Origin of the sequence: Fulvimonas sp. R45 (assembly GCF_030504985.1) — a bacterium.
Classification (GTDB): Bacteria; Pseudomonadota; Gammaproteobacteria; order Xanthomonadales; family Rhodanobacteraceae; genus Rhodanobacter_A.
Window position 1 is genome coordinate 1 of record NZ_JASERU010000001.1, and the last position, 111,615, is coordinate 111,615.

A 111,615-nucleotide genomic window follows, 5' to 3' on the forward strand; every position below is an offset into this window, starting at 1 on the left:
TCGTCCACCACCGCCTCGCCACCATCGACATGCGCGAGGCCGACTAGACTGTTACCCATGTCCTGGCACGGGTGTAACCCATCTCCCCGGTCCATACAGGCCAGCAAAGAGAAGTAGCTCGGGCGCCGGCAGGCGCCCGAAAGCCCGCCGCAGGCGAGCAACCTGGCGACCAAGCCAATACAAAAAACCAATGGAGGGCGGCGCAAGACCCGCCCCTCATCCCGACCTTCTCCCCGAAGGGGAGAAGGAGCAAGAGAACTGCACCGTGAGGCCATCACGGCCAGGGCGCCGGCACCCCCACCCGCGTGAAGTAATCCGCCAGCGTGATCCCCACCAGCAACGCCAGCCACGCGAAACCCAGCCCCGCCAGGATGCGCAGCAACGGATGCCCGTGCCGCAGGCGCATGAACACCGCCATCACCACCAGCGTCTTGGCCACCGAGATCGCCAATCCCAGCGCCAGGTTGAACCGTCCCAGCGGCAGCACCCCCAGCCACGTGGTCAGCGCCAGCAGCAACAACAGCGCCAGCAACGCCAGCAGGTGGCTGCGCAGCGAGGGCACGTGCGGCGCGTTCATCCGGCCCGCCCCACCAGGTAGACCAGCGGAAAGACGAAGATCCACACGATGTCCACCAGGTGCCAGTACAGCGCCGCCAGTTCCACCGGCGTGAAATACGTCGCACGGAACCGGCCGCGCGCGTTGCGTAGCGCCATCACCAGCATCAGCACCACGCCCACCAGCACGTGCACGCTGTGCAGCCCGGTGATCGCGAAGTACAGGTAGAAGAAGAACTCCATCTTCCCCGCCAGCGGCCCGTCCTGGGTGTAGCGTAGGCCGGGCACCAGGCCCTCGCGGTATTCGTCGGTGTACTCGAAGCCGTGCATCACCAGGAAGGTTGCGCCCAGCGCCGCGGTCAGCACCAGCAACCGGGTGGCCGCACGCCGCCCGCCCAGCTGCACGTCGCGCAGAGCCAGCGCCGCGGCGCAGCTGCTGGCGAGCAGCACGCCGGTCTCGATCGCGCCCATCGGCAGGTCGGTGTGCCGGCTGCCGGCGGCGAAGGCGTCCGGGAAGCGCCAGCGGCACACCGCGTAGCCGGCGAACAGCACGCCGAAGAACAGCACCTCGGTGACCAGGAACGCCCACATGCCCAGCACCGCGGCCGTGCGCTGCTGCGTCGGGTCGTCGAACTGCGGCGCATGCGCCAGAGGCTGCGGCGTGCTCATGGGTCGCGGTAGTCGTAGGGCCCGCGCTCGACCACGGGCGGTTCGGGGAAGTTGTCGTGCGGCGGCGGCGAGGGCGTGGTCCATTCCAGCCCCGTGGCGTGCCAGGGGTTGGGGCCGGCGGAGGCGCCGCGCCACAGCGAGCGGCCCAGGTACCACAGCGGCAGCAGGTAGGCCACGGCGAGGATCGCCGCGCCCGCGCTGGAGACCACGTTGAGCGCCTGGAACGGCGGCGGATAGTCGTGGTAGCGCCGCGGCATGCCCAGGTAGCCGAGCACGTACTGCGGGAAGAAGGTGACGTTGAAGCCGACGAACATCAGGATCGCCGCGAAGCGCGCCAGCGGCTCGGAATACAGCCGCCCGGTGATCTTCGGCCACCAGAAGTGGATGCCGCCGAGGTAGGCCATCACTGCGCCGCCCACCATGATGTAGTGGAAGTGCGCCACCACGAAGTAGGTGTCGGTGAGGCTCACGTCCAGCGCCACCGCGGCCAGGAACAGCCCGGTCAGCCCGCCCAGCGTGAACAACCCCACGAAGCCCAGCGCATAGAGCATCGGCGCGTGGAAATCGATCACGCCCTTGTACATCGTGGCCAGCCAGTTGAACACCTTGATCGCCGACGGCACCGCCACCGCGAAGCTGAGCAGCGAGAAGGCGATGCTGGCGTACATCGACTGCCCGGCCACGAACATGTGGTGGCCCCACACCAGGAAGCCGATGAAGGCGATGCCCAGCATCGACCACGCCATGAAGCGGTAGCCGAACACCCGCCGGCGCACGCCGCAGCAGATCAGCTCGCTGGTCACGCCCATCGCCGGCAGCACCATGATGTAGACGGCCGGGTGCGAGTAGAACCAGAAGAAGTGCTGGAACAGCACCGGGTCGCCACCCAGCGCGGGGTCGAAGATGCCCACCCCGGCCAGCCGTTCCAGCGCGATCAGCAGCAGGGTCATCGCCAGCACCGGCGTGGCCAGCATCATCACCACGCTGGTGGCGTAGATCGCCCACACGAACAGCGGCAGCCGGAACCAGCGCATGCCCGGCGCGCGCATGGTGTGCACGGTGACGATGAAGTTCATGCCGCTGACGATGGAGGCGAAGCCGGACACGAACACGCCCGCCGCCGCCATGATCACGTGGGTGTTGGAGAACATCGTGGAGAACGGCGTGTAGAAGGTCCAGCCGGTATCCACGCCGCCCAGCAGCAGCGTGGCGATGGTGAACAGCCCGCCCAGCATGAACAGGTACCAGCTGAACAGGTTGAGCCGCGGGAAGGCGACGTCGCGTGCGCCGATCATCAGCGGCAGCAGGAAATTGCCCAGCGTGTTGGGAATCGACGGGATCAGGAAGAACCACACCATCACGATGCCGTGGAAGGTGAACGACTTGTCGTAGGTCTCGGGCGAGATCCACTGGCTGTCCGGCTGCACCAGGGTCAGCCGCACCAGCGCCGCCGCCACCGCGCCGAGGGCGAAGAAGCCCGTGATCGCCAGCGCATACAGGATCGCCACGCGCTTGTGGTCGTGGGTAAGCAGCCAGCCGCGCAGGCCGGGTCGTCCCTGGCTGAGGTAGTTGTCGCGCGCGTACGAGCCGGTCGACTCAGGGATGCGCATGGCCCTGCCCTCCTTCCACCTCGAGCGACTTGACGTAGGCGATCAGCGCCAGGATGTCCTCCTCGCCGATGCGGCCCTGGTAGCTGGGCATGATCGGCGCGTAGCCCGCCGCCACCTGGCTGCGCGGCAGCACGATGGAGTCGTGCAGGTAGCGATCGTCGGCGCGCACCACGCTGCCGTCGGACAGCGGCACCGGCGCGCCGTACAGGCCGCGCAGGTCCGGCGCGTGCACGCCCGAACCGGGGTCGTGGCAGCCGCTGCAGCCGAAGCGACGGAACAGCTCCGCCCCGCGCGCGGCCAGGCCCGGCGACGACTGCGCGTGCAGCCAGCGCGCGTAGTCCGCCGGCGCCATCGCCACCACGCTGCCGCGCATGCTGGGGTGGCCCACGCCGCAGTACTCGGAACAGAACAGCGGAAAGCGGCCCGCGCGCGTGGCGGTGAACCACAGCTCGGTATAGCGGCCTGGCAGCACGTCCTGCTTCACCCGGAACGCCGGCACGTAGAAGCTGTGCACCACGTCCTGCGAGATCATCACCAGCCGCACCGGCTGGCCCAGCGGCACGTGCAGGGTGTCGATCTCGCGCGTGCCGTCCGGGTGCTGCACGCGCCACATCCACTGCTTGGCCACGATGTAGACCGGCACGCTGTCCGCCGGCGGCGTGCGCAGCTTCGCCCACAGCCCGATGCTCCAGCCGAAGATGCCCAGGAACAGCGCGAACGGCACCAGCGTCCAGGCCAGCTCCACGCCCAGCCGGGTGTTGCCGCCCTCGCGGTCGGCCGCGTGGCCGCGCCGGTAGCGGATGCAGAACGCGAACATCACCGCGAACACGCCTATCGCCACCGCACCGCACAGCAGCAGCATGGCGTCGAACAGATGGTCGACGGCCGGCGCATAGCTGGACGCCTGCGGCAGCGACGACGCGCTCATGCGCCCCTCCGGCTGCGTCGCTGCAGCCAGCCCAGCCACAGCAGCAGCGCCAGCAGCGAGGCGCTGCCCAGGTACGCCATCACGCGCGTGACCACCACCGTGTAGCGCCCGGTGGCCGGGTCGTAGCCGCAGCACAGCAGCACCAGCCGGTCCACCAGGTGCCCCAGCAGGTGGTGCGAGGCGGCGGCCACCGAAAGCTGCAAGGTACGTGGCGGGTAGTCGAGGCCGAGCAGGTACTGGCTCACCCGCCCGCGGTCGCTCACCACCACCGCGCCGGCCGGGTGCACGAACTGTTGCAGCCGCGGGTCGTACTCGTAGCGGAAGCCCACTGCCTGCGCCAGCGCGCGTACCGCCACCGCGTCGCCGCGCAGGAAGCGCCATGACGATGCCTCCGCGCGCGGCGCCATCGCTGCCAGCATGGCGCGGCTGTGGCGCGCGTCGGCGATGGTCTCGCGCGGGTCGATGCTGACGAACAGCACGTCCACGTCCGCGCCTGGCCGCAGCTTGGCGCGCACCAGCGCGTGCGCCAGCGCCTGCATCGAGGCGTCGCACAGGTTGGGGCAGCGGAAGTAGCCCAGCATCAGCAGCGCGGGACGGTCGCCGATCCAGCGCGCCAGGCTGGCTTCGTGGCCGTCGGCGTCCACGAAGCGCGCGTCCAGCGGCAGCGTGGCGCCCAGCTTCTGGTCGAAGCCCGCGCGTTGCGACAGGTTCGCCGGCGGCGGTGGCGGCTGCGCCGGGCGCGCCGCGATGCCCGTCGACAACACCAGCAGCAAGGCCGGCCAGGCGAAGCGCGGCGTCTTCATCGCGCCCTCCCCGGGCGATGCGACGCCGCCTCGGCCGCCGTCGCCGCCGTGCCGGCCGGGGCGGGCCCGGCAGGCGCTTCCGCACTGGCGCTGGCCGCCACCCGTTGCATCGCACGCCGTATCGGAATGTGCGCGATGCCATGCGCGTGGTCCACCCAGCCCCAGCTTTCCAGCCGGCTGATCTGCGCGCGCTCCACCGCATGGCGCTCACGCGCCGGGTCGGGCAGCAGCCGCGGCGCCGGCGGCACCATCGATGCCGGCACGGTCTGCGCGGGCGGCACCAGCCGCCGCCACAGCAGGTAGACCACCGCCAGCATCGCCAGCAGGATCGCGCCCGACCACGCCGCGGTGAGCAGCAGCGCGCGCTGGTCCAGGTGATGGTTCTCGTGGCCGCTCACGCCAGGCTCTCCAGCGCCGCCCAGCGGCTGCGCTCGCGGCGCAGGGCGGCGCGCCAGGCCAACGCCCCCAGCGCCAGCATGCCGAGGAACACCAGCGCGGCGCCGGCCGCCGCGGTGACGCCATCCGGCGCCATGCCGGGCAGCACCAGCCACAGCGCGTTCAGGCCCTGCGCCAGCACCACCACGCCGGCCACCCAGGCCAGCGCGCGCCGCGACGACTTCACCCGTCCGTACAGCAGCGCGGCGAACGGCAGCACCAGGCCCACCCCGACCAGGGCCAGCGCCACGCCGCCCCAGCCGCCGCGCAGGCGCGGCAGGTACCAGGCGGTCTCGGCGGGCAGGTCGGCGACCCAGGCGGTGAGGTAGTCCATGAAGGCCACGTAGGCCCAGCCCAGCACCAGCGCCAGCAGCAGGTTGCCGCAGTCGCGCGCCACCGCGTCGGCGTCGCCGCGCGGGCCGGCGCGCGACGCGCACAGCGCCAGCGCGAACGCCAGCAGGGCCTGCGCGCTGAACAGCAGCAGGCCGATGTCGGTGGAATGCCAGCGCGGCACCAGCGACATGATCCAGTCCACCGCGGCCACGAAGCTGGTGACGGCCAGCACGATCAGGCCCGCGGCGGCCTGCCCCTGCCGCCACGGCCGCCGCCGCGCCACGCCGGCGGCCAGCCAGCCCCACAGCGCCAGGCACAGCAGCGTGCGCAGCAGGAAGGCCGGCAGGTTGAGGTACCAGTGCTGGCGCGCCAGCTCCGGATCGCCCGCCGCGCCGCCCAGCCAGGGGAACAGCCAGTGCATGCCGGCCAGCAACGGCAGCACCGCCAGCGCCACCCACGGCAGCAGGCGCGCGCCGGCGGCCAGTTCCGAGCCCAGCCGCCGCCCCCAGGCGCCGCCGGTGAGCACGTGCACGAACACCAGCGACATGCTGCCCAGCGCCACCGCCAGTCCCAGCAGCCACGCCGCCAGGTAGGCGCCCAGCGCGGCGCGCAGCCCGTCGCCGGCGAGCAGGAAGCCGGCCACCACCAGCGCCAGCGGCGGCAGCCACGCCAGGCGTGCGAGGTTCCGCAGGGGCGGCCGGCCGGCCATCAGCGCACGCTCCCCGCCAGGTGCGCCAGGTCGTCCGGCCCCAGCCGCGACACCGGCGCGTGCTGGCTGAGCTGCAGCGCGCGTACGTAGGCGGCGATGGCGCGGCGGTCGCGCGCGTCCACGCGGTCGCCGTAGGGATACATGACGCCGTAGCCGTCGCGGATCACCTCGGCGATGCGCGCCTGCGACAGCGCCAGCAGGCGCGGCTCGGTGTAGGACGGCGGCGCGGGAAAGCCGCGCTGCGCGACCAGCCCATCGCCCTGCCCGTCCAGCCCGTGGCAGGGCGCGCAGTAGATGTCGTAGCGCTCGCGGCCGCGCCGCAGCAAGGCCATGCCGGACAGCGGCGCGGCGACTGCCTTGCGCCGGCCGCTGGACGCGCCCGCCCACTCGCCCTGCGCCAGCGGCACGGTGCCGGCCGGCGGCGCCTGCGCCGCGGCGCCGTCGGGGAACAGCGGGCTGGCTGCGCCGGGCTTGTACTTCGGCTGCGCGTACATGTCGTGCATCGCGCGCTCGCAGCCCGCGGTGGCGCCCAGCGCGCAGGCCAGCAGCAGCCATCGCGACGGCCGCCTCATCGCGCCAGCTCCTGCGCGTGCGCCGGCTGCAGCGGCGCCAGCAGCGCGGCGAGGCGCTCGGCGTCGTAGTGCGGATCGCGCCCGCGCACCACCAGCACGAACAGGTCCTGGCTGGCGCGCCCGAAGCACGCCGCGTCGAACACCGGGTGATGCAGCCGCGGCAGGCGGTTGCCCACCAGCATCGCCAGCACCGCGCCCAGCGCCGCGAACAGGAACATCATCTCCAGCGCCGGCGGCAGGAAGGCCGGCCAGCTCGCGTACGGCCGGCCGCCCACGCGGATCGGGTAGTCGATCGCCGCCGAGTAGTACTCCAGCGCCAGCATGCCCAGGCCGCCGAGCAAGCCGCCGATCAGCGCCCAGCCGCGCACGTGGTCCGCGCGCGCGGGCAGCAGCACGTCCAGCTCGTCCAGCGGATACGGCGTGTAGGCGTCGATGCGACGGTAACCCGCCGTGCGCAGCCGGCGCAGCGCATCGAGCAGCGCGCCGGGCGCGCACCAGGCGGCGAGGTAGCCGTAGGCGTCGCGCCGCTTCATGCGCGTGCCTCCTCCGCCGCGAGCCGGCGCAGCTCGAACATCGACAGCACCGGCAGCCAGCGCACGAACAGCAGGAACAGCAGCAGGAACAGCCCCACCGAGCCGGCCAGGAAGGCGTAGTCCCAGAACGTGGCGTGGAACAGGCCGGTGCTCGACGGCAGGAAGCCGCGGTACAGGCTGTCCACGATCAGCATGAAGCGCTCCAGCCACATGCCGGCCAGCACCAGCACGCCGATCGCGAACAGCGCCGCCTCGCAGCGCCGCACCCGCGGCCACCACAGCGCCTGGATCGACACCACATTGCAGCCCACCACGGTCCAGAACACCCAGGCGTAGGCGCCGCCGACGCGCGCGGCGAGCGCGGCCAGCTCGTGGCGGTCGCCGCCGTAGCAGGCCATGAAGATCTCGGCCGCGTAGCTGTAGTCCACCACCAGCCCCGCCGCCAGCACCATCTTCGCCAGCCGGTCGAGGTGGATCTCGCGGATGTAGTCGCCCAGCCCGAACCAGCGCCGCAGCGGGACGCCCAGCACCAGCGCCATGGCGAAGCCGGAGAACAGCGCGCCGGCGACGAAGAACGGCGGAAACAGCGTGGAATGCCAGCCCGGCAGCAGCCCCTCGGAAAAATCCAGCGCCACCATGCTGTGCACCGAGAACACCAGCGGCACCGCCAGCCCCGCCAGCACCAGGCTGAGCGTGCGGTAGCGCCGCCAGTGCCGCGCCTCGCCGCGCCAGCCCAGCGCCAGCAGGCCGTAGCCCACCTGCTTCGCGCGCGTGGCGGCGCGGTCGCGCAGCGTGGCCAGGTCGGGCAGCAGGCCCACGTACCAGTACATCAGCGAGACCAGCAGGTAGGCCAGGATGGCGAAGAAGTCCCAGGTCAGCGCGCTGCGCCACTGCGGCCACACGCCCATGCGGTCGGGGTACGGCGCCAGCCAGTAGAAGAACCACGGTCGGCCCAGGTGCAGGATCGGGAACAGCCCCGACACCGATACCGCGAACACCGTCATCGACTCGGCGTAGCGGCTCAGCGGCGAGCGCCACGGCTGCCGGGTGAGGTACAGCGCCGCGGAGATGAAGGTGCCGGCCATGCCGATCGCGATCCACCACACGTAGTCGGCGATCGCGAACGCCCACGCCACCGGGATGTTCACGCCCCAGATGCCGACGCCGCGCACCAGCAGCACCGCGATGCCTACGCCCAGCAACGCGGTGAGCGCCAGCGCGGCCAGCGTGGCGAGGCGCCATGCCCGGCCGCCGCGCGGGCGCAGCGCCAGCCCGGCCACCTTCGCGCTGATCGCCGCCGGAGTCTGCCCGGGCGCGATCAGCGCGTGCGGCGCGAGGGCGTCGCGCCCGCTCATGCTTCGTCCCCCAGCGCCGGGTTGGGATTGCGTACGCGCGCCAGGTAGCTGGTGCGCGGGCGCGTGTTCAGTTCCTCCAGCAGGTCGTAGCTGCGCGGCGAGGCGTGCGCGCGGCTGACCTCGCTACCGGGATCGTGCAGGTTGCCGAAGCGGATCGCCTGGGTGGGGCATGCCGCCTGGCAGGCGGTCACCACCTCGCCGTCGGCGATCGCGCGATTCCCCCGGTCGGCCGCGATGTGCGCACGCTCGATGCGCTGGATGCAGTAGGTGCATTTCTCCATCACCCCGCGGTTGCGCACGCTGACCTCGGGGTTGCGCTGCGCCTTCAGCGCCTCGCCGGTCAGGTCGCTATACTGCAGGAAGTTGAAGCGCCGCACCTTGTACGGGCAGTTGTTGGAACAGAAACGGGTGCCGACGCAGCGGTTGTAGACCTGCACGTTCAATCCTTCGCTGTCGTGCACGGTGGCGCCCACCGGGCAGACCAGTTCGCACGGCGCGTGCTCGCAGTGCATGCACGGCACCGGCTGGTGGTACAGGCGCGGCCGCGCGGGATCGCCGGCGTAGTAGCGGTCCACCCGGATCCAGTGCATCTCGCGCCCGCGCCGCACCTGGTCGGCGCCCACCACGGGGATGTTGTTCTCGGCCTGGCAGGCGATGCTGCAGCCCTTGCAGCCGATGCAGGCGTTGAGGTCCACCGTCATGCCCCAGGCGTATTCGCCCTGCGGTTGCGGCGGATAGAAGCTGGGCGGTGGCGGTTGCCGCAGCGGCGTGCCGGAAGCGAGCGCGGCGGCGTCCAGCTCGCGCACCGGCGCGTCGTCCTCGATGCGGAAGTGGTCCTGGGTGGAGGCCAGCGCCACGCGGCGGCCGGTCTTCGCCAGCGCCAGGCCCGGCGCGATCCACGGCGCGCGCGCGCCGCGCAGGCGGTAGGCGTCGAAGCCCAGGTCGTCGCCCACGTGGCCCGCATGGCGGCGGCCGTAGCCGAGGTGCACGGTGACGCAGCCCGCCGCCTGCCCCGGCATGATCCACACCGGCGCCTCCACGCGGCGGCCCGCGCAGTCCAGCGCCACCACGTCGCCGTTGGACAGGCCCATCCGCGCGGCGAGCTGCGGGTCGAGCAAAGCCGCGTTGCCCCAGGTGAGCTGGGTGAGCGGCTTAGGCAGTTCCTGCAGCCAGCCGTTGTTGGCGTGGCGACCATCCCACACGGTGGGGTCGGGGCGGAACAGCAGTTCGAGCGGCGTGTCCGCGGCCACGGGTTGCCAGTCGTGCAGGAAGGCCGCGCTGGCGACAGCCGGCTCCGCCGGTGGCGCCGGCTGAGCCACGCCGCCGCGCACGCGCCCGCGCCAGGCTTCCGGGTCGTCGCCCGGCTGCGTGCGCCAGTACGACTGCACGATGGCATGGCCGTCCTGCACGGTCTCGCCCATCAGCACGGCGACGAACTCGTGCACCGAGCGCGTGTCGTACAGCGGCGCCAGCAGCGGCTGCGCGATGGCGACGGTGCCGTCGAAGGACTGCGCGTCGGACCAGGCCTCCAGCGCGTGGCTGGCCGGCAGATGCCATGCGGCCAGCTGCGCGGTCTCGTCGCGGTGCAGGCCCCAGTGCACTACTTGCGGCACCTGGCGCAGCAGCGTGTCCAGTCCCAGTCCGGCGGGCGCGGCGTAGGCCAGGTTGCTGTCGAGCAGGACCAGGGTGTGCACCTGGCCGGCACGGATCGCCGCGGCCAGTCCGGGCAGCGCCTCCGGTTCGGCCGGCACGGCGGGCGCCATGTAGTCCACCGTCCGTCCCGCGTTGCCCAGGCGTTGGTTGAGCAGGTGCGCCAGCGCGTGCACTTCCGGCGGCTGCGACTCGCCCGCCAGGATCAACGAACGGCCGCGATGCGCCACCAGGTCCGCCGCCAGCGCGGCGAGCTGCGCCGGCGGCAGGCCGCTGGGCGCGCTGGCCGGCAGGGCCGCCACGTCCAGCGCGCGCGCCAATTCCAGCGCCGCCAGCGCGATCGCGGACGAGCGCAGGGCCCAGCGGTGGTCGGCCATCGCGCCGGCGAGCGAGGGCGTGCCTTCCAGCGCGTAGAGCCGGTTCATGCCGTGCGGTCCCTCGGGGCGGCGACGCCCGGCGAAAGCGCGCGCGTAGGCGACGCGGCCCGGCATCCCGCCCAGGAAGTCCGCTTCCAGCGCCACGATCACGTCGGCCTGCTCGAAGTGGTAGCGCGGAAGCAACGGACGTCCAAACGCCAGCCGCGCGCCCTGCTCCGCCTGCGTGCTGCCGACCGCCTCGTACGCGTGCCAGCGCGAACCGGGGAAGCGCCGCAGGAAAGCCTCGCGCTGTGCGCGCAAGGTCGGCGAGACCAGCGCGCCGCCGACGACCACGAGGCCGCCGCCGTCGAGGGCGAAGCGCGCGCGCCAGTCCGAAGCCTCGGCGGCGAAGACGTCCCAGCTGCTGGCTACGCCGTTGCGCAGCGGCGCCTGCGAGCGGTCCGGGTCCCACAGGTCGAGCACCGCGGCCTGCGGCAGCGCGCCGGTGGCGCCGAGGCTGGCCGGGTGCGCCGGGTTGCCCTCGATCTTGGTCGGGCGACCCTCGCGGCTTTCCGCCAGCACGCCCAGCACGTCGCCCGCATCGTGCAGCACGGTGGCGTAGAACCTCGGCTGCCCCGCCGGCATGTCCCCGGGGCGCGACACCCACGGCACCATCTGCTCCGCCGGCGGCCCGCTGCAGGCGGCCAGCCCGCCGAACGCCAGCGAGGCGCCGAGCAGCTGCAGGAAACGGCGACGTCCGGGCGAGTCGGGCTCGGGCAGGCGGCCCAGCGTACCGTCCAGTTCGCGCGCGAAGCCGGGCTCGCCGGCCAGTTCCTCCAGCGAGCGCCAGAAGCGAGCGCCCTGCGTGCCGCCGAGCCGCCGGCGCGCGGTCGCCATCACCCCGGGCGGCAGCCTCAGCGGTGGCATACCGAGCAGTCCGTCAGGCGCGCCGTGTCGATGCGGTAGGCGCGCACCAGCCGCAGGCCCAGCCGCCGTTGGTCCCTGGCATGCCAGTCCAGGTCGAACACGCGCTCGCGCGGGCGCAGGTATTTCTGCGGGTCGCGGTGGCAGTCCAGGCACCACTTCATCGACAGCGGCACCACGCGGCGCGTCAGCGGCATGCGGTCCACGCGGCCGTGGCAGGTGACGCAACCCACGCCCTTGGCGACATGGATGCTGTGGTCGAAGTAGACGAAGTCCGGCAGCTGGTACACCCGGTTCCAGTGCAGCGCGCGTCCGCTGCGCCAGCTGTCCACGACGGGGCGGAGCATCGGGGTGTCGGTGAACAGTTGCGAATGGCAGGTCATGCAGGTCGAGATCGGCGGCAGGCCGGCGAAGGCCGAGGTCTCCACATCGGCGTGGCAATAGCGGCAGTCGATGCCGTCGTCGCCGACGTGGTGCTTGTGGCTGAACGGCACCGGCTGCGCCACCGGCTCGCCGAGGCGGTGCGGGTCGCCCGTCATCCCGCGCCAGGCCAGGCAGCCGCCCACGATCAGCACCAGCACGCCGAGCAGCGCCAGCCGGGCGCGGAACCCGAAGCGTGGATGGAAGACCTGGCTCATCGCGGGTCTGGATGCCGTGCTCCGTCGGTCGGGAGGCCCGAACCTAGGGGCGTATCGGTGAAAGGCGGGCAGAACCGGCGTGCACGTCGCGGCAAGGCGCCTGCGTGATGGGCGCGTGCCCGTCATCCCGGCTCAGGCACGCTGCTGTCCGAATGATTTCGAATACCCACAACGTATGCGCTGCATGTCCGGCATCCAGTAGCCGGATGCATCCCACTTGTGGGAGAGGGTGGCGACAGCCGGGAGAGGGCCAGTGCGGAGCGTGGCGTGGCGGCGCTGCCGGGCCCTCTCCCCAACCCCTCCCCCGCAAGCGGGAGAGGGGCTTTTGGACACACCGCGCATGTGATGAGGGGCAAAAAACCTTCACGTACGTGTCAGACGGCAAGGCCTAGCGTGCGGCGCCATGGCAAGGCATCGACGCAAATGGCGACGCATCGCCTGGGCGGTCTTCGTGGTCGCCCTGGTCGCGATCCTCCTGCTCGGCGCGTGGCGCGCGGTGCTGTACCACCGCAACGGCGTGCACCCGTCGAACGGCAACGTGCCGCCGGCATCCTCGATGGCTTCGCCCTGAAACGGGCGGGCGCCGCATCGGCCAGGCCGCGCCGCTCAGTGCTTCCCATTGCCTTGCGGCAGCGCGTAGGCCATCACGTAGTCGCCGCTGCGGGTGCCGAGGCCGGCATGGCCGCCGGCGGCGATGACCACGTACTGGCGGCCGTCCACTTCATAGGACATCGGGTTGGCCTGGCCGCCGGCGGGCAGGCGCGCCTTCCACACCACCTTGCCGGTGCGCTCGTCCACCGCGCGCAGGTAGTCGTCGGCGGTGGCGCCGATGAAGACCAAGCCGCCGGCGGTGACCATGTTGCCGCCGATGTTGAAGATGCCGGTGGGCAGCGGCAGGTTGTAGTGGATGCCGAACGGACCGGCGTCGCGGGTGGTGCCGATCGGGTGCTGCCACACGATCTTGCGCGTGGTGAGGTCGATCGCGGTGAGCGTGCCCCACGGCGGCGAGTTGCACGGCACGCCGAGCGGGTTCAGCCACGGATGCACCTTGCCCACGTAGGGCGTGCCGTACTGCGGCGCCAGCCCGCCCTTCACCGGCGGCTCGTTGCCCGCGCCGTTCCACGGCTGCACCAGGCCCTCCCGCATGGCCGGGCCGCGCGGCGCCAGGCTGATCCGGAACGGGATGTAGTTGGCGTTGGCGATGAGGATCTTGTTCACCGGGTCGATCGATGCGCCCTGCCAGTCGATCACGCCGTCGAAGGCGGGATAGACGATGGTGTCGCGGTTGAGCTGCGGCGGGGTGAACTGGCCCTTGTAGTACGCCTTGCGGAACTGGATGCGGCAGACCATCTGGTCGATCGGCGTGGCGCCCCACATCGAGGCCTCGGTGAGGTCCTTCGGCGCCAGCGTGGGCATGCCGGTGGAGAACGGCTGGGTCGGGCTGCTCCAATCGCCCGGCACCGCGCCCTGCGGCACCGGCTTCTCCTGCACCTGGGCGATCGGCTTGCCGGTCTCGCGGTTGAGCAGGAACAGCTCGCCGCGCTTGGTGGTCTGAAGCAGCGCGGGGACGGTGCCGCCGCCGGGCGCGGGCAGGTCCACCAGCGACGGGCCGGTCGGCACGTCGAAGTCCCAGCGGTCGTGGTGGACGGTCTGGAACACCCAGCGCGGCGCGCCGGTCTCGATGTCCACCGCCACCACCGAGCTGGACACCTTCTCGTCGAACGGCCGGCGCTTGCCGCCGTAGTAGTCCGGCGTGGCGTTGCCGATCGGGAGGTAGACCAGGCCCAGCTGCGTGTCGGCGGTGTACGCGCCCCAGGCGTTCGGCGTGCCGCGGGTGAGCTGCTGGTCCGGCCGCGGGGTCCAGTTCTCGGGATCGTGGCCCACGTCCCAGGCCCAGATCAGCTTGCCGCTGAGCGGGTCGAACGCGCGCACCGCGCCGGAGGGCTCGAAGGTGGCCTGGTTGTCGTAGATCCAGCCGCCCAGCATCACGCGGTCGTTCACCACCAGCGGCGGCGAGGTGATGAAGTGGAAACCCGCCGGCACGTGGCCCAGGTATTCCTTGAGCGAGATGAAGCCGTGCGTGCCGAAGTCCTCGCAGGGCTTGCCGGTCTGCGCGTTCAGCGCCATCAGGCGCGCGTCGAGCACCGGCGCGATGATGCGCTCGGGGCAGTCGGTGGGCGTGCCGGGCGGCGCCTTGTAGTAGGCCACGCCGCGGCAGGCGAGGTAGACGTCCGCCCGGGTGTCGGCGTGCGGGTCGTAGGTCCACTTCTTCCTGCCGGTGGCCGCGTCGATGGCCTCCACCCAGCTGTGGCCGGTGCAGACGTAGAGCGTGTCGCCGACCTTGATCGGCGTGTCCTCGAAGTTGAACTCGTGGCCGGCGTCGGTGCCGCCCTTGTCCTCTCCGGGGCGCATGGTATCGCCGGTGTGCATGCTCCAGGCCAGCTTCAGGTGCTTCACGTTGCCGCGGTTGATCTGGTCCAGCGGCGAGTAGCGGTCGCCGCGCGGCGTGCGGCCGTAGAACAGCCAATCCTGCGGCGGCACGCTGGCGTCGTAGCCGGTGCCCGCCGTGGCGGCGAGCTGCACGCGGCCGTCGATGCCACGCGGCCGGCAGGCGGCGATCACGCCCACCACCAGGCACAGCACCACCGCCACGCCCAGCGCGGCCACGCCGCCGCGGCGCGTGGCCGGCTCGGCCGGTTCCAGCTTGCGCAGCACCCACGGCAGCAGCAGCCAGATGCCCAGGATCACCGGCATCACCAGGCGCACTTCCAGCTGCCAGAAATCCAGCCCCGCCTCGGCGATCGACCAGACCAGGGTGCCCAGCAGCACCAGCATGTACAGCCAGGTCGTCCAGCGGCTGCGCAGCCAGGCCAGCACGCCCGTCACGACCAGCCCGATGCCGCCGAGCAGGTAGTACCAGGAGCCGCCGAGCGCGACCAGCCACACGCCGCCGACGACCAGCGCCAGCCCGATCAGGATGAAGACGATGGATGTGATGTACGGCCTCGAAGGCATGATGGGCTCCCTGGTGGTATCGGGCATCACGCTAGGCAGCGGGTCGAAAAGGAGTCGTGTATGGAATGCGTGCGAGGCGCGACGTCCCGCAGAGAGGTGCCGGCCCGGGTCAGAACGTGAGACGCGCGCCCAGCATCAGGCTGCGGCCGGGCGCCGGCTCGTAGTAGCGGCCGTTGGCGTCGTTCACCACCACCGCGTCGACCAGGCGGCGGTCCGCCACGTTGTCGAGGCGGGCGGTGAGCAGCAGGCGTGCGTCGGCGCCGAGCCGGAACGCGTAGCCCGCGTCGAGGTCGATGCGCAGCCCGCCCGGCGCGCGCGCGCTGCCGGTGTCGTCCACCGTCACCGCGCCGAAGCCGGCCAGGGTCAGGCCTTCGCGCCAGCCGGTGTCGCCGCCGTGGCCGAGCTGCAGCGAGCCATAGGAAGCCGGCACGCCGGGGATGCGCGTACCGGCCGGCACGCGCACGCCCGGCGGCGCGCAGGTGCGGTCGGCGCAGGCCGCGAAGGCACTCTCGAAGCGCGCCTGTAGCCGGGTATAGCTGGCGCGGAGGCGCCATCCCGGCGCCAGCTCGCCGTCGAGCGAAAGCTCCATGCCCTGCCGGCGCGTGTCGCCGAGGTTGCGGTAGGTGGAGCGGCCGTTGGCGCTGGAACCGACCGCCAGTTCGTCGCGGGTGTCGGCGCGGAACACCGCCGCCTCCAGCGCCAGCCCGCTCCGGCTGCGCCATTTCGCGCCCAGCTCCACGTTGCGGCTGACCGCCGGGCGCAGGTCGAAGGCGAGACCGGGACGGCCGTCCGCCCGGTAGCCCAGCTCGTTCCAGCTCGGCGTCTCGAAGCCCTTGCCGTAGCTGGCGTACAGCCGCAGGCGCGCGCCGGCGCGGAACTGCAGGCCGGCCACCGGCGTGGTGGCGCGGTAGCGCACGCCGCCGCTGTCGTCCGGGTTGGCGGGCGTGACGTAGAAATCGCGCGCGCGGAAGCGCACCTCGTCGTGGCGCAGGCCGAGCAGCAGCGCCCAGCGCCGCGCGAAGCGCCAGTACCACTGCGCGTAGGCGGCGGTGTTGCGCACGTCGTCGCGCTCGTCCCGGCGCAGCGCGCCACGCACGCCGAGCCGGTCGCCGACGAAGTTCTCGTAGCCGCGCCGGAGCTGGCCTTCGTCGTCCAGGCTGGCGCCCAGCGCGAAGCGGTAGTCGCCGCCGGCCAGTGCGCCGTCGTGGGTCCAGCGCAGGTCGGCGCCGGCGTAGTTGGCGTCCAGCCCCACCACGCCGCCGGGCTGCAGCGGGTCGCGCTGTGTCGCCACCGGGATCGACAGGAACTGCAGCACGCCGCGCTGTCCGCCGTAGGCCATCGCGCGCAGCCGGTCGCGCTCGCCCAGCGTCTGCTCGTAGACCAGGCCGAGCTGGTTCTGCCGCGTGCTCTTGCGCGTGTCGTACGCCAGCGAGGACGGACTGGCGGCGCGCGGGTCGGCGTGCAGCCCGGCGCGCGTCAGCCCCTGCGGGTCCTGCGCCACCGGCTGGTCGAACGTGTTCAGCACCAGGGTGAGGTGCCGCCCGCCGCCCATGTCGATGCCGAACTTCGCGTTGCCCGACGCGCGCCGCGCGCGGCCGTGCCGGCGATAGCCGCCGTCGACGAGCTGCGACGCGGCCACGTTGTAGCCCACCGGCCCCGCGCTGCCGCGGGTGTCCGCGCTGTAGCGGAACAGGTCGCGGCTGCCGGCGTCCACGCCCAGCACGGTCACCGGCCGCGGCGTGCCGTCGGCGCTCCACACCTGCACCACGCCGCCCGAGGCGTTGCCGTACAGGGCCGAGAACGGACCGCGCATCACCTCGATGCGCGCGGCCGCGTCGAGGTTGATATGCGAGACCTGGCCCTGGCCGTCGGGCATGGTGGCGGGGATGCCGTCCACGTAGATCCTCACGCCGCGCACGCCGAAGCTGGCCCGCGCGCCGAAGCCGCGAATGGAGATCTGCTCGTCCTGCGCGCGGTCCTGGCGGTCGCGCGCCAGGATGCCGGGCACGCCGACCAGCGCCTCGGACAGGTCCACGCCCGGCCGCCCGGCGCGGGCCGGCGCCACGTCCACCTCCGTGACCGCGGCGGGCAGGTCGAACGGCGGCAGCCGCAGGCGGCCGGCGTGCACGACGAGCCTGGGCAGGTCGGTCACCGGACGCTTGGGCTGCGTCCCGGCTTCGCCTTGCCGCGCCGGCAAGGCCGCCACCTGTCCGGCCACGCCGAGCAGCAGCACCGCCAGCGCAGCGTGACGGGACGGATGCGTCATCGGAGGGGGCGTGCCGGGCAGACTCATGCACGCATCATCATGCCGCAAGACGGAACCTCTGCTCCCCGGCCGCAGGCGCCTCCACGGCTGGCGCCTGCTGCCATCCTCATTCCCGGTCCTGTCCGGGATGCAGGGCGTGCGCCATGTGGCTGGCCTCGTCCTGCCCGGTGAGCACCGATTCGTAGGCCTGCAGCACCGCATGGCGCGACGACGGCGTCAGCCGCCCCGCGGCGAGCGCCGCCTCGTACTTCGCGCGGATGTGGTTCTCGCCGCGCTCGACTTCCGCGATCACCGCCGCGTCGTCGTCCTGCACGCGGTTGCGCAGGTTCATGAAGACGCGATGGGCCGAGGCGAGCACCGAGCCCTCGTCGCGCGGCTCGCCGCCCAGCGCGCGGACCTGCCGCCGCAGCAGCTCGCTGGCGATGCGGCGCTCCTGCGCGCGGTAGCGGAACAGCTCGCGCAGGCCCGGCTCCCCGCTGTCGCCGGCCGCCGCGCGGTAGCCGTCCATGCTGTCGATGGTGACCTCGACCAGCTCGTTCAACAAGCGAATGTCGTCGCTGCGCGTGGCCATGGGCGCTCCGTCGTGCGGTGGAGCGCCATGCTTCCGCGCGGCGCGTGCAGGCCCGGCGGACGCGGCGTGAAAACCGTCCACGCGGGCTAGCCCTTGCCGCCTTCGCCCTCCTCCCCGGCGCGCTCGTTGCCGCCGCCCTGCTCGGCGATGCTGGTGAGCTTCTTGTCGGCGTTCTTCTCCTCCTCCAGCGTGTCGGTGAGCAGCGGCACCGCCTCGTCGTAGCCGATCTGCCGGGCCAGCGCGCAGAGGCCGCCGTAGGAGGCGATCTCGTAGTGCTCCACCTTCTGCGCGCCGACGATCAGCGCGGCGTCGCGCAGCGCGCCCTTCTCGATGGAATCGATGATCTCGCGGCTCTCGTCCACCAGGCCTTCCATCGCCGCGCACTTGATGCGCTTCAGCTTGAGGTCGAGCTTCTCCACGATCTTGTCGATGCGCTCGACCTGGCCGTTGGTCTCCTCCAGGTGGCTCTCGAACGCCTGCGCCAGCTTCGGCGACGACGAGGCGCGCGCCAGCCGGGGCAAGGCCCTGGTGAGTTGCTTCTCGGCGCTGTAGATGTCGGAAAGCTCGTGCAGGAAAAGATCCTCGATCGACTTGATGGCCATCGTGTGTCCTCCGGAAGGGTGGGTCGGATGCGTGGAACGCAGGCTCATGCTCGGCGTCGCGCCGTGGGCGATCCGGCTGGGCGGGGTGAAGCGCTTGCGAACATCCGCGCCGACACCGCGCCCGTCCGGCTTGAGCACGCCGCCGCGGCATGCCACGATCCGGCGGATGAACCGGCCGCCCGCCACCCCGCAACGCCTGCGCGACCTCGCGCGACTGCGCCGCGTGCGCGACCGCATCGACCGCGAATACGCGCAGCCGCTGGACGTCGAGGCGCTGGCCCGCGACGCGCACATGTCCGCCGGGCACCTGAGCCGGCAGTTCAGGCTGGCCTACGGCGAATCGCCGTACAGCTACCTGATGACGCGGCGGATCGAGCGCGCGATGGCGCTGCTGCGGCGTGGCGACCTGAGCGTCACCGAGGTCTGCTTCGCCGTGGGCTGCTCTTCGCTGGGCACCTTCGGCACGCGCTTCGCCGAGCTGGTCGGCATGCCGCCGGGCGCCTACCGCAGCCGGCAGGCACAGGCGACCGAAGGATTGCCCTCGTGCGTGGCCCGGCAGGTGACGCGACCGGTCAGGAATCGAGAAGCGCCGGCCGCGAGGGCGAAACTAGACTGAGGCCATCGACTTCGCCACCCACGAGAGAGCACGCCATGGACCTCGCCATCCACTCCAGCTTCCTGCCGCAGAACGACCCGGACGCCGCGCTGGCGTTCTGGCGCGACACCCTCGGCTTCGAGGTGCGCAACGACGTCGGCTACGGCGGCAAGCGCTGGATCACCGTCGGCCCCAGGGACCAGCCCGGCACGTCCATCGTGCTGTACCCGCCGGAGGCCAGTCCCGGCGTCACCGACGACGAACGCCGCACCATCGCCGAGATGATGGCCAAGGGCACCTACGGCATGGTCATCCTCGCCAGCACCGATCTCGACGCCACCTTCCACCGCCTGCAGTCCGGCGGCGCGGAGGTCGTGCAGGAACCCACCGAGCAGCCCTACGGCGTGCGCGACTGCGCGTTCCGGGACCCGGCGGGCAACCACGTGCGCATCAACGAGGTGCGTTGAGAGCCTGTTCACGATCTCCAGGCGCCTCGCGCCGGGAGCTGTTTGCACGCAGGCCAAGGAAGAACGAAGGCGTGGACGTCCGTCCACGACTGAGTGATGACGCCGGCCTGTGGGCCAACAAACCCGGCCCACCGGGTGGGCCGCAAGGCGCGTGAAATTTGGCGACGGCGCGGCGGTAAATCTTTCCCGCCGCGGGCGGCGGCGCCCGCCGGCGCGGCGCCGCAGCGTGGCATGGAAGTTGCGACGCGCGGACTGTCGCGGCCGCGTCATGCGGCCGCCACGGCCCTTCCCCGCACCGAGGTACCCGCCATGAACCGAGACTACGACCAGCGTCCCGAGGCCTCGCGCCCCGGTCGTGCGCGCACCGCGCACTACGAGGACCCGCAGGGGCGTTCCTCCGGCAACGACTATCCGCCGTCGTGGAACGACACCCCTTCGCCGCGCTGGGGCTACGTCGGCGCCAACACCGCCGCGCGCGAGCGCGCCGACTACCAGGGCGGCCGCGCCGACTACGGCCGCGGCAGCGCGCAGGAGCCGCCGCACGTCAACCATCCGCGTTACGGCCAGCGCTATCGGGAAGCCTGGGAGAACAACGCGTCCTGGGACGAACCGTGGCCGCACGAGGCCAGCTCCGCCTCGTCGGGGCTGTACGGCTGGCCGGACGTGGGCGGCGGCCGCCGCGACTACGAGCTGCGCGGCGGCGAGCAGTCCTACGCGCCGGACTACGGGCGTCAGTACGGCAGCCGCCATCCGCTGGCCTACGGCCCGGACGAACGCCAGGGCGGCGCGCAGGGCCGGCGCCGGGGCGGCTACGCCGGCAAGGGCCCGCGCGGCTACACGCGCCCGGACGAACGCATCTGCGAGGACCTGTCCGACCGCCTCACCGAGGATCCCTGGATCGATGCCAGCGACATCGAGATCGCCGTGGAGAACGGCGTGGTCGCCCTGCGCGGCCAGGTGCCGGAGCGCTCGATGAAGCACCGCGCCGAGGACTGCGCCGAGCGCGTCGGCGGCGTGAAGGACGTGGACAACCGCATCCGCGTGCAGCGCGACGGTGGCGGCGCCCCGGCCTGACGCCGCATGGCCCGGCGGTGGGTAGACCGCGCATGCGACCACTGCCGGCGTCGCGCTTGACGCCCCCTGGGCGACCTGTTCACGACGACGCCGGAGAATCCGGCGTACCGTCACGCAAGCGTGCATGCGCCGCGCCCTGTCGAACATCGTCCCCTTGAACAGGTTCACCGACATTCCGGAGGAACTGCTGCCGACGCGCGCCGTGTTCGCCGCCGCGCCGCGACGTCGCGTGTTCGCCATGCTGGGACCGGGCGCGCTGGTGGCGGTGGGCTACATGGACCCGGGCAACTGGGCCGCCGCGCTGGTCGGCGGTTCGCGCTACGGCTACCGCCTGCTCGCAGCGATCGTGCTGGCCAGCCTGCTGGCGATGCTGTTGCAGTGGATCGCGGCGCGCGTGGGCGTGGTCACCGGGCGCGACCTGGCGCAGCTGTGCCGCGAACGCTCGCCGCGCTGGGCGGTGATCCCGCTCTGGCTGGCCAGCGAGGTGGCCATCGTCGGCTGCGACGTGGCCGAGGTGGTGGGCAGCGCGGTGGCCCTGCAGATGCTGCTGCACGTGCCGCTGTGGCTGGGCGTGCTGCTGGCCGCGCTGATGACGATGGCGTTCTTCCTGGCGGGACGGCGCGGCCGGCGGCGGCTGGAGGTCGCGGTGGCGGCGCTGATCGCGCTGGTGGTCGCCTGCCTCGCGGTGCAGCTCGCCGTGGCGCAGCCCGACTGGGGCGCCGCCGCGCGCGGGCTGGTGCCGGACCCGGCGCTGCTGCGCGACGCCGGCGTGCTGTGGCTGGCCGCCGGCATCGTCGGCGCCACCGTGATGCCGCACAACCTGTACCTGCACTCGGCGCTGGTGAAAGGCTACGCGCCACCTTCGCCACGCAGGCAGGCCCGGCCCGCGATGCGGCAGCGCGCGGTGGCGCGCGTGCTGAAGGCGGTGGGCATCGACAGCGTGGCATCGCTGTCGCTGGCGCTGCTGGTCAACGCCGCGCTGCTGATCCTCGCCGCGGCGGTGTTCCATGCCGGGCACGCGGGCGGCGTGGACGACCTGGCCGCGGCGCAGCGCCTGCTGGCGCCGGCCCTGCATGCGCGCTGGCCCGGCGTGCTGTTCGCGCTGGCGCTGCTGTGCTGCGGCGTGAACTCCATGCTCACCGTCACCCTGGCCGGCCAGGCCGTGATGGAAGGTTTCCTCGGGCTGCGCATGTCGCGCCTGCGGCGGGCCGTGCTCACCCGCGCGCTGGCGCTGGGCCCCGCCCTGTTCGCGGTGGCGGCCTACGGCGAGCACGGCTCCGCGCCGCTGCTGGTGGCCAGCCAGGTGCTGCTGAGCCTGCAGCTGCCGCTGGCGATGCTGCCGCTGCTGCGCTTCGCCTGCGATCGCGGGCTGATGGGCGCGTGGCGGCTCGGCCCCGTCGCCGGCGCGCTGGCGTGGAGCGGCGCGCTGCTGCTGGTGGCGCTTAACGTGGCGCTGGTGTGGCAATGGCTGGCCGGCTGATGGATGCGCGACCGGACAAGGGCGGCAGGCGCCGCGCCGACATCGAGGGCCGGCGCCGGCGCTGGATCGCTCGCCGCGCGGCCCGCTCGCGCCTGGTGGTGTACGCCGCGCTGGCGGAAAACCTGCTGATCGCCGCGGCCAAGCTGGCGGCCGGGCTGGCCACCGGCAGCGCGGCGATCCTCAGCGAGGCGGTGCACTCCTTCGTGGACACCACCAACGAACTGCTGCTGCTCTACGGCCTGCACCGCGCCAACCAGCCGCCCGACGCGGAGCATCCGTTCGGCCACGGCCGCGAGCTGTATTTCTGGAGCTTCATCGTGGCCCTGCTGGTGTGGGCGCTGGGCGCCGGCATGGCCCTGGTCGAGGGCATCTCGCAGCTGCGTCATCCGCACTCGATCGAGCATCCTCTGGTGAACTACGCGGTGCTCGCCGCCTCGGCCGTGTTCGAAGGCATCTCGTGGTGGATCGCGGTGCGCGAGTTCCGCACGCGCAAGGGCGAGGCCGGCTATCTCGAGGCGCTGCAGCAGAGCAAGGACCCCAGCGTGTTCTCGGTGCTGCTGGAGGACAGCGCGGCGCTGGCCGGCCTGGCGGTGGCCTTCGTCGGGCTGCTGGCCGCGCAACTGCTGGACATGCCGCGGCTGGACGGGGTCGCCTCGATCGGCGTGGCGCTGGTGCTGGCGGTGTTCGCCACCGTGCTGGCGCGCGAGACCAAGGGGCTGCTGATCGGCGAGCCCGCGCAGGAGGGCGTGAACGAGTCGCTCGTCGAGGTAGCCTGCCGCGACCCCGCGGTATGCCACGTCAACGGCGTGCTGACCGTGCAGATGGGCCCGCACCAGGTGGTGGCCGCGCTCAGCGCGGAATTCGACGACACGCTGACCACGCCGCAGATCGAAGCCTGCATCCACCGGCTGGAACAGGAAGCGATGGCGCGCCACCCCGAGCTTTCCTCGCTGTTCGTCAAGCCGCAGAGCGCCGAGCTGTGGCGCGCGCGGCGGCGCGCGTGGGCGTCGCTGTCGTAGCCGGTCCGACGCGTAGAGGGCCCGGGGACGCCACCGTACCGAACTGCTGCATAAGAGGAATGCCGCATAGGAATCTTTCCTATAACGCAGGATTTTGCCGATAACGCAATATTATGCGGATCGTCAAAGGACAGGGAGCGGAATATGGGGCGGTTCTGCGTGACGCTGTTGGTATCGGGCGCGGTATGGCTATGTGCGGCAGCTGCACGTTCGGGAGTCACCAACCTTGAGGGAATGAAGGTGCTCGGCCCCCATTGCACCGTCGGAGTTGAGGTTTTTATTGGGGACGAATTCGCTGGCTGCTCTGGGGGCATAGACGGATTTGGCGGGCCAGGCGTCGGAAATATAGGCGGTGGTGGCGGCGGTGGCGGTCCAGGTATTCCCAATAAAGGCGATACGGCCCCGAACAAGCAAAACCCTGACCAGAAGAGTCCCTGCGACAAATCCGGCAGCCCCACGCAGGCCGGCAATCCCGTGGTCTTCTCCACCGGCAACAAGATCGAGCCGGCCACCGACTTCGCCAGCGTCGGCGTCATGCCGCTCTCGCTCACGCGCACCTACAACCACTACTGGGATGGCATCGGCATCTTCGGCAGGCGCTGGCTGAGCAACTACGACTATAAGCTGCTGTTCACCACCGACGATCCCACCTCTTCCTGCTATCCGCGTCCGGGCAACACGCCCTGCGATCCCGCCGGACATCCGATCTGGGCACAGCGTCCGGACGGCCGCAAGATCAAGTTCAACTACGCCACCACGCCGGTTCCGGGCTGGTACGAGGACAAGCCCGCGCCGATCGCGAAGATCCTCAAGTCCGGCACCACCTACCAGCTGTACAGCGAGAACCATACGGTCGAGGTCTACGACAGCGCCGGGTTTGCGTCCAACATCAAGAACCAGCAGGGCATCGGCTGGACGTTCCAGTACGACGGCAGCCATTACCTGACCCGCGTCACCCACACCTCCGGGCGCCATGTCGATTTCATCTGGAGCGGCGGATTGCTCACCCAGGTGACTGACCCGGCAGGCAACGCATACCGGTACACCTACACGACCCTCCCGGTGCAGTCCGCGATGACGGCGCAGGCGCAGGCTGCGCCCCAGGTCTCGCCGATGCTGGTACCCGTGAGGGAACTGGATGACCCGCCTCCCGCCCCACCCGGACCGCCGCCCGCGCAAACCATGGTGGCGCTGCTGACGGGCGCCACGCTGCCCGGCAGCGCGCCTACGACCTTGACCTACTACTACGAGGATGCGCGTTTCCCGACGGCCTTGACTGGCGTGGCCATCAACGGCGCGCGCTATTCCTGGTTCAGCTACGACGCCGGCGCCCGCGCCATCGAAACCAGGCATGCGGGCAACGTGGAACGCTACCAGTTCGCCTATACCCTCGACGCCAGCAACACCATCACCAAGGTCACGATCACCAACCCGCTCGGCAAGCAGACGACCTATACCTACAACGCCAAGGGTGATCCAACCGCCGTGTCCGGCCTGCCCTCGGCCCACTGCGCCGCGGCCAGCAAGGAAACCGCCTACGACAGCAATGGCTACCCCATCGGGACCATCGACTTTGCCGGCCATGCCACCACGTACAGCTATGCGCCTACAGGGCAACTGCTCCAACAGGTAGTCGGTGATGGAACCCCCGAGGAACAAATCACCGACTACGTCTGGGACACGACCAACAACCGCGTCACCAAGGTCACCGTGGAAGGCGATCACGAGACCGGCTACACCTACGACCCGAACCATCGCCTCACGGCGGTCTCGGTCAAGAACCTGTCTGCCAAGGTAGGAGCGAGCGCGGGCCAGACGCACACCACGACGTATGCCTATACCACCTGGCCCAACGGCCTGCTCGCCTCCATGACGGAGGACGGCCCCTTGGCCGGCTCCGGTGATGCCATCACCACGAGCTATTCGCAAACCGGTGACGTACTGAGCGTGAAGAACGCCGCCGGGCACGCCACGACCTACGGCGACTACAACGCGCTCGGGCTCCCCGGCTTCGTCATCGGGCCGAACGGCGACAAGCGCGGCTTCGTCTACGATGCGCGAGGCCGCGTGGTCGACGTGCAGACATACCGCAATGGCGGCACCCAGCACACGACCTACGAATACGATGGCTTCGGGCGGCTGTCCCGGGTCACGGCGCCGGATGGCCAGGCGCATGCCTACCAGTACGACGTGGCCGGCCGGCTTGTCTCCGAGTATGAGCCGGAGGCCGGTGGCACGTTCGCGCAGACCGTCTACGCCTACAACGAGATGTCCTTGCCCACGTCGATCACGAAGCAGCGTGTCTTCGCCGAGCCGGCGCGGGGCACCGTGTGGTGACGGGCGACATGGGGCGGTGCCCGTCGCGAGGGCACATGCCGCTGTCGCGGCCACTGGAAGCGCAAAAACGGATTGCAGGTCAATGCGAGAGCGCTGTTGCCATTGGCGCAGCATGCAGGGGAGCACCATGGGGGCAGCAGCAATGACGGACCATTCCATGCGGCGCGTGCGCGGCCGTGCACGCTGGTTGCGATGCGCCTGGCTGCTGTGCGCCTGGCCGATGCTCGTCTGGGGCGGCAACGGCCAGGACAAGCCCGAGGCGCAGTCTTCCCAGACCGTGACCCCTTACGGCCCATGCCTGACGTGCGAACCGGACGACCCGCCTCCCCAGCCAGCGCGTGATGCCCAGTTCATCAGTCAAACCGTTCCGTCGGCGATGGTCGCGGGATCCATGCAAACGGTCAGCATCCTGCTCAAGAATACAGGCACCCTGGCTTGGGAAACAGCAGGAAACTACAAGATCGGATCCCAGAACCCCCTGAGCAACACCACCTGGGGCAACGCCCGCATCGAACTGCCCCAGACCGTATCGCCCGGGCAGACCGTGACAATCACGTTCCAGATCAGGGCACCGCAGGTGGCCGGCACCTACAACTTCCAGTGGCGCATGGTCCAGGACGGTGTCACGTGGTTTGGGCCCTACACGCCCAACGTGGCCATCAAGGTCATAGCCGGCTCGATCGGTGCGGGCCCCAATCCCTGCCACATGGCCAGCGGCTCATCCATTTGCACCACCACCGTCAACTGGAATTCCAGCAGCGGCACGTCGGAAGTCTGGGTATCCGATTTCGATGGCAGCTCGCCCCATCTGTTTGCGCGTGCACAAAGCGGCTCCCAATCTGCGCCATGGATCGACGCGTATGGCTCCCGCTTCACGCTCAAGAGCGATGGCCTTACCTTGGGTAGCGTGGATGTGCGCGGCATCCCGCCGCCTGCAGTATTTGGCAGCTCAAGCATCGATTATGACGAACTCGGCCGTGCAATCGCGCTGCGCGACAGCGCGGGCCACATCAAGCTCAGCTACGAGTACGACGCCAACGGCAACGTGACAAAGATCACCGATGCCCTCAACCACGCCACCACGATGACGTACGATGCCCTCGACCGGGTCAGCACGTCCACCGACGCGGCCGGCCAGGTCACGGCGTATCAGTACGATGTCGCCAGCCGGCTGGTCCAGGTCACCGATGCGCGCGGCCACGCCACCCGCTACCTCTACGACGGCTTCGGCCAGTTGTGGCAGCAGGCCAGCCCCGATACCGGCCTCACCGGCTTCGCCTACGACGCCACGGGCCTGCCCCTGGGCATGACGCGGGCGAATGGCGTCATCACGACCTACAGCTACGACACGCTCTACCGCCGCACCGGCACCACCGCCGGCGGGCTGACGCAGTGGGCCACCTACGACAACTGCACGAACGGCATTGGTCGCCTGTGCAGCACCGGCGACGCCACTGGCGTCACCTCCTACAGCTACACCCCGGAAGGCCAGGTCACGGGCCGCGGCTTCTCGATAAGCGGCACCACCTACGCGCTGGGCTACAGCTACGACAGCATGGGCCGCCTGGCGGCGGTGGCCTACCCCGACGGCAACCGCGCCACCTACAGCTACGCCAGTGGCCGCGTATCCGGCATCACCATGGCCGTAGGCACCACCACCTTCCCCGTGGCCAGCGCCGTGACCTATCAGCCGGATGGCGCCATGACGTCGTGGCTATCCAGCAACGGCCTGGCCAATACGCTGGCCTATGACAGCGATGGGCGACTGACCGGCATCAGCGTGCCGGGCGTGCAGAACCTGGCCTTCACCTATGACGCGGCGGACCGCATTACGCGCATCACCAACGGCATGGATGCGGCGTGGACGCAGGATTTCGGCTACGACGCCCTGTCCCGCCTGACTTCGGTCACCTCGGCGGGCGGCAACGAAAGCTACCAGTACGACGCCACCGGCAACCGCGTGGCGCAGACCCTCAATGGCGTCTCCACGTCCAGCGTGATCGACACCGCCAGTAACCGCCTACTCGCCTTCGGCGCCACCACCTACGGCTACGACGCCAACGGCAACATCACGACGGTCGGGGGCACGCCGCGCTACCACTATGATGCTTTCAATCGCATGGACAGCGCCCTGGGTGCCAGCTTCTACGTGAACCCCGAAGGGCAGCGGCTGCGCAAGTCCGGCGGCGAAATGACGTATTTCGCGCCGGACACCACCGGGATGGCGCTGGCGGACAACCAGGCTGGCGTATGGCGGGACTACGTGTGGCTGAACGGGCGCATGGTGGCGATGGTCATGGCCAATGAGGTGTATGCCCTCCACAGCGACCAGACCGGACGCGTGCTGGCCATCACGCAGCCGAACACGGCGCTTGCCTGGAAGGCGAAGGGTGATCCGTTCGACCGCAACACCACCAGCGGCTACTCGGCGTTTTTCCGCCTTGGTTTCCCCGGGCAATACTGGGACGTGGAAGACAGCCTGTGGCACAACGGCTTTCGGGACTACGACTACAGCACCGGACGGTATATCCAGAGCGATCCGATTGGGTTGGCGGGTGGCATAAACACGTACGTCTATGTCGAAGGGAACCCGTTAATTTACACAGACCCTTTCGGCTTGGCGTCTGCATCCGGTGCTATGGCCGACTGCTTGGCCCAAATATTTGGGCAGTCTGTTGCTAGCGTGAACATCAGAAATAAAATGTTTGTCAGAACTGATTTCGTCACCACACGAAAGAATTCAATCAGGCTTCCGCCCACCTTATCCATAGATGAGTTCTTCGCCGATCATGGCTTGGTTCTGCACGAGTACTACCATGTTTTGCGGCAGTGGAATACTGGCATCCTGACGCGACGAGGATATCTGGCCGAATTCGTGCGCTCAGGCTCTTGGGCGGAAGGCAATCGTTTTGAAGATGCCGCAAATGAATTTTCTGGGAGAAACGTTCAAGCGTTTAACGATTGCTTAGAACACAAGAGCGAGAATTGCAAAAAATGAAAAAATTATTTCCAGTTCTCTTAGGCACATTGACATCCATAGGGTGCACAGCTTTTGGCGGTGACATGATCATTCGGGTGTCTGGATCAGTGCCAATGTCTTCACAGGTGAAGAAATCAGGCGAACAATGTCAACTCGACATGATCTCTTCTGAAACTGGCAAGCGGGAGGCCACGCGGAGTGTTTCTGCTGACTTCTCTACGACTATGATGATTGTCGCCAGCCCCAAGCCGGAGTCCTACTATTTCATGGCTGAATGCAGCGACGGTCGTAAATTTCGATCGAATGAAGTCATTGTCAGTAGCAGCAGTTCGTATAGAAGGAGCTTTAGCTTGGGGACACTCGCCGATAGTGTTCCGTGACTATAGAGCAGCGAATTTAATCCTGCCAGGATCCCACAGCTTACTGGAAAAGGACCAGGTAAAAATTTGTACAGGGCTGGTTCTGGAGCAATTGCAGGAGCTATCTTTGGAGGCGGACACAGGCTTATGGCGAAGAAGCGGCACAGTATTGGGCTGACAAGGCAACAAAGACTGGAAATCTACTCTATCACATCCTTGGCGCAATAGCCTCCCTGTGGATGCGTGATACCAGCAATAAAACAGAAATGTAGGCTCCACATGGAGCCTACGGGATGGTAGCCAGGGATATACGCCAATTGACGCTGGAAATATGTTGCGCGTTGAACGACATATGACAGGCTCTGCCAAGGCCGGCAATAGAGCAATGACATGGCATAGCCATGTTGGAGGGAGCGGACATCTTCCTTCCGCAGTTGGCATTGGCGTAACTGGTGGACTCGCTGGCCTAGCAGCTGCAGCATGGAATGGAAACATAGGAAAGAACAACTTTAAATGTGGGTGCAGCAAATGACCATTGCACAACTTATCAGCCCTGAAGGTCTAGAGGCCATGCTGTGGCAGAAGCACCTTGACGACCATCTTATTGTTTATTCTTTCGTAAAATCTAACAGCCTGCTTCGATATATAGGAGTCATAAAGGGAAGTGACAAATGGAGACCAAAAGTCTTAGAAAGCAGAGAGTCGCTTTCTAAGGCGTTCACGCGTGGAAAGAATTCAAAAAACGGATCATTTGCAATTGCGCTTATTAGGCAATCTCCCCAGACTGAGATATTTTCAGAGGAATGCCTGTTGACGGAAGAGCAAGCATTTGGTCCATATGTGCAACTCATTGAGTTCGTTGACGGAGACCCGGTGGTCTATGGCGAAAAGAGCATAGATCAAGGTAACGCGAAAAGCTGAGTAGTTTAAACAGCGCCTCAATAAGCCTCAATGCTGTCAAGTCCATGCTGCATCAAAGGAAAGCATCGCCAACTGCGATAAGCGGCACGACCTACGCGCCGGGTTACAGCTACGACACCCTGGGCCTGGTGGCGATGACCTCGGCTACTTCGGCGGGCGGCAACGAAAGCTACCAGTACGACGCCACCGGCAACCGCGTGGCGCAGACCCTTAATGGCGTCTCCACGTCCAGCGTGATCGACACCGCCAGTAACCGCCTACTCGCCTTCGGCGCCACCACCTACGGCTACGACGCCAACGGCAACATCACGACGGTCGGAGGCACGCCGCGCTACCACTACGATGCCTTCAACCGCATGGACAGCGCCCTGGGCACCAGCTTCTACGTGAACCCCGAAGGGCAGCGGCTGCGCAAGTCCGGCGGCGAGACGACGTATTTCGCGCCGGACACCACCGGGATGGCGCTGGCGGACAACCAGGCTGGCGTGTGGCGGGACTACGTGTGGCTGAACGGGCGCACGGTGGCGATGGTCATGGCCAATGAGGTGTATGCCCTGCACAGCGACCAGACCGGACGCGTGCTGGCCATCACGCAACCGAACACGGCGCTTGCCTGGAAGGCGAAGGGTGATCCGTTCGACCGCAACACCACCAGCGGCTACTCGGCGTTTTTCCGCCTGGGATTCCCCGGACAGTACTGGGACGTGGAAGACAGCCTGTGGCACAACGGCTTTCGGGACTACGACTACAGCACCGGACGGTATATACAGAGCGATCCGATTGGGCTGGCGGGTGGGATCAATACATATGTGTATGCCGAGAGTAACCCGGTCAGCAACATCGATCCGCTGGGGTTGTTGTGTTTCGACTTCAACCAGTTCGCCGACGATATTCGTAAGAATCGATTCAATTTAGATACTGTGTTGGGCACCCTTTTGTCGGATTTGGGTGTTGGAACAATGCCGAAGACACCAAGGGAGCTAAGAGGTTTTGGTGTTCCCAAGGAAGAACTAAATCCGATTACAAATCAGCTAAGTCGATGGTCAGGTCGTCTCGGGACGAGAAGTTTGCGGAATATAGGTCGCAGCGTCGGAGGTAGATTGCTGGGTGGAGCAGCTACCGGAGCTTTGCTCATCGAGGGAGCATACGACCTATATGTGGAAGGAAAGGCAGCTGTGAATGCCACCAAATCGAATAATTGCGATTGTAAGAGCAGCAACTGAGCCATATGGACATTTCGGAAGACATGATTCGAAAGGGTGCGCTCGCGCGTATCGCGGAGGTCTTTGGTGTTTCTATCAGCGACCTGAATCGAGGCGCTAAATTTGGAATCGATTTAAAGGCCTCGTTTGTTTCCAGGCTTAAATACAATGAGTACGATCGTATAGATCAGGATATACGAGACGTTTCGGATCGAAAAATAGCGCGCGAGCTTTCAAGCGGCAGGCTGACAATTTGTACGGTTGGCGATTATTGTGACCACATGGTACGCTGTTTCAAAACAAAGCCAAACGATGTAAGGCTGATATTGAATTTGTAGATTGGTCGTCGGCGGATTCAACTTGAGGCGCAACACCACCAGCGGCTACTCGGCGTTTTTCCGGCTGGGTTTCCCCGGACAGTACTGGGACGTGGAAGACAGCCTGTGGCACAACGGCTTTCGGGACTACGACTACAACACCGGACGGTATGTTCAGAGTGATCCGATTGGGTTGGCGGGCGGGGTCAATACATATACCTATGTTGTCGGGAATACGGTAATATTCGTCGATCCCGAAGGATTGGCATTCGGCATAAACATGGGCGAATGCTATGGCGAAGAAGCGGCACAGTATTGGGCTGACAAGGCAACAAAGACTGGAAATCCGCTCTATCACATCCTTGGCGCAATAGCCTCCCTGTGGATGCGTGATACCAGCAATAAAACAGCCATTGTCCTTGGGGCATCATATTTAGCGCGAAATGCAGGCTCCACATGGAGCCTACGGGATGGTAGCCAGGGATATACGCCAATTGACGCTGGAAATATGTTGCGCGTTGAACGACATATGACAGGCTCCGCCAAGGCCGGCAATAGAGCAATGACATGGCATAGCCATGTTGGAGGGAGCGGACATCTTCCTTCCGCAGTTGGCATTGGAGTAACTGGTGGACTCGCTGGCCTAGCAGCTGCAGCATGGAATGGAAACATAGGGAAGAACAACTTTAAATGTGGGTGCAGCAAATGACCATTGCACAACTCATCAGCCCTGAAGGTCTAGAGGCCATGCTGTGGCAGAAGCACCTTGACGACCATCTTATTGTTTATTCTTTCGTAAAATCTAACAGCCTGCTTCGATACATAGGAGTCATAAAGGGAAGTGACAAATGGAGACCAAAAGTCTTAGAAAGCAGAGAGTCGCTTTCTAAGGCGTTCACACGTGGAAAGAATTCAAAAAACGGATCATTTGCAATTGCGCTTATTAGGCAATCTCCCCAGACTGAGATATTTTCAGAGGAATGCCTGTTGACGGAAGAGCAAGCATTTGGTCCATATGTGCAACTCATTGAGTTCGTTGACGGGTACCCGGTGGTCTATGGCGAAAAGAGCATAGATCAAGGTAACGCGAAAAACTGAGTAGTTTAAACAGCGCCTCAATAAGCCTCAATGCTGTCAAGTCCATGCTGCATCAAAGGAAAGCATCGCCAACTGCGATAAGCGGCACGATCTACGCGCCGGGTTACAGCTACGACACCCTGGGCCTGGTGGCGATGACCTCGGCTACTTCGGCGGGCGGCAACGAAAGCTACCAGTACGACGCCACCGGCAACCGCGTGGCGCAGACGCTTAATGGCGTCTCCACGTCCAGCGTGATCGACACCGCCAGTAATCGCCTACTCGCCTTCGGCGCCACCACCTACGGCTACGACGCCAACGGCAACATCACGACGGTCGGGGGCACACCGCAGTACCACTACGACCCGCCTTAAATGGTGGCGGTGCAAAGGTGGACTTGAGTGGTGGCTTAGCAGGAGGGCTAGTAGGAGGCGCCCTTGGTGCGGCTACGGAAGACGCCGGATACCCGCGCCCAGTATCCCAGGCAGTGGGAGGTGCAGCAGGCGGCTCCGTGGGGAGCGTTGTCACCGCTTATTTTAGGAATATTCCCTTTAAAATCAATGATGAAAATGGCCTAAAGGGAGGCGGAATTGGTCTGGTACTCGGAGCTGTTCAAGGAGGACTGGAGAGTGCACTAAGGGCAGGAAATGATTGTGATTGCAAAAAATAGTGAAATTAAGTCGTTATTCCTAAAGGGTATCGCGCGAATGGCGTTGTTTTTACCAGGGTGCGCCATTGTGCTGATCCTTTGCTATTGCGTCGGCGAGTGGATGATTGAACATGGCGCTCGAGAATTGCTCTTTCTACCAGTGACGGCATCATTTATGGCTTGCTTATATCTGGCAAAGTGGTGTCTGGGTAAAATTTTGTCCGAAATGGTGCGCCTGAAGAAAGGATGAAGCCTGGATCGACCAGTTGCGTTTGTCTTGAGCCATTGGGTCAACACCTCCCCCAGGAATTCGAGGTCGTTATCCAATCGCAACACCTGCGACCCCATGATCCCCGCTTAACTCTTCGAAGATGCATACCAGCCGCATCAAAGTTATCAACGTATCGATCTCGATGTGCAGCGCCCCGATTGAGATGTCTGCCTAGCGGGGGAAGCTTACGACTCATATGGTCCCGGGCATATCCTCATGTGTGCCCATCGCGTGGAGGACCCCGTGGCGCCGCCATGCCGCGCCGCTCACGCCGGCGCACCTAGCTTCGCCCCCTCCGACGCCGGAAGGGGCCATGGCTTCCGAATTCCTGTCCAGGCTGCAGTTCGCCTTCGTGATGTCGTTCCACATCATCTTCCCGGCCTTCACCATCGGGCTGGCGGCGTGGCTCGCCTTCCTGGAGGGCGTGTGGCTGGTCAAGCGCACCGACCTGTGGCGCGACCTGTACTTCTTCTGGATGCGCATCTTCGCGGTGGCCTTCGCCATGGGCGTGGTCTCCGGCATCGTGATGAGCTTCCAGTTCGGCACCAACTGGGCCGGTTTCTCCATCGTGGCGGGCAATGTGGTGGGCCCGCTGCTCAACTACGAGGTGCTCACCGCGTTCTTCCTCGAGGCCAGCTTCCTCGGCGTGATGCTGTTCGGCTGGAAGCGGGTCAGCCACCGGCTGCACTTTTTCGCCACCTGCATGGTCTCGCTGGGCACCCTGCTGTCCTCGTTCTGGATCATGTCGGCCAACAGCTGGATGCAGACGCCGGCCGGCTACGCGCTGCGCCACGGCGTGTTCTACCCGGTGGACTGGTGGCGGGTGATCTTCAACCCCTCCTTCCCGGTGCGCCTGCCGCACATGGTGCTGGCTGCCTTCATCTGCACCGCGATGGTGGTGGGCGGCACCTCGGCGGCGTACCTGCTGGGGCGCCGCTTCGAGGACAAGTCGCGGATGATGCTGAAGCTGGCGCTGGCCTTCCTGGCCATCGTGATGCCGCTGCAGATCGTGGTCGGCGACATGGCCGGCCAGGTGGTGCGCGAATACCAGCCGGCCAAGCTGGCGGCGATCGAGGCGCGCTGGGACACCACCCGCGCGGTGCCGCTGGCGCTGTTCGCCTGGCCCGACGAACGGGCCGAGGCCAACCGCTACGCGGTCGAGGTTCCGCACCTGGGCAGCCTGATCCTCACCCACTCCTGGAACGGCGCGGTGCAGGGGCTGAAGGACTTCCCGCCCGACCAGCGCCCGCCGGTGAAGATCCCGTTCTTTTCCTTCCGCGTGATGGTCGGCCTGGGCCTGCTGATGCTGCTGCTGGCCTGGGTCGGGCTGTGGCGCTGGAGGCGCGGCACGCTGGCCTCCGGACGCGGGTACCTGAAGTGCTGGGTGGCACTGATCCCGGCCGGCTTCGTCGCCCTGCTCACCGGCTGGTGGGTGGCCGAGGTGGGCCGCCAGCCGTGGGTGGTGCAAGGGCTGATGCGCACCAGCGCAGCCGCCAGCGACGTGCCCGCCGGCAGCGTGCTGGCCTCGCTGCTCACCTTCGTGGTGGTCTACGCGGGCATCTTCGGCGCCGGCCTCTGGTACCTGCTGCGGCTGTTCCGCGAAGGTCCGGTGCCGGCGCCGCAGCGCGGGACGCCGGCCACGCCCGTGCACGGCAGCGCACAACGCACGCCCGCGCGTCCGCTGTCGGCGCCGGACCGCCCGCTGGAGGAGGACCGCTGATGGACGCCGCGACCGTGCTGCCCGTGGTGTGGTTCGCCATCATCGGTTTCTCGGTGGCGATGTACGTGGTGCTGGACGGCTTCGTGCTGGGCATCGGCATCCTCACCCCGTTCGCCGACGACGAGGCGCAGCGCGGCCACATGATGAACACCGCCGCGCCGGTCTGGGACGGCAACGAGACCTGGCTGGTGATGGGCGGCGCCGGCCTGCTGGCCGCCTTTCCGCGCGCCTATGCCACGGTGCTGTCCTCGCTGTACCTGCCGCTGAGCTTCATGCTGATCGCGCTGATCCTGCGCGGGGTGGCGTTCGAGTTCCGCTTCAAGGCGCACCGCGGACACCGCCGGGCATGGGGCGCGGTCTTCCACGCCGGCTCGCTGCTCACCGCCTTCGCCCAGGGGCTGGTGCTGGGCGCGCTGGTGGAAGGCATGCCGCTGCTGGGCGGCAAGTACGTGCACGGCGCGTTCGCGTGGTTCAGCCCGTTCTCGGTCACCACCGGGTTGGCGCTGGTGTTCGGCTACGCGCTGCTCGGCGCCACCTGGCTGGTGCTGAAGACCGAGGGCCGGGTACGGCAGGTGGCGCTGGACCTGACCCGGCCGCTGATGCTGGCGGTGATCGGCTTCATGCTGGTGGTCAGCGCCTGGCTGCCGTTCCTGGATTCGGCGCTGATGCGCCGCTGGTTCACCGGCGCGCATTTCCTCTACCTGTCGCCGGTGCCGATCCTCACCGTGCTGGTGGCCGTGCTGCTGTGGCGCGCCGTGCTGCTGAACCGCGAGCGGCAACCCTTCGTGCTGGCGCTGTGCTTTTTCGGGCTGGGTTTCGCCGGGCTGCTGGTGGGCATGTGGCCGAACATCGTGCCGCCGGACATGAGCATCTGGGACGCCGCCTCGCCGCCGTCCTCGCAGGGCTTCCTGCTGGTGGGCGCGCTGGTGCTGATCCCGGTGATCCTGGCCTACACCGCGTTCTCCTACCGCGTGTTCCGCGGCAAGGTGGGCGCGGACAGCGGATATCACTGACGGCCCCGGCCCGCGCCGGGACCGCGGGCAAGAGCGCGCGGCGGGCGTCGCATCCGCCCGCCGGCGCCACGCGTTCAACGTCCGCGACTGCTGGCTTCCTTGCCCTTCGCGACCAGCTCGCGCACGCGCTGGCCGCCCTTGTGGCCGGCCTCGCGCACGGTCATGCCGCCGCGCTCTCCCTGCCTGGCCGGGGAACCTGCGGACGAGGCTTGCTTGCGGGTCTGATCGTTGGATGACGACTTGTTCATGGATGTCTCCCTTGGTAGGCGTGAGGGTGGGATAGGCATGAGGGCGCGCCACAGGCGGCACCCGCATCCGGCGATGCAATGCGAATGCCAGCCGGGCGGCGCTGCGGGATCGGCGCCTGCCGCCACGGTGCGCCGTCGCGCGTGGAGGCCTTACGCGGAGGCCAGCAAAAATTTCCAGCGGAATCGGCGCCGTGGCGGCCGCGCCGGTCAGGACAGATCGTCCTTGTCGCGCGGCGCGCGGTCGCGGCGCAGCGAGTTGAACACCAGCCCCGCGCCGATCAGGCCGGCGATGCCGAACATCGCCAGCGACAGCACGCCGTAGCCGCCCGGCCCCGCGCGCACGCGACTGATCAGGGCGCCGGCGATCAGCAGCGCGGCGGTGATCACGCCGGCGGCGATGCGGTTGGCGATCTTCTGCAGGTTCTCGATCAGGTGCGAGTCCTCCAGCCCGTCCAGGCGCACCTTGAAGCGGTTCTCCGACAGCGTGCCCAGCAACTTGCCGAGCTGGCCGGGCGATTGCACCAGCAGGCGCTGCATCTGCAGCAGCCAGGTGCCGCCCCGGGTCAGCGACATCGGCCGCGAGAATTCGCTGGCCAGCACGCCGGGCAGGCGCGACTGCAGCAGCTCGCGCGTGGGCAGCCCGGGCGACAGCAGCAGCAGCGCGGATTCCAGGTTGAGCAGTGCGCGGCCGAGCAGGCTCAGTTCCGACGGCGGGCGCATGCCGTGGTCGGCGCTGATCGTGGTCAGCGCCAGCAGCAGGCGGCCCTCGCCCATCGCGCTGTGCGCGCTGGCGGTGACGTATTCCAGCACCGCCTCCGACACCGCGCGGCGGAAGCCGCTGCGGTCCGCCTCCGGCAGCGGCGTGCACATCGCCTCGCAGATCTCGGCCACGCCGTCGCCGCTGCCTTCGGCGGCGGCGAGGATCAGCTGCAGCATCTCCCGCCGCCTGCCCGGCGACAGGCTCGCCACCATGCCGAAGTCCAGCAGGGCCAGCCGGCCGTCGTCCATCGCCACTAGGTTGCCCGGGTGCGGGTCGGCGTGCACCAGGCCGTGCACGAACACCTGGTCGACGTAGGCGCAGAGCAATTGCGCGGCTTGCCTCGACTGCGCCAGCGTCGTGCCGGGCGCCTGCTCGCCGCCGCCCAGCTTGCTGCCGCGCACGCGCGACATGGTGAGCACGCGCGTGCTGCAGAATTCCGGATAGGGCACCGGCACGTACAGCGTCTCGTAGCGCGCCAGGTGGTCGGCGAACACGCGCAGATGCATCGCCTCGGCGAGGAAGTCCAGTTCCTTCAGCAGGCTCGCGCGCAGCTCGTCGATCCAGCGCGCGGCGCCGTAGCGGCGCCCCACGTCGGTGTAGCGCTGGGTGGCGCGGGCCATCCACTGCAGGGTGTCGAGGTCGGCGTGGATGCGCTTCTCGATATCGGGCCGCTGCACCTTGACCACGGCCTCCCCGCCATCCGGCAGCACCACCGCATGCACCTGCGCCAGCGAACCGGCCGCCAGCGGCACCGGGTCGAAATGGCGGAACAGGCGTTCCGGCACGTCGCCCAGCTCGGCGGCGATGGTCTCGCGCACCGCCTGCGCGTCGATCGGCGCCACCTCGTCCTGGATGCGCGCCAGCGCGGCCAGGTAGGGCGGACGGACCAGGTCCGGGCGGCTGGACAGCGCCTGCCCCAGCTTGATGAAGGCCGGTCCCAGCGCCTCCAGTTCATCGACGAAGCGGTGCGGCGGGTAGCGCAGCGCGGCGTCCGGCGCCGCGGCCGGCCGACCGTAGGGCTCGCGCACGATGCCGGCGCGGCGGCAGCGCAGCGCGAACAGCGCGATGCGGGAGCCGCGGGACAGGTGGATCATCGCGCGCGCCTCCGCCTGGCCGCCCGCTCCGGCGCCAGGCACAGCCCCGCGGCGAAGGCCGCATACACCACGCCCATCGAGAACACGCTCAGGTGCGCCTCGAAGCCGGGACGCAGGCGGCGCGGCGTCACCGTGTAGTCCACCGCCGCGGCCAGCAGCGCCACTGCCGCCGCGCGTCGCGCCCGCGAGCCGCGGCGGACGCGGCGGTTCCAGGCGGCGAACACCGCGCCCCAGAGGAAAGAACACAGCTGGTGCACCGCGTAACCGGTCAGCGTGTAGCGCAGGCTGGGGCCCAGCCTGCGCCTGGCCGGCCGGCCCCACAGCCACTGGCTGGTGGCGTTGAGGCCCGCGGCGGCGGCGCCGCGGTCGCGCCGGCTGCGCAGCGCCACCGCCAGCGTGGACAGCGTGCCGGCGCACAGCGAAGGCCACAGCGCCCCGCCATCGCGCAGGCGCGAACGTGCGGGTTCACGGCGTGGTGCGTTCTCCGGCATGCCGCGTCACGCTAGGCGCCGCTCCGTGCACGCTTCGTGGCGACCGCGCACAGGCGGCATGCAGGACGGGCGCCGCGGCAGGGCTTGCCGGCAAATTTTTCCGCCGCGTACACGCAGCGGGCTTTCCCGCCGCACCGGCGCAGGGCGGTACGCGTCTTGCATCGCCCACTGCGCACCTCCCGCCAACCTCCCCTTCACGAACCTGCGGAAGACCACCCATGAACAACATCCACGCGACTTCGTCCCCCACCCACGAGCCTCACTCGCCACGCCATTCCCATGGCGTCCATCTGGTGGATTTCCTGTTCGCGCGCCTGGCCTGCGAGCGGATCACCTTCACTCTGCAGAGCCGGCTGCTGGAACGTTGCCACCAGGAGCCGCAGGCGCTGGCCGGCACCGGCCTGTCGCCGTCCCGCATCGAGGCCTTCCGCGACGAGGCGGACGAGCGCATCAACCTGCTGGTGCAGGCGCTGGACATCCTCAACGGCGACAAGGAGGCGGACGAAGGCGACGTGGAGAGCAGCCGGCCCGCGCTGTGCGCGCTGCAGGAGACGCTGGCCGGCGCCGAGGTCCACCCGCTGAAGCTGCTGCACGGCCTGCTGGCCGCCGAGCAGCTCAACGAGACAGCCTGGGAACTGCTGCTGGCGCTGGTGAAGGACGCCGAGATCGGGCGGCTGGTGCCGCACTTCGAGCATGCCTGCCAGCAACACGGCGAGCAGCGCACGCTGCTGCAGCAGCACTACGAGGAACTGTCGCTGCGACTGGTGCGCCAGGGCGGCAGCGCGGAGCGTCCGAAGAACGTGGCCACTCCGGGCGTCAGCCGCGCCACCAACCACGGCATGAGCGTGTTCTTCACCCGCCGGCGTGCCGGCCACGCGCAGGCGTAGAGAAATTTCCCGACGGGCAATTTTTCCCGCTCGCGGATCCCGTCGACGCGTCCACCGGCGCGTTGCGGCGCGCTGGCACGGATGTTGCGACGGCCATGCTGCCCTTCCGCGACAAGGAGATTCCCATGAGAAAGCACCTGCTGTTGATCACCCTGCTGTCCGCCGGCGCGCTGGCGCTGGCCTGCCAGGCGACGGCGCAGCGGCGAGCGGACACCGGCTCCGGCAACGCCGCGCGCACGGGCGCCAGCCTGACCGGGCAGGACCGCAGCTTCCTGCGCGACGCCTCCGCGTCCGGCGCCGCCGAGGTCTCGCTGGGCCAACTGGCGCTGCAGCAATCCTCCGCGCCACAGGTGCACGAGCTGGCGCAGCGGATCGTGGACGACCATACCCGCGCCAACCGCCAGCTCGCCGAACTGGCCACGCGCGACGACGTGGCGGTGTCCGCCCAGCCCCAGCCGGACTCGGTCGCCGAAGCGCAGAAGCTGCGCGCCCTGCACGGGCCGGCCTTCGACCGCGCTTTCGCCGACGCCATGGTGCGCGACCACCGCAAGGCCATCGCACTGTTCGAAGGCGCCGCCGGCAGCGGCAACGCGCAGATCAGCCAGTTCGCCAAGGCCACCCTGCCCGCGCTGAGGCAGCACCTGCAGATGGCGCAGGCGCTGGCGCAGGGCTCTCACAGCATGCAGTCCAGCGGACAGGGGCAGCTGCCGCAGCAGCCCATGCAGCAACCGATGCAGCCGCAGGAGCCGACACCGCCCGGCGGAACCCAACCGCAGGGACACTGAGCACCCGCCGGCCGAACGCGAACTTGAACCGCGGCTGACCCATGCGTCGGCCGCGCATCGCGTTCTCCGGCCATCGAGCGGGAAGCTTACGACCCATCCACGGACTCTCTACCCCCCGGCGGTCATGCTCCGCCCCTCGACAGCCGCATCCCGGCTGCGACCTGGCCATGCACACCGCTGAGGGTCCTTCATGCGCGGCAACGCACCGTCCGTCCTGCTGGTCGACGACGACCGCACCTTCCTGCACTCAGCCAGCGCCTATGCCCAGCTGAAGGGGTGCGAGGTCAGCACCGCCTCGACGGTGCGCGACGCCACCGCGCTGGTGGCGCAGGACCGCCCGCTGGACCTGGCGCTGATCGACCTGTCGCTGCCCGACGGCAGCGGCCTGGACATCATCGACAAGATCGGCGCCGGCCGCTGCGGCGACGTGATCGTGGTCACCGGCCAGCCCGACCTGGACAGCGCGCTGCGCGCGATGCGCCTGCGCATCGACGACTACATGGTCAAGCCGGTCGCGGGCAGCCGGCTGGATGCCCTGCTGGAACGCGCCTCCCGCCGTGCCGGCCTGCGTCACTCGCCCGCGGCCGAACCGGAGCGTTGCGGCGACATGCTCGGCGCCTCGCGTGCGATGGCGCGCCTGTTCAAGGCGATCCGCCGCGTGGCGCCGATGTCCAACACGGTGCTGCTGCACGGCGAAAGCGGCACCGGCAAGGAGCTGGCCGCACGCGCCATCCACGCGCTGAGCGGGCGCGAGGGACGTTTCGTGCCGGTCAACTGCGGCGCGGTGACGCCGGACCTGCTGGGCAGCCAGCTGTTCGGCCACGAACGCGGCAGCTTCACCGGCGCGGTGCGCGACCACGCCGGCTACTTCGAGCAGGCGCAGCGCGGCACCCTGTTCCTGGACGAGTTCACCGAGATGCCGCTGCCGCTGCAGGCCTACCTGCTGCGCGTGCTGGAGACGCACGAGGTGACGCGGCTCGGCGCGCAGCAGCTCAAGCGCCTGGACGTGCGCGTGGTGGCCGCCTGCAACCGCGACCCGTGGAGCGCGGTGCGCGAGGGCCGGCTGCGTGCGGACCTGTTCTACCGGCTGTGCGACTTCCCGGTCGCGGTGCCGCCGCTGCGCGAGCGCGGCGACGACGCGGTGCTGCTGGCCGGGCGCTTCCTCGACGCGCTGAACGAGGCCTACGGCACCCGCTGCACGTTCTCCCATGCGGCGATGAAGCACCTGCGCGACCATGCCTGGCCCGGCAACGTGCGCGAGCTGCGCCACGCCGTGCAGCGCGCCTACGTGATGGCCGACGGCGGCGAGCTGGAACTGGTGGCGGAAGACGCCCTCGCCGGCGGCCTGTCGGGCGGCGCGCCTTCCGGCCTGTGGAAGGGACAGACGCTGGACGAGCTGGAGCGCGAGGCGATCGAGCAGGCGCTGCGCCAGTGCGGCAACGACAAGACCCGCGCCGCGCGCATGCTCGGCATCAGCGTGAAGACCATCTACAACAAGCTGGTGCGCTACCGGCACGAAAACGCCGGCTGACCGCCGGCATCCCTTCGCGCATGACGACGACCGGCCCGTGCGGACCGGCCGTTCGTCGTCACGCGAGGCGTCCTACATCCAGGCCATCGGCCGCCAGGAAGGCGGCGGCACCGGGTCGCCGATCGGCGGCGGCGCGCCCGGCTCGGTCAGCGGCGGCCGCTGCGGCTGCGGCACCGGCACGCCGGGATCGGGGCCCGGCGGGGGCACGCCGGGCGACGGCGGCGGGGCCGGCGGTTTCACGGGATCCGGCGGCGGGGCCGGCTGCGGCTCCGTCCCACCGGCCGCACCGGGGAACTGCATCGCGATCATGGTTGCTGCGAGGACGTCGGCGAGGCCGGCGACGCCGAGGTGCTGCCGTTGGCCGGCGGCGGCATGGTGCTGCCCGGCTGGGTGCCGGTGGAGGCCCCGTTCGCCGGGGCCTGGCCCGCTGGCGGCGGGCTGGCCGGACTGGTGGCGTCGGGGTTGCCGGCGGGGTTGTTCTGGTCGTTGTAGTCGCGATGGCAACCGGCCAGCGCCAGCGCGACGGCGGTCGATGCGACGATACAGGCTAGGCGGCTCATGATGGACTCCTGGGTTGTGGGGTTCTGGGGGCGGTTCAGTGCGGCACCGACACGCTTTCGACCACCCGCGCCTTCAGCGACCGGGCGTCGGTGCTGTCCAGGTCGGCGAGCGCCACGATGCCGCTCAGGCGGCCGTCGTGGTCGACGATGGGCACGCGGCGGATGGCCTGGTCGGCCATCAGGTCGGCCACTTCCTCCAGCGTGGCGTCCTCGGTCAGCCACAGCGCCGGCGCGGTCATGCAGGCATCCACGAACGCGGCCTGGGCGGAATCGCCCACCGCGACGCAGCGCGTCACGATGTCGCGGTCGGTGATGACGCCCAGCAGCTTCTTTCCCTCGTCGACGACGGGCACTTCGCCCACGTCTTCCTCCAGCATGATCCTGGCCGCCCGGGGCAGCGGATCGCCGGGGGAGCAGCAGCTCGGCTGGCGGGTCATGATGTCGCTGGCTTGCATAACGCCTCCTGGATGGCACCACGGCACTGCGCCGGCGACCGGCGCGAGTGCAGGCTGACGCCGCCGGCGGCAAGAAACTGCATAGCCGGTATCAAGGAAGCCGTGACGCGCGCGGCCTGCGCCTGCCGCGCGCGGGACGTTCAGCCCGGCTCGGCGGGCCGGCAGGACGGCAGGTGCAGTTCCACCCGCGTGCCCGCGCCTGGCGCGGAATGCAGGTGCACGGCGCCATGCGACTGCTGCGCGAAGCCATGCACCATCGACAGCCCGAGGCCGGCCCCCTGCCCCAGCGGCTTGGTGGTGAAGAACGGGTCGAACGCGCGCGCCGCCATGTCGGGCGCCATGCCCACGCCGTCGTCCTCGACGACGAGGCTGGCGCCCGCCAGTTCCCCGCCGCCGCCGTCGACGGGCAGCACCGCGATGCGCAGGCGACCGCCGCCGGGCATGGCGTCGCGGGCGTTGGACACCAGGTTGAGCAGCGCCATCTCGAACTGGGCCGCGTCGCACATCGCGTACAGCGGCGTGTCGTGCAGCGACACGATCAGCTCCGCCTCGCCGCCCAGGGTCTGCTCGACCAGGCCGAGCATCGAGCGCACCAGCCCGTTCAGTTCCACGCACGCGGCCATCAGCGGCTGGCGCCGCGCGAAGGCCAGCAGGCGCCGGGTGAGCTGGGACGCCCGCTCCAGCGCGCGCATGGCCTCGGCCACGTAGACGTCGGCCTGGGGCGCATCGCCGCGCGCCAGCTGCAGGCGCGCCACCTCCAGCCCGCCCAGGGCCGCCTGCATGATGTTGTTGAAGTCGTGCGCGACGCCGCCGGTGAGCTGGCCCAGCGCGTCCAGCTTGCGCGACTGGAACAACTGCTCGCGGGTGTCCTCCAGCTCCGCCTCGATGGCCTGCTGTTCGCTGACGTCCTTGATGATGCAGGCGAAACCGTGCAGCACGCCGCCCTCGTCGCGCAGCGCGCGCAGCGTGACGTGCGCCAGGAAGCGCCCGCCGTCCTTGCGCACGCAGCCGTGATCCGCCTCGTGGCCGCCGGTGGCCACCGCTTCGTCGAACATGCGCGCCGGCGTGATGCCCTCCTCCGGCGCGAACAGGCGCTCGATCGAGGCTTCCTCGATGTCCTCGCTCTCGTAGCCGGTGATGCGGCGCGCGCCGCTGTTCCAGTGGCGCACGCGGCCTTCGGCGTCGAGCATGCACAGCGCGTATTCCGGCACGCCCTCGACGAACAGGCGGAAGCGCCGCTCGCTTTCCTCGAGCCGTTCCAGCGCCCGCCAGCGGGCGGTGATGTCGCGCGTCACCTTGGCGAAGCCGAGCAGCCTGCCGTCGCGGCCGCGGATCGCGTCGATGGCCACCAGCGCCCGGAAACGGCTGCCGTCGCGGCGCACGCGCCAGGCTTCCTCGCTGTAGCGGCCTTCCCTGGCGGCGACCTCCAGGTTACGGGCGGGAATGCCGCGGGCCCGGTCCTCGGCCGTGTAGAACAGGGTGAAGCTCCTGCCCAGCACTTCCTCCGCGGCATAGCCCTTGATCTGCTGCGCGCCGCTGTTCCAGCTCACGATCCGGCCCGCGGGATCGAGCATGTAGATCGCATAGTCCACCACCGATTGCACCAGCAGCCGGAAGCGGTCTTCGGATACGGCGGCGGCGACTTCCATGACGCCGGCAGGGAGTGGAAACGCGTTCGCGTTCTCACTGGTCATTTTTCGCGTACCTGTTACGTGGACAAGGATCGTCCCCCCTGCGTCCTGCCGCCATCCCGGTCGGCACAGGCGGACGCCACCGCGTTGAGCAGCGCGGTTCTGCCGAAAGGCTTGGCGAGGAAGCGCATGTGGGCATCGGGTACGGTGCCCGCCCAGCCGAGGTCGCCGGAGACGATCACGACCGAGGCGTGGTTCCCGCGCTGGCGCATCAGTCGCGCCAGCTCGATGCCATTATGCCCCTCGCGGAGATTCACGTCGGTAAAAAGTACATCGATGTCACGGCGCTGGTCAGCCAGGTCCAGCGCGGTCTCCGCGCTGGCGGCCTGGAGCACCTCGTAGCCGGCGTCCTCGAGCAGCAGGCTCGTCACCGCCATCACGTTCGGATCGTCCTCGACCATCAATACCACACTCACAGCCGCCCCCCTGCCGCACGATCGCTTCCACAGTTCAATGCATGGAAGGTATGGATGGCGTGATGGACCGGCATGGCGCACTCCCGTGTCTTCTCCGCAGGCATGGCATTGTTCCTAGATCGCGAAGGCCTCATGAAGTTCAGGCCTTGCACCGTTGATGCCATTCACGCAGCTGTAACGGAAGCCCAGTCATCTTCCTGAAAGCGGCGGATTTTCGCGGCGGATCCAGGCAATGGCTCGAGGCGACAGGTGCAACCCCCACCCGTCGCGTGACAGGGGCGGACACGGAAGCCGCCACAAGCCACCGCATCGCCGGCGCTTCAACCGTTCCGATCAGCACATGGCACGCATTGCGGATGCGCGCCGGGTCCGTCGGTCGTGCTGCATCGCACGCTTCCGGCACGCTGGCGGGCAGGCGCGGGACGGACGCTTCACAGAATGATCAGCTGCACCTATCGAGCGCACACATGCCACCAGCACAGCCCGACGCTCTTCCCATCAAGCATGCGGTGCTCGCGCTCGATCCCCACGGCAACGTCGTGTCGTGCAATGCGGAAGGCCTGCTGCTGGGCGACAGCCGCCACGGCCCGCCTCCGGACAGGCACTACTCGGAGCTGCTGGCTCCCGGCGGCGACACCGACGACCTGCTGGACCGCGCCCTGCAGACCGGCGGCCCGTGCCCGCGCGCGGAAGGCCGCCTGTGGCTGACGCGGCACGACGGCCGCCGCTTCATGGCCCACGTCTGCGTGGATGCACTGAAGCGCCCCGGCGGCGAGCTGCAGGGTTTCGCGATGGTGGTCCGCGACGTCGAGCAATGGCGGCAGACCGAGGAGCTGCTGCGGGAAAGCGAACGGCGCTTCCGCCTGTTCGTCAACGGCGTCTCCGACCACGCCATCTGCATGCTCGACCCCGCCGGCACCGTGCTGGACTGGAACCTCGGCGCGCAGCGCATCACCGGCTTCTCCATCCGCGAGATCGTGGGCCGCCACTTCGCCGCCTTCTTCCCCGAGAAGCAGCTCGCCAGCGAACTGCCGGCGCGGCTGCTGCAGCGCGCCGGCAAGACCGGGCGCGCCGAGACCGAGTGCCCGCTGGTGCGCAGCAACGGCGAGACCTTCCCCGCCGAGGTGGTGCTGGAGGCGATCCACGAAAGCGACGGCAGCCTGCTCGGCTTCGCCAAGATCATGCGCGACCTCACCCGGCAGCGGCTGATCGAGCAGCGCCTGCACGAGGTGCGCGAGCAGGTCGCGCACAGCCAGAAGATCGAGGCGCTGGGCCAGCTCACCGGCGGCATCGCGCACGACTTCAACAACGCCCTGCAGGGCATCACCAGCTCGCTCGAGGTGGCCGCGCTCAACCTGGAGCGCGACATGCCCGGGCAGGCCAGGCACTACGTCGAGATGGCCCTGGACGCCGCGCTGCGCGCCGGCCACCTCACCCAGCGCCTGCTCAGCCTGGCGCGCCGCCAGGCGCCGGCCAACCACCGCGTCGCCATCCAGCACGTGCTGCATTCCGTGCGCGAACTGCTCGAACGGACCCTCGGCGACGGCATCGCGCTGGACATGGCTCTGATCAAGGAAGCACCGCCGGTGCTGTGTGACGGCGGGCAGCTCGAGAGCGCCCTGGTCAACCTCGCGGTGAACGCGCGCGACGCGATGGGCGGGCAGGGCCGGCTGGCCATCGCCACCCGCCTCTGCGCGCCGGACGAGCCGGGCCTGACCGTGCACCTCGATCCCGCCGGCGAGACCTACCTGGAGATCAGCGTCACCGACGACGGCCCCGGCATGGACGAGGACACCCGCCGGCGCGCCCTCGAGCCCTTCTTCACCACCAAGCCCGAAGGCCACGGCACGGGGCTGGGGCTTTCGATGGTGCACGGCTTCGTGACGCAGTACGGCGGCGCGATCGACATCCAGAGTGTGCCCGGCCGCGGCACCCGCGTGCTGCTTTACCTGCCCTGCTGCGGCGGCCAGGCCGCCTCGCCGCGCGTGCGCGAGACCGAGCTGGAACCCGACCTCGGCGGCTACCGCGTGCTGATGGTGGAGGACAACGAGATCATCCGCCATTCGGTGACCTCGCGCCTGCGCCAGCTCGGCTGCCAGGTGCTCGAGGCCGCCTCGGGCAGCGAGGCGCTGGCGCTGCTGTCCGGCGGACAGCCCTGCGACCTGCTGCTGTCGGATATCGACCTGCCGGCGATGGACGGCTACGAACTGAGCCGCCGCGCGCGGGCGCGCTTCCCGCGGCTGCGCGTGATCCTGATGACCGGCTACGCCAACGGCACGCCGCCGGGCGCCGAACCGGACGAGCAGGACACCGAGATCCTGATCAAGCCGTTCGACATGGGCGCGCTCATCACCAAGGCGCGCATGCTGCTGCAGCCGTCGAGCTGACGAGGAACCACGGCATCGTTACTCCCGCAGCCCTCAACAGCTGCAGGGTCGGTCCGCGCGGGCTGCTCATCCGGCGGCGTTGCACGGCTTCCGATTCCCGCTTTCGCGCATGGCCGTCCGGAATATTTCACTGCCGGATAAGCTCCTCCCCCTGCAAGCAGGGGGAGGTCGGGAGGGGGTAACGCTTTGCCTTTCAAACCCTCCCCTGCTTGCAAGGGGAGGAGCCTTCGCCCGCCCTTCGAGGCAGAGGGCAGTCTTCGCCATGCTCCGCTTGCCGATCGCACTGCACCTGGCGGCAACGCGAACTGCGTGGAGACCGGGAACAGGCTCCAACGCGAAAGAGGCGGGGCGACCGGCGCCCCGCCTCCCGTGGACCGCGTCGAGAGGGCGTGCCTCATTCGGACTCCTTGCCCTTCTCGATCAGCTCGCGCACGCGATGGCCGCCCTGCTTGCCCAGCTCGGAATAGCCTTCCGGGCCGAGTTCCTGCTTGCGGGCCTCGCCGCCCTGCTTGCCGAGCGCGGAGTAGCCCTCCGGGCCCAGTTCTTCCTTGCGGGTCTCGCCGCCCTTCTTGCCCATGGCGGAATAGCCTTCCGGGCCGAGCTGTTCCTTGCGGATCTCGCCACCCTTCTGGCCGGCCTCGCGCACGGTCATGCTGCCGCTTTCCTCGTCGTGCTGTTTCTTGGTCATGTCGGATTCTCCGTTGGGGGATGGTGGGAAACGCGCTACTCGATTTCGCCGTATGCCTTCATCACATCCTGCGGGCCACCGAACCGGTGGTCGGGGATGCGCTGGATGACGTCCAGCACCTCGTCGGGCGCGTTGTTGCGCCGGGCCTGGTCGAGCAGGTCCGTCCGGGTCGCGGGGTAATCGACGTCGCGCAGGTATTTCTGCACGTTCGCCGGGGAGTGACCGCCTACGCCTCTGGTCATGACGCTACCTCCTGGCGGGTGGGCAAGGGCCGGCGGCCCTCACTCGCCCTCGGACTGCTTGCCTTTCTCGACCAGCTCGCGCACGCGGTGGCCGCCCTGCTTGCCGAGCGCCGAGTAGCCCTCGGGACCCAGCTCGTCCTTGCGCGTCTCGCCGCCCTGGCGGCCGATCTCGGACATGGCGTCCGGACCGCGCTGCTCGCGCAGCGCCTCGACACCCTGCTTGCCAAGGTCCGAATAGCCCTCCGGTCCCAGTTCCTGCTTGCGGGCCTCGCCGCCCTTCTGACCGGCTTCGCGCACGGTCATGTCGCCGCGGTCGCCGTGTGATTGGTTGCGTTCGTTGATGGTCATGTTGCTCCTCCAATTGATGGACAGGTACGCACGGTGAAAACCATCCGCGCAAGCAGGAAGCTGCAAACCGCATGCCAGCCTCCTGCATATCCGGCAGCCCCTGATTCCCTGCCTCCCGCCTTTCCCTGTGCAGGCCGCTCCAGGAAATAATTTCCATAGACCTGGAAAATCGACACGGAATATCTCCGACGGGGCCGCTGCGGATTATTCCTCGCCTTCGGAAGCCTTGCCCTTTTCAACCAGTTCGCGCACGCGGTGCCCGCCCTGCTTGCCGAGATCCGAATAACCCTCCGGACCCAGTTCCTGCTTGCGGGCTTCGCCGCCCTGCTTGCCGAGCTTGGAATAGCCCTCCGGCCCCAGCTCTTCCTTGCGCGCCTGGCCGCCTTTCTCGCCGGCTTCGCGCACGGTCATGTCGCCCTTGTCGTGTGAAGTCTGCTTGGTCATGTCGATCGCTCCTGTGTCTGGCTGGGCAGCACGCGGCTGCCGTCTGGCGCCTGTCGGCGCCTACCTGCGCTTCTCCGCCTGGTGGCCCTGGCTGACGAGCTCGCGCTCGCGCTGGCCGCCCTTGTGCCCGGCCTCGCGCACGGACATGTCGCCCTTGCCGCCGGCGCTCTTCGCCTCGCGGCCGCCGCTGGACGACTTGTTCTGGTTCTGGCGGTTGTCTTGCTGTTTCATTGCGTGTCTCCGGATGGATGGATATCGCCCGGCCATTGGCCGGACACCCAAGGCAAGCAATACGGGTGCCAATATCCCGCACGTCGTCAGCTGGCAGTTAAGCGCGCACGCGCAGAAACGGCGCGCTCCGCAATCGTCTGCGATGCACGCCGCATGTCGATCCAGAAAATATGCAGAAAATCCCCTTCGGCGCACCCGCGTTTCACACGGTGGTCACTGCCTGGCGCGGGAAAATTTTCATCCAGCGAAAATCAGGGAATTCGCCATGCCGACCATACTCGTCGTCGAGGACGATCCGGACATCCTGGAAGTCACCCACCTGCTGCTCAGCGCGGAAGGCCACCGGGTGATCGGCGCGTGCAGCGCGAACGAGGGACTGGACATCGTGCACGCCAGGGGTGACATCGACATGCTGTTCACCGACGTCAACCTGCGCCGCGGCATGGACGGGCTGGCGTTGCTGGAGCGGCTGCGGCAGGAGAACCGGCAGGTGCCCACGGTGGTGGTTTCCGGCGACAGCGAAGCGGGTTCCGCCCTGCCGCGCCGTCCGCGCGGACCGGTGGCCTTCCTCGCCAAGCCCTATGGCCGGCGCCAGCTGCTGGAAGCCCTTGCCGCCTGCTGCGGCGGGTCGCATGGCGGACCGGCCGTGTGAAAGCGGTGGGACCGCTTCAATCCTCCCGCGGCTTGGCAGGCACGAACGGCGAGACCGGATCGCTGGCCGGGAAGGTTTCCTCCAGCGCGTGGTCCTGGTTCTCGCTCTCCTTCCGCTTGCGCCGGGCGCGCTCGTCCGCGCGCTCCGGCCCGTGTTTGGGGGAGTCCATGGGATGGTCGATATCCTTGCGGTCGTGTTCGGACATGGCGGCGCACCTCGCGTGGGTGCCGCCAGTCTCCGGTCGTGCGCGTGAAGGCGGGCTCTGCCCCGGCCGGAAATGGCGTGAACGCGCGGCGTTGTTCAGCCATGCCTGAACAACGCCGCGTCCAGTTCGCCCAGGCCCTGGCGCAGTTCGTCGAAGCCCTCCCACGGATCCGACTTCAGGCGCGCCAGCCGCCGGCGCGCCGAGTGGATGTCGAAGGCATTGCTGCCCTTCAGCCGGCCCAGCTCCTCCCAGCGCAGCGGCACCGCCACCGGCGCGCCGGCGCGGGCGCGCAGCGAATACGAGGCGATGCTGGTGGCACCCCTGCTGTTGCGCAGGTAGTCGACGAAGATCCGCCCCTCGCGCTGCCGCTTGTTCGCCACCGCGAGGAACTCGTCGGGCCATGCGCCGGCCAGCGCGCGCGCGAAGCCCTGCGCGAACGGCTTCAGCCGGCCCCAGGCGCAGGGCGGGTTCAGCGGCACCACCACGTGCAGGCCCTTGCCGCCGGTGGCGCGCAGGAAGGACACCAGCTGCAGCTTGCCGAGCAGGTCGCGCACCAGCCGCGCGGCCTTCACCACGCGGGCCCAGGCCACGCCGGGCGCGGGGTCCAGGTCGAGCACCATGAACGTCGCGTGCTCCGGATCGTCCGCCGGCGCGCCCCAGGGATGGAACTCCAGCACGCCGAACTGCACCAGTTCCAACACCGCTTCGGGCGTGCGCGGGCAGAGGTACTTCGCCGCCCTGCCGCCGGCTTCCTTCAGCTTCACCAGGTCGGTGTGGTGCAGGCCGTCCAGCGCGTGCTTCTGGAAGAAGCAGTCGCCCGCCGTGCCTTCCGGACAGCGCAGTACCGAGGTGGCGCGGCCGGCCACGCCGGGCAGGAAGGCGTCCATCACCGCGGCGTAGTAGTCGGCCACGTCCTGCTTGGTGATGCCGCGGTCGGGGAACACCACGCGGTCGGGATGGGTGATCGTGACTGCCGCCGACTGGCGGCGCCGGTTCGCGTTCATGGCGGGCTCCGGAGTGGAAGGTTCGCGCAGGTCGGTCGCGCGCTTGTCCAGGCGCAGGGTCTTGAAGCTGGGCTGGCGCAGCAGCCCGTGGTTGCCGAGGCCGCGGTAGAACACCTCGGCCACCCGCTCGGGGCGCACCCAGGTGGCCTGGCGCAGCAGCGGATCGATGCTGTCCTCGCGCACCGGCGGCTGCCGCACCGCCTTGCCGCGCAGCAGGCGCTGCAGTTCGCGCAGCTGTTCCGCGCCGAGGCCGGAGCCGACGCGCCCGGCGTACGTCCACCCGCCGCCGGGCGCGGGACGCGCCAGCAGCAGCGAACCAACCACGCCGGCGCGGCTGCCCTTGCCCGGCGTGTGGCCCACTACCGCGAATTCCTCGCTGCGCAGGAACTTGGCCTTGCGCCAGTCGCCGCCGCGGCCGGCGCGGTACGGCGAGTCGGCACGCTTGGAGACGATGCCCTCCACCTGCCAGCGCGACGCCGCCTGCAGCACCTCGCGACCTTCGCCCTGGTGGTGGGCGCTGTAGATCAGCCGGTCGCCGTCCGCATCCTGCAGCAGGGTTTCCAGCAGCGCCTTGCGCTCGTGCAGCGGCACGCGCGACAGGTCGCGGCCGTTGCAGTGGACGATATCGAACAGCACGTAGTGCAGCGGCGCGGACGAGGCGCCCGACAGCACCTGCTGCAGCAGGCCGAAGTCGGCGCGACCTTCGCGCAGCGCCACCAGTTCGCCGTCCAGCCGCGCCGAGTCCAGGCCCAGCGCCTCCACCGCCTGCGCCAGCTCGGGCACGCGCGCGGTCCAGTCCAGCTGGTTGCGCGACCAGCACGCCGCCTTGCCGCCGGCCACCGCGGTGAGCAGGCGGTAGCCGTCCCACTTCACCTCGTGCAGCCAGCCGTCGCCCGACGGCGGTTGCTCCACCGGCTGGGCCAGCTCGGGCGCGAACCAGTCGCGCGTGATGCGCGCCTTGCGGCTGCCCGCCGGCACGGCAAGATCTGGCGGCTTGCGGGCCTTGCGGCGACGCGGCGCGGGTGTGGCCGGCGATGTCGCATGGCCGTCCTCCGCCTTGATCAGGAACCAGGCCTGCTGGCGTTCCTTGCGCGCGCCGCGCACCAGGTGCCATTCGCCCTGCAGGCGGCGCCCCCACAGGGTGAAGCGCAGGTGCCCCTTGCGCAGCTGCGCCGCCGGGTCGCCTTCGGTGCTCCACACGCCGCGGTCGTAGCACTCCACGTGGCCGGCGCCGTACTGGCCGGCGGGAATGTCGCCCTCGAAATCGGCGTAGGCCAGCGGATGGTCCTCCACTTCCACGGCCAGGCGCTTCACCTTCGGGTCGTAGCTGGGCTCGCGCGGCACCGCCCAGCTGCGCAGCACGCCGCCGACCTGCAGCCGCAGGTCGTAGTGCAGCCGCCGCGCGGCATGCTTCTGCACCACGAACAGGCTGCGTCCGGCCTGCGCCGGCGCCTCGGGCGGCGGTTCCGCGGTCTGCCCGAAGCGTCGCTTGCGGCGGTATTCGTCGAGCTTCATGCGTACAGCCTGCGCACGCGCATGTCGCGGCAGTGTGTGCGGCGTATGCGCGGGGCTCACGGCCGGCCCGGCACGATGCCCATCTCCGCACCGCCAGGAGCTTCGCCATGCCACGCCCGCTGTGGTCCGGTTCGCTGTCGTTCGGCCTGCTCAACATCCCGGTCGCGCTGATGCCGGGCGAGCGCAACGTGGACCTGCATTTCCGCATGCTGGACAGCCGCAACAACGCGCCGATCCGCTACGAGCGCATCAACGCCGAGACCGGCGAGGAAGTGCCGTGGAAGGACATCGTGCGCGCCTTCGAATACAAGAAGGGCAGCTACGTGGTGCTGGAGGAAGGCGACATCGAGGCGGCGCGGCCCGAAGGCAAGGAGGTGGTGGAGATCGAGGCCTTCGTCGAGGCCGGCGCGCTGTCGCCGGAATACTACGAACGGCCCTACGTGCTGGTGCCCGGCAAGAAGGCCGAGAAGGGCTACGTGCTGCTGCGCGAAATCCTGGAGCGCACCGGCCGCATCGGCATCGCGCGGGTGATCATCCGCACCCGCGAGTACCTGTGCGCGGTACTGCCGCGCAAGCCGGCGCTGCAGCTGGTCCTGCTACGCTACCCGCAGGAGCTGGTCGACATCGGCGACTACCCGATCCCGGACGAGGCACCCTCGCGCTACCGCATCTCGCCCCGCGAAATGGAGATGGCCGAGAAGCTGATCGAGTCGATGAGCACCGGCTGGTCGCCCGGCGACTACCGCGACGAGTTCCGCGAGCGGCTGGGCAAGACCATCGAGAAGCGATTGAAGTCCAAGGGCGTGGTGAAGCCGGCGGCGCTGCAGCCGGAGGAACCGGCCGAAGGCGCGGCGACCAATGTGGTGGACTTCATGGCGCTGCTGCAGAAGAGCCTGGCCGAGAACCGGCGCACGCCGCCCGCGAAGAAAGGCGCCGGCACCGCCGCCACGAAGAAGGGCTCCGCCACGACGAAGAAACCGGCCGCGCGCAAGAAACCGGCCAAGCGAGGCGGCGGCAAGGCGACACGCAAGCGCAGCTGAGAGGTCGTGAGTTTTTAATTCACGGCCCGGCATGAATGGGCCGCAGATCGATCACCTCGGTGATTTACGCGGAGGTGGAAATCTTCACGGGCTCCGGTCCACACGGATCCATCACGCCGGCTTGGCGCCGCCTGGCCAGTGCGATGCGCACGCTGCGCCGCATCCCCAGCGAGGAATGCCGCCATGCCCCGACCGCCTGCCGACCGCCCGCACGGCACCGCCGACCGCAACCAGGACGAGGCCGTGCGCATGGACGTGCGCAACGCCAGGGAACAGGGCCGCACGCTCGGCGACCAGTTGCCGGTGGACGCGGAAAAAGTGCCCGGCAACCGCAAGGACCTGCCCGAGCCGGGCCCGGGCCACGGCCGCCGCGGCAGCGCGACCCGGAACGGCGCGGACTGAGAGCCTGTTCACGACCTCCAGGCACCTCGCGCCGGCCAGCTCAGCTGGCCACCGAGGGCCGCTCGAACGGCAGCGGCGTGGCGCCCTCGTGCTCGATCGCCTGCTTCGCCGCCTCGAGGCATTCGCCCGTCGCGTCGATCACCACCAGCACCCGTCCCTGCTCGATCTCGTCCTCGAACCTGCGCCGGATCGGATCGTCGATGGCCGAGCCCGCCAGCGCCATCGACCAGCCGCCGAGCAGGCCGCCGCCCACTGCCATCGCCAGCGCGCCAGCCAGGGTCACGCCCAGCGGCGGGATGGCAACCGCGGTGAGCCCCAGCACCAGCCCCAACGCACCGCCGCCCAGGCCGCCGCGCACCGCGGCCGGGTAGAAGTCGTTCTCCACGATCTTGCGCTCGTCGGGAACCATGTTCGACATGTCCGAGCGCACCACCAGCGAGATGTCGGCGTCGTCCACGCCCGCCGCCCGTGCCGCGCGGATGCACGCCGACGCCATGCCCAGGTCGCGGGCGCTGAAAACCGTGCGTGTCTTCATCGCCGCCGTCTCAACTGGTGGGCCCGCCCATCACGGGCAGGATGGCGCCGGAGACGTAGCTGCCGGTCACCGGCGAGGCCAGGAACACGTAGGCCGGCGCCACTTCCTCCGGCTGGGCGGGACGCCCCATCGTGCTGGACTTGCCGAAGTCCTGCACCTTGTCGGCCGGGCGGTCGGCGGGGTTCAGCGGCGTCCACACCGGGCCCGGCGCCACCGCGTTGACACGGATGCCCTGCTTCGCCACGTTCGAAGCCAGCGCCTTGGTGAAGGCGTGGATCGCGCCCTTGGTCATCGAGTAGTCCAGCAGCTGCTTGCTGCCGAACAGCCCGGTCTCCGAGCCGGTGTTGACGATGCTGCAGCCCTCGCCCATGTGCGGCAACGCCGCCTTGGCCATGTTGAAGTAACCGTAGACATTGGTGCGGACGGTCTCGTCGAAGTGCTCGTGGCTGAGCTCGGCGATGTCCGCCGCGTGCTCCTGGAAGGCGGCGTTGTTGACCAGCACGGACAGCTTGCCGAACTCGTCCAGCGTGCGCCGCACCGCCGTCTCGCAGAAGCCTGGCTCCTGCACGTTGCCGTCGATCAGCAGGCAGCGGCGCCCCTCCGCCTCGACCAGGCGGCGGGTCTCGCGCGCGTCCTCGTGCTCGCACAGGTAGACGATGGACACGTCCGCGCCCTCGCGCGCGAACAGCACCGCCACCGCACGGCCGATGCCGGAATCGCCGCCGGTGACCAGCGCCACCATGCCGGCGAGCTTGTCGCTGCCCTTGTAGGCGGGCGCCTCGAACTGCGGGCGCGGGCGCAGTTCCGCCTCGCTGCCCGGCTTGCCCTGGTGCTGCGCCGGCAGCGGGTTCTCCGGGTGCGGCCGCGCACCCGCCTGCGCGGCGGAACCCTTGCCGTCGCCGCCGGCGCCCTGCGACTGCCCCGACGCCTGCCGTTCCGCCTGCTCCTGCCCGCGCTGGATGCGCTGCTGCCGCTGCGCGGCGGATTCCTCGTGGTCGTCTCGACTCATGCGTGCTCTCCGGTTGCCGCGCCGGCGTGCGGCGCTAGAAATCGTCGACGATCTCCACGCCCACGCCGAGCACGGCGGCGCGGTCCTCGACCAGCCCGCGCACGGCGTCCGCCAGCAGGTCGCCGTCCGCGTCCACCTCGACGTAGTAGAGATTGCCCTCGGTGTCGTCCACCAGCTCGTTCGAGCTGGAGTCATCGCGCATCAGCGGCACCAGGTCGTCCACTTCTTCCACGTGCTCGATGCCCTCGATGCCGTGCAGGGCCGAGATGATGTCGTCGACATCGTCGCGGCTGCCGGTGAGGCGGAAGCGGATCATCGTCATGCCGGTCTCCTGCTGCGCACGGGGCCACTATGCGATCGGCGCGCGTGTGCACGAGGTGGCGACGGCGTAGCCGAGGCATCAAGGCGATGCGCCGCTGCGCCGTTCCCGGCGTGCGCGCGTGTCGACCTCGCCTAGATCGGCCGTTCACCGCCGGGCCGCCACCGTTGGCGTGCACCCACCATCCCGCGAGGACATGCCGATGACCCACGAACTGCGCGACCACCTGCTCGACTGGCTGCGCGATGCGCACGCCATGGAACAACAGGCCGAGCAGATGCTGCGGATGCAGGCCTCGCGCATCGAGCACTACCCGCAGGTGAAGGCGCGCATCGAGCAACACATCGACGAGACCTGCCAGCAGCAGCACCTGGTCGCCCGGTGCATCGAGCGCCTGGGCGGCAGCCCCTCGGCGGTGAAGGACCTCGCCGGCAAGGCCATGGCCTTCGGCCAGGCGGTCGCGGGCATGGCCAGCGCGGACGAGATCGTCAAGGGCCTGATGGCCAGCTACGTGTTCGAGCACATGGAGATCGCCAGCTACACCGCGCTGATTGCCGCGGCGGACGCCGCCGGCGACGCGGAAACGCGCGGCACCTGCGAGAGCATCCTGGTGCAGGAGAAGGTCATGGCGCAGTGGCTGCACGAGCATCTGCCCGGCGTGGTGGGCGACTTCCTCGCCCGCGACGCCACCCCGTCGACCGAAGCCAAGCGCTGAACGCGCCCACCTCGCCCCTGGAGGTCCCATGTTCGCCCACAACAAGCGCCTGCAATATTCCGTCCACGTGTCCGAGTGCAACCCGGGCCTGGCCAACCTGATGCTCGAGCAGTTCGGCGGCCCGCAGGGCGAGCTCGCCGCGGCGATGCGCTACTTCACCCAGGCGCTGGCCGAGGAGGATCCCGGGCGCAAGGACATGCTGCTCGACATCGCCACCGAGGAACTCAGCCACCTGGAGGTGATCGGCTCGATCGTCGCCATGCTGAACCGCGGCGCCAAGGGCGAGCTGGCCGAGGGGGTGGCCGAGGCGGCGGAGCTGTACCGCTCGCTGCAGGGCGCCGGCAACGACTCGCACGTCACCCAGGTGCTCTACGGCGGCGGCCCGGCGCTGACCAATTCCGGCGGCCAGCTGTGGAGCGCGGGCTACATCGACTCGATCGGCGACCCCACCTGCGACCTGCGCTCGAACATCGCCGCCGAGGCACGCGCCAAGATCATCTACGAGCGCCTGATCAACGTCACCGACGACCCCGGCGTGCGCGACGCGCTGGGCTTCCTGATGACGCGCGAGATCTCGCACCAGCTCTCGTTCGAGAAGGCGCTGTACGCCATCGAGCCGAATTTCCCGCCCGGCAAGCGGCCCGGCAAGACGGAGTTCGCCGACGTCTACGTCAATACCTCGCAGGGCGAAGGCGACATGCGCGGGCCGTGGAATGGCGACGAGCACTTCAACTACGTTTCCGACCGCGAGGAGATGCTGGCGATGGACGGCGGCGACGGCATGGCCAGGGTGAAGACGATGCGGCCCGACGAGGAGGAATGCGTGGCCGCCTTCGCGACGCGCACCGCCTCGCACATCGACAGCGACCCCACCACCGGGGCGGAACTGGGCTCGGAAGAGACCTGAGACCCTGTTCGCGATCTCCAGGCACCTCGCGCCGGGGGCTGTTTGCACGCAGACCAAGGAAGAGCGAAGGCGTGGACGTCCGTCCACGACGGAGCGATGACGCCGGCCTGCAGGCCAACAGACCCGGCCCTCCGGGTGGGTCTCGCATGGCCGCCATGCGGCAGCGCGCGGCTTGGCCTGCCAGCCAGGCAGGCCAGCGCCACGCGCCACCACCTGACGGCCATGCGAGGCCAACGCGAGGTGTCTGGAGATCGTGAACAGGCTCTGAGAAAGCAGCGCGGTCACAGTCCCGACGGGAAGGTGTCCGCGCCCTCGCCCGATTCGCGGGCCGGCAGCGCCGTCACCGCGCGGGTGTGGTCGAACCACAGCAGCACGTCGTACTGCGCCGGCAGCGACACGTCCAGGTAGTGGCTGTGCAGCTCCGATTCGGGCCGGTAGATCACGCCGATGTAGCGCTCCAGCCGCGGCGGCGCCAGGCGCTCGCGCAGCGCCGGGTGCGCGCCGTCGCGCAGGTCCAGCGCGAAGCGCGGCAGCGCGCTGTCGTGCATCAGGCGCCCGTAGCTGTCCGGGCGCGAGGGCAGCACCTGCTTGATTTCCATCGAGCCGCCCCAGCGGCTGGCCGCGGCGACGGTGCCCGCGTGGGTGCCCATGCCCACGATCAGCACCTGCCCGGCGCCGAAGCGCTCGCGGCACAGCTGGCCCAGGCTGAGCCGGTCGCGCTCGCCGGATTCGGTGGCGCGCGCATCGCCCACGTGCGAGTTGTGCGCCCACACCGTCGCGCGCGCGTCGGCGCCGTGCGCCTCCAGCACGTGCTGCAGCGTGTCGGCCATGTGCGTGTCGCGCAGGTTCCAGCTTTCGGTGGCGCCGTGGTACATCGCGCGGTAGTAGCGCTCGGCGGCCGCCACCAGGCGCGCGTTCTGCGCCGCGTCCAGGTAGCTGGCGCCGCCCTCCCGCGCCGCGTAGGCGATGCGCTTGTCCAGCAGGTTGCGCAACTGCGCCAGCACCGCCTGCTCGCAGCGCCTGAAGGCCTCGTCGAGCGCGGCGCGGCCGTAGTCGGCCGGGTCTTCCTGCCAGGGCGAGAGGCAGCCGTAGCGTTCGCGCGCCACCGCCGCCGCCGCGGGATCGACGCGTTCCAGGTAGTCCAGCACGGCGGTGATGGAAGCGGCCAGGCTGTACATGTCCAGCCCGTACAGGCCGGCCTGCTCGTGCTCCGGCCGGCCGCGGTTGTAGCGGCGCAGCCAGCCGAGGAAATCCGCCATGTCGGCGTTGCGCCACATCCAGGTGGGAAAGCGCGTGAACGGCGTGGCGGCCGCGGCGGTGGGCAGCTTGCCGCGCACGTAGCGGTCCAGCGTGGCCACGTCGGGCCAGTCGCCCTCGATCGCCACGATCCGGCAACCGTGCGCCTCGATCAGGCGGCGCGTGATCGCCGCGCGGGCGCGGTAGAACTCCGCGCTGCCGTGGGTGGCCTCGCCAACCAGCACCAGCCTGCGCCCCGCGTAGCGGTCGAAGTGCGCGCCGAAATCCGCCGCGTCCGGCGCGGGCAACGGCTCGGCCGCGCGGGCGATGCACTGCGGCAGCGACATGGGGGGCGCATCGCACCGGGCGCGCGCCGGCGCCTCGTCGCGATCGCTCCAGCCGTGGCGCCCGATCAGCGGCACGAAGCGCACCTGCCCCAGGTTCTGCTCGTCGTACTCGTCGCCGTCGCGCACCAGTCGCACCAATCGCTGCCGGCGCCGCGTCATGCCCACCGGCATCACCAGGCGCCCGCCCTGGGCAAGCTGCGCGCGCCACGGCGCCGGCACGTCCGGCCCGCCCGCCGCGGCGAGGATCACGTCGTACGGCGCGCCGTCGGGCCAACCCAGCGTGCCGTCGCCGACGTGCACGCGCACGTTGCCGCAGCCCAGCCGCTCCAGCGTGGCGCGGGCGCGGGCGGCCAGCGCAGGCCGCCGTTCCACCGTGTCCACCCGCGTCGCCAGCGCGGCCGCCACCGCGGCGGCATAGCCCGAGCCGGTGCCGATCTCGAGCACCCGGTCACCCGGCCGGATGCCGGCGGCCTCGATCATCAGCGCCACGATCCACGGCTGCGAGAGGGTCTGCCCCTCGCCGATCGGCAGGGCCGTGTCGTCGTAGGCGGAGGCGCGCAGCGCGGCGGGGACGAAGGCCTCGCGCGGCACGCGCCGCATCGCCTCCAGTACCGCCGGGTCGCGCAGGCCGCGGCCGGCGAGCTGGCGGTCCAGCATGTCTTGCCGGGCGGATTCCAGGTTCATCGCCGCCAGCCTGCGGCGGCCGCCGTCGTCGTCGCGCGGAGGCCGCGTGGGCGCGGCTTGACGCACCGGCCATGGCAATTCCACGCCGGCGATGCCATATAGGCGCCATGTCCGCCATCCAGCCCACGCCCGACGCCCCGTCCCCCGCCCGCCATGAAAGCGACCTGGCCGCCTTCGTGGCCGCGCACCCGCGCCTGTTCGTGCTGACCGGCGCCGGCTGCAGCACCGATTCCGGCATTCCCGACTACCGCGATGCCGACGGCGGCTGGAAGCGGGCGCAACCGGTCACCTTCCAGGCCTTCATGGGCGAGGAACGCACGCGCCGGCGCTATTGGGCGCGCAGCCTGGTCGGCTGGCGCCGCTTCGGCCGCGCCGAGCCCAACGGCACGCACCACGCGCTGGCCCGGCTGGAGGCGCGGGGCCGGCTGTCGCTGCTGGTGACGCAGAACGTGGACGGCCTGCACCAGCGCGCCGGCAGCCGCGCGGTGGTCGACCTGCACGGCCGGCTGGACCAGGTGCGCTGCATGGGCTGCGAGCTGCGCCTGCCGCGCGTGGATTTCCAGCTCGAACTGATCGGGCGCAACCCGGGCTGGGCCACGCTGGAGGCCGGCGACGCGCCCGACGGCGACGCCGACCTGGAAGGCCTGGACTTCGACCGCTTCGACGTGCCGCCCTGCCCGCGCTGCGGCAGCGTGCTCAAGCCGGACGTGGTGTTCTTCGGCGAGAACGTGCCGCGCGAGCGCGTGGCCCGCGCCATGCAGGCGCTGGAGCAGGCCGACGCGATGCTGGTGGTCGGCTCCTCGCTGATGGTGTTTTCCGGCTACCGCTTCGCGCATGCAGCGGCGAAGGCCGGCAAGCCGGTCGCCGCGGTGAACCTGGGCCGCACCCGCGCCGATCCCCTGCTGGCGCTGAAGGTGCAGCAGCCCTGCGCGCAGGCGCTGGCCTTCCTGCTGGGGAGCTGACCCGACGCCCGCCTGCGGCGTCAGCGCCGCGCGCGGAAGAACTCGCGCAGCATCGCCGCCGATTCCTCCGCCAGCAGGCCGCCCTGTACCTCGACGCGATGGTTGTGACGCGGGTCGACGAGGGTGTCGAACACGCTGCCGGCCGCGCCGGTCTTGGGGTCCGTCGCCGCGTACACCACGCGGCCGATACGCGCGTGGATCAAGGCCATCGCGCACATCGCGCAGGGTTCCAGCGTCACGTACAGCGTGGCGCCGGTGAGGCGGTGGTTGGCGAGCTTCTCGCCCGCGGCGCGCAGGGCCATGATCTCGGCGTGCGCGCTGGGGTCGTGCAGGGTGATGTTGCGGTTCCAGCCCAGGCCCACGATCGTGCCGTCCAGCACCAGCACGGCGCCGACCGGCACCTCGTTCTCGGCATCGCGCGCATGCGTGGCCAGTTGCAGCGCACGGCGCATGCAGGCCGTGTCCTCGGCGCTGAAGGATGCGGAGGGCGTCGGGTCGGTGTCGTTCATCGGTTCCGGAAAGCGAAGCGCGGCGCGGCGCGGCACGAAGGACGCAAGCATATCGGAGAACGCGGCATCCACCGGCGATGGAGTGCGCCGGCGCTCGCGGCTATGCTTGGCAGGCGTCCTCTTTCTTCTTGATTCGAAAGAAAATTCGATGCACGAAGGCGGGGAACTTTCCGGATTCGACGTGTTCTTCTTCCGCGCCCACGGTGCAGCCGCAGGCACGCCTGCGCCTGCCATGGCGCCCACCCGACGGGGATGCAGAAAGGGATGGTCCAGCTCCACGCAGCATCGCAGCACGAGGGCCGCACGCCCATGGCCGGCCCGCTCCCCCGCCCGCAATGACGCCGCCGCCGCAACCCCGCCTGCCGCGACCGCGCGCCGCCTGCGCGGCGCTGGCCACGCTGCTGCTGGCCGCCTGCGCGGCCGGTCCCGACTTCAGGCAGCCCGCTCCGCCGCCGGTGCGCGGCTATGTCGCGCATTCGCCCGCCGGCACCGTCGCCGCGCCCGGCACGACCGGCGGCGACGCCCAGCACTTCCGGCACGGCGGCGACGTCGCCGGCGACTGGTGGACGCTGTTCGATTCGCCCGCGCTGGACCGCCTGGTCGAGGAAGCGCTCAGGCACAACCCCGACCTCGCCGCGGCCCAGGCCGCGCTGCGCGCCGCGCACGAGAACACGCTGGCGCAACGCGGCAGCTTCCTGCCCTCGGTGTCGGCCGGCGTGTCGGCCAGCCGCGAAAAGGACCCGTCCGGCGCGCTAGCGCCGGTGCCCAGCAACAACGCCTACCTGTACAACCTGTTCACCCCGAGCGTCAGCGTGTCCTACGCGCCCGACGTGTTCGGCCTGAACCGGCGCGGCCACGAGTCGCTGCAGGCGCAGGAACAGGCCGTGCGCTTCCAGGCCATCGCCACCTACAACACGCTCACCGCCAACGTCGCGGTGGCGGCGATCCAGCTGGCCGCCACGCAGGCCCAGCTCGACGCCACGCGGAAACTCGTCGACATCAACCAGCACATGCTGGACATCCTGCGTTACCGGCAGTCGCAGGGCGCCGCCAGCCTGCAGGACGTGGCCGCCCAGCAGGCCCAGCTGGCCCAGGTCCGGGCCGCCCTGCCCGCCCTGGCCAAGCAGCAGGCGCAGTTGCGCTACCAGCTGGCCGCGCTGGTCGGGCGTTTTCCCAGCGAGGCGCCCCAGCAGCGCTTCACCCTGGCCGGGCTGAAGCTGCCGCGCGAACTGCCGCTGAGCCTGCCTTCCAGCCTGGTGGCGCAGCGGCCGGACGTGCGCCAGGCGCAGGCCAACCTGCACGCGGCCAGCGCCCAGATCGGCGTCGCCGCGGCCAGCCGCCTGCCGCAGATCCAGCTCGGCGCCGACGCCGGCAGCACCGCGCTGGCGATCGGCAAGCTGTTCTCCGCCGGCACCGCGTTCTGGAACGTGGCGGCCGACGTTACCGCACCGATCTTCGAAGGCGGCACGCTGATGCACCAGGAGCGCGCCGCCAGGGCCGCCTACGACGAGGCCGCGGCGCAGTACCGCAGCACGGTGCTGGCCGCCTTCGGCGACGTGGCCAACACGCTCACCGCCCTGCAGCAGGACGCGAAGAGCCTGCGCGACAACGCCACGGCCGCCCGCGCCGCGCAGACCTCGCTCGACATCGCCCGGCGCCAGGTGCGCGACGGCTACGCCGCCCCGTCGGCGCTGCTCGACGCCGAACAGGCCTGGCAACAGGCGCAGATCAACCTGGTCCAGGCCCAGGCCAGCCGCTACGCCGACACCGTCGCGCTGTTCCAGGCGCTGGGCGGCGGCTGGTGGCATCGCGCGGACACGCAACGGACATCCCATGAACCCTGAAACCTCCGGCGGCCTGTCGCCTGTCGCGCGTCGCGCCACGCGCTCCGTCCTGTCCGTGCTGCTGCTCGCCACCGCCCTCGGCGGCTGCTCGGGCCACGCCGGCCAGGAGGCCGCGCCGCCCGCGGACGCCATCGCCCACGACGTGACGCTGACGCCCGCGCAGCTCAAGCACATCCGCCTCGACACCGTGGCGCGCTCGGATTTCCGCCGCACGGTGGAAGCCGCCGGCACGGTCGATTTCGACAACGACCAGGCGACCACCGTGCTGGCGCCGTTCTCCGGTCCGGTGACGCGGCTGCTGGTGGCGGTCGGCGCGAAGGTGGCGAAGGGCCAGCCGCTGGCGGTGGTGTCCTCGCCCGACTTCGCTGCCGCGGTGGGCGACTACCGCAAGGCGCTGGACACCGCCCGCACCCTGCGCCGGCTCGCTGACCAGGACCGCGACCTGGTGGCGCACCAGGGCGTCTCCGCGCGCGAGGCGGCGCAGGCGCAGACCGACGCCGCCAACGCCGAAGCCGACCGAGACGCCGCGCTGCAGGCCCTGCAGGCGATGCACGTGGACCCGGCGGACATCGCGGCGATCCGCGCGGGACGCCCGGTCGCCCGCGTCGAGGGCGTGATCCGCGCGCCGCTGGCCGGCACCGTGGTCGAGCGCCCGATCACCCCCGGCCAGTGGCTGCAGGCCGGCAACACGCCGTGCTTCACCATCGCCGACCTGTCGCGCGCCTGGGTGCAGGCGCAGTTGTTCGGCGCCGACGTCGATGCCGTGCAGCAGGGCGACCCGGCCGAGGTCTCGACCGGCGACGCCGGCCGGCCGCTGGCCGGCACGGTGGTGCACCTTTCCGCCGAGGTGGATCCGGACACCCGCGCGGTGCTCGCCCGCGTGCTGGTGGACAACCCCGGCGACCGGCTGAAGAAGCAGATGTACGTGCGCGTGGCGATCCATTCCCGCCAGGTGCGCAGCGGCCTGCTGGTGCCGGTGGCCGCGGTGCTGCGCGACGACGACAACCTGCCCTTCGTCTACGTCGCCCGGCCCGACGGCAGCTTCGCGCGCCGCCACGTGACCCTGGGCTACCGCGACGGCGACCGCTACGACATCCTCGCCGGCCTGCGCGCCGGCGAACGCGTGGTGGTCGACGGCGGCATCTTCGTGCGCTTCATGCAGAGCCCATGAGCACGCTGCCGACACCGGGCGCCGAGCCGCCCTACAAGAGTTCGCTGATCAATCGCATCGTGGCGTTCGCGCTGGAACAGCGCCTGCTGGTCGTGCTGCTGTCGCTGCTGCTGCTGGGCACGGGCGTCTGGTCGCTGCAGCGCCTGCCGATGGACGCCTACCCCGACCTGTCGCCGCCGATGGTGGAGATCATCACGCAGTGGCCGGGGCATTCCGCCGAGGAGGTGGAGCGGCTGATCACGGTGCCGGTCGAGCTGGCGATGAGCGGCGTGCCACGGCTCAAGGTGAAGCGCTCGATCTCGCTGTACGGGTTGTCCGACGTCACCCTCACCTTCGAGGACGGCACCGACAACTACTTCGCGCGCCAGCGCGTGTTCAACCGGCTGGGCGGCATCGGCCTTCCCGACGGCGTGTCGCCCTCGGTGTCGCCGCTGTCCTCGCCGTCCGGGCTGATCTACCGCTACGTGCTGCAGAGTCCCGACCGCTCGCCGATGGAGCTGAAGACGCTGGAGGACTGGGTGGTGGCGCCGCAGTACCGCTCGGTGCCCGGCGTGGCCGACGACTCCGGCTTCGGCGGCGGCACCATGCAGTACCAGGTGCTGTTGAATCCGACGAAGATCGCCGCGCTGGGCCTGTCCGTGGCGCAGGTGCAGGCCGCGCTGGCCGCCAACAACGGCAACGCCGGCGGCGGCTTCTACTCGCAGGGCGGCCAGTTCTACTACGTGCGCGGGCTGGGCCGGCTGAAGACCGTCGAGGACATCGGCGACGTGGTGCTGGCCGTGCACGACGGCACGCCGATCCTGGTCAAGGACGTGGGCACGGTGAAGATCGGCATCGCCCCGCGCCTGGGCGAGTTCGGCTACATGGGCCAGGACGACGCGGTCGAAGGCGTGGTGCTGATGCTGACCGGCGAGAAGACCCAGGACGTGCTGCGGCGGATCGAGGCCAAGACCCGCGAGCTGAACACCCAAGTACTGCCGCAGGACGTGAAGGTCCACCCGTTCTACGACCTCAGCGACCTGATCGCCGAGACCACCCGGGTGGTGCAGAAGAACCTGCTGCTGGGCATGGCGCTGGTGGTGGTGGTGCTGGTGTTCTTCCTGTACGACCTGCGCGCGGGGCTGATCGTGGCGGTGACGGTGCCGCTGTCCCTGCTGTTCGCCTTCGTCTGCCTGGACCTCAAGAACGCCTCGGCCAACCTGCTCTCCATCGGCGCGGTGGACTTCGGCATCCTGGTCGACGGCGCCATCTTCATGGTGGAGAACGTCTTCCGCGAACTGGCGAAACGGCGCGGCACCGACTACGACATCCGCGAGGTGATCCGCGACGCCGCCTCCGAGGTGGACCGCCCGCTGGTCTACGCGGTGGCGGTGATCGTGGCCAGCTTCCTGCCGATCTACGTGCTTACCGGGCCGTCCGGCACGCTGTTCAAGCCGATGGCGGACACGATGATCTTCGCCCTGGTCGGCTCGCTGCTGGTGACGCTGACCCTGCTGCCGGTGCTGTGCGCGCTGTTCATGCGCCGCGGCGTGCGCGAGCGGCGCAACGCGATCATGGAGAAGTTGCAGGCGTTCTACACCCGCTGGCTGGATCGCTGCCTGGCCAGTCGCTGGCGCACCGCGGCGGTGCCGGCCGCCCTGCTGGCGCTGGCGCTGCTGCTGGTGCCGGGCATCGGCGCCGAGTTCATGCCGCACCTGGACGAAGGCTCGTTGTGGGTGCGCGCCACCATGCCCTACACCATCTCCTACGACGAGGCGGCGAAGATCGCGCCGAAGATCCGCGCCATCCTGCGTTCGTTCCCGGTGGTCACCACGGTCACCTCCGAGCTGGGCCGGCCCGACGACGGCACCGACTCCACCGGCTTCTTCAACGTGGAGTTCTTCGTCGGCTTGAAGCCCTATGCTCAATGGGGCGGCAAGTACGCCAGCAAGCAGGCGCTGATCGCGGCGATCGACAGGAAGCTGCGCGACTTCCCCGGCATCGACTTCAACTACACCCAGCCCGCGGAGGACGCCGTGGACGAGGCCGAGACCGGACTCAAGAGCGCGCTGGCGGTGAAGGTGTTCGGTCCCGACCTGAAGACCCTGCAGCAGAAGGGCCTGGCGATCCGCCAGGTGCTGCAACACGTGCGCGGCATCACCGACGTGACCCTGGTGCACGAGCTGGGCCAGCCCAGCCTGACCATCGACGTGGACCGCGCGAAGATCGCCCGCTACGGCCTCAACGTGGCCGACATCAACGGCCTGGTCGAAAGCGCCATCGGCGGCAGCGTGGCCACCCAGGTCGTGCAGGGCGACCGCCAGTTCGACCTGGTGGTGCGGCTGGACCGCAGGTACCGCGACAACCCGCAGGAGATCGGCGACATCCCGGTGGCCACGCCGACCGGCCAGCAGGTCCCGTTGAAGGAACTGGCGAAGATCCAGGTCAGCAACGGCGCCTCCTTCATCTACCGCGAGGACGATGCGCGCTACATCGGGGTGCAGTTCTCGGTGGCCGGGCGCGACCTGGCCGGCGCGGTAGGCGAGGCGATCAGGCAGGTGGCGAAGAAGGTGAAGCTGCCGCAGGGCTACCGGCTGGACTGGGGCGGCGAGTACAAGGAATACACCGCCTCGCGCGCGCAGATGGGGGTGATCCTGCCGCTCACCGTGCTGCTGATCTTCGGCCTGCTGTTCGTGCTGTACGGCAACTTCAAGTTCCCGTTCATCACCGTGCTGGGCGTGCTGCTCACCTCGCCGGTGGGTGCCATCGTCGCGCTGTGGCTCACCGGCACGCCGTTCTCGGTGTCCTCGGGCATCGGCTTCATCGTGCTGTTCGGCGTCTCGGTGCTGACCTCGGTGGTCTACATCTCCTGCGTCAACGAGTTGCGCCGCGATGGCATGGCCATTGACGCGGCGGTGCGGCAGGCGGCGGTCCTGCGCCTGCGGCCGATCATGATGACCGCGCTGGTCGCCGCGCTGGGCCTGCTGCCGGCGGCGCTGGCCACCGGCGTGGGCACCGACTCGCAGCGGCCGTTCGCGCTGGTGATCGTCAGCGGCATGTTGACGCGGCTGGTGATCGGCGTGTTCCTGATGCCGATCCTGTACAGCCTGGTGGCGCGCAAGGGGGATCGGTTGCAGGTGTGAGGCCAGCTCACAGCCTTCCCGGGGAATCGAACGGCAATTCTTTTCCTGCCAATGAGTTGCGCTTTATACATGAGAAAGCCGGCACGAGGCCGGCTTTCTCATGTCAATGCAACCGCCTGATTTTCCTACTCCCACTCGATCGTGGCCGGCGGCTTGCCACTGATGTCATAAACCACGCGAGAAACACCACGTAATTCGTTGATAATACGATTGGAAACCCTGCCGAGGAAGTCGTACGGCAGGTGCGCCCAGTGCGCGGTCATGAAGTCGATGGTTTCAACTGCACGCAGGGCGATCACCCATTCATAGGCGCGGGCGTCGCCGACCACGCCCACCGATTTCACCGGCAGGAACACGGCGAAGGCCTGGCTGACCCGGTCGTACAGGTCGGCCTTGCGCAGCTCCTCGATGAAGATGGCGTCGGCGCGGGCCAGCAGCTCGGCGTATTCCGGCTTCACCTCGCCCAGGATGCGCACGCCCAGGCCCGGACCGGGGAACGGGTGGCGGTAGACCATTTCGCGCGGAAGGCCGAGCGCCACGCCGATGCGGCGCACCTCGTCCTTGAACAGCTCGCGCAGCGGCTCGACCAGGCCGAGCTTCATGTCCTCGGGCAGGCCGCCGACGTTGTGGTGGCTCTTGATGACGTGCGCCTTGCCGGTCTTGCTGCCGGCCGACTCGATCACGTCGGGGTAGATGGTGCCCTGCGCCAGCCACTTCACCTGGCCATGGCCGGCTTCGGTGACCTTGGCCGACTCCTCGTCGAAGATCTCCACGAACAGCCGGCCGATGATCTTGCGCTTGGCTTCCGGGTCGGCTACGCCCTCCAGCGCCTTGAAGTAGCGCTCGGCCGCGTTCACGCGGATCACCTTGACGCCCATGTGTTCGGCCATGGTGGCCATCACCTGGTCGCCTTCCTTGTAGCGCAGCAGGCCGGTGTCGACGAACACGCAGGTGAGCTGGTCGCCGATCGCCTTGTGCAGCAGCGCGGCGACCACCGAGGAATCCACCCCGCCGGACAGGCCCAGCAGCACGTGGTCGCCGCCGACCTGCGCACGCACGCGGGCGATCTGGTCCTCGATGATGTTGTCGGCGGTCCACAGCGCGGCGCAGCCGCAGACCTCGGTGACGAAGCGCTTGAGCAGCGCACTGCCCTGCTTGGTGTGCGTGACCTCGGGATGGAACTGCACGCCGTACCAGCGCTTGTCCTCGTTCTCCATCACCGCGACGGGGATGCGGTCGGTGGTGCCGGTGACGGCGAAACCCGGCGGCGCCTGGCTGACGTGGTCGCCGTGGCTCATCCAGACGTCGAGTCGGTGCGCGCCGGCATGGTCGCTCAGCCCCGCGAACAGGCGGCTGTTGCCCGCGATGTCGACCTGCGCATGGCCGAACTCGCGCTGGTCGGCCGCCTCGGTGGCGCCGCCGAGCTGCGCGGCCAGGGTCTGCATGCCGTAGCAGATGCCGAGGATCGGCAGGCCGGAATCGAACACTTCCTGCGGCGCCTTCGGCGCGCCCGGCAGCGTGGTCGATTCCGGGCCGCCGGACAGGATGATGCCCTTGGGCGCGAACGCGGCGATCTCGGCCGGGTTGTGGTCCCACGCCCAGATCTCGCAGTAGACGCCGATCTCGCGCACGCGGCGCGCGATCAGCTGGGTGTACTGCGCGCCGAAGTCGAGTATGAGGATCTTGTCGCTATGGATATTGGCGGTCATGGGCGGCGGCCAGGAAGGCTGGAGGCTGGAGTCGTCATTCCGGCGCAGGCCAGAATCCAGTGACGTCATCGCAGCATGTGCTGCAGGCCGGGTGCGCTCGCGACAACCAGAACGCGCGGCTACTGGATTCCGGCCTGCGCCGGAATGACGGTCGGGAGCGCAGTCGCTCCCGCATGCGTCAGGAATTCAGCCGATAGTTCGGCGCTTCCTTGGTGATCTGGATGTCGTGCGGATGCGCCTCGGTGACACCGGCCGAGGTCACCTTGACGAACTGCGCCTTGTGGCGCACGTCGTCGATGGTGGCTGCGCCGAGGTAGCCCATCGAGGCGCGCAGGCCGCCGATCAGCTGGTGGATGATGTTGCGCAGCGGCCCGCGGTACGGCACGCGGCCCTCGATGCCCTCGGGCACCAGCTTGTCGGCGTCGGCCTCGTTGTCCTGGAAATAGCGGTCCTTGGAGCCGAGCTGCATCGCGCCGATCGAGCCCATGCCGCGGTAGCTCTTGTACGAGCGGCCCTGGAACAGCTCGACCTCGCCCGGCGATTCCTCGGTGCCCGCGAACATCGAGCCCAGCATCACGGTGGACGCGCCGGCGGCCAGCGCCTTGGGGATGTCGCCGGAATAGCGGATGCCGCCGTCGGCGATCAGCGGGATGGAATCCTTCAGCGCGGTGGCGACCATGTCGATCGCGGTGATCTGCGGCACGCCCACGCCGGCCACCACGCGGGTGGTGCAGATGGAGCCGGGGCCCACGCCCACCTTCACCGCATCGGCGCCGGCGTCGCGCAGCATCAGCGCGGCCTCGCCGGTGACGATGTTGCCGGCCACCACCTGCACCTGCGGGAACTGCTTCTTGACCCAGGCCACGCGGTCGATCACGCCCTGCGAATGGCCGTGCGCGGTGTCCACCACCAGCACGTCCACGCCGGCCTCGACCAGCGCCTCGACGCGGCGCTCGGTATCGCCGCCCACGCCCACCGCGGCGCCGACCAGCAGCGCCTCGTTGGCGTCCTTGGCGGAGTTGGGGTTGTCGCGGGCCTTCTGGATGTCCTTCACGGTGATCAGGCCGCGCAGGTGGAAGTCGTCGTTGACCACCAGCACTTTCTCGATGCGGTGCTTGTGCAGCAGCAGCAGCACCTCGTCCTGGCTGGCGCCTTCCTTCACCGTGACCAGCCTGTCCTGGCGGGTCATGATGTTGCGCACCGGGTCGTCGGGCTTGCGCTCGAAGCGCATGTCGCGACTGGTGACGATGCCGACCAGCTTCTCGCCCTCCACCACCGGCACGCCAGAGATATTGTGCGCGCGGGTGAGCTTGAGCACCTCGCGGATGGAGGTGTCCGGGCTCACGCTGAACGGGTTGCGGATCACCCCGGCCTCGAACTTCTTCACCAGGCGCACTTCCGCGGCCTGCTGCTCGAGGGTCATGTTCTTGTGGATGATGCCGATGCCGCCCTGCTGCGCCATGGTGATGGCCAGGCGCGCCTCGGTCACCGTGTCCATGGCGGCGGACACAATGGGGATGTTCAGGCGCAGGCCGCGGGTGAAACGGGTGGAGGTGTCGACGTCGCGCGGCAGCACGACGGAATGGCCCGGGACGAGGTACACGTCGTCGTAGGTCAGGGCCTCGGCGAGGATGCGCATCGAAATGTTCCCTGCAAAGAGGGGATTATACGCGAGTGCGAAAGCGGAGGCGAGAGCGGGAGACGGTTCTGCCAAAGATCGGCAAGCGAAGCATGGTGAAGATTGCCCATCTGCCTCGAAGGTCGGGGCAAAGGGCGCCCTCCCCTGCGTGCAGGGGAGGGCTGGGGTGGGGTGCTCTTGGCTTGAAAGCCAAAGCGTGCCCCCTCCCAACCTCCCCCCCCTGCGTGCAGGGGGAGAAGCTCATCCGGCAGCGGGAATATTCCGGCCTGCGCCGGAACGACGAGCAAGAACCGCGGGAGCTAACCCGCCTTCGCGCCCGCGTCGCGCGCCTCGGCCGCTTCCAGCGTGTTCTCCATCAGCGTGGCCACCGTCATCGGGCCCACGCCGCCAGGCACTGGGGTGATCCAGCTGGCGCGCTCGGCGGCCGGGGCGAATTCCACGTCGCCGACCAGCCGGCCGTCGTCGAGCCGGTTGATGCCGACGTCGACCACCACCGCACCGGGCTTGATCCACTCGCCCTTCACCAGCCCCGCGCGGCCCACCGCCACGATCACGATGTCGGCCTGGCGCACGTGGCTTTCCAGGTCGCGGGTGAACTTGTGGCAGCAGGTGGTGGTGCAGCCGGCGATCAGCAGCTCCAGCGCCAGCGGCCGGCCGACATGGTTGGACACGCCCACCACCACCGCGTGCTGGCCGCGCACCGGGCGGTCGGTATGGCCGAGCAGGGTCATCACGCCCTTGGGCGTGCACGGGCGCAGGCCGAAGCGGCGCAGCGCCAGGCGCCCCACGTTCACCGCCTGGAAGCCGTCCACGTCCTTGCCCGGGTCGATGCGGTCGACCAGCGCGTCCTCGTCGATGTGCGCCGGCAACGGCGACTGCACCAGGATGCCGTGCACGGCCGGGTCGGCGTTGAGGCGGTCGATCAGCGCGAACAGCTCCGCCTGCGTGGTGGCGGACGGCAGGTCGAAGTCAAAGGAACGGAAGCCCACCTGCTGGCAGGCCTTGCGCTTGTTGCGCACGTACACCGACGAGGCCGCGTCGTCGCCCACTAGCACCACGGCCAGGCCCGGCGCGGGCAGGCCCTGCGTCTTGCGCTCGCCGACCCGGCGGCCGATGCGCTCCAGCAGTTCCTGCGCGATGCGTTTGCCGTCGAGGATGCGTGCGCCCATGGTCGTGCCTGGTCCGTAAACCCGGCATTATCGCGGCAGGCCACTCCCTGCACAAACCCATGACCGACCCTGTTCCCCTGCCCCCTCCCGTCCTGACCGACGGCGAGCTGCTCCTGCGGCCCTGGCATCATGCCTCGATGGACACCATCGGCCGGTGGATGAACTGGTGCACGCCCGGTTATTCGAACGCCGATGCCCTGCTCTGGATGCGCGACGTCGAGCGAGGCTGGGCAAGCGGCGAGGGGGAATGCGCCCTCGCGGTCACGGTCGGCGGAGGACAACCGCTCGGCTGCGTCGGCCTCAACCAGTTCCGGACCGAGTACCGGACCGCCAACGTCGGCTATTGGGTCGGCCAGCCGCACCAGGGGCAAGGACTCGCCGCACGGGCGGTGCGGCTGCTGGCGCCCTACGCTTTCGAACGGTTCGGCCTGCGCCGGCTGGAGATCGTGGTGGCCGAGCACAACCTGCCCAGCCGGCGGACTGCCGAAAAGGCCGGCGCGCGCTTCGAAGGCATCGCCCGCAAGCGGCTGGTGGTCCATGGCGAATCGGTCCATGCGGCGATGTATGCGCTGGTGGCGGAAGACCTCCGCCAGGCTGTGGCGGCGCCCTAGCCTGCCGCCGCGCAGAAGGCGGCGATGTCCTCGTAACCGTGGAAGACCGCGCCGGCACCGCAACCGGGACAATGCGGGTCGCGCGGCAGGCGCGTCTCGCGGAAGCGCATCGCCAGTGCGTCGAACGAGAGCAGGCGGCCGACCAGCGGCTCGCCGGCGCCCAGCAGCAGCTTCAGCGCCTCGGTGGCCTGCAGCAGGCCCACGATGCCGGGCAGCACGCCCAGCACGCCGGCCTCGCTGCAGTTCGGCGCCTCGGCGGCCGCGGGTGGCTCGGGGAACAGGCAGCGGTAGCACGGCGCATCGTCGCGGCGCGGGTCGAACACGCTGACCTGGCCGGTGAAACGCTCTACCGCGCCGTAGACCATCGGCAATTTCAGCTGGCGCGTGGCGGCGGCCAGCAGGTAGCGCGCGGGGAAATTGTCGGCGCCGTCGATCACCAGGTCGTGGCCGTCGAGCAGGCGCTCCACGTTGTCCGCGCGCAACCGTTCGTTGCGCAGCTCGATGCGCACGCGCGGGTTCAGCGCGTTCAGCGCGATGCGCGCCGATTCGGTCTTGGCCATGCCCACGCGCGCATCGGCATGGATCACTTGGCGGTGCAGATTCGAGCGCTCCACGCGGTCGTCGTCGACCAGGGTGAGCTCGCCCACCCCGGCCGCGGCGAGGTACAGCGCCGCCGGTGCACCGAGGCCACCGGCACCGAGCAGCACGACCTTCGCCGCCGCCAGCTTCGCCTGCCCGGCCTCGCCGACCTGCGGCAGGCGCAGCTGGCGCGCGTAGCGTTCGACGGCATCGGCATCGAGCGCGCCCGTGGCGACCGGCAGGCCCTCCGCCTTCCAGCGCTCGAAGCCGCCGGCGACGGACTGCACGTTGCGATAGCCCAGCCGCAGCAACGCCTCGGCCGCCAGCAGCGAGCGCATGCCGCTGCCGCACAGGGTGAGGATCGGGCGCTCGCGGTCCGGCTCGGCCTGTTCGATGCGCAACTCGAGGAAACCGCGCGACAGTCCCAGCGCCCCGGCAGGCGAACCGGCGACGCGCTCGCCATCCTCGCGCACGTCGACCAGCAGCGCGCCATGCGCCTGCAGCGCCAGCGCCTGGGCGGGCGCGGTCTCGGGGATGCGGCCGCGCAGTTCGGCCAGCCAGGTGTCGCGATTCGGCGGAAGAGACATGGCAAGAGTGTAACGCGCGCTCCCTCGCCCCTCCGGGGAAAGGAGAGGGGCGGGCTGGGCAGGTTCGTGCTTTCCGCGGAGCGGCAACCCGCGACAGGCACGGCCACCATGGATGCCGGTTCGGTGGATCCGGTCTATTTCCCGCGCCGCTTCATCTCGCGGATCATCCGCTGGCGCTTGCGCTGCTGCGCCTCGGTGAGCACGTTCTTCCTGCCGGCGAAGGGGTTCTCGCCCTCGCGGAATTCGATGCGCACCGGCGTGCCCTCCAGCTTGTAGCGCTGGCGGAAGAAATTCTCCAGGTAGCGGCGGTAGGCCGGCGCGATGTGCTTGGTGCGGCTGCCGTGGATGACGATGGTGGGCGGGTTGCTGCCGCCGGGGTGGGCGAACCGGAGCTTCGGCGCGTGGCCGCGCACCAGCGGCGGCTGGTAGCTCTCGTAGGCTTTTTCCAGCGTGCGGGTGAGGTCGGACGAACCCAGTTCCCTGGTCGCCGAGGCGTGCGCCCGTACCACTGCGCGCATCAGTTCGCGCAGGCCGGAGCCGTGCAGGGCGGAGATGAACACGGTCTTCGCCCAGTTGACGAACTGCAGGCGGCGCTCCAACGCGCGCTGGCACTGCTCGCGCTGGTAGGCGTCCAGGCCGTCCCACTTGTTGACGGCGACCACCAGCGCCCTGCCCTCGTCCATCGCATGGCCGATCAGGGTGAGGTCCTGGTCGGCGAGGTTCTCGCGCGCATCCACCAGCACCACCACCACCTGGGCGGCGGCGATGGACTGCAGTGTCTTGATGACGCTGAACTTCTCCACCGCTTCCTCGACGCGTGCCTTGCGCCGCACGCCGGCGGTGTCGATCAGCGTGTACCTGCGGCCGTCGCGTTCCAGCGGCACCCGGATCGGGTCGCGGGTGGTGCCGGCCACGTCGGAGACGATCAGGCGGTCCTCGCCCAGCAGGCGGTTGACCAGGGTGGACTTGCCCGCGTTGGGACGACCGACGATGGCGACGCGAATGCCGTCGTCCCCGCCCTCCGCCAGTTCCTCGTGCGCGTCTTCCGGCAGCAGCGGCAGCAGCGTGGCGACCAGTTCCTCGGTGCCGCGGTTGTGCGCGGCCGACAGCGGCAGCGTGGCGGCGATGCCGAAGCGGGCGAACTCGGCCAGCGCGCCGGCCAGGTCCAGGCCGTCGGTCTTGTTGACCGCCAGCACGACCGGCTTGCCGCTACGACGCAGCTCGTCGAGGATGTTGCGGTCCTGCGGCAACAGGCCGTCGCGCGCGTCCACCACGAACACCAGCGCCTGCGCCTCCTGCACGGCCAGGCGCACCTGCTTCGCAGTGAGCCCGTCCAGGCCGTCGTCCACGCCGGACAGGCCACCGGTGTCGACCACCACGAAGGGGCGTGCGCCGGTGCGGCAAATGCCGTAGTGGCGGTCGCGGGTGACGCCCGGCAGGTCGGCCACCAGGGCGTCGCGGCTGCGCGTCAGCGCGTTGAACAGGGTCGATTTACCGACGTTGGGGCGACCGACCAGGGCGACGACGGGCAGCATGGCGAAGCATGGTTCCTTGACGTGCGGGCGCGGGCGTCAGCGCGCGCCGAGGCGATAGGCGGCGATGTGGCCCGCCACGTCCTCGATGTAGGCCACGCCGCCCACCACCACCGGCTGTGCCCGGATCGCCTTCTTGGACAGGCGCTCGCGCGCAGCCAGCGCGCCGTCGCCGGTCTGCAGCCAGTGCACGTAGCCGTACATGTCGCCCGCGACCACGTAGTCGCCCTGCACTTCCGGCGCGCTCAGCCAGCGGTAGCGCAGCTTGTCGTTCTTCCACATGTCGGCGCCGGTGCTCTTGTCGAACGCCCACACCTGCGCGGTGTCGTCCACGCCGTAGACCGCGTTGCCGTGCACCGCCAGCGAGGTGTAGGTGGAGAACGGGTGCGCCCACAGCGGGCGGCCGCTGGGGCCGTCCACCGCGGTGAGGTTGCCGTGGTAGGCCGCGGCATACAACGTGCTGCCGTCGAGCAGGATGCCGCCGTCGGCGTCGTCCAGGCGGTCGATGTCGGTGCGGCCTTCGCCGCTGGCCAGCTTCTGCTCCCACAGCTTCTCGCCGTTGTCCTCGCGCAGCGCCACCAGCTTGCCGTCGTCGCTGCCGTAGAACACCACGCCGTTGGCGGCCAGCACCTCGCCGTTGCCGCGCAGGCTGAGGCTGGGCACGCTGCCCTGGTCGTACACCCAGCGGCGGTCGCCGGTGCTGGCGTCGAGGCCGTACAGGCGGCCGTCCTGCGTGCGCACCACCACCAGGCCGTGGTCGATCACCGGGGTGGTGATCACCTCGGAGGGCAGCTCGGCGGTCCAGCGCGGCTTGCCGTCCTTCGCGTCGAAGCCGTAGACGTGGCCGTCCAGCGTGCCCACCGCCAGCAGGTCGCCGGACACGGCGGGGCCGCCGGCGTAGTAGGAATCCTTGCGCTTCTTGTCGCCCCAGCCGAACCAGCCGTGCTGGCGCGAGTGGTTCGACCACAGCTTCTTGCCGCTGACGGCGTCGAAGGCGGCGATGCTGCCGTCGGTGCTGACGGCATACAGCACGCCGTCGACCACCGCCGGGCGCAGCCGCACGCCGCTCACGCCGGCACCGTCACCGACCCTGGCCTTCCACAGCCGCTGCACCTGCACGGTGGGCCGGAAATGCTTTTCGAGCGGGGTCGGCGGCTCGATGTTCTCCTTCTTGAAGGAGTGGCAGCCGGCCAGCGCCACCAGCGAGGCCGCCAGCGCGATCGTGCACGCCCGTTTCATCTGTCCTGCTTTCATGCACCCTGCTTTCCGGCCACGGCCAGGTCGTCGATTTTCATCTGCAGGTCACCGCCCTGCAGCCCGGATTTGTCCAAGGCGGCCTCGGCGGCCTGGTAAGCCTTGCGCGCGTCGTCGGGACGCTTCAGCTTGACCAGCGCATCGCCGCGTAGTTCCTGCACCAGGCCCGGATAGTCGGCGGCGGGGATCTTGTCCAGCGTGGCCAGCGCCTGGTCGGCGTGGCCCTGCGCCAGCTGCACGCGGGCGATGCGCAGCCCGGCCAGCGACTTCAGCGCGGGCGAGTTGGCGTGCTGCTGCGCCCAGTCCAGCGACACCAGGGCCTTGTCCAGCTGGTTGGCGCGCACGTCCTTCGCCGCGCGGTCGGAGACGGCGAACATCGCGTAGGCGGTATCGGCGTAGTCCTTCATCAGGCCGGCGATCAGCGCGTCGGCCTGGTCGCCGTGGCCGGAGGCCAGCGCATCGCGCACCTGCTGGTAGATCTGGGCGGCGGCGGCCTGGTGGTTCGCCTGGTGCTTGCGCCATTGCTGCCAACCGAAGATCGCGACCAGCCCGATCACGATACCGACCACGATGGACACGCCGTTCTGGCGCAGCCATTTCTGTACGCGTTCGCTCTGCTCGTAGTCGTCGTATGCGTCGAATGCCATGCAATCACCGTGTAGGGCTGCGCCAGCGGGCGCCGTTGTCGATACCTGCGGCGGCGCCAGCGCCGCGCCCGCAAGGGAGCCGCCCGGACCACGGGCGGCGAATGGTCAAGCATAACCGATTGCGCCGCCGGCGCGGCAGGCCGCGCGGCGTGGCGCGTATGGCGCTCAGGCGCCGGCAGGCTCGGCCTTGCCGTCCTCGATGGCGACGCGGAAGTGCGCCACGTTGGCGTGGCGGTAGTCGTCCAGCGACACCGGCTGGCCGTCGAGGCTGGCACTGGCGCCGTCGGCGTTGCCGATGCGCACGTTCAGCGACTGGTCGCTGCGGTAGGTCTTGACGGTGCCCGCCGGCAGCAGGCTGTACTCCAGCCGGCTGCCGTCGGCGGACGTCACCTCGACCCAGCTGTTGTGGTCCAGCGACAGCACCAGGCTGTGGTCGCCGCTGCCGATGCTGGTCGCGGCGGACCCGGCCGGATGCGCGCTGGCGGCCACGTCGGCGGCGAGGCTCGGCACCGGCATCATCGACGCCATCAGCGGCTGGTCGACTTCCGGCGGCTTCACCACCGGCGCCGGCAGCGCGGCCTTGACCGCATGCGTCGCGCCCTTGCCGGCGGACGCGGCGTCCTGCTGCGCCACCGGCGTGGCGTCGAGCGGCGCCAGCCGGCTCATGTCGCTGTTCAGCGTGCCGCGCACGCCAAGCCAGATGATGGGCACGGCGATCACCACGGTCAGCACCACGTAGGTGGCGGCGGTGGCGTAGCGCTCCAGCAGGTAGCGCGAATGGGAGATGCCTCCGGTGGCCACCAGCGCCGGGCTGGCCGGCACCACGTCGTTCTGCTTGATGCGCGCGATCTCGGCCTGGATCTCGCCTTCGTCGATGCCGAGGTAGCGGCCGTACTTGGCGATGTAGCCGGTCAGGTAGACCTGGTAGTCGATGCCCTGGCGGTCTTCGCTTTCCAGCTGGCGCAGCACGCGCACCGGCAGGCGCAAGGCCTGGCCGCAACTTTCCAGGTCGAGCCTGCGCGCCTCGCGCGCGGCGCGCAGGCGGGCGCCGAAGCCTGGCTCCGGCGCGGGCACGGCTTCGCCGTGCGGCGGCTCGGCCGGCACGGCATCGAACAGGTCGGGGACTTCAGACGTCGTATCCCCCGGGCGGGACGGCTGAACGGTCATGGCTTGGCGGCGGCGTTGAGGGCCTGCGCCTGTTCCGAATCGGGGAACTGGCTTTGCAGACGCTTGTTGTAGTTGCGGGCAGCGTCCGTATCGCCCAGGCGGAGTTCGATGTCGTGGCCGAGCTTGAGCGCGGCCGGACTGCCCTGGCCCAGCGCCTCGTAACGCTGCAGGAAGGCGCTGGCGTGGAAGGCGTCGTTGGACAGGTACATGGCGCGGGCCATCTGGTACAGCGCCTCGCCGTTGTTCGGGTCGAGCTTGAGGGCCTGGCGGAAGCTGGCCTCGGCGCCGGCAGTGTCGTTCGTGCGCAGGCGGCAGACGCCGTCGTTGGTCCAGGCCAGGGCCGGCGTGCCGTAGAACGGGTCGGCCAGGGCGCGCTGGAAATACGGCAGCGCCTCGGCGGTCTTGCCCTCGCGGCACAGGAAGGCGCCAAGGTTGTTGTTCGGCATGCCCTTCTTGGGCTCCAGCTCCACCGCGCGGCGGTAGTGCTTCTCGGCGTCGGGCAGGTCGTTGATGCGCTCGTAGATCACCGCGATCACGGTGTGCGCCGGCGCGTAGTCGTCGTCGAACTGCAGCGCCAGCTTGAGCTTCTGCAGCGCCGACTGCAGGTCGCCGATCTGCATGTAGTGCTGGCCCAGTTCGGTGTGGATGCGCGCGGCATCCTCCGCCTGTTCGGCCTTGCTGGTGGTGGGCAGCTTCTCGTGGTTGCCGCCGGTGCTGACGCAACCGCCCAGCGACACGCACAAGGCAGCGCCCAGCAGGAAACGATCAAGCCGCATGCATGGTCCCCTCTTCCAGTCGCTTGCGGAATTCGGCCTGGCGGCGCGTGCGGTCCAGCACTTGTCCCTTGAGCTGGCCGCAGGCCGCGTCGATGTCGTCGCCGCGCGTGCGGCGCAGCATGGTGAGGATGCTCCCGTTGAGCAACTGGGTCTGGAACGCGCGGATGGTGTCGGCGTCCGAGCGCTCGAAGCGCGTGCCCGGGAAAGGGTTGAACGGGATCAGGTTCACCTTGGCGCTGCCGGTGGGCAGCTTGCGCATCAGCCTGATCAGCTGCCTCGCATGCTCGGGCTGGTCGTTCACGCCCTTCATCAGGGTGTACTCGAAGGTGATCGAGGTGCGCGGCCGGCGCTCGATCCAGCGCTGGCAGGCGCCCAGCAGCTCGGCGATCGGGTAGCGCTTGTTGAGCGGCACCAGCTCCGTGCGCAACTCATCGTTGGCCGCGTGCAGCGACACCGCCAGCGAGACGTCGATGGCCTCGGAGAGCTTGTCGATCATCGGCACCAGGCCGGCGGTGGAGAGCGTCACGCGCTTGGAGGCCAGGCCGAAGCCCAGGTCGTCGCGCATCAGGCTCATCGCCGCGACCACGTTGTCGAAGTTCAGCAGCGGCTCGCCCATGCCCATCATCACCACGTTGGTGATACGGCGGTTCTGGTGCGTGACGTTGCCGAGGTGCTTGGCGGCCACCCACATCTGGCCGATCACCTCGGAGGTGGCCAGGTTGCGGTTGAAGCCCTGCGTGGCGGTGGAACAGAACTGGCAGTTCAGGCCGCAGCCGACCTGCGAGGACACGCACAGCGTGCCGCGCGTCGGCTCGGGGATGTAGACCGCCTCGACCGCGTTGCCGCGGTCCATGCCGAGCAGCCACTTGTGCGTGCCGTCGGCGGCGGCCTTGTCGAACAGTGTCTTCGGCGGGCCGACGTAGCACGAGGCCTCGAGCTTGGCGCGCAGCGCCTTGCCCACGTCGGTCATCTTGCCGAAGTCGTCTTCCAGGCGGTGGTAGATCCACTTCATCACCTGCTCGGCGCGATACGGCTTCTCGCCGAGTTGCGCGAAGAAGTCGCGCAACCCCTGGCGGTCGAAGTCGAGCAGGTTGACCCTGTCGGCGGCGCCGGGCTGGTCGGATGAAGTGGCGGCTACCTGGTTCATGTCCCTGTTTCAGAGTTTCAGAGTGCGGCCATGGATGGCCGCTTTTTGATCTTCGCGTTCACGGATGAACGCCCTGGTTCAACTCGTGCGGCCATGGATGGCCGCTTTTCGATCTTCGCGTTCACGGAAGAACGCATCAGCGCGAATGGACTTCCGTGGAAGCGAAGAAGTACGCGATCTCCACCTTCGCGGTCTCGGCGGCGTCGGAACCGTGCACGGCGTTGGCGTCGATCGAGTCGGCGAAATCGGCGCGGATCGTGCCCGGCGCGGCTTCCTTCGGGTTGGTGGCGCCCATCAGCTCGCGGTTCTTGAGGATGGCGTCGTCGCCTTCCAGCACCTGGATCATCACCGGACCGGAGATCATGAAGTCGACCAGCGCCTTGAAGAACGGGCGCTCGCGGTGCATCGCATAGAAGCCCTCGGCCTCCGCGCGCGACAACTGCTTCTGCCTGGCGGCCACGATCTTCAGGCCGGCCTTCTCGAAACGGGCGTAGATCTCGCCGATCACGTTCTTGGCGACGGCATCGGGCTTGATGATGGAAAGGGTGCGCTCCAGCGCCATGGATATCTGCTCCGGGAAGGAATCGTCGGGAAATGTGAAGAATCGGTCGAGGTCGCCGATTGTGGGCCAAATACGACTCGAAATGCGGATTTAGCTCACGAAAGTCTGACAGATTCTAACCCAGACGCAAGTCGCGGGCCCGCGACTGGCAAACGACCGTTTGACTCGCGCCAGGTACCTGCCTATGCTCAAACGATCGTTTGATTTTCCTCGCCCGGCGGAATCCGCGTGAACCACCCAGCCTCGACCAAGGACCGCATCCTCGCCGCCGCCGAGAGCCTGTTCGCGCAGCGCGGCTTCGAAGGCGCCTCGCTGCGCCAGCTCACCGCGGCCGCGGGCGTGAACCTGGCCGCGGTGAACTACCACTTCGGCTCCAAGGAACGGCTGGTCGAGGAAGTGTTCCGTCGCCGCCTGGACGCCCTGAACCAGCGCCGCCTGGCCGCGCTGGCGCGGGTGGCCGGCCGCGACGACACGACCCTGGAGCAGGTGCTGGACGCCTTCATCCGCCCGGCGCTGGAGCTGTCCCACGACGACCACGGCGCGCTGTTCATGCGCGTGCTGGCGCGCGCCTTCGCCGAGCACGACGACCGCCTGCGCCAGTTCCTGTCGGAGAACTACGGCCACGTGATCCGCCAGTTCACCGCGGAGTTCGCCCACCTGCTGCCGCACCTCAGCAAGGCCGAACTGTACTGGCGCATCGACCTGGTCACCGGCGCGCTGACCCATGCCATGTCCGGCTTCGGCATGATCCAGCGCAAGGGCGACGTCAGCGAGAGCGCCCATCGCGAACAAACCGTCGCGCATCTCGTCCGCTTCGCGGCCGCCGGCCTCAGCGCACCCTGAACCCTTTCACCGGCCGACGACCGCCGCCTCCGTTCCATACCCGTTTGCCCTGTCCGCACCACCTCTGGAGAAGCCAATGACCGCTGCATCCACCTCACCCGTCCCGGCGCTGCGCATCCGCAAGGCCGCGGTGCTCGGCGCCGGCGTGATGGGCGCGCAGATCGCCGCGCACCTCACCAATGCCGGCGTCGAGACCGTGCTGTTCGACCTGCCCGCCAAGGAAGGCCCCAAGAGCGGCATCGCGCTCAAGGCCATCGAACACCTGAAGAAGCTCTCGCCTGCCCCGCTGGCCGACGCCAGCCTCGCCGCCGCCATCATCCCGGCCAACTACGACGAGGACATGGACCAGCTCAGGGACGTCGACCTGGTGATCGAGGCGATCGCCGAGCGCATGGACTGGAAGCTGGACCTCTACCGCAAGATCGCCCCGCACGTCTCGCCCACCGCGGTGCTGGCCTCCAACACCTCGGGCCTGTCGATCAACGGCCTGGCCGAGGCGCTGCCGGAAGAAATGCGCCATCGCTTCTGCGGCGTGCACTTCTTCAATCCGCCGCGCTACATGCACCTGGTCGAGCTGATCCCGACCCGCCTCACCGACCCGAAGGTGGTCGAGGGCCTGGAAGCCTTTCTCGTCACCACCGTCGGCAAGGGCGTGGTGATCGCCCGCGACACGCCGAATTTCATCGGCAACCGCATCGGCGTGTTCTCGATGCTGGCCACCATGCACCACACCGAGCAGTTCGGCCTGGGCTTCGACGTGGTCGACGCGCTCACCGGCCCCGCCGTGGGCCGCCCCAAGAGCGCCACCTACCGCACCGCCGACGTGGTGGGCCTGGACACGATGGCCCACGTCATCAAGACCATGGCCGACACCCTGCCCGACGACCCGTGGCATGCCTACTTCAAAGCGCCGGTGTGGCTGAGCGGGCTGATCGAGAAAGGGGCGCTGGGCCAGAAGAACGGTGCCGGCTTCTACCGCAAGGCCGGCAAGGACATCGTGGTGCTGGACTTGGCGAAGCAGGATTACCGTCCCTCCGAGCAGAAGGCCTCGGACGAGGTCGCCGCCATCCTGGCGATCAAGGATCCCGCCGAGAAGTTCGCCAAGCTGCGTGCCTCCAGTGACACGCAGGCGCAATTCCTGTGGGCGACCTTCCGCGACCTGTTCCATTACGCCGCCTACCACCTCGCCGACATCGCCGACACCGCGCGCGACGTGGATTTCGCGATCCGCTGGGGCTACGGCTGGAAGCTCGGGCCGTTCGAGACCTGGCAGGCCGCCGGCTGGCAACAGGTGGCGAAGTGGGTGCAGGAGGACATCAACGCCGGCAAGGCCATGAGCAAGGCGCCGCTGCCCGCGTGGGTGCTCGACGGCCGCGACGGCGTGCACGGCAAGGAGGGTTCGTGGTCCGCGGCTTCTGGCAGCTACAAGCCGCGTTCCGCACATCCGGTCTACCAGCGCCAGTTGTTCCCCGACCCCATCCTCGGCGAGACCTTCGACCAGGGCAGCACCGTGTGGGAGAACGACGGCATCCGCCTGTGGACGCTGGGCGACGACGGTGTCGGCATCATCTCGTTCAAGACCAAGATGCACACGGTCAACGACCAGGTGCTCGACGGCATCCAGCACGCGATCGGCATCGCGGAAGAAAAGCTCAAGGCCGTGGTGATCTGGCAGACCGGCGAGCCGTTCTCCGCCGGCGCCGACCTCAAGGGCGCGCTGGGCCTGCTGCAGGCCGGCAGGTTCGACGACTTCGAGAAGATGGTCGCCAACTTCCAGCGCACCAGCATGCGCATCAAGCACGCGCTGGTGCCCGTGGTCTCCGCGGTGCGTGGCCTCGCGCTGGGCGGCGGCTGCGAATTCCAGATGCATTCCGCGCGCACCGTGGCGGCGCTGGAAAGCTATATCGGCCTGGTCGAGGCCGGCGTGGGCCTGCTGCCTGCCGGCGGCGGCCTGCACGAGCTGGCCGTGCGCGCCGCGCACGCCAACCCGGTCGACCCGTTCGAGGCGCTGAAGAAGGTGTTCGAGACCGTCGCCATGGCCAAGGTCTCCCCCAGCGCGATCGAGGCGAAGGCCATGGGCCTGCTGCGCGACAGCGACGTGGTGGTGTTCAACGCCTACGAGCTGCTCTACGTGGCGAAGAAGGTGGCGCTGTCGCTGGCCGACTCCGGCTGGCGCCCGCCGTTGTACCAGCGCGCCATCCCGGTCGCCGGCGACGTCGGCACCGCCACCTTCAAGGCGCAGCTCGCCAACCTGCAGGCCGGCTACTTCGCCTCCGAGCACGACGTCGCCATCGCCACCCGCATCGCCGACACCCTGTGCGGCGGCAACGTGGAGCGCGGCTCGCTGGTGGACGAGCAGTGGCTGCTCGACCTGGAGCGCAGGCACTTCGTGGAGCTGGCGAAGACCGAAAAGACCCAGGCGCGCATCGCGCACACCATGACCACCGGCAAACCGCTGCGGAACTGATCCGCTCGTCGTCCAGGCGAAGGCCGGGACCCTGCGACTTTGGTTTACGTCAACGACACTGGATCCCTGCCTGCGCAGGGATGACGATCAAAAACTGAAGCGCGTCGCCGCCATCGGGCGCGATGCCACGGAGCAAGCACCATGAGCAAGCAAATCCAGGACGCCTACATCGTCGCCGCCACCCGCACCCCGGTGGGCAAGGCGCCGCGCGGCGTGTTCCGCAACACCCGCCCCGACGACATGCTGGCCCACGTCATCAAGGCCGTGCTGGCGCAGGCGCCGGGCATCGACCCGCACGCCATCACCGACGTCATCATCGGCTGCGCCATGCCCGAGGCCGAGCAGGGCATGAACGTGGCGCGCATCGGCCTGCTGCTGGCCGGCCTGCCCGACACCGTGCCCGGCGTCACCATCAACCGCTTCTGCTCCTCCGGCCTGCAGTCGGTGGCGATGGCCGCCGATCGCATCCGCCTCGGCGAGGCCGACCTGATGCTGGCCGGCGGCACCGAGAGCATGAGCATGGTGCCGATGATGGGCCACAAGATCGCCATGAATCCGGCGATCTTCAGCGACGAGAACATCGGCATCGCCTACGGCATGGGCATCACCGCCGAGAACGTCGCCAAGCAGTGGAAGATCAGCCGCGAGGCGCAGGACGCGTTCTCGGTGGAAAGCCACCGCCGCGCGCTGGCCGCCCAGGCCGCCGGCGAGTTCAGGGACGAGATCGCCCCGTTCCGGCTCGACGACCGCTACCCCGACCTCGCCACCCGCGGTATCGCCACCGACAGCCGCCTGATCGAGAACGACGAGGGCCCGCGCGCCGGCACCACGCCCGAGGTGCTGGCCAAACTCAAGACCGTGTTCCGCAACGGCCAGTTCGGCGGCACCGTCACCGCCGGCAACTCCAGCCAGATGTCCGACGGCGCCGGCGCCGTGCTGCTGGCCAGCGAAGCCGCGCTGAAGAAGTACGACCTGCGACCGCTGGGCCGCTTCGTGGGCTTCTCCGTCGCCGGCGTGCCGCCGGAAATCATGGGCATCGGCCCCAAGGAAGCCATTCCGAAGGCACTGAAGCAGACCGGGATACGCCAGGACCAGCTCGACTGGATCGAACTCAACGAGGCCTTCGCCGCGCAGTCGCTGGCGGTCATCAAGGACCTCGGCCTCGATCCCGCCAAGGTCAATCCGCTGGGCGGCGCCATCGCGCTGGGCCACCCGCTGGGCGCCACCGGCGCCATCCGCATCGCCACCCTGCTCCACGGCATGCGCCGCCGGAAGCAGAAGTACGGCATGGTGACCATGTGCATCGGCACCGGCATGGGCGCGGCGGGCGTGTTCGAGGCGCTCTGACCGAGCGCCTGTGGCCACCACGCTGGAAACGACGATGGCGCCACTGCGGCGCCGTCGTCGTCTCCGGGACGCGCCGGCGCCTGCCGGCTATGAGGGCCGGCCGAAGATCCTCTTCCAGAACGAAGGCCTGGCCCGCTTGGCGGGATTGGCCGCGGGCTTGGCGCCCGGCTGCAGTGCGAGGCAGCTCGCGTAGAAGGGCTGGGTGAGTTTCGCGACCGCCACCGGCGCCAGCGAAAAACCCAGCCGGACCGGGCTGCCGGCGATCTCGACCCACGCCCCCAGCGACACCGTGCGCAACAGCGGCGCGAGTTGCACGAACGGCATCCGGCGCGCGAAGACCAGCGCGTCGCCTTCCGTATGCGGGCGCTCGCCGTGCCGCGGGTCCCAGGCCTGGCGGTCCACTTCGAAATAGGCATACACGGCGCGCGCGGCCAGTTGCCGCGCGCGCGCCTCGCCCACGGTGTCATAGGCAGTCAGCGTCACCTGGCCGGAGGCGCATTGCAGCTCGATCCGGTTCTGCCCCCCACGCACCACCTGGGTCAACACCAGCGTGGGCGCACCGGGTGACGGCGCGTACGACGCGGTCAACGGCAGGCGTCCGTTGTTGGCCACCAGCCAGGGCGCCATCTTCTCCGCGTTCCACCAGACCACGCCATCCACCGCCGGGCCGAGCACCTGCGCGAAATATTCCTGGCGCACGTCCATCGACTGCATGTAGTCGCGCAACGCCTGTGGCGCCGGGGTGCCGGGCGCTGCGTCGGCGCGATCCGGCAACAGCGCCTCGTGCAGGCCGATGCGGTCGGCGCCGCTCGGCGACCAGCGGTACAGGCCGCCGAGCCAGGCGTACGCGCAGGCGTCCAGGCAGGTCGCCGGGCGGGCCGGCATGCCGTGGCGCGAGGCCTCGCGCCACGCGCCCAGATGCGTGTTGAGCCGCGCGGCGCGGAACAGGCGCCCCAGCGCCATGCCGGAGGCGACGTCGCCGGACGACGAATCCAGATAGACGTCCGAACCCGGCGGGATCTTCCCTTCCCCCAGCAGCCGTTGCACCTGCCGCACGGCCTCGGTCCCGAAGTTGCCCGACAGGTAGACCTGGGGCGCCTTGGCCACGCGCAGCGTCAGGTGGTCGCTGCGGATGTGGATGGAGACCCGCGCCGTCGCGGCGTCGCGCCCCGGGCCCGACGGACTATCCAGCGCGGCAGCGCCCGTGCCCGCGAGCAGGCCGGGCACGGCCAGCAGATACCCCATGCGGCGGAAAACGGACCGGTACGACAATGTCACACGCCTCGCGCCTGGCAAAGGGGCAAAGTGTCGCGCAACCTGGCTTGGTGCTGCATGAACGCGATGCCGTGTCCAGACAGGCCGCCGGCCGCGTCGATGGCATCGCCGGCCGGCTCGTGTCCATGGCCGCCCTCGCCGGCTGGCCCGGCCCCGCCGCTCAGCGCAGCTGGCTGTCCTTGCTGCCGCGGCGGTTGTAGAGGCTGACGCCGCGCCCGGCGTCCTGCGCCTGCTGGCAGGCCACGCACAGGCGCACGCCGGGCACGGCCTTGCGGCGAGCCTCGGGGATCGGGGCATCGCATTCCTCGCAGCGGGCGAGGCCCGGGCCCTGCTTCAGCTGGTTGCGGGCACGCTGCACCGCATCGGCGACGGTGGCGTCGATCTGGTCCTGCACGGCGCCGTCGCCGGCCCAACCGGTAGCCATGGGAACCTCCGCGACATCTCGGGTGTGGCTGGTCTTCGACTATGCGGCCGTGGCGCGGGAATTTCCACCGTGGTGGCGCCGCCCGTTCAGGCTGTCGACGCCAGCTTGCCGGCCGCACCGTCACGCGGCGATTACCTGGCGCGTCATGGAATGCGGGGCGGCGGAATGGTGCGTTCCGGGCAACGATCCGTTCGCCCGTCGCCGGTTCCCGCCGACGGCGGGCGCCCCCATGCTGTGGCGAACATCCACGGAGCATCTCCATGATCGAACGTCGTCCCTTCGACCGCCTCGGCGGAGCCGACCACGGCTGGCTCAAGGCGAAACATCACTTCTCGTTCGCCGGCTACCACGACCCGGCGCGCATGGGCTGGGGCGCGCTGCGGGTATGGAACGACGACACCATCGCGCCGCAGACCGGCTTCCCGCCGCACCCGCACGCGGACATGGAGATCATCACCTACGTGCGCGAAGGCGCGATCAGCCACAAGGACAGCCTGGGCAACGCCGGCCGCACGGTGGCCGGCGACGTGCAGGTGATGAGCGCGGGCACCGGCATCACCCACGCCGAATACAACCAGGAAGACGCTGACACGCGCATCTTCCAGATCTGGATCATCCCGGACGGACATGGGCGCCCGCCGTCGTGGGGCACCAAGCCGTTCCCGAAGGGCGAGCGTTCCGGCCGCTTCGTGGCGCTGGCCAGCGGCTTCGAGGAAGACGCCGACGCGCTGCCCCTGCGCACGGATGCGCGCGTGCTGGGCGCCACGCTGCGGGCCGGCGAGACGGCCGAATACGCGATGGCGCCGGGCCGCTACGGCTACCTGGTGCCAGCCAGCGGTACGGTGGAGCTGAACGGCGTGAGGCTTGAGGCGCGCGATGGTGCGGCGATCCGCGACGAGCGCACGCTGTGCGTCACCGCGCTGGAGGACGCCGAACTGGTGCTGGTGGACGTGGCCGCCTGACCGGGACCCGGTTCCCGCTGCGGGGACCGGGTGCATGGCTGTCGATTCCGGCCCCGTCGTTCGTCGTCTCAGTAGGACCCGCCTGGAGACGAACGATGCCGACCCCGCCCGCCCCTTCCGCCGCCCCGCCGCACGACCGGCGCTGGCTGGCGCTCGCCGTGCTGTGCCTGGGCGTGCTGATGATCGTGCTGGACACCACGGTGGTGAACGTGGCGCTGCCCTCGATCCGGGCCGACCTGCGCTTTCCCGAAGCCGATCTCGCCTGGGTGGTGAACGCCTACATGCTCACCTTCGGCGGCTTCCTGCTGCTGGGCGGGCGGCTGGGCGACCTGTACGGCCACCGGCGCCTGTTCCTGCTGGGCATCGCGCTGTTCACGCTGGCCTCGCTGGCCTGTGGGCTGTCCGGCACGCGCGCGATGCTGGTGGTGGCGCGCGGCGTGCAGGGCCTGGGCGGCGCGGTGGTCACCGCGGTGGCGCTGTCGCTGATCATGAACCTGTTCACCACGCCCGGCGACCGCGCCAGGGCGATGGGCGTGTATGGCTTCGTCTGTTCCGGCGGCGGCAGCCTCGGCGCCCTGCTGGGCGGCGCGCTGACCGGCGCGCTGAGCTGGCACTGGGTGTTCCTGATCAACCTGCCGATCGGCGTGGCGGTGCTGCTGCTCTCGCTGCGCCTGCTGCCGACGCTGCGCGTGACGACGGCGCACCGGCACCTGGACGTGGCCGGTGCGGTCAGCGTCACCATCGCGCTCCTGCTGGCGGTGTACGCGGTGGTGAACGGCAACGTGGCAGGCTGGTTGTCGGCGCGGACGCTGGGCCTGCTGGGCGCGGCGGCGGCGGTGTTCGCGGCCTTCCTCGCGATCGAGGCGCGGGTGCGCGCGCCGCTGGTGCCGCTGGGCCTGTTCCGTCGGCGCAACCTGACGATCGCCAACGTCACCGGCGTGCTGTGGGCGGCGGCGATGTTCGCCTGGTTCTTCCTCTCCGCGCTGTACCTGCAGCTGGTGCTGGGCTACAGCCCGCTGCAGGTGGGGCTGGCCTTCCTGCCGGCCAACCTGATCATGGCGGCGTTCTCGCTGGGGCTGTCGGCGAAGATGGTGATGCGCTTCGGCATCCGCGTGCCGCTGGCGGCCGGGCTGCTGCTTGCGGCGCTGGGACTGGCGCTGTTCGCACGCGCCCCCGTGGCCGGCCATTTCGCGCTGGACGTGCTGCCCGGCATGCTGCTGCTCGGCCTGGGCGCCGGCATCGCCTTCAATCCGGTGCTGCTGGCGGCGATGGGCGACGTGCCGCCGGAGGAGTCCGGACTGGCCTCGGGCATCGTCAACACCGCCTTCATGATGGGTGGCGCGCTGGGCCTGGCGATACTGGCCAGCCTGGCCGCCGCGCGCAGCGGGCACCTGCTCGCGGCCGGCGCCGGCCAGGCCGTGGCACTGGTGGGCGGGTACCAGTCCGCCTTCCTCGTCGGCGCGCTGTTCGCCACCCTGGCGGCGCTGCTCGGCGGCGGGCTGCTGCGCCCCCGCCCGCATGCCGCCGCGTCGCACGAGCCACCCAGGACCGCGGAGGAGTCATGAATTACGTCGATGGTTTCGTCGTGCCGGTGCCGAAGAAGAACCTCGCCGCCTACCGGCGCCTGGCCCGCAAGGCCGGCACGGTCTGGAAGGAACACGGCGCGCTGGACTACGTGGAATGCGTGGCCGACGACGTCAAGCCTGGCAGGCACACCTCGTTCCCGCAGAGCGTGAAACTGAAGCCGGGCGAGGTGGTGGTGTTCTCGTGGATCACCTATCGCTCGCGTGCCCACCGCGACCGTGTGATGGCGAAGGTGATGAGCGACCCTCGCCTGTCCGGCATGTCGCCGGCATCCATGCCGTTCGACGGCAAGCGGATGTTTTTCGGCGGCTTCAAGCCGATCCTGAAACTCTGAGCACCGCAAGATCCGGAGTGCACCCTGCGCAGTCGCGGGGCATGCTGCGCGAACCACCCGCATGAAGAACCCGAGTGAATCGCATGCCCGCCCCCAGCACGACTGCCCTGGAACAGCGTCTGCATGCCTGCGACTGGACCACCGCGCTGAGCGAGCTCGACGCACAGGGCTACGCATGGCTGCCATCCCTGCTGCCACCAGCCGCCTGCCGCGACCTGGCCGCGCTGTATGCGCACGACGCTCTGTTCCGCAGCCGCGTGACGATGGAACGGCACGGCTTCGGCCGCGGCGAGTACCGCTACTTCGCCTATCCCCTGCCCGCGCCGGTGGAGGTCCTGCGCCGTGCGGCGTGGCCGCGTCTCGCGCCGCTGGCCAACCGCTGGAACGAGTCGCTGGGCGTGGCCACGCGCTATCCCGCCACGCTCGCGGACTACCTCGCGCAATGCCACGCCCACGGCCAGCGCCGGCCCACGCCGCTGCTGCTCCGGTATGGCGCCGGCGACTACAACTGCCTGCACCAGGACCTGTACGGCGAGCACGTCTTCCCGCTGCAGCTGGCGGTGCTGCTGTCCGCGCCCGGCGAGGACTTCGAAGGCGGCGAGTTCGTGCTGGTCGAGCAGCGCCCGCGCATGCAATCGCGTGTGCAAGTGGTGCCGCTGCGACAGGGCGACGCGGTGGTCTTCGCGGTGAACCAGCGCCCGGTGCGCGGCCGGCACGGCAGCTACCGGGTACGCATGCGCCACGGCGTGAGCACCGTGCGCGCGGGCCAGCGCCACGTGCTGGGCGTGATCTTCCACGACGCGGAATGAAACGGCCCCTTGCGCTGGCGGGCCGTCGCCTACACTGAGGTTTTCCCGTCCGCAGGAAAACGCCATGGCTACCATGCACGCCATCGAGATCGCCCACCACGGCGCACCGGAAGTGCTGCAACCCGCGCAGCGGCCGATGCCCAGGCCGGGTCCCGGCGAAGTGCTGGTCAAGGTGGCGGCCTCGGGCGTGAACCGGCCGGACGTGCTGCAGCGGCAGGGCCACTACGCGCCGCCGCCCGGCGCGTCCGACCTGCCGGGGCTGGAGGTGGCCGGCATCCTGGTCGAAGGTGATGTCGATGGCGACAACCCGTTCGGCCTGAAACCCGGCGACGCGGTGTGCGCCCTGCTCGCCGGCGGCGGCTATGCGGCCTACGCGGTGGCCCCGCTGGCGCAGTGCCTGCCGGTGCCCGCGGGCTTCTCGATGGTCGAGGCGGCGGCGCTGCCGGAGAACTGCTTCACCGTGTGGAGCAACGTGTTCGTGCGCGGCCGGCTCGGCCACGGCGAAGGCGGCCCGCGTGAAAGCCTGCTGGTGCAGGGCGGCTCCAGCGGCATCGGCGTCACCGCGATCCAGCTGGCGCGCGCGTTCGGCCAGCGCGTGTTCGCCACCGCCGGCAGCGCGGAGAAATGCGCCGCCTGCGAGAAGCTGGGCGCGGAAAAGGCGATCGACTACCGCACGCAGGATTTCGTGGCCGAGGTGAAACAGGCCACCGACGGCCGCGGCGTGGACGTGATCCTCGACCACGTGGCCGGCGACTATGTCCCGCGCGAGCTGGACGCGCTGGCCGAAGGCGGCCGGCTGGTGGTGATCGCCACCATGGGCGGGCGCGAGGCACGCATCGACGCCGGCCTGCTGATGCGCCGCCGCCTCACCCTCACCGGCTCCACCCTGCGCAACCGGCCGGTCGTCTTCAAGGGCGAGCTGGCCCGCCAGCTGCACCGCGAAGTCTGGCCGCTGCTGGACGCGGGCACGGTGCGCCCGGTGATCCACGAGGTGCTGCCCGCCCGCGAGGCCGCCCGCGCCCATGCGCTGATGGAGGGCAGCACGCACATCGGCAAGCTCGTGCTGGCGTGGGAAGATTGAGGCGCCGCATCGCGCCCCGCCCGCCGAGGGAACCATGCCCGAAAGCATCCTTTTCCACCGCACCGGACTGGCCGGGCTGGAAGCGATGAGCGCCGACACCGCGCGCAGCTTCCCGCGCCACACGCACGACCAGTACGGCATCGGCGTGATCGACCGCGGCGCGCAGTCCTCGGCCAGCGACGCGCGGCAGGTGGAGGCCGGCCCCGGCGACCTGATCTTCGTGAACCCCGGCGAGGTGCACGACGGCCGCGCCCGCGACGGCAAGCCGCGGGCATGGCGCATGCTGTACCTCGACCCGGCCCTGCTGCAGCAGGCCCGCGAGGACGTGCTGGAAAGCCGCGGCGGCGCGCCGGCCTTCCTGGCTCCGGTCGCCAGCGACGCGCCCATGCGCGCCCTGTTCGACGCGTTGCACACCCGGCTCACGCGGTCCGGCGGCACGCTCGACGCGATGGCCGGCGAGCTGGCCGTGCTGCGCCTCGCCGCCGGCCTGGAACACCGGCTGCTGCGCGGCGCGCTGCCGCCACGCCACGACGGACGCATCGCCCGCGCCCGCGAGCGCATCGACGATGCGCCCGCCGCCGCGCTGAGCCTGGCCGGGCTGGCGGAAGACGCCGGCATGAGCCGCTTCCAGCTGCACCGCGCCTTCCTGCGCGAACTGGGCCTGTCGCCGCATGCCTACATCCTGCAGCAGCGGCTGGCGCTGGCGCGCCGGCTGATCCGCGCCGGCACGCCGCTGGCAGAAACCGCGCTGGCCGCCGGCTTCTGCGACCAGAGCCATCTCAGCCGCTGCTTCGCGCGCGCCTACGGCGTGCCGCCCGGCCGCTACGCGCGGCCGCGGCCTGCCCGGTAGCGGCGGCTTCCTTCGCGTGCGTGCGCCTGGACGCGCCGCCTGCGCACATCCGTCCAAGATCGACTCGCGTGCCACGCCGAGACTGCGGACTTCCCTGCATGGAGTCCACGCATGTCGAACCGCCATCTCGCCTATCTCTGCCTGGCCGGTGCCATGGTCACGGTGGGCAGCACCGTGGTGGCCAGCAAGGTCATCGGCGCCGGGTTGCCGCCGTTCACCGCGACGGTGCTGCGCTTCGTCCTGGCCCTGCCGGTGTTCGTGCTGCTGATGCGCGCCACGAGCACGCCATGGCCGCGGCCGGACCGTCACGACGCGCTGCTGCTGTGCCTGCAGGCCGTCTGCGGCAGCGTCGGCTACACCGCCTGCCTGATCGCCGGCACGCGCCTGGCCCCGGCGGCCGAGGCGGGCATCGTCATCGGCACCCTGCCCGCGGTGGCCGCGCTCACCGCCGCCGTGCTGCTGCGCGAGCGGCTGGCGCGACGGACGCTGGCGACGGTCGCACTGGCCACCGGCGGCGTGCTGGTGGTGGCGCTGGCAGGAGGCGGGACCGGTGGCGCGCACTCGTTGCGTGGCGATGCGCTGGTCCTCGCCGCCGTGCTGTGCGAAAGCCTGTTCATCCTGCTCAACAAGCGCCTGCACGTGCCGCTGCCGCCGTTGGCCCTGTCCACCGCGATGGCCGCGCTGGGCCTGCTCGGCGCGCTGCCGCCGGCGTTGCTGGAAACCGCGCGGCAGCCGCCGCACTTTCCGGTTTCCGCCCTGCTGGGCGTGACCTACTACGCCCTCGTGCCCACCGTGGCCGGCTTCTGGCTGTGGTATGCCGGCGCGGCGCGCGTGTCGGGCGCCGAGGCCTCGCTGTTCACGGCGATCGCCCCGGCGGCGGGCGTGCTGCTTTCCGCGCTGGTGCTCGGCGAGCGGGTGGGCCTGCCGATGCTGGCCGGGTTGGGGCTGGTGATCGCCGCGGTGATGCTGCAGGCGTGGCCGAGGCGGGTCGTGGTCGTGCACTGACCCGGACCGCGCGGCTGCGACGCAACTGGGATAGGGTATCTACCCTGGCCCCACCGACGGAGCACGCTCCATGCAAGCGGAATTCTGGCTGCAGCGCTGGCGCGAGGGACGCATCGGCTTCCACAACGACCGGCCGATGCCGCTGCTGCTCGAACGCTGGCCGGCGCTGGCGCTGCCGCGGGGCAGCCGCGTGCTGGTGCCCTTGTGCGGCAAGACGCTGGACATGCCATGGCTGGCGGCGCAGGGGCATCGCGTGCTGGGCGTGGAGCTGTCGCCACTGGCGGTGGCGCAGTTCTTCGCCGAGCACGGGCTGGTGCCCGAACGTCACGTCTCGCCGATGGGCGTGCACCACGTGGCAGGCCCCATCGAGATCATCCAGGGCGACGTGTTCGCGCTGGACGACGCCACCCTGGCCGGCTGCGACGCGGTGTACGACCGCGCCGCAGCCATCGCCCTGCCCGCGTCCATGCGCGAACGCTACGCGCGTGAGGTCTACGGCCGACTGCCGGCCGGCTGTCGCGGATTGCTGATCACGCTGGAATATCCGCCGCCGGAGATGGACGGACCGCCGTTCCCGGTCGATGCCGGCGATGTGGACACCCTGTTCGGTGCCGACTGGACCATCGACCTGCTGGAACGGCGCGACATCCTGGCCGTGCAACCGAAATTCCAGGAAGCCGGGGTGAGTTCGCTGCATACCGGCGTCTACCGGTTGCAGAGGAAGTAATCCCGCGACAACCGGAGCCCCTCTCCCGCAAGCGGGAGAGGGATTCACTCGTCAGCGTCTGCTCAGGCCGTGGCCGGCATGCCGAACGACGGCGGGCGGTCGGCCGGGGCGGCGCCGAAGCGCTTGTTCGGCGTGGCGCCCATCACGAACTCCAGCGTGCCGCCCTGCGCCAGCTCGGCGTGGCTGATCCAGCTCTTCGTCCACGGCTTGCCGTTCCAGGTCACGGACTGGATGTACGGCTTGCCATGCCCGTTGCCCTTGGCCTGCACCACCAGCTTGCGACCGGCGGCCAGCTCGACCTCGGCGCGGTCGAGCAGCGGACTGCCGAACACGTAATGGGTGCTGACCGGGTCGACCGCGTACAGGCCCAGCGCGCCGAGCACGTACCAGGCGCTCATCTGGCCGACGTCCTCGTTGCCGGCCAGGCCATCGGGCGCGGCGCGGTACATGGTTTCCAGCAGCATGCGCACGCGCGCCTGGGTCTTGTGGTGCGCGCCGGTGTAGGCGTAGAGGTAGGCCACGTGGTGGCTGGGCTCGTTGCCGTGGGCGTACTGGCCGACCATGCCGGCGATGTCCGGCGGCGCGTCGGCGGGCAGCTCGGAGCTGGTGGTGAACAGCGCGTCCAGCTTGCGCTCGAAGGCGTCCTGGCCGCCGAACAGCTTCATGTATTCGTACAGGTCGTGCTGGTTGAGGAAGGTGGCCTGCCAGGCGTTGGACTCGGTGAAGTCGCGCCACTTCGAGGAATGGCCCATGCCGCGCGGGTCGAACGGCTGCAGCCACGCGCCGTCGCTGCCGCGCGGACGCACGAAGGTGAGCTTGCGGTCGAACACGTTGCGGTAGTTGCGCGAACGCTGGCGCAGGTGCTTCGCGTCGTCGTGCGCGCCCACCGCCTCGGCGAAATGCGCCATCGCCCAGTCGTCGTAGGCGTATTCCAGCGTCTTGCTGACTGCCTCGCCTTCCTTGTCGCTGGGCAGGTAGCCGAGCTTGCGGTACCAGGCCAGGCCGCGGTAGTCGCCTTCCATCGCCGTCTTGCGGAACACCGGCCAGGCCTTGGCGTAGTCGATGCCCTGGAAGCCCTTGGCGTGCGCCTCGGCCAGCACCACCGCGGAGTGGTAGCCGATCATGCAATAGGTCTCCACGCCCTGCAGCGGCCACACCGGCGGGCCGGCCGGGCTCTCCACCGCCATCCGCACCAGGCCGTTGACGATGTCCGGCACGCGGTCCGGCTGGTAAAGCGTGAGCAGCGGGTGCAGCGCGCGGTAGGTGTCCCACAGCGAGTAGGTGCTGTAGTTGTGCTGGCCCTTGGGCAACTGGTGCACGGCCAGGTCCATGCCGCGGTAGCGGCCGTCCACGTCGCTGAACAGCGTAGGGCCGAGCATGGTGTGGTAGAGCGCGCTGTAGAAGGTACGCATCACCTCGTCGGACGAAGACTCGATGCGGATGCGGCCCAGCTCGCGCTCCCAGGCCGCGGCGGCGGCCTGCTGCACGCCCTCGAAGTCCCAGCCGGGGATTTCCGCGTCGAGGTTGCGCAGCGCGCCGTCAATGTCCACCGCCGAGAGGCCCACCTTCACCAGCAGCGGCGCGCTGCCGGCGTCGGCGACGTGCAGCGCGGCCTTGAGGTGGGTGCCCTTCGCTTCCCTGGCGCCGTGCAGCGGCTGGTCTTCCGAGTACAGCTCGGCGCGGGTGAACGGGCGCGACAACTTCAGCGCGAAGTGGATGTAGCGGCCGTTCGCCCACTGGTGCACGCGGCGGCTGCCGACCAGGGTGTCGTTGCCGACCAGCTTCAGCGTGGCGTCGGAAACCTTGCACGGCACCTTGGGATCGTCGTGGAAGCCGTGGGCGAGGTCGACCAGCAGGTGGCCGGCGCCCTTGTGGGCGAAGGTGTAGCGATGCAGGCCGGCACGCAGCGTGGCGGTGAGCTCGGCGAGGATGTCGTGGTCGGTGAGGCGCACCCGGTAGTAGCCCGGTTGCGCCTGCTCGGAAGCCTTGTCGTAGCGCGAGCGGTAGCCGCGGCCGGGATGCGCCACGCTGTCCGGCGACAACCGGTCGCCGCTCGTGGTGCCGTCGTAGCGCGAGCGGTAGTTCTCGTCCGGCAGGCCGCGCTCGCCGGGCTGCAGCAGCACCGGCCCCTGCGCCGGCATCACCAGCACGTCGAGCATGTCGCTGGCGCCGGTGCCGCTGAGATGGGTATGCGAAAAGCCCATGATCGAGCCGTCGGTCTGGTGGTAGCCCGAGCAGGCGTCCCAGCCGAAGTCGTTGGTGTCCGGGCTGAGCTGCACCATGCCCCACGGCAGGGTGGCGCCGGGATAGGTGTGGCCGTGGCCGCCGGTGCCGACGAACACGTCGACGTGGCGCGCCAGGCCGGTGGGTGGCGCCATCGCCCGGGCGCCGCCGGCCTGCGCGCCGATCGCCGTCGCCAGCGCGCGGCGCGGTAGCGCCTGCCCGCCCAGCAGGGCCACCGCCGCCGCGCCTTGCAGGAATTGTCTGCGGGTCACCATGGTTCGCTCTCCGGTTGCCTGTGTCGTGAAGGGGAAAGGCGGCGCGCTCAGGCGCGCTGCAGCAGTTCGGGACGGTGGTCGGCCAGATGCACGACCAGCTCGCCGAACAGCGAGTTGGCCCAGGCGAACCACGCGCGGGTGAAGTGCGCGGGATCGTCCTGGTCGAAGGCCTCGTGCATGAAGCCGGTGCCGGCGTGGGTGGTCTTCAGCCAGTGCAGGCACTGGCGGATCTCGCCGGCGTCGTCGCTGGTGAAGGCGCGCATCATGATCGACATCGGCCAGATCATGCGCAGCCCCTCGTGCGGCCCGCCGATGCCTTCGGCCGCCGTGCCGCGGAAGAAATACGGGTTGCGCGCGCTCCACGCCAGCGCGCGGGTGCGCCGGTAGCGCGCGTCGTCCTGCCGGCAGAAGCCGAGGTAGGCCAGGCTGGACAGGCTGGGCACGTTGGCGTCGTCCATGAACAGCTGGTTGCCGTAGCCGTCCACCTCGTAGGCCCAGGCGTCGTGGCCGGCCTCGTCGCGCAGCAGCGCGTACTTGCCGAGCGCGGTTTCCACCTCGCCGGCCAGCGCCTCGCAGTCGTCGGCGAAGGCGCGGTCGCCATGCAGCGCGCGCGACATCTCCGCGAGCTGCCGCAGCGAGACCACCGCGAAGGCGTTGCCCGGCACGAACAGCGGATAGATGCAGGCGTCGTCGGACGGGCGGAACATCGAATGGATCAGCCCCACCGGCCGCGCCGGGTTGCCGTAGCCGCCCAGCGGCACGGTATCGGTGGGCACCGGCGAGCTGCGCTGGAAGTGGTACGGGCCGGGGCCGTGCTTGCGCTGCTGCTCGCGGAAGGTGGCCAGCACCGTGCGCATCGCGGCACGCCAGTCGTCGTCGAACGGCGTGCGGTCGCCGGTGGCCTTCCAGTAGCCGTGCGCCATGCGAACCGGCCAGCACAGCGAGTCGATCTCCCATTTGCGCTCGGCCACGCCGGGCTTCATGTCGGTGAGGTCGTGCTGCGCCCAGTCCAGCGTGGTCTTGCCGCGCGGGTCGGGCAGGAAGGCGTTGGCGTAGGGGTCGATGGAAATGCACAGCGCCTGGCGGCGGATCAGGCCCTGGAACAGCCGGCGCAGGCCCGCGTCCTTCACGGCCAGCGGCACGTACGGCCAGACCTGGGCCGAGGAATCGCGCAGCCACATCGCGTCGATGTCGCCGGTGACCACGAAGGTGTCCGGCTTGCCGTGCAGCGTGCCGAGCTGCACGGTGGTGTCCAGCGTGTTCGGGTAGCAGTTCTCGAACAGCCAGGCCAGCTCGGGATCGCCGATCAGCGCCTTGACCCGGGCGATCTCCTGCTCCACCGCCGCACTGGCGAACTTGCGCTTGCCGGGCGGCGGGCGGTGGCTGGCGAAGCGCGCGGCCGGCGCCGCGAAGACCGCGCCCGCACGCCCTGCCACGAGGCCGCCCGCGGAGGCCAGCGCCATCATCTTCAGCATCGAACGGCGCGAGGGATTCATCATGGCCGGGTCTCCGTCACGGGTTTCGTAGCGCCGTACAGCGAGCGCACCTGCAGCGCCTGGCGCAAGGTGTCGGCGTCGGCGGATGAAGTCACCTGCAACGTGCGGCTCTCGCCGGGCAGCAGGTCGAAGGCGTTGTCCGACAGCTGCGCGTCGCGGTCGCCGAAGTCGATCCACACCTCGCGCGCCAGCCGCTGCGCGCTCACCGTGACGCTGCGGCCGTCGGCGGAAAGCGTGGCGCGCAGGCCGGGATCGGGCAGGTCGAGGTCCTTCGCCTTGCCGAAATACAGCAGGTGGCGGCTGATCGACTTGCCGTGGTCGAGCAGCTCGAACACCGCCACGCTGCGGCGTGGGTCGGCGCCGTGCAGCAGTTGCGCGTCGGTGTAGTCGCCGGCGGCCGTGCTGGCCAGCGCGGCCACCGACACGGCCTGTTCGTGTTGCCACACCGGCGTGCCATCCATGCCCAGCACGCGCACGCGCAACTGCGCGTCGAACGGCGCGGTACGGTCGGACACCAGCGACACCTGCGTGCGGCCGTCCTTGCGGATCGCTACCACCCGCACCGGCGCGTAGAAGCGCCTGGCGTGGTACTGCAGCGCCTTCCAGCGGCCGTAATAGTCGATGCTGGCCCAGGAGGCGCCCGGCCATACGTCGTTGAGCTGCCAGTACAGCGAGCCCATGCTGTGCGGCCGCGACGCACGCAGGTGCTCGGCGGCCAGCTGGATGCCCTCGGCCTGCATCACCTGGCTGAGGTAGACGAACGAGGCGAAGTCCTTCGGCTCGCCGTAGTAGCCGCGGATGTAGAACAGCAATCGGTCGTTGCCGTCGCCGTTGGCGAACTTCTGGTGCGCGCGCATCACCTTCGAGTCCGGCGAACGATCGGCCGACACGGTGAAGCCGTCGATCGTCGCCATCACCGGCATCGACTGCAGGCCGTACTCGGACTGGAAGCGCGGCGTGACGTCCAGGTACTTCTCGATCGGCGCCGAACCCGACCACACGTCCCAGAAGTGGTAGTCGCCGTCGCCTGGCACGTTGGCCGGGCCTTCGTCGTCCGTGCTGGGCGAGCTGGCCCAGTACGGCACGCTGGGTTCGTAGGTATTGGCCACGTCGCGCAGGGTGCGGTCGAACAGCTCGCGCATGCCCTGCTCCACCTTGGCGGTCTCGGCCGGCCCGATCGCCTGCCGCAGCTGCTTGCGGTCGGGCCAGGACTCCCAGCCGGTCTGCACCTCGTTGTTGCCGCACCACAGGACGATGGACGGATGGTCGCGCAGGCGCTTCACCTGCTCGATCGCCTCCTGCCGCGTGTTGTCGCGGAAGGCCTTGTCGTAGGGCGGCACCGCGCCGCCGAACATGAAGTCCTGCCAGATCATCAGGCCCAGCCGGTCGGCCGTGGCGTAGAACGCGTCGTCCTGGTAGTAGCCGCCGCCCCAGATGCGCAGCATGTTCATGTTCGCGTCGCGGGCCGATTGCAGCAGCTGGCGGATGCGTTCGGGCGTGACCCGGTTGGGGAAGCTGTCCAGCGGGATCAGGTCGGCGCCCTTGGCGAAGATCGGCACGCCGTTGACCACGAATTCGAAACCGCGGCCCCAGCGGTCCTTCCGCCGGCGCAGTTCCACGCTGCGCAGACCGGTTTCGCGGTCGGCACTGGCGACGGTGTCGCCGTCGACCACCACCTCGCCGTGGAAGCGGTAGAGGTTCTGCCTGCCGTAGCCGGCCGGCCACCAGCGCTGCGGATGCTCGATGCGGATCGGCACCATCACGGCGTTGACGCCGCGCCGCAGTGCGACCTCCTGCTCGGCCTGCTGCCGGCTGCCGTCGGGCGCCGTCCATGCCACCCGCAGCAGCGCCTTGCCCGCGCGGTCGGACCGCAACTCGAACTGCGCCTGCAGCCGCGCCGCCTGCGCGTCCACCTGCGGCTGGGCGATGTGGAAATCCGCCAGCCGCAGCGCGTCCCAGCCTTCCAGGCGCACGGGTTGCCAGATGCCCTCGGCGACCAGGCGCGGCCCCCAGTCCCAGCCGTACTGGTAGGCGGCCTTGCGCACGTAGTTGGCGGTCTGCCTGCCCTTGGGTTCGTCGCCGAAGGCCGAGTCGAACTCGCCCGGCAGCGCGTAGGGCTGTTTCTGCAGCCAGGGCTGCAGCCGCGCGATCGGCGAATGCAGCGTGACGACCAGCGTGTTCGCGCCCGGGTGCAGGATCGTCCTCACCGGCACACGCCAGCGCCGGAACATGTTGTCGGCGGCGAGGATGCGGCGGCCATCGAGGCGCACGTCGGCGAAGGTGTCCAGCCCGTCGAACACCAGGTCCACGTGCGCATGCCTGAGCATGGCGGCGTCCACCTGCAGCGTGGTGCGGTATTCCCAGTCGGCCAGGCCGACCCATTGCACCTTCGCCTCGTTGTCGCGGTAGTACGGATCGGGCATGAGGTGCGCGGCAAGCAGGTCGGTCTGCACCGTGCCGGGCACGCGGGCGGCGTGCCAGCCCAGCGCTTGCGGATGCGCCTTGGCCCATGGCGAACCAGGCGCAAGGCGGAATTGCCAGCCCGACGCTACCTGCTGCACCGCCGGTTCGGTGCCGTGCGCCACGACCCCAGCCGGCAGCAACAGCGCGAACAGCCACGCAGCCAGCCATCGCGCGCAGCCGGGCCGTGCCCCACGCCTGTCGCCACGCATCGCCTCGTCCACCATTCGCAGGAACTCCCCGTCTGCCATGGGCAACGCCGGTCTGCGGCGCCGCACAACTTGGATCGATCTAAATTTCCGTCCGACGATAGCGCGTTTTGCGCCACAAGTCAGCGGGTCGCGATAGCCGACCGATAGGCGATGGTCCAATCAATCCGCTACGCCCCCCTTGCTATCCTCCCCGGAAACCGCGGCAAGGAACCGGCAATGAATGCAGCTCACGGCATCCACACCATCGACACCGGCTTCGTGCGGCCGCGCTTCGACGCGGCCTATCTGATCGTCGAGAACGGCCGTGGTGCCTTCGTCGATTGCGGCACCAACCACGCGGTGCCGCACATGCTGGCCGCGCTGGACCTCGCCGGCCTCGCCCCTGCGGACGTGGACTGGCTGATCCTCACCCACGTGCACCTGGACCACGCCGGCGGCGCGGGCGAACTGGTCGCGCGACTGCCGAACGCGAAGCTGGTGGTGCACCCGCGCGGCGCCCGGCACATGGTCGATCCTTCGCAGCTGTGGGCTGGCGCCAGCGCGGTCTACGGCGAGAGCGTGATGGAATCGACCTACGGTCGCCTGCGTCCGGTTCCCGCCGGGCGCGTGGTCGAGGCGCCGGATGGCCGCGTCGTCGACCTCGCCGGCCGCGCCTTGCACTGCCTGGATACGCCCGGCCACGCGAAGCACCACCTCGCCGTGCACGATGCGCGCAGCAATGCCTGCTTCACCGGCGACGTGTTCGGCCTTTCCTACCGCGATTTCGACACCGCGAACGGCCCGTTCATCCTGCCCACCACCTCGCCGGTGCAGTTCGATCCCGAGGCGCTGCACGCCTCGATCCGGCGCCTGGTCGCGCTCGAACCCGCGGCGCTGTATCTCACCCATTACGGCCGCGTCGAAAACGCGGCGAAGCTCGCCGACGACCTGCACGCGCAGATCGACGCGATGGTGACGCTGGCCCGTGCGGCGGACGGCCGCGCCGATCGCCATGCCGTGCTGCGCGAATCCCTGACCGACCTCTACGCCGGCCGCGCCGCCGCGCACGGCTGGACGCAAGGCCGCGCCGCCCTGCAGGCGCTGCTGGAGACCGACATCGAACTCAACGCGCAGGGCCTGGAAGTGTGGCTGGACCGCACGCCGCACCCGCGCGGTGGCTGATGCCGCTCAGGGCCCACCGGCCAGCGGCTTGACGTAGGCGTGCTGGGTCTTGCGGCGGCGGTAGCCGAGCCGCTCGTAGAACGGATGCGAGCCCTCGCGCGCCACGTTGGAGCGCACGCCGATGGCATCGAAACCCTGCCCGCGCGCCCAGCGCTCGGCATCCTCGACCAGCACGCGCCCGATGCCGCTGCCGCGCGCCGCGGCATCCACCACCAGGCCCACGATCTCCACGCGCTCGCCCGATTCCAGCGTGAGCCGGCGCTCCGCCGCGATCCAGCCCAGCAGCCGCCCGCCCTCCTCCGCCACGGTCACGCGATGCCGCGGCACCGGCAGGATCGCGGCGAGCCGCGCGGCCATGTCCGCCGCCGTGGCGGGATAGCCCAGCTCGCCGGCCAGTCGCGCCACCTCGGCGGCGTCTTCGGGGCGGGCGCCGCGAAGGGCGGCCATCAGGCCAGCCTCGTGCCGTTCGGCACCGGGCGCTCGAGCGCGGTGAGCACCACGCCCTCGTCGGTGGGAAAGCCGGTGAGCAGGAACTGCGAGCGGAACGGTCCGACCTGCTTCTCCGGGAAGTTGATCACGCCCACGACCTGCCGGCCGAGCAGGTCCTCGGCCCGGTACAGCGCCACGATCTGCGCGCTGGTCTTCTTCTCGCCGTAGGGACCGAAATCGACCCACACCTTCCACGCCGGCTTGCGCGCTTCGGGAAAGGCTTCCACCCTCGTCACCGTGCCGGCCACGATCAGCACCTTCTCGAAGTCCGCCCAGCCGATCTCCGCCACCTGCGTCGTCGTCCCGCTCATCCTTCCAGTCTCGTCTTCAGCCAGTCGTTGCCTTCCTGCCACCAGTAGCCGGCCTGCGCGGCGAGGAAGCCCAGCGGCTTGTGCACGCTGGCCAGGCCATAGTCGGCGAACCGCTTCCAGCCGTCATCCCCTTCGGCGATGGCGGCGGCGAGCAGCTCACCGGCGGCGCAGGTGGGCGCCAGCCCGTGTCCGCCGAAGGCCTGCGCCCACCACAGGCCGTGGCCGTCGCTGCCGAGTTGCGGCATCTGGTGGCGCGCGTAGCTCATCAGGCCCGACCAGGCATAGTCGACGCGCACGCCGTCGAGCTGCGGGAACACCCGCAGCAGGTCGCGCCGCAGCAGGCGCTTCACCGCCTGCGGCGAGCGGTTGCGGATGGAGATGCGCCCGCCCCACAGCAGGCGCGTGTCCGGCAGCGGACGGTAGTAGTCGAAGGCGAAGCGCGTGTCGTACACCGCCGCGCGCGTGCGCAGGCAGTCGTCGAGGCGCTCGCCCAGCGGCTCGGTGGCCATCACGTAGGTGGCGATGGGCAGCACCGCGCGGTCGATGTCGCGCCGCAGGCCGGCGAGGTAGCCGCCGCAGGCCAGCACCACCTGCTCCGCCAGCAGTTCGCCGTGCGGTGTGTCGAGCCGCCAGTGCGCGCCCTCGCGGCGCAGCCGCCACACCTCGCTGTCCTCGTGGACCCGCACGCCCAGCCCCGCGGCCGCCGCGGCGAGCCCGGTGGCATAGTTGAGCGGATGCAGGTGCAAGGCGTTGCGTTCGTACAGGCCGTCGGCATAGCGCGGACTGCGCACGCGCTCGCGCAACTCGCCCTGCGACAACCATTCCCAATGCGTGTCGTAGTGCTCGGCCAGCAGTTGCTGGCGCCGACGCAGCACGGCGGGGTCGCGGAACCAGTTGGCCCAGATCACGCCTTCGTCCACCGCGTCGCAGGCGATCGCGTACTTCGCCATGCGTTCGCGGATGCGCCGCACCGCCGCCGTGGTCAGGTCGAACAGCGCGCGGGCGCGGGTTGCGCCGAGCTGGTCGAGCAGGGCCTGTTCGCCCAGCGAATAACCGGCGAACACGAAGCCGCCGTTGCGGCCGGAGGCGCCGAAGCCGACCTGTTCGCGCTCCAGCAGCACCACGTCGCGCACGCCGCGTTCGGCCAGGCCCAGCGCGGTGTTGAGGCCGGCGTAGCCGCCGCCCACGACCACCACGCGGGCCTCGTGCCGGCCCTGCAATGGCGCATAAGGCGCATACGGCGTGGCCGTGGCGCGGTAGTAGGACGGAACCTGCGGCTGCTTCATGCCGGACGCTCGCGATGGCGGCAGGGCGACGGCCAAGCATAGCGCGGAAGCCGCCGCGGCTCGCGCGGCTTGGCCTGCCTGGCTGGCAGGCCAAGCCGCGCGCTGCCGCATGGCAGCCATGCAAGGTCAACCCGGAGGGCCGGGTCTGTTGGCCCACAGACCGGCGTCATCGCTCCGTCGTGGACGGATGTCCACTCCTTCGTTCTTCCTTGGCCTGCGTGCAAACAGCTCCCGGCGCGGGGTGCCTGAGATCGTGAACAGGCTCTCAGAGTGTGGCGGCGACCTCGCGCACCACCTCGGCCAGCTTCGGGTCCTGCATCGCCATGTGCATGGTGGCGCGCACCAGGCCGGCCTTGTTGCCGCAGTCGAAACGGGTGCCCTCGAAGCGGTAGGCGAGCACCTTGCCCTGCTCGGTGAGCAAGGCCTCGATGGCGTCGGTAAGCTGGATCTCGCCGCCGGCGCCCGGCGTGGTCTGCTCCAGCAACTGGAAGATGCGGCCAGGCAGCACGTAGCGGCCGACCACGGCAAGGTTGGACGGCGCGTCGGCGGGCTTGGGTTTTTCCACCATGTAGCGGATGCTCGCGCTGCGTTCGTCGATGCGCTCGGCATCCACGATGCCGTACTTGTCGGTCTGGTCGTGCGGCACTTCCTCCACCGCGATCACGCCGGCGCGCTCGGCCTCGGCCAGTTCGGCCATCTGGCGCAGCGCGCCCTTGCCGGCACCCGCTCCTATCTGGCCATTCCAGATCAGGTCATCGGGCAGGATCACGCCGAACGGTTCGTCACCCACCACCGGCTTCGCGCACAGCACCGCATGGCCCAGGCCCAGCGCCTCGGGCTGGGTGACGAAGATGGCGCGGACGTTGCGCGGCAGCGTGCCCTGCACCAGCGCCAGCAGTTCGTCCTTGCCCTTCTCCTGCAGCTTCGCCTCCAGCTCGTAGGCCTTGTCGAAGTAGTCGGCAATGGCATGCTTGTAGCGGTTGGTGACGAACACCAGGGTGTCGGCACCGGCGTCCACCGCCTCGTCCACGGCGTACTGGATCAGCGGCTTGTCCAGCACCGGCAGCATTTCCTTGGCGACCACCTTGGTGGCCGGCAGGAAGCGCGTGCCGAGCCCGGCCACCGGGAACACCACCTTGCGCAACGGTTTGCTCACACATTCTCTCCTGATTCATGGCGACGCAGCGCCACCACGTTGTCCGGCTGCGCCGCGTCGCTCCAGCGGAACGAGGGCAGCAGGCTGGACACGCAGTGGCGCAGGTCTTCTTCGTTGAAATCGGACACCGCATCGGCGGCCTTGGCGAACTGGGCCTGCAGCAGCTCCCACGAGACCTGCCGGTGCTGCGCAAGGAATATCTTGGCGTGCGTGGTGGCGGTGTAGTTCTCCAGTGGATGGAACAGCTCCTCGAACAGCTTCTCACCGGAACGCAGGCCGGTGTAGACGATCGGGATCTCGCTGCCGGGCTTCTTGCCGGCCAGGCGGATCATCTGCTCGGCGAGGTCGCGGATCTTCACCGGCTCGCCCATGTCCAGCGCGAAGATCTCGCCGCCCTTGCCCAGCGCCGCCGCCTGCAGGATGAGCTGGCTGGCTTCCGGGATGGTCATGAAATAGCGCGAGATCTCCGGGTGGGTGATGGTCACCGGGCCGCCGGCGCGGATCTGCTCGCGGAACAGCGGCACCACCGAGCCGGCCGAGTCCAGCACGTTGCCGAAACGCACGGTGATGAAGCGCGTGGCCGAATGCGCGCTGAGGTTCTGGCACCAGATCTCGGCGATGCGCTTGCAGGCGCCCATCACGCTGGTGGGGTTCACCGCCTTGTCGGTGGAGATCAGCACGAAGCATTCCACGCCACTGCGGTCGCACAGGTCCGCCATGGCGCGGGTGGCCAGCACGTTGTTGCGGAACGCCGCGCGCAGCTGGCCCTGCAGCATCGGCACGTGCTTGTAGGCCGCCGCATGGAACACCACCTGCGGCTGCACTTCGGCGAACAGCCGGCGCATCGCCACGCCGTCGCCGCAGTCGGCCAGGATGCCGTTGAGGATCATCTCGGGATACTGCATGCGCAGTTCGCGGGTGATCCGGTAGAGGTTGTACTCGCTGCGCTCGACCACCGTGAGCGAGTGCGCCCCCAGCCGCGCCACCTGGCGGCACAGTTCCGAGCCGATCGAGCCGCCGCCGCCGGTGACCAGCACGCGCCGACCGGTCAGGGTCTCGCGGATGGCGGTCCAGTCCAGCTCCACCGCGTCGCGGCCGAGCAGGTCCTCGATCGCCACTTCCTTGATCTCGTTGAACTGCGCCCGGCCGGCGACGACGTCCTCCAGCCGCGGCACGGTGCGGTATGGCAGGCCGGTGCTGTCGCACAGCTCGACCACCCGGCGCACCTCGGCGGCGCTGGCGGAAGGCAGCGCGATCAGCAGCATCTGCACCGCCGCCTCGCGCGCCACGTCCGGCAACTGCTCCAGCGTACCGATCACCGGACGGCCGTTGATGCGCGCCCCGCTGAGGCTGCGCCGCCCGTCCACGAAGCCGACCACGGTGTAGCGGTTGTCGCGCTGCAGGTCGCGCGACAGCGCCTCGCCCGCGCTGTCGGCGCCCACGATCAGCACGCGTCGCGCGCCTTCGTTGGGCTGCAGCGCGAGCCGGCTGTCCTTCCACAACCGGTAGGCGAGGCGCGGCGCGCCCAGGCACATCGCCAGCACGAAGGGATACAGCAGCAGCACCGTGCGCGGCACGCCGTCGAGGCGGTTGTAGAGGAACAGCGCAACGTAGATCGCCACCGTCCCCAGCACCACCGCGCGCAGGATGTTCCACAGGTCCGGCAGGCTGGCGAAGCGCCACACGCCCTTGTACAGGCCGGTCCAGGCGAAGACCAGCCCCTGCACCGCCAGCACCAGCGGGAACTCCCAGCCGGCGAAGCCGATCTGCAGGGCCGGGTCCAGCGCGTAGCGCAGTTCCTTGGCACCCCACCACGCCAGCGCGGTCATGAGCAGGTCGTGCGCCACGATGGCCGCGCGCGGGTGGATGATGCCGATGGAATGACGTAACGACATGACGAACCTTTACTGTCGGCGCCGCGACAAACGGCGTTTCAGGGCCAGCCATGTTGCTGCCGCGGCCAGATAGGCCACCATGCAGAACGGCAACGCCATCCCTGACACGAACAAGGATGCCGATGCCAGCGGCAACGCCACCAGGACGTTCCATCCCAGGTAGCGTGCAGTCCCCCCCGTATGCGAGCAGCCGCTGCGCACCATCCATTGATACAGATGCTCGCGGTGCGCAGTGTACCAGCGGCGCCCGCGCAGCATCCGGCTGAGCAAGGTTAGACCGGCGTCGGTGACGAAGGCTGAACACAGGGCCAAGGCCGGCCAGAGCAGCCGGTGCTCCACCCGCCACAGCATCGCGATTAGCATGAACAGCAGCAAACCAAGGCTGCCGCTACCCACGTCGCCCATGAAGATCCGCGCCGGCGAGCGGTTGTAGCGCCAGAAACCCAGTGCCGCCGCCGCCAGGCAGGCGCAGGCCGTGCACAGCGCCGGCTGGCCGGCCAGCCAGGCCATCACGGCCAGCCCCGCGGCGACGAACACGGTCTGCTGCGCCAGCAGGCCGTCGATGCCGTCCATGAAGTTGTGCAGGTTCACGCTCCAGGTCCCGCCCAGCACCAGCAACGGCGCCCACCACCACGACAGGCCGCCGGTGGCCAGCAACGCGGCGGTGAACAGCGCGGCGGCGGCCAGTTGCGCGCTGAAGCGCGGCAGTACGGGCAACGGGCGGTGGTCGTCCCACCAGCCGACCAGGGCCACCACGGCGAAGGCCAGCGCCAGCGCGACCACCAGTGTTACCGGCCAGGCCGGCGCCAGCAGCCGCAGGCAGACAGGCAACGTGACCAGTACCGCCACCACCACGCCGATGCCGCCGCCGCGCGGCGTGGGTACCGCATGCGAGCGGCGCTGGCCGGGCCGGTCGAGCATGCCGCGGCGGTGCGCGTAGCCGATCGCCGCACGCACCACGCCCGCCGACAGCAGCAGCGAAACCAGCACCAACCCTGGCGCGAGCAGCGTCATCCGTGGCCTACTCGTTGGCCACGCCGTGGATCGGCCGGATCGTGCTCCAGCTCTTGCAGCTCGGGCACTGCCAATGGTGCGCCTTGGCGCCGAAGCCGCAGCGGCTGCAACGGTACATCGCCTGGCCTTCCAGCAGCTTGCGGGTGAGGTCGCGCAGGATCAGGAAGTTCTCGCGCGCCTCGCCCTCGATCTTGTCCATGGTGGCGTCGATCAGCGCCATCAGGCCGCGCACCGACGGGCGCTGGCGCAACTGCGAGGTGAGGAACTCGATCGCCGGCTTCTCGCCGTCGCGCTGCTGGTACAGCCGGGTCAGCGCCAGCACCGGCGAGATGCCGTGGTAGCGGTCCAGGATCTCGCGCAGGAAGCGCTCCGCGCGCGCCATCTGGCCGGAGCGCGCATAGCCGTCCAGCAGGGGCGGCAGGATCTCCGGCACGAAGGCGATGTCGGCGTCCACCGCACGCTCGTAGGCGTCCACGGCCTCGGCGTGGCGACCCTCGTCCGCATGCAGGCGGCCGGTGAGCATGAAGGCGCGCACGCAGTCGGACTGGCACTCGAAGGCCTGCCGCAAGTAGTCGCGCGCCTCGGCGCGGGCGCCGTGCTGGCGCGATTGCTCGGCCAACTCGCAATAGAACTGCGCGATCGTGGTCGACTCGTCCTCGCCGGTCATCGCCTCCAGCCGGCGCGCATGCTCGATCGCCTTGTGCCAGTCGCGCTCGTGCTGGTAGATCGCGATCAGGTGGCGCAGCGCCGACGGCGCGTGGGCGTTCATCGCCACCAGGTCGGAGAACAGCGTCTCGGCGCGATCGAGCAGGCCGGCGCGCATGTAGTCCTCGCCCAGCTCCAGCAGGGCCACGGTCTTCATCGCCTCGGTCAGGCCCGGACGCGAGACCAGGTGCTGGTGCAGGCGGATCGCGCGGTCGACCTCGCCGCGGCGACGGAACAGGTTGCCCAGCGCCAGGTGGGTCTCCACCGTGTCGCGGTTGTACTCGGCGAGGCGCAGGAACACCTCGATCGCCTTGTCCTGCTCCTCGTTGAGCAGATAGTTGAGGCCGCGGAAGTAGTCCGACGACAGCTCGCTGACCCGTTCGCCGGAACGCCGCGCGCCGGCGCGACGCGCCGTCCACCAGCCGCTGACGAAGGCCGCGGGAACCAGCAGGGCCAGCAGGTAGATCGGGGTCATGCGCGATTCGGGGCCTTGTCGTCGCGCTGCCGCGCCTCGCGCCGGCGCTGCCGGCGGTGCCGCGACGACACGCCCAGCCACGCCGTCATCCCGCCCAGCAGCCAGCCGAGCACCAGCGCGCCGAGCAGCGCGGCGCCCTTGGGCAGCTGCATCCGCGCGAAGCCGAGATCGTAGGACACCAGGTCGGCGTTCAGCGCGCCCAGCACCACGCCGGCGGCGGCGAACAGCAGCAGGATGAGGATCACGATCGGTCGCATCGCGCGACTTTAACCGATTGCCGGCAGGCGGCACAGGCACCACGCGCGCAAAGGTTCAGCGGACGGCCGGTGCGCATGAAGTTGCGCAGGCGCGGCAAAAAGAAAGGCAGGATCGGCCGCAGCCGCCTGCCTTGTCGGATTCCCGGAGTACGGCCTCAGTCGGCCACCGGCTCCAGGAACATGTTCACGCGTTCGCGAAGTTCCTTGCCCGGCTTGAAGTGCGGCACGTGCTTGCCGGGCAGCGCTACCGCTTCGCCGGTCTTGGGATTGCGGCCCATCCGCGGCGGCCGGTAATGCAGGGCGAAGCTGCCGAACCCGCGGACCTCGATGCGCTCGCCGCTGGCCAGCGCCTGGCTCATCTGCTCGATCACGCTCTTGACGGCCAGTTCGACGTCGCCAAATGCAAGGTGGGTCTGGCGCCGCGCCAGCGCCTCGATCAGTTCGGATTTGGTCATGGGTCCCCAATGTCCGTGACGTGGAACGGCACGGGGCGGCGCAACACCGCCCCGTGCGCACATGGCCCTTACTCGGCCTTGTTGAGCTGTTCCTTCAGCAGCGCGCCGAGCTTCGTGGTGGCGCCGCCGGAGGCGGAGCCGTACTCGGCCAGGGCATCCTGCAGGTCGGCCTCGTCCTTGGCGCGGATCGAGAGCGCCAGCTGGCGGCCCTTGCGGTCCATGCCGGTGAACTTGGCCTCGACCTTGTCGCCCACCTTCAGGTGCTGGGTGGCGTCGTCGATGCGCTCCTTGGCGATGTCGTTGGCGCGCAGGTAACCCTCCACGCCGTCGCCCAGGTCGATCACCGCACCCTTGGCGTCCACTTCCTTCACCGTGCCGGTGACGATGCTGCCACGCGGGTTGGTGGCCATGAACTGGCCGAACGGGTCCTGCTCCATCTGCTTGATGCCGAGGGAGATGCGCTCGCGCTCCGGGTCGACCGCCAGCACCACCGCCTCGATCTCGTCGCCCTTCTTGAAGTTACGCACGAGGTCTTCGCCGGACGCCTGCCAGGAAATGTCGGACAGGTGCACCAGGCCGTCGATGCCGCCGTCCAGGCCGATGAAGATGCCGAAGTCGGTGATCGACTTGATCTGGCCGGAAACCTTGTCGCCCTTCTTGTGCATGGCGGCGAAGGCTTCCCACGGGTTGGAGCGGGTCTGCTTGATGCCCAGCGAGATGCGGCGACGCTCCTCGTCCACGTCCAGCACCATCACCTCGGTCTCGTCGCCGACCTGCACCACCTTGGCCGGGTTGACGTTCTTGTTGGTCCAGTCCATCTCGGACACGTGGACCAGACCCTCGACGCCCGGCTCGATCTCGACGAAGCAGCCGTAGTCGGTGACGTTGGAGACCTTGCCGAACAGGCGCGAGCCCACCGGGTAGCGACGCGAGATGTTCACCCACGGATCGTCGCCCAGCTGCTTCAGGCCCAGCGAGACGCGGTTGCGCTCGCGGTCGAACTTCAGCACGCGCACGTCGAGCTCGTCGCCGACGTTGACCACCTCGGACGGATGGCGCACGCGCTTCCACGCCATGTCGGTGATGTGCAGCAGGCCGTCGATGCCGCCCAGGTCCACGAACGCGCCGTAGTCGGTGAGGTTCTTCACCACGCCCTTGACCACCGCGCCCTCGTTCAGGCGCTCCAGCAGCTTCTCGCGCTCCTCGGAGAACTCGGT

The 111,615-nt window shown here is 69.7% G+C and carries 104 protein-coding genes (1 of these 104 only partly in view); 42 read left to right on the forward strand and 62 right to left on the reverse strand.

The window, feature by feature from the left end:
• Positions 1-274: 274 nt before the first annotated feature.
• Genes QMK61_RS00005 through QMK61_RS00060 form a run of 12 tightly spaced genes read right to left on the reverse strand, consistent with a single transcriptional unit; the run spans position 275 to position 12,070 of the window.
• Positions 275-577, reverse strand: coding sequence for a cytochrome C oxidase subunit IV family protein (locus tag QMK61_RS00005; protein WP_302069590.1), 303 nt, complete (start codon positions 575-577; stop codon positions 275-277).
• Positions 574-1,224: a cytochrome c oxidase subunit 3 gene (locus tag QMK61_RS00010; RefSeq protein ID WP_302069591.1), complete on the reverse strand. Its 651-nt coding sequence runs from the start codon at positions 1,222-1,224 to the stop codon at positions 574-576. The genes QMK61_RS00005 and QMK61_RS00010 overlap by 4 nt, the downstream gene beginning before the upstream one ends.
• Positions 1,221-2,834 (reverse strand): cbb3-type cytochrome c oxidase subunit I, encoded by a 1,614-nt coding sequence (locus QMK61_RS00015; protein ID WP_302069592.1) that lies wholly within the window; start codon positions 2,832-2,834, stop codon positions 1,221-1,223. The genes QMK61_RS00010 and QMK61_RS00015 overlap by 4 nt, the downstream gene beginning before the upstream one ends.
• Positions 2,821-3,762: a cytochrome c oxidase subunit II gene (coxB, locus tag QMK61_RS00020; RefSeq protein ID WP_302069593.1), complete on the reverse strand. Its 942-nt coding sequence runs from the start codon at positions 3,760-3,762 to the stop codon at positions 2,821-2,823. Before coxB ends, QMK61_RS00015 begins: the two co-directional genes overlap by 14 nt.
• Complete coding sequence (locus QMK61_RS00025; RefSeq protein WP_302069594.1) at positions 3,759-4,565, reverse strand: SCO family protein; 807 nt, start codon at positions 4,563-4,565, stop codon at positions 3,759-3,761. The genes coxB and QMK61_RS00025 overlap by 4 nt, the downstream gene beginning before the upstream one ends.
• Complete coding sequence (locus tag QMK61_RS00030; protein WP_302069595.1) at positions 4,562-4,963, reverse strand: hypothetical protein; 402 nt, start codon at positions 4,961-4,963, stop codon at positions 4,562-4,564. The genes QMK61_RS00025 and QMK61_RS00030 overlap by 4 nt, the downstream gene beginning before the upstream one ends.
• Entirely contained in the window at positions 4,960-6,042 is a 1,083-nt protein-coding gene (locus QMK61_RS00035) for a hypothetical protein (RefSeq protein ID WP_302069596.1), read from the reverse strand. Before QMK61_RS00035 ends, QMK61_RS00030 begins: the two co-directional genes overlap by 4 nt.
• Positions 6,042-6,614, reverse strand: a complete 573-nt coding sequence (locus QMK61_RS00040) for a cytochrome c (protein ID WP_302069599.1) — start codon at positions 6,612-6,614, stop codon at positions 6,042-6,044. The genes QMK61_RS00035 and QMK61_RS00040 overlap by 1 nt, the downstream gene beginning before the upstream one ends.
• Positions 6,611-7,147 carry a DUF3341 domain-containing protein gene (locus QMK61_RS00045; RefSeq protein ID WP_302069600.1) on the reverse strand — a complete coding sequence of 179 codons (537 nt, stop codon included), beginning with the start codon at positions 7,145-7,147 and terminating at the stop codon, positions 6,611-6,613. Before QMK61_RS00045 ends, QMK61_RS00040 begins: the two co-directional genes overlap by 4 nt.
• Positions 7,144-8,502, reverse strand: a complete 1,359-nt coding sequence (gene nrfD / locus QMK61_RS00050; protein WP_302069601.1) for an NrfD/PsrC family molybdoenzyme membrane anchor subunit — start codon at positions 8,500-8,502, stop codon at positions 7,144-7,146. The genes QMK61_RS00045 and nrfD overlap by 4 nt, the downstream gene beginning before the upstream one ends.
• Positions 8,499-11,435, reverse strand: a complete 2,937-nt coding sequence (locus tag QMK61_RS00055) for a Fe-S-cluster-containing hydrogenase (protein WP_302069602.1) — start codon at positions 11,433-11,435, stop codon at positions 8,499-8,501. Before QMK61_RS00055 ends, nrfD begins: the two co-directional genes overlap by 4 nt.
• Positions 11,423-12,070: a cytochrome c3 family protein gene (locus QMK61_RS00060; RefSeq protein ID WP_302069603.1), complete on the reverse strand. Its 648-nt coding sequence runs from the start codon at positions 12,068-12,070 to the stop codon at positions 11,423-11,425. Before QMK61_RS00060 ends, QMK61_RS00055 begins: the two co-directional genes overlap by 13 nt.
• Before the next feature lie 403 nt (positions 12,071-12,473).
• Between QMK61_RS00060 and QMK61_RS00065 the strand changes: the two genes are divergently transcribed.
• Entirely contained in the window at positions 12,474-12,641 is a 168-nt protein-coding gene (locus QMK61_RS00065; RefSeq protein WP_302069604.1) for a hypothetical protein, read from the forward strand.
• 35 nt (positions 12,642-12,676) lie between these two features.
• On the opposite strand, the gene QMK61_RS00070 is transcribed toward QMK61_RS00065, so the two are convergent.
• From QMK61_RS00070 to QMK61_RS00085, 4 genes are all read right to left on the reverse strand, one after another.
• On the reverse strand, positions 12,677-15,085 hold the full coding sequence (locus QMK61_RS00070; protein ID WP_302069605.1) for a membrane-bound PQQ-dependent dehydrogenase, glucose/quinate/shikimate family: 2,409 nt from the start codon (positions 15,083-15,085) through the stop codon (positions 12,677-12,679).
• A gap of 109 nt (positions 15,086-15,194) precedes the next feature.
• On the reverse strand, positions 15,195-17,378 hold the full coding sequence (locus tag QMK61_RS00075; RefSeq protein WP_302069606.1) for a TonB-dependent receptor: 2,184 nt from the start codon (positions 17,376-17,378) through the stop codon (positions 15,195-15,197).
• Positions 17,379-17,457: 79 nt separating this feature from the next.
• Positions 17,458-17,922 carry a PA2169 family four-helix-bundle protein gene (locus tag QMK61_RS00080; protein ID WP_302069608.1) on the reverse strand — a complete coding sequence of 155 codons (465 nt, stop codon included), beginning with the start codon at positions 17,920-17,922 and terminating at the stop codon, positions 17,458-17,460.
• An 86-nt stretch (positions 17,923-18,008) separates the two neighbouring features.
• A complete protein-coding gene (locus QMK61_RS00085) occupies positions 18,009-18,524 on the reverse strand; it encodes a ferritin-like domain-containing protein (protein ID WP_302069609.1) in 516 nt (171 codons plus the stop codon).
• A gap of 166 nt (positions 18,525-18,690) precedes the next feature.
• Between QMK61_RS00085 and QMK61_RS00090 the strand changes: the two genes are divergently transcribed.
• From QMK61_RS00090 to cydB, 15 genes are all read left to right on the forward strand, one after another.
• Entirely contained in the window at positions 18,691-19,140 is a 450-nt protein-coding gene (locus QMK61_RS00090) for a helix-turn-helix transcriptional regulator (RefSeq protein ID WP_302069610.1), read from the forward strand.
• 35 nt (positions 19,141-19,175) lie between these two features.
• Positions 19,176-19,586, forward strand: a complete 411-nt coding sequence (locus tag QMK61_RS00095) for a VOC family protein (RefSeq protein WP_302069611.1) — start codon at positions 19,176-19,178, stop codon at positions 19,584-19,586.
• 309 nt (positions 19,587-19,895) lie between these two features.
• On the forward strand, positions 19,896-20,660 hold the full coding sequence (locus tag QMK61_RS00100) for a BON domain-containing protein (protein ID WP_302069613.1): 765 nt from the start codon (positions 19,896-19,898) through the stop codon (positions 20,658-20,660).
• A 124-nt stretch (positions 20,661-20,784) separates the two neighbouring features.
• Entirely contained in the window at positions 20,785-22,140 is a 1,356-nt protein-coding gene (locus tag QMK61_RS00105) for an Nramp family divalent metal transporter (RefSeq protein ID WP_302069614.1), read from the forward strand.
• Positions 22,140-23,159 (forward strand): cation diffusion facilitator family transporter, encoded by a 1,020-nt coding sequence (locus QMK61_RS00110; RefSeq protein WP_302069616.1) that lies wholly within the window; start codon positions 22,140-22,142, stop codon positions 23,157-23,159. The genes QMK61_RS00105 and QMK61_RS00110 overlap by 1 nt, the downstream gene beginning before the upstream one ends.
• A gap of 159 nt (positions 23,160-23,318) precedes the next feature.
• Complete coding sequence (locus QMK61_RS00115) at positions 23,319-25,496, forward strand: DUF6531 domain-containing protein (protein ID WP_302069617.1); 2,178 nt, start codon at positions 23,319-23,321, stop codon at positions 25,494-25,496.
• A 157-nt stretch (positions 25,497-25,653) separates the two neighbouring features.
• Positions 25,654-28,494 carry an RHS repeat-associated core domain-containing protein gene (locus QMK61_RS00120; RefSeq protein WP_302069619.1) on the forward strand — a complete coding sequence of 947 codons (2,841 nt, stop codon included), beginning with the start codon at positions 25,654-25,656 and terminating at the stop codon, positions 28,492-28,494.
• Positions 28,495-29,363: 869 nt separating this feature from the next.
• Positions 29,364-29,756 carry a hypothetical protein gene (locus QMK61_RS00125; RefSeq protein ID WP_302069620.1) on the forward strand — a complete coding sequence of 131 codons (393 nt, stop codon included), beginning with the start codon at positions 29,364-29,366 and terminating at the stop codon, positions 29,754-29,756.
• 44 nt (positions 29,757-29,800) lie between these two features.
• Positions 29,801-30,979, forward strand: coding sequence for an RHS repeat-associated core domain-containing protein (locus QMK61_RS00130; protein WP_302069621.1), 1,179 nt, complete (start codon positions 29,801-29,803; stop codon positions 30,977-30,979).
• Positions 30,980-31,318: 339 nt separating this feature from the next.
• The gene (locus QMK61_RS00135; protein WP_302069622.1) at positions 31,319-31,984 is read left to right on the forward strand and encodes an RHS repeat-associated core domain-containing protein; all 666 of its coding nucleotides are present in this window, start codon (positions 31,319-31,321) and stop codon (positions 31,982-31,984) included.
• Positions 31,981-32,373: a hypothetical protein gene (locus QMK61_RS00140; protein WP_302069623.1), complete on the forward strand. Its 393-nt coding sequence runs from the start codon at positions 31,981-31,983 to the stop codon at positions 32,371-32,373. The genes QMK61_RS00135 and QMK61_RS00140 overlap by 4 nt, the downstream gene beginning before the upstream one ends.
• 44 nt (positions 32,374-32,417) lie before the next feature.
• Complete coding sequence (locus QMK61_RS00145) at positions 32,418-32,726, forward strand: hypothetical protein (RefSeq protein ID WP_302069624.1); 309 nt, start codon at positions 32,418-32,420, stop codon at positions 32,724-32,726.
• A gap of 279 nt (positions 32,727-33,005) precedes the next feature.
• Positions 33,006-33,251, forward strand: coding sequence for a hypothetical protein (locus QMK61_RS00150; protein WP_302069626.1), 246 nt, complete (start codon positions 33,006-33,008; stop codon positions 33,249-33,251).
• A 334-nt stretch (positions 33,252-33,585) separates the two neighbouring features.
• Positions 33,586-34,992 (forward strand): cytochrome ubiquinol oxidase subunit I, encoded by a 1,407-nt coding sequence (locus QMK61_RS00155; RefSeq protein ID WP_302069627.1) that lies wholly within the window; start codon positions 33,586-33,588, stop codon positions 34,990-34,992.
• Positions 34,992-36,005: a cytochrome d ubiquinol oxidase subunit II gene (cydB, locus tag QMK61_RS00160; RefSeq protein ID WP_302069628.1), complete on the forward strand. Its 1,014-nt coding sequence runs from the start codon at positions 34,992-34,994 to the stop codon at positions 36,003-36,005. The genes QMK61_RS00155 and cydB overlap by 1 nt, the downstream gene beginning before the upstream one ends.
• A 74-nt stretch (positions 36,006-36,079) precedes the next feature.
• Here the strand turns inward: cydB and QMK61_RS00165 are convergent, their stop codons facing one another.
• The 3 genes from QMK61_RS00165 to QMK61_RS00175 form a co-directional block, all read right to left on the reverse strand.
• Positions 36,080-36,253, reverse strand: coding sequence for a small, acid-soluble spore protein, alpha/beta type (locus QMK61_RS00165; RefSeq protein WP_302069629.1), 174 nt, complete (start codon positions 36,251-36,253; stop codon positions 36,080-36,082).
• A 207-nt stretch (positions 36,254-36,460) separates the two neighbouring features.
• Positions 36,461-38,107: an AarF/UbiB family protein gene (locus QMK61_RS00170; protein ID WP_302069630.1), complete on the reverse strand. Its 1,647-nt coding sequence runs from the start codon at positions 38,105-38,107 to the stop codon at positions 36,461-36,463.
• Positions 38,104-38,598, reverse strand: coding sequence for a hypothetical protein (locus tag QMK61_RS00175; protein WP_302069631.1), 495 nt, complete (start codon positions 38,596-38,598; stop codon positions 38,104-38,106). The genes QMK61_RS00170 and QMK61_RS00175 overlap by 4 nt, the downstream gene beginning before the upstream one ends.
• Before the next feature lie 218 nt (positions 38,599-38,816).
• On the opposite strand from QMK61_RS00175, the gene QMK61_RS00180 reads away from it, so the two are divergent.
• From QMK61_RS00180 to QMK61_RS00190, 3 genes are all read left to right on the forward strand, one after another.
• A complete protein-coding gene (locus tag QMK61_RS00180; RefSeq protein WP_302069632.1) occupies positions 38,817-39,485 on the forward strand; it encodes a hypothetical protein in 669 nt (222 codons plus the stop codon).
• A gap of 125 nt (positions 39,486-39,610) precedes the next feature.
• Complete coding sequence (locus QMK61_RS00185) at positions 39,611-40,270, forward strand: DUF4142 domain-containing protein (RefSeq protein ID WP_302069633.1); 660 nt, start codon at positions 39,611-39,613, stop codon at positions 40,268-40,270.
• 190 nt (positions 40,271-40,460) lie between these two features.
• Positions 40,461-41,801, forward strand: a complete 1,341-nt coding sequence (locus QMK61_RS00190; RefSeq protein ID WP_302069634.1) for a sigma-54 dependent transcriptional regulator — start codon at positions 40,461-40,463, stop codon at positions 41,799-41,801.
• Positions 41,802-41,873: 72 nt separating this feature from the next.
• On the opposite strand, the gene QMK61_RS00195 is transcribed toward QMK61_RS00190, so the two are convergent.
• The 5 genes from QMK61_RS00195 to QMK61_RS00215 all read right to left on the reverse strand — a co-directional run bounded on the left by QMK61_RS00195 (position 41,874) and on the right by QMK61_RS00215 (position 44,908).
• Positions 41,874-42,041, reverse strand: a complete 168-nt coding sequence (locus QMK61_RS00195) for a hypothetical protein (protein ID WP_302069635.1) — start codon at positions 42,039-42,041, stop codon at positions 41,874-41,876.
• Between the two features lie 65 nt (positions 42,042-42,106).
• Complete coding sequence (locus QMK61_RS00200; RefSeq protein WP_302069636.1) at positions 42,107-42,361, reverse strand: hypothetical protein; 255 nt, start codon at positions 42,359-42,361, stop codon at positions 42,107-42,109.
• Between the two features lie 35 nt (positions 42,362-42,396).
• Entirely contained in the window at positions 42,397-42,816 is a 420-nt protein-coding gene (locus tag QMK61_RS00205; protein ID WP_302069637.1) for a CBS domain-containing protein, read from the reverse strand.
• A 140-nt stretch (positions 42,817-42,956) separates the two neighbouring features.
• A complete protein-coding gene (locus QMK61_RS00210; RefSeq protein WP_302069638.1) occupies positions 42,957-44,510 on the reverse strand; it encodes a PAS domain S-box protein in 1,554 nt (517 codons plus the stop codon).
• Positions 44,511-44,524: 14 nt separating this feature from the next.
• A complete protein-coding gene (locus QMK61_RS00215) occupies positions 44,525-44,908 on the reverse strand; it encodes a response regulator (RefSeq protein WP_302069639.1) in 384 nt (127 codons plus the stop codon).
• 482 nt (positions 44,909-45,390) lie between these two features.
• Between QMK61_RS00215 and QMK61_RS00220 the strand changes: the two genes are divergently transcribed.
• Positions 45,391-47,310, forward strand: coding sequence for a PAS domain-containing sensor histidine kinase (locus QMK61_RS00220; protein ID WP_302069640.1), 1,920 nt, complete (start codon positions 45,391-45,393; stop codon positions 47,308-47,310).
• A 394-nt stretch (positions 47,311-47,704) separates the two neighbouring features.
• On the opposite strand, the gene QMK61_RS00225 is transcribed toward QMK61_RS00220, so the two are convergent.
• The 5 genes from QMK61_RS00225 to QMK61_RS00245 all read right to left on the reverse strand — a co-directional run bounded on the left by QMK61_RS00225 (position 47,705) and on the right by QMK61_RS00245 (position 49,263).
• Positions 47,705-47,998, reverse strand: coding sequence for a KGG domain-containing protein (locus QMK61_RS00225; RefSeq protein ID WP_302069641.1), 294 nt, complete (start codon positions 47,996-47,998; stop codon positions 47,705-47,707).
• Between the two features lie 35 nt (positions 47,999-48,033).
• Entirely contained in the window at positions 48,034-48,240 is a 207-nt protein-coding gene (locus tag QMK61_RS00230) for a DUF2795 domain-containing protein (protein ID WP_302069642.1), read from the reverse strand.
• A 39-nt stretch (positions 48,241-48,279) separates the two neighbouring features.
• The gene (locus tag QMK61_RS00235) at positions 48,280-48,588 is read right to left on the reverse strand and encodes a hypothetical protein (protein ID WP_302069644.1); all 309 of its coding nucleotides are present in this window, start codon (positions 48,586-48,588) and stop codon (positions 48,280-48,282) included.
• A gap of 204 nt (positions 48,589-48,792) precedes the next feature.
• Complete coding sequence (locus tag QMK61_RS00240) at positions 48,793-49,032, reverse strand: KGG domain-containing protein (RefSeq protein ID WP_302069645.1); 240 nt, start codon at positions 49,030-49,032, stop codon at positions 48,793-48,795.
• A gap of 60 nt (positions 49,033-49,092) precedes the next feature.
• On the reverse strand, positions 49,093-49,263 hold the full coding sequence (locus QMK61_RS00245; protein WP_302069647.1) for a hypothetical protein: 171 nt from the start codon (positions 49,261-49,263) through the stop codon (positions 49,093-49,095).
• 265 nt (positions 49,264-49,528) lie between these two features.
• Between QMK61_RS00245 and QMK61_RS00250 the strand changes: the two genes are divergently transcribed.
• Complete coding sequence (locus QMK61_RS00250; RefSeq protein ID WP_302069648.1) at positions 49,529-49,915, forward strand: response regulator; 387 nt, start codon at positions 49,529-49,531, stop codon at positions 49,913-49,915.
• Between the two features lie 16 nt (positions 49,916-49,931).
• Here QMK61_RS00250 and QMK61_RS00255 read toward each other — a convergent pair whose 3' ends face one another.
• Complete coding sequence (locus QMK61_RS00255) at positions 49,932-50,120, reverse strand: hypothetical protein (RefSeq protein ID WP_302069649.1); 189 nt, start codon at positions 50,118-50,120, stop codon at positions 49,932-49,934.
• A 95-nt stretch (positions 50,121-50,215) separates the two neighbouring features.
• The gene (gene ligD / locus QMK61_RS00260; RefSeq protein WP_302069650.1) at positions 50,216-52,639 is read right to left on the reverse strand and encodes a DNA ligase D; all 2,424 of its coding nucleotides are present in this window, start codon (positions 52,637-52,639) and stop codon (positions 50,216-50,218) included.
• A 107-nt stretch (positions 52,640-52,746) separates the two neighbouring features.
• Here ligD and QMK61_RS00265 point away from each other — a divergent pair, with 107 nt between their 5' ends.
• The gene (locus QMK61_RS00265) at positions 52,747-53,679 is read left to right on the forward strand and encodes a Ku protein (RefSeq protein ID WP_302069652.1); all 933 of its coding nucleotides are present in this window, start codon (positions 52,747-52,749) and stop codon (positions 53,677-53,679) included.
• 183 nt (positions 53,680-53,862) lie between these two features.
• A complete protein-coding gene (locus QMK61_RS00270) occupies positions 53,863-54,081 on the forward strand; it encodes a hypothetical protein (RefSeq protein WP_302069653.1) in 219 nt (72 codons plus the stop codon).
• Between the two features lie 40 nt (positions 54,082-54,121).
• Here QMK61_RS00270 and QMK61_RS00275 read toward each other — a convergent pair whose 3' ends face one another.
• From QMK61_RS00275 to QMK61_RS00285, 3 genes are read right to left on the reverse strand one after another with little or no spacing between them, the layout of a single operon-like run.
• Positions 54,122-54,616 (reverse strand): hypothetical protein, encoded by a 495-nt coding sequence (locus QMK61_RS00275; protein ID WP_302069654.1) that lies wholly within the window; start codon positions 54,614-54,616, stop codon positions 54,122-54,124.
• 10 nt (positions 54,617-54,626) lie between these two features.
• Positions 54,627-55,625, reverse strand: coding sequence for an SDR family oxidoreductase (locus tag QMK61_RS00280; RefSeq protein ID WP_302069656.1), 999 nt, complete (start codon positions 55,623-55,625; stop codon positions 54,627-54,629).
• Between the two features lie 34 nt (positions 55,626-55,659).
• A complete protein-coding gene (locus tag QMK61_RS00285) occupies positions 55,660-55,947 on the reverse strand; it encodes a hypothetical protein (RefSeq protein ID WP_302069658.1) in 288 nt (95 codons plus the stop codon).
• Between the two features lie 199 nt (positions 55,948-56,146).
• On the opposite strand from QMK61_RS00285, the gene QMK61_RS00290 reads away from it, so the two are divergent.
• Together QMK61_RS00290 and QMK61_RS00295 are read left to right on the forward strand one after the other, a co-directional pair.
• Complete coding sequence (locus tag QMK61_RS00290) at positions 56,147-56,659, forward strand: ferritin-like domain-containing protein (RefSeq protein WP_302069659.1); 513 nt, start codon at positions 56,147-56,149, stop codon at positions 56,657-56,659.
• Positions 56,660-56,687: 28 nt separating this feature from the next.
• A complete protein-coding gene (locus QMK61_RS00295) occupies positions 56,688-57,566 on the forward strand; it encodes a manganese catalase family protein (RefSeq protein WP_302069660.1) in 879 nt (292 codons plus the stop codon).
• Between the two features lie 281 nt (positions 57,567-57,847).
• On the opposite strand, the gene QMK61_RS00300 is transcribed toward QMK61_RS00295, so the two are convergent.
• Entirely contained in the window at positions 57,848-59,833 is a 1,986-nt protein-coding gene (locus tag QMK61_RS00300) for a protein-L-isoaspartate(D-aspartate) O-methyltransferase (RefSeq protein WP_302069661.1), read from the reverse strand.
• Between the two features lie 107 nt (positions 59,834-59,940).
• Between QMK61_RS00300 and QMK61_RS00305 the strand changes: the two genes are divergently transcribed.
• A complete protein-coding gene (locus QMK61_RS00305) occupies positions 59,941-60,795 on the forward strand; it encodes an NAD-dependent protein deacetylase (protein ID WP_302069662.1) in 855 nt (284 codons plus the stop codon).
• Positions 60,796-60,815: 20 nt separating this feature from the next.
• On the opposite strand, the gene tadA is transcribed toward QMK61_RS00305, so the two are convergent.
• Complete coding sequence (tadA, locus tag QMK61_RS00310) at positions 60,816-61,304, reverse strand: tRNA adenosine(34) deaminase TadA (protein WP_302069663.1); 489 nt, start codon at positions 61,302-61,304, stop codon at positions 60,816-60,818.
• Positions 61,305-61,639: 335 nt separating this feature from the next.
• Here tadA and QMK61_RS00315 point away from each other — a divergent pair, with 335 nt between their 5' ends.
• Genes QMK61_RS00315 through QMK61_RS00325 form a run of 3 tightly spaced genes read left to right on the forward strand, consistent with a single transcriptional unit; the run spans position 61,640 to position 67,441 of the window.
• The gene (locus QMK61_RS00315; RefSeq protein WP_302069665.1) at positions 61,640-63,148 is read left to right on the forward strand and encodes an efflux transporter outer membrane subunit; all 1,509 of its coding nucleotides are present in this window, start codon (positions 61,640-61,642) and stop codon (positions 63,146-63,148) included.
• Positions 63,138-64,319 carry an efflux RND transporter periplasmic adaptor subunit gene (locus tag QMK61_RS00320; protein ID WP_302069666.1) on the forward strand — a complete coding sequence of 394 codons (1,182 nt, stop codon included), beginning with the start codon at positions 63,138-63,140 and terminating at the stop codon, positions 64,317-64,319. The genes QMK61_RS00315 and QMK61_RS00320 overlap by 11 nt, the downstream gene beginning before the upstream one ends.
• Positions 64,316-67,441 carry a CusA/CzcA family heavy metal efflux RND transporter gene (locus tag QMK61_RS00325; RefSeq protein ID WP_302069667.1) on the forward strand — a complete coding sequence of 1,042 codons (3,126 nt, stop codon included), beginning with the start codon at positions 64,316-64,318 and terminating at the stop codon, positions 67,439-67,441. The genes QMK61_RS00320 and QMK61_RS00325 overlap by 4 nt, the downstream gene beginning before the upstream one ends.
• A gap of 125 nt (positions 67,442-67,566) precedes the next feature.
• Here the strand turns inward: QMK61_RS00325 and guaA are convergent, their stop codons facing one another.
• From guaA to folD, 3 genes are all read right to left on the reverse strand, one after another.
• Complete coding sequence (gene guaA, locus QMK61_RS00330) at positions 67,567-69,150, reverse strand: glutamine-hydrolyzing GMP synthase (RefSeq protein WP_302069669.1); 1,584 nt, start codon at positions 69,148-69,150, stop codon at positions 67,567-67,569.
• A 178-nt stretch (positions 69,151-69,328) separates the two neighbouring features.
• On the reverse strand, positions 69,329-70,789 hold the full coding sequence (gene guaB, locus QMK61_RS00335) for an IMP dehydrogenase (RefSeq protein ID WP_302069670.1): 1,461 nt from the start codon (positions 70,787-70,789) through the stop codon (positions 69,329-69,331).
• 299 nt (positions 70,790-71,088) lie between these two features.
• Entirely contained in the window at positions 71,089-71,958 is an 870-nt protein-coding gene (folD, locus tag QMK61_RS00340; protein WP_302069672.1) for a bifunctional methylenetetrahydrofolate dehydrogenase/methenyltetrahydrofolate cyclohydrolase FolD, read from the reverse strand.
• Between the two features lie 59 nt (positions 71,959-72,017).
• On the opposite strand from folD, the gene QMK61_RS00345 reads away from it, so the two are divergent.
• On the forward strand, positions 72,018-72,569 hold the full coding sequence (locus tag QMK61_RS00345; protein ID WP_302069673.1) for a GNAT family protein: 552 nt from the start codon (positions 72,018-72,020) through the stop codon (positions 72,567-72,569).
• Here the strand turns inward: QMK61_RS00345 and moeB are convergent.
• From moeB to ndk, 8 genes are all read right to left on the reverse strand, one after another.
• On the reverse strand, positions 72,566-73,735 hold the full coding sequence (gene moeB, locus QMK61_RS00350; RefSeq protein ID WP_302069674.1) for a molybdopterin-synthase adenylyltransferase MoeB: 1,170 nt from the start codon (positions 73,733-73,735) through the stop codon (positions 72,566-72,568). The genes QMK61_RS00345 and moeB overlap by 4 nt on opposite strands.
• A gap of 134 nt (positions 73,736-73,869) precedes the next feature.
• Positions 73,870-75,270: a ribosome biogenesis GTPase Der gene (gene der / locus QMK61_RS00355; RefSeq protein ID WP_302069675.1), complete on the reverse strand. Its 1,401-nt coding sequence runs from the start codon at positions 75,268-75,270 to the stop codon at positions 73,870-73,872.
• Between the two features lie 36 nt (positions 75,271-75,306).
• On the reverse strand, positions 75,307-76,521 hold the full coding sequence (gene bamB / locus QMK61_RS00360) for an outer membrane protein assembly factor BamB (RefSeq protein ID WP_302069676.1): 1,215 nt from the start codon (positions 76,519-76,521) through the stop codon (positions 75,307-75,309).
• Positions 76,518-77,168 carry a tetratricopeptide repeat protein gene (locus QMK61_RS00365; RefSeq protein WP_302069677.1) on the reverse strand — a complete coding sequence of 217 codons (651 nt, stop codon included), beginning with the start codon at positions 77,166-77,168 and terminating at the stop codon, positions 76,518-76,520. The genes bamB and QMK61_RS00365 overlap by 4 nt, the downstream gene beginning before the upstream one ends.
• Before the next feature lie 165 nt (positions 77,169-77,333).
• Entirely contained in the window at positions 77,334-78,335 is a 1,002-nt protein-coding gene (locus QMK61_RS00370) for a helix-turn-helix domain-containing protein (protein WP_302069678.1), read from the reverse strand.
• Positions 78,332-79,111: a type IV pilus biogenesis/stability protein PilW gene (gene pilW / locus QMK61_RS00375; RefSeq protein WP_302069679.1), complete on the reverse strand. Its 780-nt coding sequence runs from the start codon at positions 79,109-79,111 to the stop codon at positions 78,332-78,334. Before pilW ends, QMK61_RS00370 begins: the two co-directional genes overlap by 4 nt.
• Entirely contained in the window at positions 79,101-80,258 is a 1,158-nt protein-coding gene (gene rlmN, locus QMK61_RS00380; protein ID WP_302069680.1) for a 23S rRNA (adenine(2503)-C(2))-methyltransferase RlmN, read from the reverse strand. The genes pilW and rlmN overlap by 11 nt, the downstream gene beginning before the upstream one ends.
• 136 nt (positions 80,259-80,394) lie before the next feature.
• On the reverse strand, positions 80,395-80,820 hold the full coding sequence (gene ndk / locus QMK61_RS00385; protein WP_302069681.1) for a nucleoside-diphosphate kinase: 426 nt from the start codon (positions 80,818-80,820) through the stop codon (positions 80,395-80,397).
• Positions 80,821-81,048: 228 nt separating this feature from the next.
• Between ndk and QMK61_RS00390 the strand changes: the two genes are divergently transcribed.
• The 3 genes from QMK61_RS00390 (at position 81,049) to QMK61_RS00400 (ending at position 85,477) form a co-directional block, all read left to right on the forward strand.
• Entirely contained in the window at positions 81,049-81,663 is a 615-nt protein-coding gene (locus QMK61_RS00390) for a TetR/AcrR family transcriptional regulator (RefSeq protein WP_302069682.1), read from the forward strand.
• A 76-nt stretch (positions 81,664-81,739) separates the two neighbouring features.
• Positions 81,740-84,130, forward strand: a complete 2,391-nt coding sequence (locus tag QMK61_RS00395) for a 3-hydroxyacyl-CoA dehydrogenase/enoyl-CoA hydratase family protein (protein ID WP_302069683.1) — start codon at positions 81,740-81,742, stop codon at positions 84,128-84,130.
• A gap of 141 nt (positions 84,131-84,271) precedes the next feature.
• Entirely contained in the window at positions 84,272-85,477 is a 1,206-nt protein-coding gene (locus QMK61_RS00400; protein ID WP_302069684.1) for an acetyl-CoA C-acyltransferase, read from the forward strand.
• A gap of 87 nt (positions 85,478-85,564) precedes the next feature.
• On the opposite strand, the gene QMK61_RS00405 is transcribed toward QMK61_RS00400, so the two are convergent.
• Complete coding sequence (locus QMK61_RS00405) at positions 85,565-86,722, reverse strand: hypothetical protein (RefSeq protein WP_302069685.1); 1,158 nt, start codon at positions 86,720-86,722, stop codon at positions 85,565-85,567.
• Positions 86,723-86,912: 190 nt separating this feature from the next.
• A complete protein-coding gene (locus tag QMK61_RS00410; protein WP_302069686.1) occupies positions 86,913-87,176 on the reverse strand; it encodes a DksA/TraR family C4-type zinc finger protein in 264 nt (87 codons plus the stop codon).
• Between the two features lie 260 nt (positions 87,177-87,436).
• Here QMK61_RS00410 and QMK61_RS00415 point away from each other — a divergent pair, with 260 nt between their 5' ends.
• The 8 genes from QMK61_RS00415 (at position 87,437) to QMK61_RS00450 (ending at position 94,528) form a co-directional block, all read left to right on the forward strand.
• Positions 87,437-88,138, forward strand: a complete 702-nt coding sequence (locus QMK61_RS00415) for a pirin family protein (RefSeq protein ID WP_302069687.1) — start codon at positions 87,437-87,439, stop codon at positions 88,136-88,138.
• A gap of 95 nt (positions 88,139-88,233) precedes the next feature.
• Complete coding sequence (locus QMK61_RS00420) at positions 88,234-89,703, forward strand: DHA2 family efflux MFS transporter permease subunit (protein ID WP_302069688.1); 1,470 nt, start codon at positions 88,234-88,236, stop codon at positions 89,701-89,703.
• Positions 89,700-90,056 (forward strand): DUF1428 domain-containing protein, encoded by a 357-nt coding sequence (locus QMK61_RS00425; protein WP_302069689.1) that lies wholly within the window; start codon positions 89,700-89,702, stop codon positions 90,054-90,056. Before QMK61_RS00420 ends, QMK61_RS00425 begins: the two co-directional genes overlap by 4 nt.
• Positions 90,057-90,139: 83 nt before the next feature.
• Positions 90,140-90,865, forward strand: coding sequence for a 2OG-Fe(II) oxygenase (locus tag QMK61_RS00430; RefSeq protein ID WP_302069690.1), 726 nt, complete (start codon positions 90,140-90,142; stop codon positions 90,863-90,865).
• A gap of 73 nt (positions 90,866-90,938) precedes the next feature.
• A complete protein-coding gene (locus QMK61_RS00435) occupies positions 90,939-91,946 on the forward strand; it encodes an NAD(P)H-quinone oxidoreductase (RefSeq protein WP_302069969.1) in 1,008 nt (335 codons plus the stop codon).
• A 34-nt stretch (positions 91,947-91,980) separates the two neighbouring features.
• Entirely contained in the window at positions 91,981-92,796 is an 816-nt protein-coding gene (locus QMK61_RS00440) for an AraC family transcriptional regulator (protein ID WP_302069691.1), read from the forward strand.
• Between the two features lie 111 nt (positions 92,797-92,907).
• Positions 92,908-93,801, forward strand: a complete 894-nt coding sequence (locus QMK61_RS00445) for a DMT family transporter (RefSeq protein ID WP_302069692.1) — start codon at positions 92,908-92,910, stop codon at positions 93,799-93,801.
• 70 nt (positions 93,802-93,871) lie between these two features.
• The gene (locus tag QMK61_RS00450; RefSeq protein WP_302069693.1) at positions 93,872-94,528 is read left to right on the forward strand and encodes a thiopurine S-methyltransferase; all 657 of its coding nucleotides are present in this window, start codon (positions 93,872-93,874) and stop codon (positions 94,526-94,528) included.
• A gap of 62 nt (positions 94,529-94,590) precedes the next feature.
• On the opposite strand, the gene QMK61_RS00455 is transcribed toward QMK61_RS00450, so the two are convergent.
• From QMK61_RS00455 to QMK61_RS00465, 3 genes are read right to left on the reverse strand one after another with little or no spacing between them, the layout of a single operon-like run.
• A complete protein-coding gene (locus QMK61_RS00455) occupies positions 94,591-97,026 on the reverse strand; it encodes a GH92 family glycosyl hydrolase (protein ID WP_302069694.1) in 2,436 nt (811 codons plus the stop codon).
• A 47-nt stretch (positions 97,027-97,073) separates the two neighbouring features.
• Positions 97,074-98,522, reverse strand: coding sequence for a glycoside hydrolase family 125 protein (locus QMK61_RS00460; protein ID WP_302069970.1), 1,449 nt, complete (start codon positions 98,520-98,522; stop codon positions 97,074-97,076).
• The gene (locus tag QMK61_RS00465) at positions 98,522-101,233 is read right to left on the reverse strand and encodes a glycoside hydrolase family 2 protein (protein WP_302069695.1); all 2,712 of its coding nucleotides are present in this window, start codon (positions 101,231-101,233) and stop codon (positions 98,522-98,524) included. The genes QMK61_RS00460 and QMK61_RS00465 overlap by 1 nt, the downstream gene beginning before the upstream one ends.
• 177 nt (positions 101,234-101,410) lie before the next feature.
• Between QMK61_RS00465 and QMK61_RS00470 the strand changes: the two genes are divergently transcribed.
• Positions 101,411-102,355: an MBL fold metallo-hydrolase gene (locus tag QMK61_RS00470; RefSeq protein ID WP_302069696.1), complete on the forward strand. Its 945-nt coding sequence runs from the start codon at positions 101,411-101,413 to the stop codon at positions 102,353-102,355.
• 6 nt (positions 102,356-102,361) lie between these two features.
• On the opposite strand, the gene QMK61_RS00475 is transcribed toward QMK61_RS00470, so the two are convergent.
• The 10 genes from QMK61_RS00475 to rpsA all read right to left on the reverse strand — a co-directional run.
• Complete coding sequence (locus QMK61_RS00475; RefSeq protein ID WP_302069697.1) at positions 102,362-102,802, reverse strand: GNAT family N-acetyltransferase; 441 nt, start codon at positions 102,800-102,802, stop codon at positions 102,362-102,364.
• Positions 102,802-103,155, reverse strand: coding sequence for a tRNA-binding protein (locus QMK61_RS00480; RefSeq protein WP_302069698.1), 354 nt, complete (start codon positions 103,153-103,155; stop codon positions 102,802-102,804). Before QMK61_RS00480 ends, QMK61_RS00475 begins: the two co-directional genes overlap by 1 nt.
• On the reverse strand, positions 103,152-104,441 hold the full coding sequence (locus QMK61_RS00485; RefSeq protein WP_302069699.1) for an FAD-binding oxidoreductase: 1,290 nt from the start codon (positions 104,439-104,441) through the stop codon (positions 103,152-103,154). Before QMK61_RS00485 ends, QMK61_RS00480 begins: the two co-directional genes overlap by 4 nt.
• 265 nt (positions 104,442-104,706) lie before the next feature.
• A complete protein-coding gene (gene galU / locus QMK61_RS00490; RefSeq protein ID WP_302069700.1) occupies positions 104,707-105,597 on the reverse strand; it encodes a UTP--glucose-1-phosphate uridylyltransferase GalU in 891 nt (296 codons plus the stop codon).
• Positions 105,594-107,492 carry a nucleoside-diphosphate sugar epimerase/dehydratase gene (locus tag QMK61_RS00495; protein WP_302069701.1) on the reverse strand — a complete coding sequence of 633 codons (1,899 nt, stop codon included), beginning with the start codon at positions 107,490-107,492 and terminating at the stop codon, positions 105,594-105,596. The genes galU and QMK61_RS00495 overlap by 4 nt, the downstream gene beginning before the upstream one ends.
• 9 nt (positions 107,493-107,501) lie before the next feature.
• Positions 107,502-108,506, reverse strand: a complete 1,005-nt coding sequence (locus tag QMK61_RS00500; RefSeq protein WP_302069702.1) for a glycosyl transferase family 4 — start codon at positions 108,504-108,506, stop codon at positions 107,502-107,504.
• 7 nt (positions 108,507-108,513) lie between these two features.
• On the reverse strand, positions 108,514-109,686 hold the full coding sequence (gene lapB / locus QMK61_RS00505) for a lipopolysaccharide assembly protein LapB (RefSeq protein ID WP_302069703.1): 1,173 nt from the start codon (positions 109,684-109,686) through the stop codon (positions 108,514-108,516).
• Positions 109,683-109,943, reverse strand: coding sequence for a lipopolysaccharide assembly protein LapA domain-containing protein (locus tag QMK61_RS00510; protein WP_302069704.1), 261 nt, complete (start codon positions 109,941-109,943; stop codon positions 109,683-109,685). The genes lapB and QMK61_RS00510 overlap by 4 nt, the downstream gene beginning before the upstream one ends.
• Positions 109,944-110,098: 155 nt before the next feature.
• A complete protein-coding gene (locus QMK61_RS00515) occupies positions 110,099-110,461 on the reverse strand; it encodes an integration host factor subunit beta (protein WP_302069705.1) in 363 nt (120 codons plus the stop codon).
• Between the two features lie 5 nt (positions 110,462-110,466).
• Positions 110,467-111,615: the 3' portion of a 30S ribosomal protein S1 gene (gene rpsA, locus QMK61_RS00520; RefSeq protein ID WP_302069706.1), read on the reverse strand. It continues 528 nt past the right edge of the window; only the last 1,149 of its 1,677 coding nucleotides appear in the window; its start codon lies off the right edge, out of view — the gene reads right to left on this strand; it ends in the stop codon at positions 110,467-110,469.

Coding starts and splice junctions, on each gene's coding strand:
- QMK61_RS00075 (WP_302069606.1), bottom strand. CDS start 17,378: ATGAGTCTGCCCGGCACGCCCCCTCCGATGACGCATCCGTCCCGTCAC.
- QMK61_RS00320 (WP_302069666.1), top strand. CDS start 63,138: ATGAACCCTGAAACCTCCGGCGGCCTGTCGCCTGTCGCGCGTCGCGCC.
- QMK61_RS00415 (WP_302069687.1), top strand. CDS start 87,437: ATGATCGAACGTCGTCCCTTCGACCGCCTCGGCGGAGCCGACCACGGC.
- QMK61_RS00245 (WP_302069647.1), bottom strand. CDS start 49,263: ATGAAACAGCAAGACAACCGCCAGAACCAGAACAAGTCGTCCAGCGGC.
- QMK61_RS00445 (WP_302069692.1), top strand. CDS start 92,908: ATGTCGAACCGCCATCTCGCCTATCTCTGCCTGGCCGGTGCCATGGTC.
- QMK61_RS00140 (WP_302069623.1), top strand. CDS start 31,981: ATGACCATTGCACAACTCATCAGCCCTGAAGGTCTAGAGGCCATGCTG.
- ndk (WP_302069681.1), bottom strand. CDS start 80,820: ATGGCGCTGGAGCGCACCCTTTCCATCATCAAGCCCGATGCCGTCGCC.
- QMK61_RS00440 (WP_302069691.1), top strand. CDS start 91,981: ATGCCCGAAAGCATCCTTTTCCACCGCACCGGACTGGCCGGGCTGGAA.
- QMK61_RS00220 (WP_302069640.1), top strand. CDS start 45,391: ATGCCACCAGCACAGCCCGACGCTCTTCCCATCAAGCATGCGGTGCTC.
- QMK61_RS00230 (WP_302069642.1), bottom strand. CDS start 48,240: ATGACCAGAGGCGTAGGCGGTCACTCCCCGGCGAACGTGCAGAAATAC.
- QMK61_RS00250 (WP_302069648.1), top strand. CDS start 49,529: ATGCCGACCATACTCGTCGTCGAGGACGATCCGGACATCCTGGAAGTC.
- QMK61_RS00285 (WP_302069658.1), bottom strand. CDS start 55,947: ATGACGATGATCCGCTTCCGCCTCACCGGCAGCCGCGACGATGTCGAC.
- QMK61_RS00305 (WP_302069662.1), top strand. CDS start 59,941: ATGTCCGCCATCCAGCCCACGCCCGACGCCCCGTCCCCCGCCCGCCAT.
- QMK61_RS00165 (WP_302069629.1), bottom strand. CDS start 36,253: ATGAACAAGTCGTCATCCAACGATCAGACCCGCAAGCAAGCCTCGTCC.
- QMK61_RS00125 (WP_302069620.1), top strand. CDS start 29,364: ATGACCATTGCACAACTTATCAGCCCTGAAGGTCTAGAGGCCATGCTG.
- QMK61_RS00240 (WP_302069645.1), bottom strand. CDS start 49,032: ATGACCAAGCAGACTTCACACGACAAGGGCGACATGACCGTGCGCGAA.
- QMK61_RS00480 (WP_302069698.1), bottom strand. CDS start 103,155: ATGAGCGGGACGACGACGCAGGTGGCGGAGATCGGCTGGGCGGACTTC.
- QMK61_RS00210 (WP_302069638.1), bottom strand. CDS start 44,510: ATGACCAGTGAGAACGCGAACGCGTTTCCACTCCCTGCCGGCGTCATG.
- guaB (WP_302069670.1), bottom strand. CDS start 70,789: ATGCGCATCCTCGCCGAGGCCCTGACCTACGACGACGTGTACCTCGTC.
- QMK61_RS00070 (WP_302069605.1), bottom strand. CDS start 15,085: ATGCCTTCGAGGCCGTACATCACATCCATCGTCTTCATCCTGATCGGG.
- QMK61_RS00105 (WP_302069614.1), top strand. CDS start 20,785: ATGCGCCGCGCCCTGTCGAACATCGTCCCCTTGAACAGGTTCACCGAC.
- QMK61_RS00005 (WP_302069590.1), bottom strand. CDS start 577: ATGAACGCGCCGCACGTGCCCTCGCTGCGCAGCCACCTGCTGGCGTTG.
- QMK61_RS00425 (WP_302069689.1), top strand. CDS start 89,700: ATGAATTACGTCGATGGTTTCGTCGTGCCGGTGCCGAAGAAGAACCTC.
- QMK61_RS00235 (WP_302069644.1), bottom strand. CDS start 48,588: ATGACCATCAACGAACGCAACCAATCACACGGCGACCGCGGCGACATG.
- QMK61_RS00265 (WP_302069652.1), top strand. CDS start 52,747: ATGCCACGCCCGCTGTGGTCCGGTTCGCTGTCGTTCGGCCTGCTCAAC.
- QMK61_RS00205 (WP_302069637.1), bottom strand. CDS start 42,816: ATGCAAGCCAGCGACATCATGACCCGCCAGCCGAGCTGCTGCTCCCCC.
- QMK61_RS00180 (WP_302069632.1), top strand. CDS start 38,817: ATGAACAACATCCACGCGACTTCGTCCCCCACCCACGAGCCTCACTCG.
- QMK61_RS00460 (WP_302069970.1), bottom strand. CDS start 98,522: ATGAATCCCTCGCGCCGTTCGATGCTGAAGATGATGGCGCTGGCCTCC.
- QMK61_RS00275 (WP_302069654.1), bottom strand. CDS start 54,616: ATGAAGACACGCACGGTTTTCAGCGCCCGCGACCTGGGCATGGCGTCG.
- moeB (WP_302069674.1), bottom strand. CDS start 73,735: ATGTCTCTTCCGCCGAATCGCGACACCTGGCTGGCCGAACTGCGCGGC.
- rlmN (WP_302069680.1), bottom strand. CDS start 80,258: ATGAACCAGGTAGCCGCCACTTCATCCGACCAGCCCGGCGCCGCCGAC.
- QMK61_RS00430 (WP_302069690.1), top strand. CDS start 90,140: ATGCCCGCCCCCAGCACGACTGCCCTGGAACAGCGTCTGCATGCCTGC.
- QMK61_RS00290 (WP_302069659.1), top strand. CDS start 56,147: ATGACCCACGAACTGCGCGACCACCTGCTCGACTGGCTGCGCGATGCG.
- coxB (WP_302069593.1), bottom strand. CDS start 3,762: ATGAGCGCGTCGTCGCTGCCGCAGGCGTCCAGCTATGCGCCGGCCGTC.
- QMK61_RS00130 (WP_302069621.1), top strand. CDS start 29,801: ATGCTGCATCAAAGGAAAGCATCGCCAACTGCGATAAGCGGCACGACC.
- QMK61_RS00400 (WP_302069684.1), top strand. CDS start 84,272: ATGAGCAAGCAAATCCAGGACGCCTACATCGTCGCCGCCACCCGCACC.
- QMK61_RS00455 (WP_302069694.1), bottom strand. CDS start 97,026: ATGGTGACCCGCAGACAATTCCTGCAAGGCGCGGCGGCGGTGGCCCTG.
- QMK61_RS00155 (WP_302069627.1), top strand. CDS start 33,586: ATGGCTTCCGAATTCCTGTCCAGGCTGCAGTTCGCCTTCGTGATGTCG.
- nrfD (WP_302069601.1), bottom strand. CDS start 8,502: ATGAGCGGGCGCGACGCCCTCGCGCCGCACGCGCTGATCGCGCCCGGG.
- QMK61_RS00225 (WP_302069641.1), bottom strand. CDS start 47,998: ATGACCAAGAAACAGCACGACGAGGAAAGCGGCAGCATGACCGTGCGC.
- QMK61_RS00185 (WP_302069633.1), top strand. CDS start 39,611: ATGAGAAAGCACCTGCTGTTGATCACCCTGCTGTCCGCCGGCGCGCTG.
- QMK61_RS00475 (WP_302069697.1), bottom strand. CDS start 102,802: ATGGCCGCCCTTCGCGGCGCCCGCCCCGAAGACGCCGCCGAGGTGGCG.
- QMK61_RS00170 (WP_302069630.1), bottom strand. CDS start 38,107: ATGATCCACCTGTCCCGCGGCTCCCGCATCGCGCTGTTCGCGCTGCGC.
- QMK61_RS00080 (WP_302069608.1), bottom strand. CDS start 17,922: ATGGCCACGCGCAGCGACGACATTCGCTTGTTGAACGAGCTGGTCGAG.
- lapB (WP_302069703.1), bottom strand. CDS start 109,686: ATGACCCCGATCTACCTGCTGGCCCTGCTGGTTCCCGCGGCCTTCGTC.
- tadA (WP_302069663.1), bottom strand. CDS start 61,304: ATGAACGACACCGACCCGACGCCCTCCGCATCCTTCAGCGCCGAGGAC.
- QMK61_RS00040 (WP_302069599.1), bottom strand. CDS start 6,614: ATGAGGCGGCCGTCGCGATGGCTGCTGCTGGCCTGCGCGCTGGGCGCC.
- QMK61_RS00485 (WP_302069699.1), bottom strand. CDS start 104,441: ATGAAGCAGCCGCAGGTTCCGTCCTACTACCGCGCCACGGCCACGCCG.
- QMK61_RS00510 (WP_302069704.1), bottom strand. CDS start 109,943: ATGCGACCGATCGTGATCCTCATCCTGCTGCTGTTCGCCGCCGCCGGC.
- QMK61_RS00395 (WP_302069683.1), top strand. CDS start 81,740: ATGACCGCTGCATCCACCTCACCCGTCCCGGCGCTGCGCATCCGCAAG.
- QMK61_RS00145 (WP_302069624.1), top strand. CDS start 32,418: ATGCTGCATCAAAGGAAAGCATCGCCAACTGCGATAAGCGGCACGATC.
- QMK61_RS00215 (WP_302069639.1), bottom strand. CDS start 44,908: ATGGTCGAGGACGATCCGAACGTGATGGCGGTGACGAGCCTGCTGCTC.
- bamB (WP_302069676.1), bottom strand. CDS start 76,521: ATGAAAGCAGGACAGATGAAACGGGCGTGCACGATCGCGCTGGCGGCC.
- QMK61_RS00010 (WP_302069591.1), bottom strand. CDS start 1,224: ATGAGCACGCCGCAGCCTCTGGCGCATGCGCCGCAGTTCGACGACCCG.
- QMK61_RS00500 (WP_302069702.1), bottom strand. CDS start 108,506: ATGACGCTGCTCGCGCCAGGGTTGGTGCTGGTTTCGCTGCTGCTGTCG.
- QMK61_RS00035 (WP_302069596.1), bottom strand. CDS start 6,042: ATGGCCGGCCGGCCGCCCCTGCGGAACCTCGCACGCCTGGCGTGGCTG.
- QMK61_RS00200 (WP_302069636.1), bottom strand. CDS start 42,361: ATGAGCCGCCTAGCCTGTATCGTCGCATCGACCGCCGTCGCGCTGGCG.
- QMK61_RS00420 (WP_302069688.1), top strand. CDS start 88,234: ATGCCGACCCCGCCCGCCCCTTCCGCCGCCCCGCCGCACGACCGGCGC.
- QMK61_RS00055 (WP_302069602.1), bottom strand. CDS start 11,435: ATGCCACCGCTGAGGCTGCCGCCCGGGGTGATGGCGACCGCGCGCCGG.
- QMK61_RS00065 (WP_302069604.1), top strand. CDS start 12,474: ATGGCAAGGCATCGACGCAAATGGCGACGCATCGCCTGGGCGGTCTTC.
- QMK61_RS00015 (WP_302069592.1), bottom strand. CDS start 2,834: ATGCGCATCCCTGAGTCGACCGGCTCGTACGCGCGCGACAACTACCTC.
- QMK61_RS00470 (WP_302069696.1), top strand. CDS start 101,411: ATGAATGCAGCTCACGGCATCCACACCATCGACACCGGCTTCGTGCGG.
- QMK61_RS00045 (WP_302069600.1), bottom strand. CDS start 7,147: ATGAAGCGGCGCGACGCCTACGGCTACCTCGCCGCCTGGTGCGCGCCC.
- QMK61_RS00465 (WP_302069695.1), bottom strand. CDS start 101,233: ATGGCAGACGGGGAGTTCCTGCGAATGGTGGACGAGGCGATGCGTGGC.
- QMK61_RS00190 (WP_302069634.1), top strand. CDS start 40,461: ATGCGCGGCAACGCACCGTCCGTCCTGCTGGTCGACGACGACCGCACC.
- QMK61_RS00515 (WP_302069705.1), bottom strand. CDS start 110,461: ATGTGCGCACGGGGCGGTGTTGCGCCGCCCCGTGCCGTTCCACGTCAC.
- QMK61_RS00345 (WP_302069673.1), top strand. CDS start 72,018: ATGACCGACCCTGTTCCCCTGCCCCCTCCCGTCCTGACCGACGGCGAG.
- QMK61_RS00435 (WP_302069969.1), top strand. CDS start 90,939: ATGCACGCCATCGAGATCGCCCACCACGGCGCACCGGAAGTGCTGCAA.
- QMK61_RS00300 (WP_302069661.1), bottom strand. CDS start 59,833: ATGAACCTGGAATCCGCCCGGCAAGACATGCTGGACCGCCAGCTCGCC.
- pilW (WP_302069679.1), bottom strand. CDS start 79,111: ATGCGGCTTGATCGTTTCCTGCTGGGCGCTGCCTTGTGCGTGTCGCTG.
- folD (WP_302069672.1), bottom strand. CDS start 71,958: ATGGGCGCACGCATCCTCGACGGCAAACGCATCGCGCAGGAACTGCTG.
- QMK61_RS00410 (WP_302069686.1), bottom strand. CDS start 87,176: ATGGCTACCGGTTGGGCCGGCGACGGCGCCGTGCAGGACCAGATCGAC.
- QMK61_RS00370 (WP_302069678.1), bottom strand. CDS start 78,335: ATGACCGTTCAGCCGTCCCGCCCGGGGGATACGACGTCTGAAGTCCCC.
- QMK61_RS00365 (WP_302069677.1), bottom strand. CDS start 77,168: ATGGCATTCGACGCATACGACGACTACGAGCAGAGCGAACGCGTACAG.
- QMK61_RS00255 (WP_302069649.1), bottom strand. CDS start 50,120: ATGTCCGAACACGACCGCAAGGATATCGACCATCCCATGGACTCCCCC.
- QMK61_RS00295 (WP_302069660.1), top strand. CDS start 56,688: ATGTTCGCCCACAACAAGCGCCTGCAATATTCCGTCCACGTGTCCGAG.
- QMK61_RS00085 (WP_302069609.1), bottom strand. CDS start 18,524: ATGGCCATCAAGTCGATCGAGGATCTTTTCCTGCACGAGCTTTCCGAC.
- QMK61_RS00110 (WP_302069616.1), top strand. CDS start 22,140: ATGGATGCGCGACCGGACAAGGGCGGCAGGCGCCGCGCCGACATCGAG.
- der (WP_302069675.1), bottom strand. CDS start 75,270: ATGCTGCCCGTCGTCGCCCTGGTCGGTCGCCCCAACGTCGGTAAATCG.
- QMK61_RS00060 (WP_302069603.1), bottom strand. CDS start 12,070: ATGAGCCAGGTCTTCCATCCACGCTTCGGGTTCCGCGCCCGGCTGGCG.
- QMK61_RS00095 (WP_302069611.1), top strand. CDS start 19,176: ATGGACCTCGCCATCCACTCCAGCTTCCTGCCGCAGAACGACCCGGAC.
- QMK61_RS00120 (WP_302069619.1), top strand. CDS start 25,654: ATGCGGCGCGTGCGCGGCCGTGCACGCTGGTTGCGATGCGCCTGGCTG.
- QMK61_RS00495 (WP_302069701.1), bottom strand. CDS start 107,492: ATGTCGTTACGTCATTCCATCGGCATCATCCACCCGCGCGCGGCCATC.
- QMK61_RS00315 (WP_302069665.1), top strand. CDS start 61,640: ATGACGCCGCCGCCGCAACCCCGCCTGCCGCGACCGCGCGCCGCCTGC.
- QMK61_RS00090 (WP_302069610.1), top strand. CDS start 18,691: ATGAACCGGCCGCCCGCCACCCCGCAACGCCTGCGCGACCTCGCGCGA.
- QMK61_RS00175 (WP_302069631.1), bottom strand. CDS start 38,598: ATGCCGGAGAACGCACCACGCCGTGAACCCGCACGTTCGCGCCTGCGC.
- QMK61_RS00270 (WP_302069653.1), top strand. CDS start 53,863: ATGCCCCGACCGCCTGCCGACCGCCCGCACGGCACCGCCGACCGCAAC.
- QMK61_RS00100 (WP_302069613.1), top strand. CDS start 19,896: ATGAACCGAGACTACGACCAGCGTCCCGAGGCCTCGCGCCCCGGTCGT.
- QMK61_RS00025 (WP_302069594.1), bottom strand. CDS start 4,565: ATGAAGACGCCGCGCTTCGCCTGGCCGGCCTTGCTGCTGGTGTTGTCG.
- QMK61_RS00280 (WP_302069656.1), bottom strand. CDS start 55,625: ATGAGTCGAGACGACCACGAGGAATCCGCCGCGCAGCGGCAGCAGCGC.
- guaA (WP_302069669.1), bottom strand. CDS start 69,150: ATGACCGCCAATATCCATAGCGACAAGATCCTCATACTCGACTTCGGC.
- QMK61_RS00325 (WP_302069667.1), top strand. CDS start 64,316: ATGAGCACGCTGCCGACACCGGGCGCCGAGCCGCCCTACAAGAGTTCG.
- cydB (WP_302069628.1), top strand. CDS start 34,992: ATGGACGCCGCGACCGTGCTGCCCGTGGTGTGGTTCGCCATCATCGGT.
- QMK61_RS00450 (WP_302069693.1), top strand. CDS start 93,872: ATGCAAGCGGAATTCTGGCTGCAGCGCTGGCGCGAGGGACGCATCGGC.
- ligD (WP_302069650.1), bottom strand. CDS start 52,639: ATGAAGCTCGACGAATACCGCCGCAAGCGACGCTTCGGGCAGACCGCG.
- QMK61_RS00405 (WP_302069685.1), bottom strand. CDS start 86,722: ATGGGGTATCTGCTGGCCGTGCCCGGCCTGCTCGCGGGCACGGGCGCT.